This is a genomic window from Paenibacillus radicis (ex Xue et al. 2023) (assembly GCF_024722015.1).
In the GTDB taxonomy this organism is placed as follows: Bacteria; Bacillota; Bacilli; order Paenibacillales; family NBRC-103111; genus Paenibacillus_S.
On record NZ_JANQBD010000026.1, the window covers coordinates 1 to 115,343 of the forward strand.

Below are 115,343 nucleotides of genomic sequence, written 5' to 3' on the forward strand. Positions count from 1 at the left end.
TGTCTCGGATAACTACGGGTACTTATGGAAGTACTACAAGAGGGTACTCAACCTTATGAAGAAGTGGAGAAACAGAAGAAGCCAAAAGAAAGGTTTTACCGGAGAGAAGGTTGGAATGTTCCTCTTGCGTCATCCTTTACCATTGCCAAAAATTTATGTGAACCTGTTCGCCAGTCGACCTGTAACGATGAAATGAAGAGCCGTATGCGTTAATTGCGCACGTACGGATCTGTGAGGGGGAAGGGGCACAATCCGTGAGAAGGAAAGGCCCCGCCTACTCGACTATTTGGGGTGAATGGGAACACATTAAGCACAAACAGAGAGATAACGGAACGAGGTCTTCCGCTATCTCTCTGTTTGTTGTGCTGTTCATTCCATAGCGGAACAATTACTTCCACTAATGCTTGACTAATTCATTATGGGAAGAGCTAGAGGACGGCGCGGCTCCCGAGCGCGCGTTGTGGCGTTGCATGGTGGTCGGTCGAACCCCAATAGGCAGGATAGTTCTCTAATAGCTGTTTTTTATCAATATACGGTTTGCGGAGCATGTTAAAATTACCCTAAGATAAAATAAAAGAAGGTGTTTTTACAGTGGATCTGCTACAAATAGTCAAAGCAAACAAAGAAGAGAAAGAAGTACTCCATAATTTGATGCAATTTTATTTCTATGACTTTTCAGAATTTATGGATTCCGATGTTAAAGAAGATGGACTATATGGGAAATATCCTTATTTAGATGATTATTGGATGGATGAAAACAGATTCCCTTATTTGCTTAAACTGGAGGGGAAGAATGTAGGTTTTGTATTGGTTAGATACATTGAATCGGAAGATAAAGAGCCTTATTTTTCAATAGCCGAGTTTTTTATTATGAAGAAATATCGAAGATTGGGACTGGGTAAAAAAGCAGCTATACAAATGTTTGATACACATAAAGGACTGTGGGAAGTATTTCAAGTTGAGAAAAATGTGCCAGCACAAATATTTTGGACTCATGTAATTAATGAATATACATCAGGTAGATTCACGGATCGAATCGAACAAGGTGAAAGGAGACAGGAGTTTTCCACAAGAAGCCCATATAGTTAAATTTCAGATGTATAAAACTATCAAAATTTGAAAATAATAGTTTAATAGAATTGGTAGAGAGGGGGAGTAGAGGGAATGATGAAGCATTCAGCACATTATAATCGATTTTATTTTTTAATGTACGTGAAGACGGGTGACACTAAACATTTAATGCAATTAAGGAAGAGAGGCTAAGGGAAGAAGCCGCCGTAAATTTACCTGCAGTTGTGTTTCCACGACAGCTGACCATCGGATCTATGCTCCCTATATGGCTGATTTTAGCATAGATTTGAAACCTGTAATGAGTCCAATCGTATGTATATAAAGTGCGTACACAAAAATGAATAATTTCGTTTTCCTGGAGGAGCCTGTCACCAAGGCCTTGCTATGTCTATAGCAGGTCGTGGTAGAGAGGCTCTTTTTGTATTTTTTTTCCTGCAATTATGCATAATAACTTTATTAAAAAGGAGTGGAAACATGCTTATTTTCCAACTTGCCGTGATTTTGCTGGCATCTAAAATTGCCGGAGATATTAGTGTGAGATTAGGGCAGCCGTCTGTACTGGGCAAGCTGCTCATTGGGATTATTCTCGGACCAGCGGTATTAGGTATCGTTACAAGTACAGAAGTACTCAGTGAAATAAGCCAGATCGGGGTTATTTTACTGATGTTCATTGCAGGCTTGGAGACAGATACGGAAGAGTTTAAACGTACGGGAAAGGCATCGGCCTATGTAGGCGTGGCTGGAATCATTGTTCCTTTTTCATTAGGTTATTTGGCTGGTATTACTATAGGGCTTCCTCAGATTGAATCCGTATTTCTAGGGCTGCTGTTATCTGCCACAAGTGTCAGCATTTCCGTTCAAGCGCTTAAAGAAATGGGCAAGCTGAAGTCGAGAGAAGGGACGACTATTCTAGGTGCAGCAGTGATAGATGATATATTGGTCATTATTGTATTGGCTTTTGTCATGAGTTTTGCAGGCGGAGATGTTAATTTAGGAGTTATAGTTTTGAAAAAGATTGCTTTCTTTGCGGTTGCCATACTCCTTGCCTGGAAGGTAGTCCCGTGGGTTTTGAACAAATTTGCTCCACTAAGGGTTACTGAAGCTGTGATTTCAGCAGGGCTGATCATTTGTTTCCTATATGCTTATTTAGCTGAGTATGCTGGTGTTGCTGCTATAATTGGAGCTTACATCGCTGGAGTAGCCATTAGTTTAACCAAGTATAAACATGAAGTATTCGAGAAAGTGGAAACCATAAGCTATTCTATTTTTGTTCCGGTGTTTTTTACATCCATAGGGGTCACTGCCGAGTTTACTGGGCTCCTGCAAAATATCGGACTCATTGCGGGATTAAGCGTTTTGGCTATTCTAACTAAACTTATCGGCTCGGCGATAGGGGCCAAATTAGCGGGCTTTCAATGGAGCAATTCATTAGCGATTGGAGCAGCGATGGTGTCTCGAGGAGAGGTAGCATTAATTATTGCGGCTATGGGGCTTGAGTCCAATTTGTTAAATAAAGATATGTTTGCAGTCATTATTGTCGTCGTATTAATAACAACGATTGTGACTCCTCCTATGATGAAATTGTTTTTCAGTAAGACGGGGGAGAAGCTCAAGGTTTAATTAAGATTGTGCTCATTGGCTGCAGCCATAGGAACAAAGCCCAAGTAATAATAAAATAAAATCGCTTATTTGGCTAGTGATGGGGTGACTCCCATTACAAACCAAATGAGCGATTTTTTGTGCTTCAGACCTATTTATTAATTCAGGCTGCTGCCTTCCGGCGGGAGCGGGATAGTCCTAGGGAAGCGGCGACTGTTCCTGCGGCGATAGTGACTCCCGCAGCTCCGATCCAGCTGATGGACGACAGTGAAGCTTGCTCCACGATGACACCCCCGATTCCAGCCCCGGCAGCCATTGCAAGCTGCAGAACGGAGCTGTTAAGGCTAAGCATAATGCCGGTAGCTTCCGGAGCAAGAGATATTAAATTATATTGCTGCGTAGGACCCGATGACCAGGCTGAGAAAGCCCATAACATGAGCAGCGGGAAGACGATAATAGAGGATGGGGCAGCTAGCGATAGCAGAATAAGCGCCACTGCGTGAAGCAGCATCCCGCCGATCAGCGTGCGGGGAACGCCCCATTTGTCCGTACTATAGCCTCCGAACTTGGACCCAATCAAGCTGGCGATACCGAATGCGAATAATCCTGCGCTTATTTCCTTTTCACCCATCCCCTTAACACTAAGAAGAAACGGAGAAATGTACGTGTAGGCGATAGAATAGCCTGCAATCCAGAAGAATGTGATTGACAAGGCAATGGCGATTCGGGGCTCCTTCAGCAAAGCCAGCTGTTCACGGAAAGGTACGGATTTTTCACCATCCGATTGCGGAATCGTGAAGTAAATAGCCAGCATCGCGAAAAGTCCTAGTACGCCGATTCCTCCGAAGATTGTCTTCCAATCATAAGCGGAGGCGACAACCCTACCGAGAGGTACGCCTACAATCAGGGCGGTACTGAAGCCCATTACAAGTGTCGCGATGGCGCTCCCTTGCTTATCGGGCGGAGCCATCTTGGAAGCTACCGTTAATGCTGTAACTACGAATACCCCGGTGCTGAGAGCCAAGACGATGCGTGACCCAATAAGAAATTCAAATCCTGGCAAAGCTACGGCGATCCCATTGCCGATTACGAAAATACCGAGCGAATAAAGAAGCAGCTTTCTTCGCTCCAGACGAGCTGTAACGGCCATAAGGAAAGGGGTGCCGAATGCGTAAGCAAGTGAGAAAACGGTTATGAGTTGACCCGCAGCTGATACAGAAACACCGATGTCGGCAGCCACCTTATCTAAAATGCCTGCTATAATAAACTCTGATGTTCCGACTAGAAAACTGACGATGGCCAGCATATAAATTTTCCACGTGTATGACATAAATATTATTCCTCTCTTCCACTCCATTATATTTATATTTCTAAAAATATAGAAATATTAACGAAAAAAAATTACGATTCCAGCAAATAAGGTGCGTACTTTTTCGCCATCTCACGGTTCACACTGTAGTAGATATAGGTTCCGTCCTTACGGAGATCGAGCAGGCCGCAATCTGTCAATTGCTTCAGGTGATGAGACAGCGTTGAACCAGCAACGGATTCGAGCTTACCCATGATTGCGGAGCAGCACAGATTTCTTTCCTCAGTAAGCAAGAGTGCGATTTTAAGCCGCGTTGGTTCCCCAAGTGCTTTATATACTTTGACGGCTTGCCGTACTTCTGTGTTATCTTCAATCATCATAACTTCTCACCCTGACCTGTGACGTTATTTCTATATTTATAGAAATTTAAAATAACACATCATCCCACAAAAGTAAAGAGTAAGATTTCAAAAAACGATCCCAAGCCAGGAATTGAATAATTTGATATAATGAATTTTATTATTACCATGATGCTTTGGTTCCCTGAAGCGTCTTGAGTTGTCTTGGATGAGGTGGCTAATGAAAGCTTATTTAGAATTACTTAAGGATATTTTGGATCAAGGTGTGAAGAAAGAAGATCGTACCGGAACGGGCACAATATCCGTATTTGGCAGGCAGTTTCGGATGGATCTTTCCAAGGGATTTCCTTTATTAACAACGAAAAAGCTGCATGTTCGTTCTATTTTTCATGAGCTGCTATGGTTTTTGAGCGGTGATACGAATATTCGCTATCTTCAGGAAAATAAAGTTACAATCTGGGATGAATGGGCCGATGAATCAGGCAATTTGGGCCCAGTATATGGTTCGCAATGGCGTACTTGGCCGGCTCCGGACGGAAGACAGATCGATCAGATCAGCCAGGTGATTGAGCAAATTAAGCGTAATCCGGATTCACGCCGTCATCTTGTGGTCGCGTGGAATCCCGCTGAAGTGGACAATATGGCTTTGCCCCCGTGCCACTATGCGTTTCAATTTTACGTTGCTGATGGCAAGCTGTCTTGCTTGTTCAATATGCGCTCCGTGGATACGTTTCTAGGGCTGCCCTTTAATCTGGCGAGCTATGCGCTGCTGACTCATATGATGGCGCAGCAGTGCGACCTGGATGCAGGTGACCTGATCTGGACCGGCGGCGACGTTCATTTGTATACGAATCATTTGGAGCAAGCTAAGCTGCAGCTGACTCGTGAACCGTATGAGCTGCCTAAGCTGATCATTACTCGAAAGCCGGATTCGATATTCGACTACAAATTCGAGGATTTCGTGATTGAAGGATATCAAAGCCATGCCAGCATTAAAGCGCCGATATCGGTGTAGCTGGGGAGAGTAGCGGAAAAGGGGGGGCTGGTGCATGATCATTTCAATGATTTATGCCATGGACGAGCAGGGCGGAATTGGCATCGATAATAAGATTCCTTGGCGTTTACCGGAGGACATGGCTTTCTTCAGAAGAACGACCACAGGTCATACCGTGCTGATGGGGCGTAAAACGTTCGAGTCGGTAGGGAGTAAGCCACTTCCAAAGCGGCGCAATGTTATTTTAACGCGTGATACCAGCTTTACTGCTGAGGGCTGCGAGGTTGTTCACACAGTTGAAGCGGCACTTGAGCTGATCGGAAGCGGCGATGCTGAAGAAGAGCTGTTCGTAATCGGCGGAGCTGAGGTGTATAACTTGTTCATGCCGCACGCAGACAGGCTGTATATTACGGAAATTAACCACCAATTTCAGGCCGATGCGTTTATGCCGGGAATTGATAAGTCGCAGTGGAAGGCAGCTTCTAGAGTGAAGGGCGTCAAGGATGAGAAGAATCCTTACGATTACGAATTTGTTACGTATGAGAGAATACGTTAATTTAGTAAATGGAGGAATGAAATTGCTTCATTCGGCGCATCTTAATGGTTGAAAAACCCGAGAGGAAGTGTCCGAATGACCAATGTAAATCATCATCAAGTGCCTTTGCAGCACATCATTGATGATGCGGAGAAAGCCATACAGGTCGCCGAAGATGCCGAAATGGCGGTTCGTCACGCTCAGCTGGAGTCGAATCCGGAGAAGCTTGCGAGCTCAATTCAGAAGCTGGAGACAGCACAGCGAGCCGTACAGCAAGCGCAAAGCGAATTGAATTCGCATCTTAACGACTCCAATCGTCAGGAGCTGCTTCAGGTACAGGAGCAGTTGACTCAAGCGAGTCAGTCCATGGATATTGTCAGCGGCAACACCCATCAGCCGAAGCAGATTCGTTAGGCTGATAGATACTGTGCAATAGCGCATAATTGTGTTATTACATTGCAGCAGCTGCTCGATTGACTCTTAGCTTGACATGGATAGCTGCGCTATTTTTCAAATAACCTGAACTGCCATTTTGCTGGCAGCTTCGGGTTATTTTTATTTTTTTGGTTTTGTGAGGACATAAGCTGTTCTTGATTACGTCGCTGAACTAACCCAAGCAGCTGCATGTGCTTCTTTTTCAATTATTTTATATTTTACTGTTTGGGAGCAGCAGAAACGATGCCTTTTTCATTTGATGCAAGCTCCACATTATCATAAAGCAAATATCCATTAACCGCTCTCCGTTTTAATGTCCTTCCGCTATTGATTCATAATTTTGACTCAAAATAATCCCATTGGCTGATACCATTTAAATTCAACACGTTGCTACGTTATCCTGCCCGTGACACGGCTACCGATCGATGTCGGCCGTTCATAGCTCTTTTTTCGTCTAATAATTTTTCTACAACATACAAATCAGCATTCATGCCTTCAGATATTCCAGCTGATAATACGACATAGCGAACTATTCTACTATTTCAGTAGATTCTGGCACAACGTCTCTTGAACATGCTCTATTTCATAATCACATATCAAAGTTAAATCTAAAGGAATACCATGATTTTTGTCGAATTAAAGTGGAACTATGATGACAAAAAGAAAAGCAATCTTTATTACTGGATCATTCTTTATCGCCTTATTTCTAATTCGTATCATCTGGGCTACTTTTCAAGCGCCGCCAGATCATCCTCTTGCCGTTCGTGGCGATTTGGATTTGATCGGTTTCGACTTCGCCAATGATCGTACAGTTGCATTAGACGGTGATTGGGAGTTTTATCCTGGCAAGTTTGTAATGCAAAGTGAGTCAAACACAATCTCATCAGATGGGGGGAGAGCATTCATTCATGTTCCAGGAGATTGGAGATCGGCTTTATCGGTTAACAACTCGCCGTATGGCTATGGCTCCTATCGCTTGCGCATCAAAGTCAACCCGGATAATGAGTTAACCTATGGCATCCGTGTCTCAAGCGTACGTACTTCGTCCGAACTGTACGTGAACGGCCTTCTACTGGCGAAGGCTGGGCATCCGGCAGAGACCAAGCAGGAGTATTCTGCACAAAGCATACCCTACACTGCTACTTTCAAAGCCAATACCGGAGAAATCGATGTTGTCGTTCAAGTTGCGAATTATGACAATAGTAAACTAGGCGGTGTGGTCGGCTCGTTTAAGTTTGGCAGTGAGCATGCGGTGCATAATGAAACATGGTTTTCCATCAATATGCAGATCATTGTGTGTGTCGTTCTCATGATCCATGCCTTGTATGCACTTATTCTTTACGTGATCGGAACCAGGCATAAAGTAATGTTCTCCTTCTTTATGCTCGTTGTTTGCACTGTTCTCATGACGATGCTTGACGATGATAAACTGTTGCTTGTATGGCTGCCGACCATCAGTTACGAGTGGTCCACTAAATTGATTTTGCTGTCTTTTATTGGAGTTGGCGCATTTCTGTTACAGCTTGCAAAGGGTCTCTTACCGGAACATGTGGAGAACAGAGTGTTCCGCTGGTTCCTCTTGTTCTGTGTAATTGCGGCAATATCGGTTGTGCTATTGCCGGCTAGAGATGCACTAAGTGTATTGGCTGTATATTACACCATAGATTTATTCGCCTGTTTGTTTGTTCTCACGCTCTCGTTTCGTACGACTATAAAGAGCGATAAGGACGCTATATATTTGGTGCTTGGTCTAGTCAGCGTCATGTCTAATGTAATTGGAGGTTACCTTAAGGGTCTACTGGGTGCAGGCTATTACCCGATCGACCTAATAATCGCGTTCCTCGCTTTTGCAACGTTCTGGTTCAAACGCTATTTCCGCATTTCCACTCAGACGGCAAAGCTCGTACAGAAGCTGCAAGAAACAGACAAGAAAAAAGACGATTTTTTAAACAACACATCTCATGAATTACGGAATCCACTGCACGGCATGCTTAACATCGCCCAAATCGTTTTGGATACCGGAATTAACGATCAGGACGTCAAAAGCAGAGAAAACATGAAGCTTCTTATCACAGTAGGCAAGCGAATGTCGTACATGCTCAACGATCTGCTTGACATGACGCGGCTTCAGGAGAATGGCTTACGATTACAGACGGGGAGTATCCGAGTTCAAGGAGTCGTATCTGGTGTAACCGATATGCTTCGTTTCATGACGGAGGGCAAGCCAATTCGCATCGTCAACGACATCCCGGCCAACTTCCCCAATGTCATTGCAGATGAAAACCGTCTTACACAAATTGTATTCAATCTGATTCACAACGCGGTGAAATATACAAATCAAGGACAAATCGTAATAAAGGCCGAGATCAAGGATGATAAGGCGAGCATTGTCGTCGCCGATACCGGCATCGGAATGGACCAAGAGACACAACAAAGGATATTTGCACCTTACGAACAAGGAGACTCCAGCATTACGGCGATTGGAGGCGGAATCGGGCTCGGGTTAAGCATATGCAAGCAATTGGTGGAACTGCACGGAGGCACGTTGGAGGTCCACTCCATTCCAGGGCAAGGTTCGGTATTTAGCTTTACCTTGCGGCTATCCGATCCCAACATCCCACAAAACGAGATGGAATTCATCACCTCGCTATCGGCCGATACAGAAATAGCGGTTTCCGTTTCCTCCGTATCTCATGGTGTCATTTCTCAACCGAAATCGGATGCCGGTTCGGATCGGCCAAACATTCTGGTCATAGATGATGATGTTGTCAATTTAAATATATTGAGCAACCTCCTTGTTTTGGAAAATTATAATGTCGTAACGGCTGTAAGTGGTCGTGATGCACTTGCCATTCTTGATACGAGGGAATGGGATTTGATCGTCACCGATATCATGATGCCGCACATGTCTGGATACGAATTGTCCCGTATCATTCGAGAGCGCTTCTCGATTTCGGAGCTGCCCATTCTGCACCTGACTGCTCGTAGTCGACAGGAAGATATAGACGCCGGATTCCGGTCAGGCGCGAACGATTATGTGACGAAACCGGTAGATGCGATGGAATTAAAGTCCCGGGTACGGGCATTGACTGTATTAAAGCAATCGGTACGTGAAAAGCTGCGCATGGAAGCGGCATGGCTTCAGGCACAAATTCAACCCCATTTTCTGCACAATACCCTTAATTCAATAGCCGCGCTTAGCGAAATCGATAACGAGAAAATGAGTGCGCTGCTTGTAGCATTCGGCCATTACTTGCGGGCAAGCTTCGATTTTCGGAATTTGGAGCGACTTGTTCCGCTTGAACATGAACTTGGTCTTGTTCGCTCATATCTGTATATCGAAAAGGAACGTTTTGAGGACAGATTACGCATTCGATGGGAGGTGGACGCAAAGTTTCGTTTTCAAGTCCCTCCGCTCTCCGTCCAGCCTCTTGTCGAAAACGCAATACGTCATGGCATATTAAGTCTAGATGAAGGCGGGGAAATTCATATTCGGATTACCGAGAACGAAAATGAGGCGGAAATTTCGGTCGCTGATAACGGAGTGGGGATGGATGAGGAAACGGTAAAGAGTGTACTCGAAAGACGCATGGGAGAGAGGACAGGAGTGGGCTTGTTCAATACGGATCGGAGATTAAAGCAACTATACGGCAAAGGTTTGCAAATCCGGAGTGTTCCAAATCAAGGTACTATCGTCAGCTTTGTAGTTTCAAAAAATGAGAGGGGAGCTTAAATTATTATAATTAACGCAAAGTTACCTTCTTTATCCATTATAGACTGAACGGCGCTGATACCAAGATTCAATTTAACTGGCCGACAAACTGCTGTCGGTCGGATAGACGCCGTTTCAGTGTTACTTTCGATCATCGTTTAGCGGAAACGGAAGCTCTCCGTTCGTTCACTAAAGTATAATGTTGCCTCCCATTCGTCCGTATACGATTCCAGTTCAATCGTCAGAAGCTTCTCCCAATCTTCATTTTGGGGTAAATTCTCGATCCGGATTTTCAATTTATCGCTCAGTTCCTCAACTAATGTGTCGGAATAATCGCCACTCGACAAATTCACCGGAATCCATCGGTTGCCTATTAAAATACGAAGAAACATGATCTTCCCCCCTTTTTTTTACCGTGAACGGAGCGCTGTTACCTGACGAAGCGGAGCTGCTTGCTTCTGATCTGTCGGGAGGCTGTTCGTATACAAGGTATCGTCGCTCAACGTTTGGTTCCAATTTTCCAGGTGATAATCGTAAAGGGGTATTTTGACATCGGATACAAAGGCACTGCGGTAATACATTATTTGTATTCTTACGGGTCCGACCGTTTTCAAATAAGTGAATAATGAGATTCGATAACATTATAAACAATCTGTCTAACCAATTGCTAACCACATCAGATTAATACTTCCCAAAAAATCAGCTCTCATGGAGGAACTGCCGTTTAGAGGGGACACGATTTCTCCATCGTGCGTACCATTCCATTACTGCAGGACTAGGATCGACCCCAGCTTCCTGCTCCAATATTCGAATCATGAATTGATACTGCTTATCGACAGAATCTGTGTCATTCAGTGAAGCATATATATTCATAAGCGCGAGATAACTATCTTCATTCAGAGGATCTCGCTCTTGTATTTGATGGTAAACTCTAAGTGCCTCTATATTCATGTCATGAGAAGAATAAAATTGCCCCAAATGCTGGGCATGTTGCAACCATAGTGCCTTGAGTCTTTGGCGTTCTCTCTCTGCCCACACATAATTATCCTCTTCGTAAAAATTTCCACGATACATATCGAGCAGTCGCTGATGTTCTGTGACATGTTCGATTGAAACAGGGTTTAATTGGCGAAACCCTTGCTCCCATTCTTCAGCATCGATTCGCAGTTCTTTCGACTCAAGGATATACCCATACTGTGAATATCGGATCGAGATATAACCATCTCCAAATGTGTTTTTCCATGTGCTGCGAATTCGATTAATACTTGTTTGCAGGTTGGCTAGCCCCTTGGGATCATCCAGTTCCGGCCAGAGTAACTCCAGCAAAGTATTCTTATTAATTACTTTCCCCCGATGAAATAGCAAGTAGGCAAACAGCTCTTTCGCTTTCGTCGACCTCCACTTCAGGAATTCCAATTCTCCGTCCGTCTTCCGGATCTGCATGGCTCCTAAGCAATGATATAATAAACCTTTTTCATTTGGAGACTTCATAATCGAAATACGTTCCCGTAAACGTTCTATTGTTTGGCCCAATCGTTCCCGTCTTAACGGCTTCACTAAGTAATCAGTTGCCCCTAGTTCGAATGCCTCAACCGCGTGTTCGTCATAGGCTGTCACATAAACGATCTTCGTGTTTGGAGAGGTCGTGTGTATTCGCTCTGTCGCCCTCAAGCCATTCAATCCAGGCATGTGAATATCCAAAAAGACGGCATCAGGCTGGAACTCACCGATATGATTGAGCGCTAACTCAGCCCTTGAGAATGAACCGATCACTTTGCAATCCCGATACTCCCCAAGCATGTTTTCTAATCTGACTAACGCCAGCCGCTCGTCGTCTACCAGCATGACTTTCATTCGATTGCAGCCTCCATTCATATTGTATCTTTATTTCATTTCTATATCGGCAAGACAGCTTTCTTATTATATAGGAAAAATTGTTGTAAATAACAAATTGATGCAGATTAGGTGACGGTGTACTTCAGTCCAACTATATTAATTTTGGTTAGAGTTTGGTTAGAAGGCTTGTCTATAATGTAGTTCAGAGAAAACCTCTTTACGGTCTCTTCACTATTGTTGTCTTGTTGCATTCACAGATATAAGGGCATTGCTCTAATGACAAGGATAGCGATAGAAATATACACATGGTGGGAGAGGTGATGCAACTGAAAAAATTGCAGCTAACAATAAACAAAAGGATACAGTGTAAAACAGAAAGAAGTCCGCAAATATGTAATTTTCTATATGCTTTCGATGGGAGGAATTAACAAAAGATGAAATTAGAAAATCAAAGAATGTTATCTTTACTAATGGCAATCGTTATGGTGTTGACGATGATCCCCTTTCATCCGTTAGAAGTAAGAGCAGCGACAACACCAACACTTAATCTTGGTAATCCAGTTAGGGTAACCGGAGCAACCTATCAGCTTCCCAATGCTGCATTTGGAAGCACAGGCGCCGTTCATGCAGCAGGCGGATACTTTACTGTGGCTGTAAATAGTGGCACAACTGCGGTTGGAACTCATTCAAGCGGAATTACCGAGTTGACTTATGGCATAACCATTAGTGGCATTACTACTGATAAATCTACACCTACAAATAGAGTGTTCAATTTTTCAAGTGGTACCACTTATGAAGAAATTCAAGCTGCTATTCGCAATATGACACTTACACAAGTTTCAGGGCAAACCCAAAATGTCACAATAAATGTAACGCCAGGGGCACCATTGTCCAATGGAAAGACCTCTGTGCGTACCTACAAGGGACGCCATTTTGTATATGTGGCAAGACAGAGTAGCATGACTTTTAAAGATGCTGTGACTACTGCAACAAACATTAATGGACATCTTGTAGAGCCAGCAGCAAATAATCCTGGAGAAATGCTTGCGGTTGCCAGTATGTTTAAAGAATTTAAAAGTCCCTTTGCAAGAGAACCAGGCTGGAACTTTATAAGCTTTATTGGCGCTACTAAAACTTATTCACCTAATTGGGACACTTCTGTTGGTAGCTTCACAAGGTATGTATCAACGGGTTACCAAACAGGTCTTGAGCAGACTAGTAATTATATGGATAATGGAGCCTACGACCATCTTACACTCCTGCTAGACGATAATAATACTGGAGTGAAATACTTAGGTGTAAATAATACGCACGGTGGTAGCAGCGCATATAAAGACCCAGGAGTTATTGTCGAATATGATTCCGGTATCATTAGTAACATCATCACTGCCACACAAGATATCGCACTTCCAGTGATGGGAGGCAGCGTAACCATCAATGGAGTTGCCAAGGTGGGTCAGGCGTTGACTGCGAACGTAACGGGAGTCACGTATACGCCGAACACGACAGGCAATGTGCCTACTTATCAGTGGTACAGAAACGGAGTCCCCATCACGAATGCGACGGGTTCAAGCTACGCATTAACCGTAGACGACATGGGCGCGGCCATGACCGTGAAGGTTACCGCAGACGGCGTACACGCGACAGGCAGCGTAACGAGCGTAGCGACGGCACCGGTTACGGCCGGAGAGCCGGCTGTAGATAAAACACAGCTGCAAGCAACGGTCGATAAGATCAATCGAGAGAACTTGCAGACAACCGACTATACTCCGGCAAGCTGGCAGGCACTGCAGGATGCGCTAAAGCAGGCCCAAAAGGTACTAAGCGATCCTAACGCTACGCAAGCAGTGGTTGATACGGCGTTAGCGGCTCTGAACGATGCACGCGATCGTCTGGTTTCGACGAATGTCGGACTCGTCTCGCTCAGTGTGGGCGATGAGAACGGGAGTCCGATCGCGTTGACTCCGTCATTCGACGGCCGGCAGTTGAATTACAAGGCGGTCGTATCGAACGAAGTGTCTACGGTCGGTATCGACCCGCAAGCTCTCCAGCCGGGCAGCAAGGTCTCCGTTACCTTGAATGGCAACACGGTCAGCGCCTCGGATTGGAAGAACCTGCCGCTCAGGGAAGGCCTGAATACGATTCAGGTGGAAGTGACCGGACAGGACGGCAAACGGGCGACCTATACGCTGGAAATCGTTCGGACTACGAATAAGCTGGTATCGCTCACTCCTTCCATCGGCAGCTTGAGCCCTGCCTTCGATTCGAACACGGGAGCTTATACGATGGCCGTATCCAACAGCGTATATCAGCTGCAATGGACGCCTGTAGCGCTCGATCCAGGCGCGAAGATCGAGATTAGCGTCAATGGAGGAGCTTACAGCGAAGTGGTCAGCGGTGCAACAAGCGCGGCGCTTCCGCTCAATATCGGTGTTAACACCGTAACGGTGAAGGTGACGGACCGGGACGGCCATATCAAGGAATATACGATCACCGTAATCAGAGTATCCTCCGGAAGCAGTCGTCAACCGGGCAGTGGCGGTGGAGGCGGTAGTGCTTCCAATTCCGGCGATATCATCACAACGGTGAACGATAACAAGTCCTCCTTTGCGACACAAACGACGGAACAATCCGGAGATCGGACGGTCACGACCGTAAAGATCGATGGTGACAAGCTCACCGACACCTTGTCTCAAGGGGGAGCACAAAATCTGGCGATTCGCGTTCCGGGCGATGGAGATGTTCAGGTACAAGGCTTGACGGCAGCGATGGTCAAGCAGCTGAAGGATACCGGCTCGAGCCTGGAAATCGGGAACCTGCTGGCGATCTATCCGGTGCCTAGCAGCCAACTGGACCTCGGTGCGATCACGAAGCAGTTTAGCGATACAGCGCTTGGCGATATTAGCATGAATATCCGCATTCAGCGTTCGGAACAAGCATTAATCGACAATGCGCGCACCCGTGCAACGGCTAATGGCTATGAGCTGCTGGTGAATCCGGTCGATCTGGATGTAACCTTCTCCCATGCAGGACAGACCGTCCGTGCGGAGCAATTGAACGGGTATGCGGCAAGATACATTGCGCTTCCCGAAGGCATCGACCCGAACCGGATTACGACCGGGGTGATTGTGAACCCGGACGGAACCGTGCACCATGTACCGACCGTCGTTACGAAAATCAGCGACCGGTATTTTGCGAAGATTCAAGATTTGCGCAGCCATGGCAGCTACTCCGTCATTTGGAATCCGCAGGACTTCAATGATGCTAAGAGTCACTGGGCGCATAAGACGGTCAACAATGTTGCCGCCAGACTCATTCTTGCTGGAACCGGGAACAACGTATTCTCGCCGGATCGTAATATCACCCGTTCGGAATTTGCGATTATGTCCGCAATGGGCATGGGGTTAATGGGTCAGGAAGCCGCGCAGAACGCATTCCATGACGTTGCTTCCACCGCTTGGTATCGCACTGGCGTCTCCGTAGCCAGCGAATTCGGTATTGTGGAGGGCTATGAGGACGGCACGTTCCGCGGAGAACGGCAGATTACCCGGGAGCAGGGGATCGCGATGGTCGCCCGGGCTTACAACCTGATTCAGCCGCAAAGTGCGGCGATGAGCCAGACCGAGATCGCAGCGACGCTTTTGGTGTATGGCGATGCGGCGGATCTTTCTGAATGGGCGCGCGAGATAGTTGCCCGGATGATTCGCGCCGGCATCGTAGAAGGAAGCGCCGGCCAATTGCTGAAGCCGCAAGATAACATAACGCGGGCAGAAGCAGCAGCGCTGATCGAAAGAATGCTCAAAACGACCGGTTTGATCGATAAGTAAAAGTTATCTGAACAACCATTGCCGACTTTCATGTCGTCGATGGTTGTTTTTTTAGAACCGTTAAGCTGAGCCGTAACCATAAAATTATGGCTAATTGATCGAGCAACAAGGGCATAAAGGTGTATCTGTCTGCGGCAGCAGCACAGTACTGGGTAGGTCAACCATTTTGGGAACGTTAGATTTTAGTTTACCTAGTTAAAGTTGGATGGTAAGCTAATATCGATTTGATGTAGGGGCGGTGGGAACATGAGCAATAAGACTTCATTATTTGAAATTTTAAAAGTATCCTTTCAATTGGGTTTGACCTCCTTCGGGGGACCGGTTGCCCATCTGGGCTATTTTCATGAGGAATATGTAAAGCGGCGGAAATGGATGGACGAACGAAGCTATGCTGATCTGGTAGCATTATGCCAGTTTCTGCCCGGTCCAGCCAGCAGTCAAGTAGGAATGGGAATAGGCTACATGCGCGGAGGTGTGCTTGGAGCTATTCTGGCGTGGTTAGGGTTTACTCTGCCTTCGGCATTGGGCTTGACTTTATTCGCTTATTTATGCCAAGGCTTGGACGTAGGCGGCATGGGATGGATTCACGGGCTCAAGCTGGCCGCAGTAGCTATCGTTGCCCAAGCGGTATGGGGGATGGGGAAGAACCTGATACCTGATCGGAGCCGGGCAACGATAGCGATTTTGACCTGTATAACGATGCTGCTATTCAACTCGGCGCTCATTCAAGTTGCCCTTATTGTGGCAGCTGGCTTGCTAGGCTCATGGTTATATAAAAATGCTGCTTCTGTAACCATTAGCAATGCGCAGATTGAACCAGCGGCTACTTCTTCCAATCACAAAAAGCTGGCCATCTGCTGTTTAATCGCATTTTTTGGCTTGTTGGTATTGCTGCCGCTGCTTCGTTCTGTTTATCCATCACAGTGGCTTGCTATCATCGACAGCTTCTACCGGTCCGGCTCCCTGGTGTTTGGCGGCGGGCATGTGATGCTGCCGTTGCTTGAGAAGGAAGTCGTACCATCCGGTTGGATGGGACAAGAGCAATTCCTTGCAGGCTATGGAGCGACCCAAGCGATTCCGGGTCCATTATCGACGTTTGCATCCTATTTGGGCTTTGTTATTCATGGTTGGGGAGGCGCTGCTGTAGCTACAATTGTGATATTCCTCCCTGCTTTCCTGCTTGTGATGGGTGCACTTCCGTTCTGGGAAATGCTTCGGAAGCAGCCGAAGGTCAGAGGGGCCTTATTAGCAATTAATGCTTCGGTAGTCGGCATTTTGCTGGCAGCCTTGTATGATCCGGTATGGGTGAGCGCGGTAAAGACGCCTGGCGATTTTGGCTTGGCGCTGGCGCTGTTCGGTGCGCTTATATACTGGAAGCTGGCACCGTGGATTGTGGTCATCGCTGCTGCGGGCGGAGGCATGCTGCTTACTTTCATTTAAAAACAGTGTAGCAGGAAACAGCTTTTCACCGCTATTGTCGATATTTTACATTATTTCCCGAGAAATATTAGGGCTGCTTTTTCCAATTTTCCTCAGCATTTTGCAGCATCCAGTATGTCGTCGAATTATGCTCAGACGTTATTTAGCTGCATTAAATTCCATTTATGCACAGTTCTATGCCACGAAACCGACAAAAATTGTCGAAAGAGGTAAAAATGTAAACAAACTGTAACCTTTAAGACAAATAAACCGTTTATAATCGTAACCATCGATTTAGAAAGAAGCGAGGGAATACGATGAAAAAAATGATTTTAAAAATAGCGTTAGCCAGTGCTGTTGCCATTGCTGCAACCGTTGGCATTTATGTTTATTCCATATATGAAACAACTACTGTCGCAATAGAAAAGATCGGAACGCCGGAGGTAGTGCCTGTGGAGCAGTCGGCCAAAGTGAAGCCGCTTACTCTGTTGTTGATGGGCATTGATTATAGACCGGAATCCGGCAGCTTGAACTCCGATGTCATTATGGTGGTCACATTGAACCCTGAGCAGCACTCGGCTACCCTTGTTTCACTGCCGCGCGACCTGCAAATGGCCCCCAAAGGACTGCCGTCACGAAAAGCCAACTATTATTATCCCTATTTCAATAACATTGAGAAAAACAGTGCCTTTATGGAGACAAAAAAGGTTTTTAGCGACTTCATGGGCGTACCTGTCGATTATATGGTAACGGTCGATTTCGACGGTTTTCGTCAGATTGTTGATCTGATGGGTGGATTGACGATCCAGGTGGATATGGATATGCGCTATGTAGACGATGAAGACGGGACCGATATTAATCTGAAAAAAGGGCTGGCTAAGCTGAACGGCAAGCAGACGCTGGATTTTGTACGCTACCGCAAATCTAACAGGAATACGGAGGAATCGAGCGACTTGGCTCGGAACCAAAGGCAGCAGCAGGTGCTGGATCAGCTAATGAATTCATTGAAAAGCACGGGCGGAGTAACCAAGCTAGGACAAATCATTGAAACTGTGGGAAGCCATATGAAGACGGATGTGCCAGCTTCGCAAATTAGGGATTTGATGACAACTTATTTTGATATTTCCCCATCGAACGTAAAGTATGTGCATTTGGACGGAGAATGGGAGAGCCCTTATATTATTGTCAAGGATGAGGACTTGGAGGAGGCACGGGCTGCCTTAATACAACAGCTCGGAGGAAAAGGAACGGCTATAGCCGGTATTGGTTTGAGTACTGGTAGTGGGGTTGGGAAAGAATCGACTTCTGGTACTAGCAGCAGTAAAGGAAGTAATGGGGGCTCAAGCGGCTCAACTAGCTCAGGCGGGAGCACAGGAGAGAAAAGCAATTCAAGTACAGGCACGGGAAATGGAAGTGCTGCAGGAACAAAATCCGGCGCGGGAGCGGGCAAGCAGAAAGAGCAGGAGGGTGGCACGAATAAAGAGACGAATGGTACAGCGGAATCGGGTAGCAGCACTGTAGGGGAAGCGACGTATGGGGTTAAAAGTGAAAATGGCAGCATGCCACCGAAATCACCCGCGATCCTGCCGCCCAATGCAGGGTCAAGTTCAGAATGAAAATACATACATTTAAATAATAATAAAGGGGTTGTATAGCAATGACCCGAAGAATTGGATGCTATCATGCTCATTATTCGAATATTGAATATATCCAGCAGGCATTGGAATGCTACGATGTGGAGTTGAGCCATTTTGTGGATCCAGGATTAGACAGATTGAAGGGGGATGCCGATTTTTCGGCTGAGCGAGGACAGCGTAAAATCGCTGATATGCTAGGCTGGATAGCGTCCTGTCATGTGGATGCGATCCTGGTTACATGCACCTATTTTACAGCTAACTTGACAGAGGAGCTGGAGCAGGCGCTACCAGTGCCTGTCATCAAAATCGATGACCCAATGCTTGCTCTGATTTGTGCCAATGATGAACCACAGCTGCTCGTGTTTACCAATCCCGCAACTGTGAATGGGACTATGAACCGAATGCACCAGTATGCGCGAAGTGCCGGGAGATCGCCACAGCTTCAAGCCCATTTGCTGGAGAATACTTTCGAATTGATTATGCAAGGAAAGAAACAGGCATATATCGAGATGGTTAAGACCGGACTCGAAAGATTGTCCGCCCAGTATCCGGATCAACAATTATGGGCTGTCCAATTGTCTATGGTACCGGCGGCTGTGATTGCTTCTTCAGCTTCGAGAGATAGCAAGAAGATCGGCAACCCGTTGAAGGCGCTTGTTGAGGAGCTTGTGAGTAGACTGGAGTTGAAGCGCATAGTTTTGTAGAAAGGCGTGGTCTCGACGATAGCTCTTAGCTGAAGCTCGCCGTTTTATTTTTATTTTTACGCACAATCCGTACGATTACGAAGATCGCTAGTAAAACAATTGGTAGCCACATCCATTTTAAACCTTGAGTGTGAATCAGACGACCTACTTCATCTACATAATCGCCGAAGAAGCGGCCAACTGTGAAAAAGATCACTGTCCAGACAAAGCCTGTCGAATAGGAAAGGAGTGCATAACGCCGGAATGTCATCTTGTTAAGACCAACGACATAAGGAACAACATGTCTAACTACCGGAAGAAAATAGCTGATTACTAAGGCAAAGCTTCCATACTTCTCTATAAGCTTCTCCGATGCTGTCAAATACTTCTCCATCTTCTTCTTTCGTTTCAGCCTCTCAATTACCGGTTTACCAATAAATCTACCCAGCACATAACCGAGGCTTAGCCCGGAGATAACTCCCAAATAAGTCACGATAAAGGCAGGAATAATTTGCAATATCCCGTTTGCGGTTACCGCTCCTCCGGTCATCACAATAACTTCATCGGGTATCGGCATACCAACAATGCCAAGCCATAAGGCGAAAAACAATGCCGCGTAACCATACTGCCCAATCATAGACAGCAGCATATCGTAATTCATTCTATTCCAGCTCCTTCTTACGGCAAACGTACACAAATGCAGGCGGCAGATTAAGTGGGACCACTTTAATTTGCTCTATATGAAAATAGTGCTTCAATAGCTGTTTCATTTGTAAAGAATATTGAAAAGCAACAAAGAGTCCACCCGGTTTAAGGGATGCTGCAATTTCATCCATCAGCTTTATCCGCAGCTCCTCAGGGAAGTTGAAAAAAGGAAGTCCGCTAATAATAGCGTCCAACTGTCCGATTCCTTCCACACCAAGAGCGCCTTGGATATCGGTGGCATCAGGATGGCAGCCGTATTGAGGATATTGCAAAGCTAGCTGCTTTCTCAGCACAGGCTCTTTTTCAAATAATAAAATCCGGGTCTGTCCCTTTGAAGCCAGTTTAATTTGCTTGGTTACAGCGCCCGTGCCCGAACCGAGCTCTGCAACAGATTGTACAAGGTCCCAAGGGATGCTTCTAGTTAAAGCTTGTGCCAAATATTTGGAGCTGGGAGTAATACTGCCCACTTCTTTAGGTGAGTGTAAAAATTTATTAAGAAACAGGAATTTCTCCTGAACTAATGCGCTTAGGTGCACGATCAATATAATTCTCCTCCTCATATGGAATTCACTAGAAACATCATACTTATTTTGGCATATGAGGTTCAACTGTCTGTGGTCCTGATTTCAACTGGACCTAAGGCTAGGATACTGGTATGAGGAAATAAAAAAACACGGTATATACCGTGTTAGTATGGCGGACGCCCTTAGGCAATCCGATTCTTTATTAGTTCATAGTCTGAAGCACCTGATAAGTTACTACAAGAACGAAAGTTATCAAAGTGGCGCCTGTTACATAAGAAAATCGTTTGCATGAGAATGTCATGGCGGTTCTCTCCTTTTAATGAGTGAAAGTATAGCGCAAGGCTGAACAATCAATAAGCGCCTTATACGCAATATGTATATTCTATAATAGCATATCATTTGCTAGTGTTAAACTTTTGTGAAGCTAGCCCATTTTCTTCAGCTCATCCAACGGGTAAAAGGTGCCGCGCCAATAAATACCGCCCTGTCGAACCGTCAACCAGACAGAACGGATGATGATATAGCATAGCAGACAGACCGTGAGCGGCAGTACTATGACTTCTTTGCCATTATGCCCAATTAAATAACGGATGAGACGCAGATATAAAACAAGCAGGATTAGGATAGCTCCGGTATACAGCCACAAAGGCCACCCATCCAATAGGAAGATAGCGAGAAATGGAAAAAAGAACATCAGGAGCTGTCCCAATACGCCTAGTAAAGCTAGACTGATACGGTAATGGAAACCGGAAAATAAGTTTTTCTCTAATCCTCGAACAGCCTCACCCAAGGAAGAATACCATTCAACCGCGATATGCTCTCTGCCTGATGCAAGTCTTTGACGTAGCCCTGCTTGCTTGACACGGATTCCAAGCTGCAGATCATCATCAGGGCGTAAGGCGAACGCTTTGTGAGTCCCAATGCGCTCATAAGCCGTCCGGGTCATCATGTTAAAAGCGCCTATGCCCATGCCATGTTTATGCTGGCTGTCGATATTGGCGCGCCAAGGTCTTATATACAGGCTGAAGGTGAAGAAGAAGTACTGCACGAATGCCCGCAGCCAGAAGCTGCGCACAATCATATCAGGAGCCAGAGTCAGATGATCGACATTATTTTCTTTCATATAGTGGACTGCGTCAGCGATAGCAGCGGGTTGAAACAGCACATCCGCATCCGTGAATAAAACATATTGTCCACGTGCTTGCTGATACCCTTGATATAGAGCATGATTTTTACCTATCCAGCCTGCGGGGAGCGAAGTAACATGAATGATCCGCAGCGGAACAGGAATGCTCTGTCTGCCTTCCGACCATTTACGCAGCTCTTCCAGCTTGCGACCGGTATCGTCTTGAGAACGGTCGTTAACGGCAATGATCTCCAGACGGGGATAAGTTTGATTCAGCAGATGTTTAACCGTCTCTGAGATGGATGCTTCCTCTTCCTTAGCGGCAATTATGACGGAAACAAGGGGGAGCTCATGGCCAGCTTTTGCTTGACGCTGCTGCCTTGCTTTGTTAATAAGAACAACATTCGAGGCCAGGGCTTTATCATCCTCCTGGTCTTCTTTGTTATGAGGCAAATGCAGCATAAGCTCACGAGCCCGGTAAGTATCCCAGAGCATATATAACCAATAGGATATGGTGAAGATGGCCAGCAGCTTGAGTACTAGCATAGGTGTACCCTCCCGGATGTGCTTTTTTGGCATTATATCATGGGCTGAGACAGGACGACAAATCCACCTGAGGCTGTGTTACAATAAGTAAGTTAAGCGTTTGTTCTTGAATACAAAGTTACTGGTTTTATATTTTGCTTAAGCACAATTATGATAAACGCTTACGTCCTTGTGGACGGTTAGCTGTTTGTTTTTGGATAAATACTTACAGTCCGGCACCAGGTTGGAGGAAGGAAAGCGGGGAGTGTAGCGGGTGATGAATAAGGACGGAGCTAGAGATAAGAGCGGGGCAGGAGAAGGAAGTTCGGTGTTTCGCAAAAGAATCAAGGGAGTCGAGCTGGCTGATTTTTTGCAGACGATAAGGCAGCAGGGTACGGAATTGGATGATTTGCTATTTCTGTGCGTGGGAACAGACCGATCGACAGGAGATTCATTAGGGCCGCTTGTTGGTATGATGCTAGAGGATGCAGGTTATCCGCATGTAATTGGGACACTGCAGCATCCGCTGGATGCTGGCAACATTAAAGACCGATTGAGCGAGCTGCCTCAGGGCAAGCATGTCATTGCTATTGATGCGTGTCTGGGACAACCGGCTTCTTTAGCGAGCTACCAGGTTTCTAATCAGCCGCTGGAACCGGGAAAATCACTCGGCAAGCAGCTGCCAGCGATAGGTGACTATACAATTGCAGCTATTGTGAATGTTGACGGGGGCAATAAGTATTCAATTTTGCAAAGCACCCCCTTGTACCGCGTTTATCTGATGGCGGGAGAAATCGTTGAAGCGATAAAGAAAGTATTTCCTGTTCGATGAAGCTTGTACAATCTAAGTTACTATTGAATATCCCTTATTGAACACGAGGTGAACAGTGTCCAATTTGCCGCGGCTGTTCTCTCAGACACTGCCTTTCTTAGGCGGTGTTTTTTTGTTGGGCAGTTTGTGATGAATTTATTTGGATGATTCAAATAATATCGATTGTTTATTTTCGATATATCGATTAATATTAATCGTAATAAAACTAAAGGAGACTTCAATATGTCGCTGCACGGCAATCATAGGCACAAACGAGGAGACAGAGTAGGACGAATTCAATTAGCTATTCTTCAGCTTCTTCGCATTGAGCAGATGCATGGGTATCAAATAATTAAGCAACTGGGAGAGAAAGCAGAGGGATTATATAGCCCTAGTGCAGGAACCGTGTACCCGGCCCTTCAAGAATTACATGATAAAGGGCTTATTGATATTGATGAGCAAAAAGATAAAAAGGTTTATTTTCTTAATGAAAATGGAAAAAAGCATGTTCAGGATATGGGGCTGGAGTCTAATGAATTCTGGACTGAGTGGCGTCGCCGTCTAGCCTGGAAGCAATCGGAGCAATTTAAAATGCTGAGAGAAGAGCTGGATAAGTGGGAACAAGAGCTTCATGCTGCTAAGAAACAGCTGGTTAGAAATCCGGCTCGCACAGAAGAGCTGCTTGCCATTCTTGCTGAAGCTCGCAAACAAGTATCCCTTTGGACACAACCCAAGGATACAAGAGAATAAGTTTAGACAGAACCCTTACTTGAGGAGATGAAGAGTCGATGAGAGATGGAGACGGGAGCGGACGCTGGGACGGAGGAAGTAAACAAGCGCTGCAAAGCCGGGGGAAAGCAAGCTTGAAGGAGGTGTCGATCCGTCGGATATACAGTTTGTTTCGAGGATACCTGTGGCAATTAACGGCCATTATTGTGCTTGCGCTGGCTGCAGCGCTGATTGGCTTGATTCCTCCGCTTGTGATGAAAGAAATTATAGATATAGCCATTCCCAAGGGAGATAAAAGGCTGCTGACTTTAATGATCGGGCTGCTGGTGGTTCTTCCGCTGCTAAGCGGATTACTTGGAGTATGGCAGAACCACCAGAATACGAAGGTCGGCCAAGGTGTTATGCGGGATTTGCGGCGGACACTATTCGCTAATCTCCAGCGGCAGTCGATGAGCTTCTTCACCGATGCGAAATCGGGGGAAATCATCCAGCGTTTGACGGGCGATGTGCAAGCTGTACAGAACGTGGTTACTACCGTTGTAGTATCGGCCGTAACTCAAGGCGTCATCGTCATTACAACGGTAGTCATTTTGTTCGTGCTGGACTGGCGATTAGCGATATTGTCGACAATCATTCTGCCATTATTTATTTTGCCCGTCCGCAAAGTATCTCAGATACGCAAGCGGCTGCGTGGGGAAACTCAACGTGTGCGCGGCGATATGTCTGCGCAGCTGGGAGAAATTTTTGGCGTATCCGGCGCGCTTTTGACCCGGATTTTTCAGCAGGAGTCGAAGCAGGAGAAGGATTTTGACGTTCTGAACCAAAAGGTGATGGATTTGGAGCTCCGCCTCAATTTAGTCGGACGCTGGTTCGGCATGGTGCTCGGCATATTGGGTCCTCTGGGTACAGCATTGATTTACTGGTATGGAGGCTGGAACGTGGTAGAAGGGACTATGACAATTGGCGCCATTGTTGCCTTTACCGCTTATTTGGGCCGACTGTATGGTCCAGTCGGCACGCTGTTGAATCTGCAGGTCGAGGTGGCGACAGCGCTAGGTGTGTTCCAGCGTATCTTCGAATATGAAGATATGGAGCCGGAAGTGGCGAATAGGCCAGGAGCACAGAAGCTACCTCCGGCGCGGGGGAAAGTCACGTTCCAACACGTATCTTACGCCTACAATAAGGAGAAAAATGCGCTGCATGATATTTCCTTTACGGCGCTGCCGGGTGAAGTCGTGGCGATTGTCGGCCCTAGCGGTGCAGGCAAATCAACTTTAATCGGCATGCTGGCTCGCTTGTACGATCCGACCGAAGGAGCTGTCACTGTCGACGGTCAGGACATCAAGGAAGTGACTTTGTCATCGCTGCGTGATCAGATCGCATTCGTGACACAGGAATCGTTCCTATTCCACGCTTCCGTGCGTGACAACCTGCGGTTCGCGCGGCTGGACGCGACCGATGAAGAGATTGAGTCGGCCTGTCGCCAGGCCTACATCCATGAAGCCATCGCTGCCATGCCGGAAGGCTACGGGACGATGGTCGGCGAACGCGGCCATCGTCTCTCCGGCGGGGAGCGGCAGCGGCTCGCCATTGCGCGGGCGATTCTGAAGAATCCGCGCATTCTGGTGCTGGACGAGGCGACCTCGCACCTCGACTCCGAGTCGGAGTCGCATGTGCAAGCGGCGCTCGATGAATTGATGCGTGGGCGGACGACGCTCGTCATCGCCCACCGGTTGTCCACGATCCTGACAGCGGACAGGATCATTGTACTTGAGGCCGGACGCGTGGCGGAGTCCGGCCGGCATGCCGAGCTGCTGCAGCACGATGGGCTGTATGCGCGGCTGTATCGAACGCAGTTCGAAAAAGTTATGGCATGAGCAGCCCCAATAGGCTTTGGTTTCATGCCGCAGACGTTAACCTTTTCTAGTATCCCGTGATATTCGGAGAACCGGTAATTTGCCTAACGGCTATCGTCGCAGATAGAACAATTAGAAAAGCCTCCGACCAATTAAGCAGTCGGAGGCTTCTTTATGTCTTTCAAACATTTTTTAAAATTATGAATAGCTATTCATCGATCAGTCGAGAGTCGAGCTGCACTCATCAAGCAACAAGCTTTAACCCGACTGCAGAACCGAGCACTAATGTAATACATAGTATTCTCGTCAAATTTTTGGGCTCGCCATAGAAGATCATTCCCAGGATAGCTCCGCCTGATGCGCCAATTCCTGTCCAAACTGCGTAGGAAATACCCATAGGCAAAGTTTTCATGGCGATGGAAAGAAATAAAAAGCTGGCTCCAAACCCGGTCAGGAGCAGCAGCATGTTTTTCCAATTACGATCCTTGTATAATCTATGCATCATAACGACACCAACCATTTCACATACACCTGCTATAATGAGAGAGATCCAGCTCATTTGGCTTCAGCTCCCTTGACTTCAGACGTATCCTTCGTAACGAGCTTAAGCCCGATAACCCCGATTAGAAGAGCAATAATAAGCAGCAGCTTGGTGATTTTGAATGGTTCCCCAAATAGCAGCATCTCAGACAGAACGGTTCCTGCTGTTCCCAATCCAACGAAAATGGCGTAAACCGTTCCAACAGGCAATTCTTCGCCTGCTTTTATCATCAAATAAAAGCTAATACTAATAGCAACGACTGTCCCGCACCATTCCCATAAATTATCCGCATGCTTCAAACCAATTACCCATAGCACCTCGAAACATGCAGCTATAAACACTTGAATCCACTGTTTATTCATGATGAACACTTCCTTTCAAACCTAACATTGAACCAGATTTTATTTAGCAATAATGCCTTGCCAGTATAATCGCCATACGCTCTGCATGCGCTGCTCAAAATCACTGCGATTGTAGTAAAATTGCTGGATAAAGGCGCCGTCAACCAAGCAATAGAAAGAGGCGAGCAAATCCTCGACCTGCTCTCGGCGAAGTATACCTTCTTCCATTCCGTTCAAAAAGATACTCTTTACCACTGCTGACAAAGCTTCCTCGGATTCAGCAAAACGGGAACGCAGTGCTTCCTGTAATGAAGTGGGAGGGAAGAGCATAGCTCTCTTGAGAAAGGTAACATTCTCCTCGCTTAGCCAGTATGTCCGGCAGACATCGTGGACGATGGTATAAAGCTTATCATGAACGTTCATTGCAGCAATGGACTGCTCCATCCCTTTAATTTTACCAAGCTGCTCCTCTATGACACTATCAAATACTGCCAGAAACAGGTCTTCCTTGCTTGAAAAATGTGCATACAAGGATGGGGTCTTGATACCGACTTCATTGGCAATTCCCGATAGTGGGGTTGCATCGTAGCCGTTGTGAGCGAACAAGCGCAGCGCGGCTGCTTTTATTTTAATGGCTGTCATTGAAGCCACACCTTTCAAAGGAGAGGTCGTCCTCTCTATCATCTAACTAACGTTAATTAGGTAAGCTCATTGTACTTTATCTCGTATGCCTTTGCAATTCTTTTTTATTCCACGGGTTAATGTTGTGTACATTTGGTCATCCTATAATGATTGGATTAATGCGCCATTATTCCGTATGATGTCGAGATTCGAGATGCCAGAGCGATAAGTCGAGCCACACCTATGGGCCGTGCTTAGTTATTATGCTCGCGATCTCAGTTTGTACCCTTTGAAGCTCCAAGCGGATGTATCATCCAATCCATAGAATGCTGCCGCGCTGGTGGCGGTACCATGAAATCACGCAGAGCTGAATATAACGATGTGCAAAATTTTATATCGCGATTCACATTAATATCGAGAGCGTGACACTGAATGCTGCTGTTTAATTATTTATTACTTGAGTCTCCACATTGCGAAATTAGCGGGGATTTATTGAAATACATTCACCTATACCCCAGGTTTTAATTAAAAGGAAATTCTCCCGTAAATATTTGGTTATTTCCGCATAAGTAGGGGTTAACTGGAAATAGTCATGTTAAATCGGTCATTTTGTAAGGATTAGGCCGGATTCTATAGAATTAACGGGATGGTTTCCAGCTATGTGGTTGAGAAGCGAGTAAAGGAGTAAATTTAGCATGAGCTTTTCCCTTTATTTAAATAAAAGAGTATCATTCCAACTCAATGAACCCTATATCGATAAAATGATGGAAGAATTCGCAGCAAGCTTAGCGAAATTGAAGAAATAGTGTAACGTGATAAATTGAAAAAAAGCAGGCTGTCCTTCCATTTTGGAGGACAGCCTGCTTTTTTCGTGGTTAAGGGCTCACGGGATCTGGAAGCGCTGGTGGAAATAAATTATTGCGCTACATCCGTGACGGTGACCTTGTACTCGTAAAGCTGAGAAGGGGGCTTTCTTACTTCCTCAAGGCCAGTATAAGTACCAGTGATGGTGGCCGGTCCTGTCTTGAACTTGAATTTGCCGCTTAACGTAATGTAGCCGTTGCTGAGCTGAGCAATAGCTTTATTGTCCTCGACAGAGGTTATTGTTACTTGGAAGCGGACCTTCTCGTTTTTATGATTCGTTAGCTCAGTGAGTGGAATATCAATGAAGTCCACATTAGTTTTGGCGAATACATACTTGTTGTCGCGGTATTCGTAATAAGCTTTGCGTCCTGCCCCATCACCCGCAGGATTATCGAATACGATTGTTCCAGAGCGGTCGATATCCATTTTATCAGCCTCGATATCCAGAATCTTACGCAATTGCGTTGCCTTTACCTCGTACGCGATGTAGCGTGTTTTCCGGTTTTTCGAAGCCGCTTCGATAAGTAGAGAAGGTGTATCCGGTTTGCCGTCTCCAAGCTGCTCGGACCATTGAACCGATTTTATCGTAAGCCCTTTATCAAGCTCAGCTTGAGCGGTTTCGATTTTTTGATCCGTCAGCAAGCGTGCCATCACTATAGCTTTGTTATCTAATAAGCCTGCGGCAAGCAGCTTGGCGCCTCCTGCTGCTTTGGCGCTGACCACATTGGTGAACTTGGCTTCATTGCCGACGGTTTTGCGCAGCAGCTGAAGCGGATCGGATTCGAGCCAGAGCTGCTCGGCGTTGCTAACCTCTTTTTGCGTATCCTGATATTTATCCAATACGTTGTACAAGGCAATAGCGTCGGTGAATTTGCGGGAAGCCATGAGCTGCTCGGCGCGGTCGAACTGCTTGCGTATGTTGGTTTGAACATACGCAGTTACCTTGGATGAAGAGCCGCCCAGCTCTTTATAGGCTTGATAAGCCCGTGCCTTGCTGATGAAGCCGGGCAAGTCGTTTTTGGTGAGCAGCTTCGCAAGCTCGTTTTGTGCATAAGCTTCCAGCTTGGGCAGCAGCCAAGCTGCTTCGATGCCATTAGAATCATAAAACTTGCGGATTCGCACCCCATCCTTCAGAACCTCTTCATAAGTCTTATTTTTGAAGAGGGTATCTAATCGGGCTTGATCATATCGTTCAAGCAGCTTGTTTAGCTGCTGTTTTTTGGTTTTCTCATCCGTGAAAAAGGCAGCTGGCAGCTGCTGAAGATAGATAATTGCGTTATCGCTGTCGAACGTCTTCTTGCTTATATCAGCTTCCAAGCTTTGGATGAGCTTCTGCTTGCTGCCGGTGAATATCTCCGTGAACCGTTCGTCTATCTTGTTGGCAGCGGCCATATCAGCAAAGCGCTTTTTGGCAGCCTCATTCTGTGCAGCCATTTCTGCTGCTTTCGTCTGGAAAGACTCGTAGCTCTTAAGCAGCAGGTTAATGTCATTGGCCTCATTAGCTGCCGCCAAGTCCCCTTCCAAAGCTCCAAAGTAGCGCTTCAGATCGGTTACAGGTCTTAGTGCAGCGAGGGCCTCGGCTGTCTCGCTATCCTTATATTTAATGCTATTAATGTTCTGGGCTCTTGTGTAGGTTTCTTCCGCTTCAAGGTCGTTGCCCGCTGCCTGCAGCGCGGCAGCTTCAGCGTACAGCTTGGTTTTCATCCAGCTGTTATATCCCTTGTAGGCGGCTAAGCACAGCATAAAGGCAAGCAGCATAGCTGCTGCATTGCGGCTTCGTATCGAGTGCTTGTACATGGAAGCAGACATTTCAAGCCTCCTTTCTTAATAAAACTCAGAATGCATAATTTTCAGGGAAGCTGTACCATTCTGATATTGCGAGAGAAGCTGCTATCGCTTAACCTTATAATATTCCTTGAAGCTCCGGGTCTGCTTCATATTTCAATTTCACCGTTTCCTTCACCTTCGGGTATAGCACGGGAAAGGAATCTGGACGGTCCGCGACCAAGCGACATAGCCTGATCAACCTCTCTCGCGGCAGCTCATCTACAAAATCGGCAATCATTTGCTCATATTGAATGACATATGCATTTACACGCAGCGCTGCGGTCACCACCTGACCGATTACAGCCCGGCCACTCGCTAATGCCTCGATTTCCTCTCGGTGTTTGAAGGTATAGTCGATAACATTACGCTTAACCAGCTCCGGGCTCACCTTACTCACTTCAAATAAATAGCGGATAAAATCCGGATCAAATGCATCAGGGACGAGCGTGCTTAACTCAAGGTCCATGTCCTTACGTAGTACAAAATGATTCAAGCACATAAGCTTTAGAACCTTCACCTGATTGCCGCTGATTAAATAGCCGATTTCCCTTAGCTTCTCGTAGGCGAGCTTGAAATCATCTGACTTCAAATCCTTTGCGGCGTCTTCGGTGTCGCGAAGCAAGCCTTCGCGTATGGCGATATTTTCGTGCTGCAGCAGGTTTTGTATAGTCTGCGTCTCCAAGTAGGGAGCATACGGCCTGCGGATCAGGAAGTAGGCGACTATAAGCGCAGCGCCTGCAAGCAGCGAGATGGCCATCTCCATAAAGCTGCGGGCAAAAACACAAGCAGCAAGGCTTACCGTGCTGACAATCAATACGTCCCTTTGCTTATTGCGTTGCAGGATGGATCGGGTCACTGACTGAAGATCAAGAAATTTGCCTTCTGCACCACACTGCAAACAATGCTCTTCCCACAGGGTGGAATAATTGCCGCAACTTTTACACTGTTTCAAACGTTGAAAGATGTGGCTGGTTGGTCGACTTTTACGAAAGTGGGCTGCAATCTTATTTGCCAGAGTGCTCACCGCCGTTCAACCGGTTTTGCAGATCGGTATCAATGCTTTCAAGGGAGACCGCGCTCCGTCTGATTTTATTAAATTGAACCCAGCGGTTCAGGATATAAATAGCGGCTAAAGCCAGCAGGCAATAAGTCAGCATTTCAATCCTCCTATTAGATGCATTAAGAACCGTGTTATGAAACTATTAAATCATGATAAGAATATCATAAGAGCGGGAGCAGTGGAATTTTACGTGTTAAAAGATTAATATGAGAAGTAGAAAGAATTCTATTTTACAACCACATTTACCAAATACCTACAAAACCAGACCACCGGTTCGACAATCCGGTTATCGATGAATTCGGAGGATTAACCCGTGAAAACAAATAAAATGATAATAACCCTCGCCGCAGCTGTACTTAGTCTGCTTATCAGCCTGCCGTTCAGCGCATTTGCCGCCCCTGCTGCCGGTGATACCAAAATTGATGCTGTGCTTTCTGTAGATGTCAGCAGCTCGATGAACGAAAGCGATGTTAACAAAGTAAGCTACGAAGCGATGAAAATGTTTATCGACATGGCTTCGGTACAAGGAGATAAAGTAGGTGTGGTCGCTTATACCGATCAGATTTTGCGGGAAAAGGCGCTGCTCAAAATCAATAGTGCACAGGATAAGCAGAATCTCAAATCATTTATAGACCAATTGACGAGAGGACCCTATACAGATGTTGCAGTGGGGGTCAACGAAGCTGTAAAAATATTGGAATCCGGCGGGGGAGAGGCAGGCCATGTGCCGCTTATTGTCCTTCTGACGGATGGCAACAATTCGTTAAACACCGGCAAGACTCAGGAACAGTCCGATCAGATGCTCAATCAGGCTGTGAAAAAGGCGAAGGAAAAGAACATCCCCATTTACACGATCGGCTTGAACGCGGATGGAAAGTTGAACAAGGATGCGCTTGAGCGGATCTCGAACGAGACGGGGGGCAAGCTGTTTATTACAAGCACAGCGGACAATTTGCCGAAAATCTTGAGTGAGATTTATGCGAGCCATTTGAAGCTGAAGGTTGTGCCTTTAACTGGGTTTACCGCGAATGGCGATTTCCAGGACGTGACGGTGAATATCCCGAATGCGAGTGTACTGGAGGCTAATATTTCGATTATGTCCTCCAAACCGGTAGAAGTAAAGCTGGTCAATCCGGCTGGCCAGGAGCAGACGATTCCGTCTGATAAAATTGTATTTTCGTCCTCCTCTGCCTATACGTTAATTAAGCTTTTGAGTCCAGCGCAAGGGGATTGGAAGCTTAGAATTAAAGGTGTTCCGAAAGAAAAAATCGATATTAATTTAATTTATAACTACGATGTGCAGGTGTCGATGGAACTTTCATCGTCTATATCATATAAGCCCGGGGATGCTGTGCCGGTTAAAGCCTATCTTCAAGCCAACGGGCAGAAGGCAACAGATGCCAGTTTATATAAAAATGCGAAGGCAACGCTGCTTGTAACCGATCTCGATACGAAGAAAACTTCAGAAGTTCCGCTCACCACGGCAGCACAGGGCTTTGAAGGTACAATGAAGGTGGCTGAAGCGCATGACTATGAAGTGAAAGTAAAGGTGGAGGATGCGAATTTCGTGCGCGAATCGCAGCCGGCATCCATTTCAGCGAAAAAGGCAGGAGCAGCGCCTGCGCCGACTGCTCCAAGCACCACACCAGCCGAAGGGAGCAGCGCTACACTGATCACTCCGATTGCATGGATCGGTGGGGCATTGCTGCTGTTGATTGCGGCAGCATTATTCGCACTATCCATGTGGAAAAAGGCCAATAAAGGCTTTTTCGGGCAAATGGTTGTGGAAGTGAAGGACGAGGACACAGGGGATCGGACGAGCCCGCAATACCGGAAGCTGAACGCATTCAAGGGTAAGGTTGATTTGCATCAATTGCTGCAGCTGGCGCCTGAGTTTGCTGAGACGAAGCAGATTATTTTTAAGCCCGGCCCCGGAGATACAATCGTTCTGTACAATCAATCCAGCTGCATCATTGAAAAAGGCGGCCGTGTGTTTGATGCCGTGCAGGGCAAGGAGCTTAAGAATAACGACCGAATCAAAATTTCGCTTCAAAACGTAAATAAATCCGTAACTGTAGAATATTTGAAATAATTTGAATGCAGGAGGCAACCTTATGAAAGCAGTTGTAAGAGAGCATATTCAACAGCTGGACGTGTCTTTGGGCGGTGGCATCATTAGTGATAAGATTCGCGTGGATACGATCGACAACCCGATGCTCGTCATTGGTCTTGGCGGTACGGGAATTGATGCGCTTCTACGCCTTAAATATCAGATTAACCGCAGATTTAAGCTACCTGAGGATCCCTTTACGAAGAAAAAGAAAGAGAAGCCGAATAATGTCGAGTTTCTCGCTTTGGAAACCAATGAGCATGACCGCAATAAGAAATACAAAGGGATCGGTCTTGATCCGTTGACTGAATTCGTGCTGCTGTCTAATGCCGAGATCGGCAGTGTGCTGCAGAACCGCAGTATTTTGGAGCCGTATATTAGGGAGTGGCTGTCTCCTGAGTTGACGATTACGGACGGGATTAATGGAGCTTCAGGTGTACGGCAGGCAGGCCGCTTGCTGTTATTCACGAAGATCGTGCAGGTTGTGCAGACGATAGAACGGAAGATCAAGTCATTGTCTGTCGGAACGAACAAGAAGCTGATGGTGTTCCTGCTTACGGGTCTGTCCGGTGGAACTGGAAGCGGCTGTTTCCTCGATATTTCGTATATCGTCAGAGGCATTATCGAGCGCGATTATGGCTCTGCCGGCGTAGATAAGGTGAATGTGCTCGGCTATCTTTTTACTCCGGATGTGAATCTGGCTAATAAGAGCTTGACCGAGCATTCACGCGAATATATCCGTAAGAACGGCTATGCTGCTATGAAGGAATTGGATTACTGGATGAACGTGGATGAGCGGAATGAGCGGTTTAAGCAGCAATATGCCAATATTTTGAATGTGAACTCGCCTATGCCGCCGTTTAATCTGGCCCATCTCATTTCGGCTACGAACTTGGAAGGCAAGCTGCTTGAAAATGCATACGATTATTGCATGAACGTGACGGCCGAAAATATTACGAACTTCATGGCAAGCGAGGACAAGCAGTCCGGCGAGGAATTTGCCATTCATGACTATATAAGCAACATTCGTACGAACATTAACCAAATGCCCAAAACCTATGCGGCCAATTACCAATACAACATCCTGGGTGCGTCCTCTGCCGTGCTGCCGATTGAAGAAATGACGACTTATTTGGCTTTCAAGGTGTTCAAGCGGATGGAGAAAATGTTCGATGCTGGCCCGTCCCAAGAGGATGTGGAGAAGCTGGCGCATAAGCTGGGCATCGACCCTGACTCTGTGCATCGTGAATTTGGCAAACGGGTTCCCGAGCCGATTCCCGGCTACCAGAACAGCGAGCGAATGAGCTACAGCAATGTGATTAAACAGCAGGTGGTTAACATTGATACCGAGTTGGAGCAAAGCTTCCTGTCGCGAGCGCGCGAGGAATACATTAAAAGCCGGAGGCAGCTTCCAGGGCAGCTGAAAGAAGGCTTCACCGAGCAGATTACCAAAATGTTCCGCAATCCTGAACAGGGGCCGTTCTATGTTTCTCGTATTATTTTGCAGGATAAAGGCTTTTGTCTTCTTAAGCTGATTTCTTCTTATATTGAGGCTTTAAAAGAAAGCATCTACCGCATTCCGCGGGATATTGAGTCTGCAGAAGAGCAATCATTGCAAAAAATGACCGAGGCTCGCAGCGCCTTTATCTCCAAGGATAAGAAAAAGGATGCCTTCATAGAGGCCAAAATTCAGGAATTTCTGCTGCATGCCGACCGTGAGCGAATGGAGCAGATGGTTGAGTTTTATGAGGATTTATATACTTTGATCAATGATGAGAATTCGCGCATTTATCAGGTATTTTCGGAGCTGCTAAGCGAGCTTAATAAAATATTCGAGAAGAACGGCCGAATTCTGGCCAACGGTGCAGAGGAAGTAGATCATAAAGGCAACCGTACCTATTATTGGAACGTTGTAAGTGTTCCGGACATTGCCAAATTAGTTGGAGATGTAACCAACGAGAAAAATGTGAATGATCTGATCCGGGATTTCACGAATGAAATGCTCATCAAATCGAACCAATGGATTAAAGAGCAGGAAGTGGACGTTATCAGCTCGATCTCCGAGTTTTTGACCGATCATTTTGGCGATTTAATTACGAAGTCGATGGAAGAATATTTGGTTATTAAATATGGTCATGAGGATTCAATCGAAAAGCTGGTAGAGTCCAAAATATCGGGACGTCTGTATGAGGAAGCCAAGCCGGTCTTCCATCTGAGCAACAGCTCGGGTAATTTTAACTTCCCTTCGTGGGGGTTTGTATCCGTACCTGTAAAGGCACCGAACATTTTTAAAGGTATACGTAATTTCCAGGATAATGCGATTGCTAATTCACGGTTTACAATTAAGGAAAGTGAAGTCAAAAACCGTATTTTCTGGCTGAACACGCAGAACGGCATTCCGCTGTTCCTGTACACGCCGATGAAGGTATATGAAGAAAGCTATGAAAGAACGATTCTTGAGCCCGAAGGCATTGGCCGCCATCTGGTCCAAACAGATAAGGTGAACTGGACGTATTTGCCGTCTCCAATTCCAGAGAAATCCTGGGGAGACACTTACGAGAACAATCGGGTCAAAAAATATAATGCCGAGGTGCGTTTCTCCTTCGAGAGGGCACTCGCGCTTCGTGTTATTCGTGAAAAAGGTGAGGATAGCGGTACGATCAACCGTTACGAATGCTTATTTACGAAGCCATTCGATCTGAATCGCTGGCTGGAAGCTTACTCTCTTCAGCTATCGGCTTCGAAGCCTAATCTCGGTGAGCTACAGCGCTGTGTCGGCGACTTAAAGCGTTATATGGCTGAAGGGCTGGAAGCTGAGAGCCGCAAGGATATTTTTGGCAGTGTAAATTTGGATATGGCTAAGGAAAATTTGATCCGCTCGCCAGAGCTGTTGAGGCTGGTCAAAGAGGAACTCCGCAAATACGATCGGATCGCCGATAAGATAGCTGAGCTTGAGAAGCTGCTTAATGCCTATAAGGACGAAGAGAAGCTGATTGCAAACTTTATCGAAGCCATGTATACCGGGGTTATTACGAAGAAAGGTGCGCTTTACGTGTACGACCATGATGCTGAAGAAGATCCGTGGGAGCCTTTCATCAACCTGATGCAAGTTAACAAATTTGTGGAGTACGAGATTTATACCAAGCTCCGCGGCTTGGATGAGAAGCGCCAGAGCATCCTGCAGCGCAAAGCTGCGAAACGCAGCCAGCAGTTGACTGCGTCAGAGGATATCGGCAGCTTGGTCTCCTTGCTGCGTGACATGGCGGGATCTTATCAAGAGTCGAAAACGGCACTCGACTATGACCGCGCCGAGCTTGCGGATGGTGAAGAAATGTACCAATTCTACAAGCAAATCTCCACCAAAGTCAGCGATATGGTTAGAAGCCTGAAATAAATGTTTTACCCTACGGTCTGCTGCTGTTAGTTGTATGATTAATTTGTAGGTCTACAGTGGTTATTGAATTGGATAGTACTTATGAGTGCTATCCCTTAGACTCAGGGAGTGAAGCGTTTTGGATCGCTTATGGTTACTATCCCTTAGACTCAGGGTGAGAATTGTTTTGGGATTGCTTACGGTTACTATCCGTTAGGCTCAGGGAGTGATGTGTTTTGGGCTTGCTTATGGGTATTATCCCTTAGACTCAGGACGTAAAGTGTTTGGGATCGCTTATGGACACTATCCCTTAGACTCAGGGAGTAAAGTGTTTGGGATCGCTTATGGACACTATCCCTTAGACTCAGGGAGTGAAGTGTTTTGGATCGCTTATGAACACTATCCCTTAGACTCAGTTGAATAAGCACCATATGTGCCATTTTCCTTTGGTCACTCATTAGGAGCGGTGAAGTTAAGCGTGTCCCACAGGGACGGTAGCGCTGAAAGCACAATAGATACAAGGCAGCACAAACAAAGCTCCCCCACCAAGTCTTTAGAGGGTGTCCAGAGGGCAGAGCCCTTGGGGCCCTCCCTGTAGGGAGGGTTTGGGAGGGTAAAAACATGGTTAAGCGTGTCCCACAGGGACGGTAGCGCTGAAAGCACAATAGATACAAAGCAGCTCAAACAGAGCTCTCCCACCAAGCTCTTCGAGGGTGTCCAGAGGGCAGAGCCCTTGGAGCCCTCCCTGGAGGGAGGGTTTGGGAGGGTAAAGACAAGGTAAAGCGTGTCCCGCAGGGACGGTAGCGCTGAAAGCACAATAGATACAAGACAGCTCAAACAGAGCTCCCCCACCTAGCCCTTCGAGGGTGTCCAGAGGGCAGAGCCCTTGGGGCCCTCCCTATAGGGAGGGTTTGGGAGGGTAAATAGCACAATAGATACAAGACGGCTCAAACAAAGCTCCCCCACCAAGCTCTTCGAGGGTGTCCAGAGGGCAGAGCCCTTGGGGCCCTCCCTATAGGGAGGGTTTGGGAGGGTAAATAGAACAATAGATACAATACAGCTCAAACAGAGCTCCCCCACCAAGCTCTACGAGGGTGTCCAGAGGGCGGAGCCCTTGGAGCCCTCCCTATAGGGAGGGTTTGGGAGGGTAAAAGCTTGAGCAATTGAGTGACAAAATGTGTTTGAGAATTCGAATGTAAAAAAGCCCTTGAGGGCAGGGGTGTAATTAAGAAAGGCAGGGAAAAAGGATGAATATTAAAGGGGAATTGGATTCCTTTTCCAAACGATATGCCATGCAGATTGACAGCATGGGCAGTGATGGGGATGAGATGCGCAGCATCAATCATCCTGTCGTTTTTGTGTTTCTTGGTGATCACTCAGCTGATGCTCTGGAGGCTGTGCATAGCTTAAACAGGACAAAGTGGAATAATTCTGCGGGCGTGGTTTATCTTCAGCTTGGAACCAAGCAGACTGCGCCACTTGATAACGTATATGGCTGGAGCTTGCCCGCATCTGCGGAAAGCAAGCAAACCTTGCGCCCATCGATCCGGGAGCAATTTTATGCGGATGAAGCGAAGCGGCTGGAGCTGAATGTGACATTACGGCGAATGAACAGTCGTATAGCCGAATTCGGGCGGATGTACACGCATCTGCAGCGCTTGAATATTGCGATTGTCACACGGCTCGACGATCCCTTTAATGTGCTGCTGCCAGAAATAGCTGTGCTGATGGAGACGATCTTCGGAGAGCAATTCCGCTCCGTTGTATTGGATTTGTACGGTTTATTGGAGGAGAAGGCGGTAGGGGATGCTTTCGCTTTTCAATCCTCACTAGGCGTCAGCTTTCTTCGTGAACTGGATATGTACCAAGGTAGAGATTACACATTTGAGGGGATGCTGCAGTTGACCGGAGAGGGTGTATCACTTCCTGCCGCGCACTCCCCATCGCCATTATTTGATATGGTTTACTTGTTAAGCGACAAGGATGAACGCGGCATTTTTGCCGAGAATGGGATGCAGGGCAATTACGAAGCCATCTGCAATCTTAATCTGCTCAAAAACCGCAAATCGAACAACGAGCTCGATCCGCAGCACGCAGTATACAATAACCAGCATTTTAAGCAGAATGCCACTCCTTCTGACGGCGATGGCCGCAGCTATGCATCGGCAGGCTTTTCTAAAATTACAAGACCCAGTCAGCCGGTTGCTTTGACCGTGCTTTATCATGTTTACCACCGCCTCATAGAGCGGATGCAGGAGAACGCGAGAATGGATCGCGGAAGCATTCAGGAAATGTTAGAGCTGGAGCTTCATTACTGGGATCGTGACATTCTGTCACTGCTACCTGATCCACAGAAGGCTGTGGAAGGGATGTTCAGTCTTTTACATAGTAAAATTTCATACGCTGAATTAATGACATTAACCTTGCGTCAAGCCGAGTCTGCTTTATATGGGGGTAATGCGCAGACCTTTTTTGAAACGAATGTAGTTCGAGGATTGGAAAGAGGTTTTGTGGAGAGCAACTTTGCCGGACGGTTGAAAATGCGACTGGAAAGCAAGGTCATCCGAAATTCGCTTTACGGATATTACAGCGCCTCCTTATGGACCTCATATGAAGAAAGCGGCAGTCTGATCAATGGAATTCGCGAGAAAGCGAAGGAAACGGCCAAGCTGCTGGAGCAAGGCAGAGCTGAGCTGGATCAAGTGTATGCGGAGCGTGTAGAGCAGCAGTCTTTTGCGAAAATGTCATTATGGGACCGATTCACGAACAAAGCCTCGGTCAAAGGCATGACACGCCCTTTTCTGGAGCTTGTGTATGGGATGAAGGTCGAGCTGCTGCTGCTGGAAATGAAGCTGCGGCTTCTGAATGCCTATCTTCAGGAGCTGGAGGAGCTGCATGACAGGGCTCAGCCATTCGTGGAGCGGTTCCGCCAATTGGAAAAAACTTTGCACGAAGCAAGCCGGGGCAGTATTTCGGTGACCAGCGATTACTTAGGCCGTAATATTAATGAATATTATGGTCACGCGGTGCAGGAAATTTTGACAGAGCTGGAGGGCCGCCGTGATGTACAGTTTTATTTTGACGAACGGCAGATGGGGAACCTTTCGCTGATGCTTGCAGAAGGGGAAGAGCATGTGCTTCAGCGGTTGATGGAGATGACTCGCAAGGAAGTGTTCAATCATCCCCTGTTTAACCAAACGTTCGAGGATGAGCTGTTGGAGCGCGCAAATGTGACGGCCGGCTATGAGAATCGCGAGGTCCTTTCGAAGGAGGATCTGTTCCGTGATTTGTACAGTACCTTGGAGAATGAAGCTGCAATCCGGGCTGATGTATATAACTCTACGCATAAGCACCGCTATGTTGAAAAATATTTCTTTGGCGATTTTGACAGTGAATTTATTCGTTATGCATTCGCAGTCGATCAGGGCAGCAGGACTTACAAGCTTGGCTGTGTACAGGAAATGAAGCGAAGCGGGATTGAGAAGCTGAATGTAATGGGCGGCTTCCGGATCGAGGATCTGATGTATTACCGGAACGGCAAACGATATTATGATACGTATGTTCAGAATGGCTACAACTTTCACAGCATGGATATATAGCAAAAGGTAATAAAGGAAGATAGAGAGACGCTTGAAAAAAAGGGGGCATGGCCGGTGAAACAGCGCAAATGGAATGGACTGCTAACCGTATGGAGCGTTATTGGCGGATTTATTGGCTTTATTATAGGAGAAATCATGCTGGCTGAATGGGAAGGCACGATGCATGAAACGCTGCTGATGGGTTTATACTTCGGCCAATTTGCTCTTGTTGTAGGTCTATGCTGCTTGTTGGCTGAAGTCATCTCACCTCAGCTGAATGGGAGAAGCTGGAGGCTGCGCTATGCTCGCGATGGTTGGAAGCTTCTTGTTCCAGCTACGCTTCTGCTGCTGTTCGCCGCGGGAGTGTTGTTCCAATTTATTTATGGACTTCAGCTGGGCAATCGGGATAAGCCTCAGGATTATGTGCTGCTCATCGATATGTCGGAGAGTATGAAAACTACGGATCCCGAGAAGCAGAGCATTCAAGCCGCTCAAGCTTTGATCCGCAAATTGGATGACCGCAAACGGGTCGCGATTTACACATTTAATGAGCAGCCCAGTCAGATATATCCGTTGACGCAGCTGAAGGATGCAGGGACACGGGAGCAAATTGCCGCTAAGCTGAATACAATTGGAGCGCCTGTGGGACGCACTGATATAGGTAGGGCATTAACTGAGGCTATGGAGCATATGGAGAAGGAGCGTGTTCCTAACCGCAGAGCCGCTGTAATTCTCATTTCCGATGGTTTTAGCGAGGTGGATAAAGCGAAGGTACTGACTCCTTACCGACTGCAGCAGACGCAGGTTCATACAATCGGAATCGATTCAACGGAGAAGGAGGGCATTCAGCTTTTACAAAGCATTGCAGTCGAAACAGGAGGCACGTTCCATGATGTGAAGCGGGTCGAGGGGATTACGGGTGCTTTTGACCAAATATACCAAAATGGAAAGCGTTGGCACTTAATGAACGAGCGAGTGGACACGGCAGCGTCCAATGAATATCGCGGTCTGCTGCGTGTTGCGCTGATTCTGCTTATCGGTGCAATGCTCGGGCTATCGCTTGGTGTCGTCTTCGACAACCGCTATTTAGCCAAAAGCTTCGCCATCGGTGGAGCAGTGGCGGGCCTCATCGCCGGTATCCTGCTTGAAACCGGGCTGCAGGGCTCAGAGGCGCCATTCCTAGTACGCGGCTTTGCCGACATGGTGCTGGCGTTCGTGCTATCGCTCTCGACACTGCTCGTCGCAGTGGGCGATCCGAACGCGGGATCAGGAGCTGGATTACGCCGCGGTGGTGGCGGTACGCGGCGCGGCCAGCTGGAGCAAGGAGAGAGCCGGGGAAGAAGCAAGGATGGCTTGCCGGTTCGCAAACAGTTTCGATGAGTAAGGAAACGGAGGTGAATGTTCTTGCAATGGGAGGAGCTCGAGGAGCCATATCGGATAAAGCAAACGGCCTGCTACATCCAGAACGGTGAATGCACCGTGACCTGGGCATGGCCGAGAGGTGTGGAATCCGTATACGTATACAGCTTTCCTGATGGAGCAGAGCAGCCGCCGGACTTGCTGGAGCCTAAGCAGCTGAAGCTATTTACCCGGGAGGAATACAAAGCAAGGTCAGGCTACCGGGAGCGCATTGAATATTTGGGTGTACAAGGCTATCGCATATTCCCATGTCTTATGCAAGCTGGCAAGCTGAGGCCCCTCAAGCAAGCGGATGCTCAAAATTATGCACGCGTGAGCGGTGGGAAGGCGAAGATTCGCTACAATATCAAATACAGCCATTCTTGGTTCAGCAAATATAAAACGGTGCGAATTCAGCTTTTTTGCGAGATTTCTGTGTCCAAAGAAGCGCTTTGCTACGTCAAGAAGGAAGGCTCGCCGCCTGCAAATAAGGAGGATGGGATTGCCTACCCATTTATGAGTGACTTTCCTTCGGGCCGTCATATACTGCCGGAAGTGGAAGTGGGCAAAAATGACTATATTCGGCTGTTTTTTACAGACGGAAAGGCCTTCGGAGAGCTTTATGATTTAATACCTGAATAGTTTTGCAGACGTAAAACTCGAGCTGTTGCTTACCATGGATAAACATTGTGCCGTCCTTGGGGAAGAGAGCGTTTGTCGTGATTGAGCGAAGCAAAGTAAGTGTTGCCAGAGCAAAAGGAGGGATAAGCATGTTGGATTTTCTCAAGAAGATGTTTGATAAGAAGCCGCCTGTAAAGGAAAGACCTCCCTATTACAGCATTGTGTGCCCATACTGCTTCAGCAAATTCGAGCCGGATGATGTGGTATTCAGGGCTAGTCACGTCAAGGATAACGATGATGATTTCATGCTGCAGGAGGACCGTAAGCTAAGCGATTGGCGGCGAAAGTTTAACCTGTCGCAAGTGGATATGGAAGCGGTCATCGATCCGCATACCATACCTGATGAGAACAAGAAGTACATGCAAAATGTGCTCGTGGCCGTCACGGACCTGTATGGGGAAACGACGAATAGGAGGCTTTGCCCTAACTGCCATAACGAGTTGCCGATTTCGTCAGGCAAGGTGCCCAGCAATATCATCTCTATTGTCGGAGCCTCACAGGTGGGTAAATCCGTCTATATGACTTCGCTTATCCATACTCTGCAGAATACGACAGCTTCCAATTTCAACGCAGCCTGCATGCCGCTTAGCGCTGAAATTAGCAGGAAGTTCAGGCAAAATTACCACGAGCCGATTTTTGAGAGAGGCAGTATGCTGCAGTCAACGAATCCGAATGAGCAGCAGGAGCCGTTTATTTTTCAATTTGTGTTTAAGGATGAACGGGAGGCTCCCTTGACGCTGGTTTTCTTCGATGTTGCAGGTGAAGGTATGGTAGAACGGGAATATTTGGACATTTATGCATCGCATATTAAAAATTCGTCAGGCATTCTATTTCTGGTCGATCCCCTTCAAATCCGCAGTATCCGCGATAAGGCCCGCATTCAAATTGGGGAGGAAGAGGGAGAGTTCGCTAATCGCTATGACGAGCCTCGCGAGGTTGTAATCAGTTTGTTCGAAAACTTCATTGCCCATCAGCAGAATAGTAAAACAGACATTCCAACCGCGATTGTGCTGACCAAAAGCGATATGCTGAAGTATTTAATGGAAGAGGATAGCGAATATATACGTCCTAACAGTAATGTGTTCCGCAATGTGGTGCATAAGGGATTTTTGAATCATACAGAATTCGAGAACATCAATGGGGAAATAGGTCGTTTTATCGAGAAGGTAGACAGGCCGTTCAAGGACGCGATTGATGTTTATTTCAAAAATACGGCGTTTTTCGCTGTTTCTGCGCTGGGCGCGAACCCGGTCAACAAGCAAATTGAGGGTGTTATTAACCCGATTCGGGTCGATGAGCCGTTCATTTGGCTGCTGTACCAGCTTGATTATGTTGCTAGGAGAGATGCGACGTGATAGAGCAAAGGAAACCCATCCAGCAGCAATATTTCACACGTGACCGGGAGGGTATTTTCCGTACTAGCGAAGGTTTCGATACCGTTGCCAAATCGGAAGGCTTGGACAATACTTTTATAAAAAACACACTGCATCCTTATTGCGTTTACAAGGCTCCCAAGGAGCTGTTGGGACGAGCGGAGGAAGATAGCTCCCTCTATCCTGAGTCTATGGTTGTGTTCCATGCTGAGAACGGCGATATGGTGATCGGCCGCAGTGTCTATATAGGCACTGATTTCACAGGGCAGCGCAGCGCCTCGTTCACGCATCAGTTTATTGTGCCTAATGAGCGCAAGGACGAATTTCTTCGTGATCCTCAGCGTCTGTTCCGGATTCGCAGCTTCGAAAGCTCCTATGATATCCGTAATGGCAAGTCACTGCCGGAGCTGGACGGTATCAGCTACGGGACCGCACCCGTGGAAGCAGTGGAGCAAGAGCGGCTATTGACGAAGCTGGGCATCGATCAAACAAGATTTCAGCAGCTGATTTATGCCGTAATGTCATCAGTTACAAGCAAGAAGAAGGTGTATATCGCACTTGATGAGGATATTACAGAGACGGCGGAATCAGCCAAAAAGCTGTTGGAAATTGTCTACCGCTGCCTTCCGTACGCCATCCGGAGCCAGCTCGGCTTCATGACCTTCAACAGCGAGCCGGAAGGGAAGCAGCATCTTCATGTGATTTTTGTGGAAAAAGGAAGCATTAGACTGCCCGACCGTAACATGGAGAAGGAATACATATTTGATTTTCCAAGCAAACGTTTTGTAAATACGGACCTTCCGGGACAAGAGCACTCGTACCTTTCTTTTATTTGGAACAAGCGGAATGATTCGGAACAGTTGGAGCAGCTGTTTGGATTTTGCGAGGAATCGCTGCAGGGGCTGGATAAAGCTGCTGCTCTTAATGTGCAGACCTATGTTCAGCTTCAAGCCTTATACGAAGTCGAGCAGGGCAATGAGGTGCTCTATGAGGCCAACCGAGCGGAAATAATGCAGAGCATTGTAACTTACGTGAACGCAGATACGGTCCGGCAAAAGCGCCGATTGAACGAGCTGTTTATCCGCCTGTTAGGAAAGGAAGCAAGGGATAGCGACAGTCTGCCGACGGCTGATTATATCAAATATTTGCTGCACTATTACGGGTTTGCCGATGAGGGAGTCAAGACTCTGCTGGCACGCTGCTTCGTTATCTTCATCAGCCGGGTAGCTAAAAAGACGGAGGACGGCATCGAGAACGCAGCCCCGATTTTCGACCAGCTGCTAGGAAAGTCGTCCATGTTCGATTTGGTCATGAAGGAGCTGTATAATCAGCAGTCGGGGACGGCTGAAAGCTACATCGCATACCGAATGGGCAAGGCGGGCACAGTCAAAGCGCTGCTGGAGGAAATCCGGTTCTGGATACAGCAGAGCGAGAGTATGGTTCAGCAGCGTTTTTTTGCCAATGAAGTGCTGAAAAAGGTGAAGCGTCTGCTGCAAACCGACAGCCTGCGCAAGCGGATTGAAGCTGCGAGCAGCTTGTACCGCTATTTCGAGGAGCTGCCTGAGCGGCAAGAGAAGCGTCAATACGAAGATTTCTGCGGCCAGCTGAAGCTGGAAATCAAGCTGCTGTTGCTTGATGGACTGAAGATAACCGATCTGGAGTATGAAGATATGATGCAGCTCAGCTTCATGCTGGAGTTAGTCGATCAGGAGCTGAACAGCCATTTGGACAAAAGCCAAAAGCTGAACCTGCAGCTGCTTGCTACCATCTATAGGGTTCTGAAGGTGAATGAAAAGGAAGATTCCGAGCTCAGGAAGGCATTCGACTTTTTTGGGCCTCTGGACTTGGAAAGAGTGCAGCAATCACTGAAAAAGCTGTTAGGCATGCGCATTGCATCCGAGCATTTCAGTAAAATTGTTTATGCATTTTACCAGCCTGGTTCAGGTAACGGCTCCGGTTATGTGGCGGAGTTCGATTATTACGGTTTGCTCCAATATATCGCAGAGGCAACCAGGGGCACGGAAACGATCTATGATTTTCTCGTGTGGTCTGCCAATGATCAGCGGTTTCTAAACATGAAGCAGGAGATCGATGCTAATTACAAGGCGGCAGTAAGTAAATTCTTCGATATGAATGCTCCCAGAGCTTTCCGTGATAAGGAGATTCGATTGAAGCTGCTTGCAACCTCCAACGAGTCATTTGTTGCTTTATATAAAGCTATCAAGCTTCGGCAGGCCGGTAAGCTGATTCGTTTTGTTGTTAAAAATAGACGAAGGCTGACTCGGCTTGGGTTAATTATTTTGCCGCTCATTATACTTATCATTATTTTCCGCAATCCAATAGGAATAGGGCTGGCCGCAATAGGTCCGGCACCAGCTATCCTAATCGATGAGATTCCTGCGATTTCCAAAGAAGCTGTAATTACGGTAACGGTGAGTGCAAAGGGTGAAGATCCCACTGTGTCATTATATGTAAATGGGCAGTTAGCAGGGAACGGAAAAGTTACCAAAACCTTGGACCTGCTTGACGGGGACAATACGTTCGAATTCAAGGCGGTGAACCGCGGCGGCAAAGCATCTGAGGTTGTGAAGAAAAAGGTTTCCTTCAGCTCACCGACTCCGATTGTAACTGTGGAGGCCTTGCCTGAGACTACACGAAACAATAGCATTACGGTTAAGATAACAGCTCTCGACAGAAACGATCCTAGCCCGACTTTATATATTAACGGACAAGCTGTCGGACAAAGCAGTGCGAGTAAAGCAGTCAGCCTTACGCCGGGGGAAAACTTGATAGAAATCAAAGCCGGCAACAAGCAGGGTAAAATGAGCGAGCCGATTGTGAAAAAAATCAAAATGGAGCCTGCTCCAGCTCGCTGACAATCAAAATATAGCAAATTAAGAGCCGGTGATCCTATCTAACTAGGAAAACGGGCTCTTTAATTTAAATATTGGATTTTTAATAGGCCACTTTTGCAAGAAAGCTATCATTATCCGAGGCGGCTGCCCAAATATACAGGATTTTAACAAAACGGGTTCATACATTTAACAATTGGTTTATATAATGAATATTACATTCTTTATATCAGACTGAAGGGGTGGAACGATGAACCTAGTTACTCACAACAATTATAAGAATCAGGATGGACACATATATTGCTGTCTCCGCAATAAAGTCGTAGAGCTTAATAAACAACAGGAGGAGCAATTTTGCCGAGGCTGTAAAATGTTCGGCGGCATGATAGCGGGCGGACAGGGAGTGGCCTGTGTATGGGAGGATTTGCGGAATGTGAACCAGCCTCATGTTGTATATGATCCCATCCACGAGTTTAATAAAAATCAAAAACGCTACATTACGTCAGATTTTTTAATCACGTTATCCGCGGCAAGCTTGGGTTAAAGGAATCGACTCATGATGGGCAATCGGGCCGGTGCGTGCCAAACCAACGCCGGCTCTTTTAGGCGATCCTTTTGAGCTGGTGTGCGTCCAAGAACAGATCGATACCTATGATAATAATGTATTGAACCGTCGTCGTTATTTCCTCATAATCACAATCCTTCCTCTATCATTTTCCTCATTTTTCGATTGTTAAGCTGTCAGAATGGGGCGTGTTATCGCCCAGCATTGGAGCTCGCCCCTCGGTTACTTTACCAACCACTATATTGATAGTCTTTTTCTTCGATGGGAACCGTGTATAATTACATGTAAGTTATTAACTTTGTTCCTTTATATTATTTTTTGAGGAGTCATTTAAACATGCCTGATGAAAAAGATCCCTTCGATAGAAGCTTTGACAGTTTGGAGGCGCTGGCTGATACCATTAGTGATGTGCTGCAATGCCCTATAACCATCGAAGATTCCAATCACCGTCTAATCGCCTATAGCTCCCATGACCCACATACCGATCAGGTGCGAGTTGCAACGATTATAGGACGTCGTGTTCCCGAGAAAGTGATTAGCACTTTATGGAGAGATGGCGTTATTCAAAAAATAATGGAGAGTGACGAGCCGGTTCGTGTTTCCCCTATAAATGATATTGGACTTGGACATCGTCTTGCTGTAGCGATTCGGAAAAATAACGATATTCTCGGGTACATATGGCTATTGGAAGAACAAAAACAGCTTGACGACAATGCCATACAACAGGTGAAAAAAGCCGCCCTCGCCGCAAAAACGAAGCTGCTGCAGCTTCAATTGAAAAAACGAAAAGAAGAGATGGGTTACCAGGACTTTTTCTGGCAGCTCTTAACCGGACATTTGCATTCAGACATAGTGATCAAGGAAAAGGCGGACAAGCTAGGTATGAATCTTCCTTCATCCTTTCATATCATCGTCTTGCAATTCGAACCTGAAATCACTGAGAGCATGCAGCAGCAGATCGAATACATCCTAACAACAACGCAGCGATTGCGGATTGTATGTCATACGATTGATCATAATCAGTTAATCCTGCTTTCCACAACGCCCGTGAAGCGGTTAAAGAATGAAGATTATTCCGTCGCTTTACAGCATATCATTGAGCAAATGAGACAACGCTTCGGTTTTTCTCCAGTTTATGGAGGTATCGGATCTTTATATGAGAATTACGCTATGGTAGAAAGAAGCTATCAGGAAGCGCTAGCGGTACTCCAAATCAAACGGTGCTTTCCGGAAGAAACCCGTAATATCCATTATTATCCTGACATGGGCTACTATCGTTTTTTACAGAAGATTTTGGACGAGGCTCGCATCAATCCTATTGAGAATCAATGTCTCAAAAAACTGAAGCAATATGACAGCGAACATAACAGCGAGCTGCTGCATACTTTGGAGGTTTATTTGTCCCATGACAGCAATATGAAGGCTGTATCGGAGATTCTTCATATCCATGCTAATACATTAAGCTACCGCTTAAAACGAATTTCCGAAATTGGCGGCATCGATTTAAATAGTATGGATCAGAAGGTGACCGTCTATTTGGATTTAAAAACCGAGAAGCTTAGGAGCATGTAGCGGTTTTGTGAAATTACACAAACAACTGGATTTTTTTTCTTGTATCCAGACAAAGAATAAATATCTATTCGCCCTTATACTTGGCGTAGAGTCCCAACGACAAGGAGCGATTGCCCATGATAATCGGAGTGCCAAAAGAAATAAAAAACAATGAAAACCGTGTTGCCATAACCCCTGCAGCTGTTGCTGCCTTTGTAAAAGCAGGTCATAATGTCTTCATCGAAAGCAATGCCGGAATGGGCAGCGGTTTTACGAATGCGGATTACATGGCAGCAGGAGCCGTTATCCTGGAGCAAGCAGCTGAGGTTTGGTCCGCCGCGGAGATGGTGATGAAAGTAAAGGAGCCTTTAGCCTCCGAATATGCTTTTTTCCGGCAGGGTCTAATCTTGTTTACTTATTTGCATTTGGCGGCAGAACCGGAATTGGCTAAGGCACTAATGGAAAACTGCGTAACAGCGATAGCCTACGAAACGGTAGAAGTTAACCGTACCTTGCCGCTGTTGACACCAATGAGCGAGGTCGCCGGACGTATGTCTGCACAAATCGGTGCTCAATTTCTGGAGAAATCCCACGGAGGCAGAGGAATCCTGCTGGGAGGAGTGCCGGGAGTGAAGCGCGGTAAAGTAACGATTGTAGGTGGAGGAGTTGTTGGAACGAATGCAGCTAAGATTGCTTTGGGGCTTGGTGCCGAGGTTACTGTAATTGACTTGAGTGCGGAGCGTCTTCGTTTATTGGATGATATGTTCAATGCGCAAATCAATACGCTAGTATCTAATTCATTTAATATTGCCGAAGCGGTCGCTGAAGCTGACCTGGTGATCGGAGCCGTACTAATTCCAGGTGCCAAAGCTCCAAAGCTGGTGACCAAGGAGATGATAAAAGCGATGCAGCCAGGTGCTGTTGTAGTTGATGTCGCTATTGATCAAGGTGGCATTATCGAAACGGTGGATCGTATTACGACCCATGACAGCCCTACATACGAAAAATACGGCGTTGTTCATTATGCTGTTGCGAATATGCCTGGAGCGGTTCCAAGAACGTCAACCTTCGCCTTAACGAATGCTACCGTTCCTTATGCTTTGCAAATCGCCAATAAAGGCGTAAAGCAAGCGGTTACGGACAATAAATCGCTATATCTCGGGGTTAATGTTGCTGGCGGTTCTATTACTTACGAAGCCGTGGCAAGAGATCTTGGCTATGCTCATGTTCCAGTTGAACTTGCATGGGAGAAAGAATTTTCGAGGTCTTAATCCAAATGCAAACAATAAGCTATCGAGATACGTGGGTGGAAATTTCTTTGGACGCCATTATACATAATGCGAAAACTTTCAAATCGAGCCTCCACGAAAAATGCCGCTTCATGGCCGTCGTCAAAGCGGACGGCTACGGACACGGTGCTGTTGAAGTGGCAATTGCAGCGATCAGTGCCGGAGCTGATTATTTGGGAGTCGCTTTTTTGGACGAGGCGCTGCAGCTGCGAAATGCGGGAATCGACGAACCCATCCTCATTCTCGGTTATACCCCTCCGCATTCCGTGGAGACTGCAATCAAGCACGACATTACAATGACCGTCTTTTCCGCTGATGTATTAGAGGAAGTCATAGTATGCAGCGAACGGCTCCAGCACTACGCCCGCATTCATTTGAAGATTGATACAGGCATGTCTCGTGTGGGCGTATCTACGATAGAAGAAGCATTTATGCTAGCTTCTAAGATAGTTTCCTCGCGTTTTGTCAGCTTGGAGGGGATGTTTACTCATTTCGCCGATGCCGATAATGAAGACCAAACTTATACGCGGCAGCAGTTCCAGCTGTTTAACTATTTTATCGATGAATTAGAGAAAAGGCATATTTACATTCCGATTAAACACTGCTGTAATAGTGCAGCCGCTATGAAGACGCCAGAGATGCACCTGAATATGGTGCGAATCGGAATTAGCTTGTATGGCTTGCTGCCCTCCGAGCAGCTACGGAGCGACAGATATCCAATCCTTCAAGCTATGGGCTTTAAAACTAAAATATCAGCGTTAAAAACAGTACCCGCCAATCGTCCTGTCAGCTACGGCTGTACATTTAAGGCGAATAAGGACAGCAGGATTGCCACCATTCCTGTTGGTTATGCGGACGGGCTCTCACGACTACTTTCCAACAAGGGTTATGTTCTTGTGCACGGGCAGAGGGTGCCGATCATCGGTAGAATATGCATGGATCAAACGATGATCGACGTGACTTCGGTTTCTCATGTCCTGGTTGGCGATGAAGTTACATTATTCGGCTGGTCTGAAGAGAGCTTGCTTCCGGTAGATGAAATTGCGGATTGTATGAATACGATCAACTATGAGGTTGTTTGTTCGATAGGCAAAAGAGTTCCACGCGTTTATGTACGTAACGGGCAAATCGTAAAGGCTCATAAGCCTTATTGCAGCAGATCCCACAGCTGTTTACCGATCAGGATTGTGGTCACGGTCACAAATAAAGGCTTAATGTAACGCGATCCGTGCCGGATAGCGAATTTGGAGCCGACAAATGCGCCAGCGATCATAGCGATCCCCATAGGCAGTCCATAGCCGATATGGACCGATTTGAGCAGTAAAAACGAGCATAAGCTGGCCAGGTTGCTGGCTAAATTAAGCACCTTGGCATTGGCGGAAGCACCGACAAAGTCGAAGCCGAGCAGCAGGAACATAAACAGTAGAAACGAGCCTGTTCCCGGGCCAAAAAAGCCGTCATAAAATCCAATAATAAAGGCTAAGGCTGCTACAGCCACCTTGAGATTAATGGTCATAGTACGAGGAGCGGCGTCTTTTCCCCAGTTCTTTTTTATTAATGTATAAACCAGCATTAACACAAGCATAATGACGACCAAAGGCTTCAAAAAGTCCGAAGGCAGCAAATGCACCGTGTAGGCTCCGAGAACAGCGCCTATGAAGGATAGCGGAAATAATGCGAGCACCAGCTTTCCATTCATCTTGCCTGATGTGAAGAAGGACAAGCTGCTTGTTATCGTTGAAAAGGTGCTGCCTAATTTGTTGGTTCCGAGAACCAAGGCGGGAGGCATTCCCGTCATCATAAGGGCGGGGACGGAAATTAAGCCTCCTCCACCGACGACAGAATCAATAAAAGCGGCTATAAATCCGGCTGCGAGTAAAAATAAAAGCATATCCATTGAAGGCAGTTCCATGATGTTTCTCCTTTTGGCTGTTATAAAGAGGGTCGGTAAGAATCAAATTTAGTATATAGAATGAGCAACATTTCTACAATACTTTTTCTAGGAGTCTATCCGACGTTTTGATCTTCGTGAATATATGTTCATTTGGTTATGGAGGGATAAGGGAATGGTACGGAAAGTTTACGGCCGCCTTTGAAATGAAGTTGTTACCGCAAGGTAAATTAAAGACAACTTAAATTTCAAGAGCGGTGGAGTACCATCCCTTTTCCGCAATAACCACAATAGTGAATAAATATTCACGGATTTGTTTTCGTCGGACAGACTCCTAGGTGACAGGGACGGTTGATGCTGCCGAATTACAAGAGTCATAGAGTTGAATAGTAAAGCGATCTGCTGACTATTGTTCATTATGCATTCCATCCTTTCAAGAGAAGTGATAGAATGGAAAGGATTACATTTATGCTGGGAGAGGTGTGTGTACTATGATTCGCAAGCTGGAGCATATTGGAGTAAAGGTTAAGGATATGGATGCTTCCGTTCGTTTCTATACGGAGGTTCTGGGTATGAAGCTGAGAAAACGCGCAAAGCTGCAGGATGGCGTCGAGCTGGGCTTCCTGTCTTTTCCAGATTCCGACAACATTGAGATTGAGCTGATTGGCCGTGGTCATGACGGGTTGCCTAACGATTCTATCGTGCATCATATTGCATTCACAGTAACGGATATCCAAGCTGAGATAGATCGTTTGAAGGGCTTTGGCGTAGAGCTTATGGACGAAACGCCTCGTACTATCCTGGACGGGGATCAGATCGCGTTCTTTTTCGGACCGGACGGTGAACGTTTAGAGTTTTTCCAACCAGCGGGCCAATAATTGAAAATGATTCAAGTAACAGAGAATCTCCAGAACCACAGTATAACTAGTGGAGAAAGGGGATTCTTTTTTTCAAAACAGCTATATGTACTCTTGTCTATATTCGATAGATATGGGGGGACAGTTATTATGGGGCATACGGCAGTAATTGCCGGCGCGACGGGGCTGATAGGCGGAGAATTAGTCCGCGGCCTTCTGGAAGATCCCTTCTTTGATCAAGTCATTGCTCTGGTTAGAAAAGAGACAGGCTTGGCTCATGAGAAATTGATTCAAGTTGTCACAGACTATGAAGCACTCGAAGACGCCGTTGAGCAGTATTTGTCTGACGCTTATGTGTTTTGCTGCTTGGGTACAACGATTAAAAAGGCTGGCTCCAAGGAGCAGTTTCGTAAGGTTGATTATGAATATCCGATGCTGCTGGGAAGGCTGGCGCTTCGATATGGAGCTGCCGAGTATCTCATCGTTACGTCAATGGGGGCTAATGCGGGATCCGCTTTTTTTTACAATCAGGTAAAAGGCGAGGTTGAAGAGGGCTTGAGCAAATTGCAATTGCCATCGCTGCAAATTTTTCGTCCTTCGCTGCTGCTGGGAGACAGGCAAGAAGTTCGTTTGGGGGAGCGGTTTGGAACTGCTGTTTCAAGGGTAGTTACTCCTATAATGATTGGCGCTTTACGCAAATATAGACCGATTCAGGCCCAGATCGTAGCCAAAGCAATGCTGCAATCATCGAAAAAAAGTAACAAAGGAACCTGGATTTATGAGTCCGATCAGATAGAAGAGCTTATAAAGTAAGCAAGTGAAACTCTCGGGAGGTAATAAAATGGCTAGAAAAATAGTGTCCGTACAAACATTCAGCGCGGCTCATGAAGAACAAATCCGTAGTATTGCACCGGAATGGGAGTTTATTAATGGAAAAGAAAGCGAGCAATGGTTAGCCCATTTGGCAGATGCTGAAGTATTGATCGGTTGGAGCAGCGCTGTTGTCCAGCATTGCTTGCAGCCGGGAACTCGACTTCGCTGGGCACAGAATTGGGGTGCGGGCGTCGATAGAATACCGCTTGATTCATTGGCCGAATTCGGTGTAATGCTGACTAATGCCAGTGGAGTTCACCCGAATCCTATATCTGAGACGGTATTGGGCATGATGCTTGCTTTAACGCGAAACATTCACCTGGCTATTGGCAATCAGCTTCAGAAAAAATGGACTTCGCTAGGTGAGCTTGGAGAAATGCATGGAAAAACAGTCGGCATTATCGGTGTGGGAGCTATCGGTACAGAGGTTGCCAAGCTTTGCAAAGCATTTGGCATGAAGGTGCTGGGGGTAAAAAGGTCGTTGTCCGAATCTGAATATGTGGATCGGATGGTTACGATGGACAGGCTCGATGAAGTGCTGCGCGAGAGCGACTACGTGGTGGTGACACTTCCGCTCACCAAAGATACCCGGCATGCCATTGGCAGCAGCCAGTTCGAGCTGATGAAGCAGACCGCCTTCTACATCAATATTGGCAGAGGAGGTACGACGGATGAGCAAGCATTGGTCGAAGCCCTTCGCAATGGTGAAATTGCCGGTGCAGGCTTGGATGTGTTCGAAGTGGAGCCGCTTCCGGAATACAGTCCTCTGTGGGAAATGAGCAACGTCATCCTGACTCCTCATAACTCCGGCTCGACTGTTTACTATAATGAGAGAGCTATGGACATCTTTTTGCAAAATTTACGCGACTATGTTGAAGGCAAAGAGCCTCAGTTGAATCGGGTGGACTTAAGTAATCAATATTAAGCATTACGTATAAACCGTATAAGTCGTATAAGCCGGCAGGGTAAACATAAATGTCTTCTCTTAATAAGGGAGACATTTATGTTTACCCTTGTTTGCGTTTAAAGCCATTGTGGTATCATCTTAAAATGTTTGTATATAATTGCCTAATTCCCTGCACTACAATAAAAACAAGTAAAATCATTTGTATATAGGGGGAGGAGCAGGATGATCATTTTAAACAAAAGCTATTTGGCTGCCATGACGGCTGTTATTCTGAGTGTCGCGGTCGCAGGCTGTTCAGGAACAAATGGTGGTAAAGAGGGGAATGCCTTAACCACATCTAAAGCAACCAACGGTAAATATGATCCGCCAATTACCATTACGACAGCGCGTGTGCTTGACCCGAATGTAAAATTTAAGCCTGGCGAAACGATTGAGGACAATGTACATAGCCGATGGATGTCCGACAAAATGGGAATTAATATGAAGCACACGTTTGTCGTGAACAACGAAAAGGATTTTAATACAAAGCTCCGCCTGCTGCTTGCCGGCAGCGAACCACTGCCGGATGTATTTCAAGTATCGGACCCTACTCTAATCAGCGAGTTAATTCAGTCGGGTAAGGTAATGGCTCTGGATGACGCGATTGCCAAGTTTGCCCCACAGAACATTAAGGACTTATATCAGAAATATCCAGACGGTTTCAATATGTTTATAAACAACGGTAAAACCTACGGCATACCGATGTATGAAAGCTTGACGGGAGGAACCATTCTATGGGTCCGGCAGGATTGGTTGAAGAAACTGAATCTCCCTGATCCCAAAACAATCGATGATATGGATAAAGTGCTCGAAGCCTTCACTAACCAGGATCCGGATGGTAACAATAAGAAGGATACATTCGGATTGGCTCTATCGATGCTGGACCGGGTTAATGGAACAAGGGCGACAGCGGATTGGGTGTTTGGGGCTTACGGCAATTACATGCCGTTTCAATGGAGTAAGGATAAGGATGGGAATCTAGTGTACGGGTCTATTCAGCCGTCAATTAAGGAAGCGCTTTCAAAACTTCGTGATTGGATGTCCAAAGGTTATATTGATCCCGAGGCAGGTATTAAGGATAAGAACAAAGCAACGGAAAGCTTTGTTAACGGTTCTGCAGGCTTGGTAGCCGGTGAATATCATATGTATCCGGTACCGTTGCTGGACACCGTTAAAAACAACGCAAAGGCGGAATTTAAACCGCTCTACCTTCCGGCTGGACCAACCGGAAATATTGGTAGAGTTGAGACGCCGATGGTTAAGAGAGGCATTCTCTTCAGCAAAGATTTTCAGCATGTAGATGCCTGGTTCGCCTATTACAAGAAACTATTCGAATACCAGTTCTTCGTTAAGGATTCCGAGTTTTATTTAGGCAACCACGAGGGGTATGACTATGTAATGAAGGACGGCAAGCCGGTTTACCAGCAGTTCGAGCAAGCCGGAATTCCCAAAGAGCAGTGGCCGCTGCCTGATGGGAAGACGCCGATTGAAGCCAAGGCCTATGCTTCCCTCATTGGTGGAACGAATTTGAACAGACCGTACTCCTACGATGAAGGAATTTTAAAATTTGCCAATGACCCTAAAGCGGTGCCTGCTAATCCAATCGAGGACAGCATTAAGGATAGAGTGCCTGTTCACCAGTTGGCCGGCAAGATCCGAATTGAACAGAATAAATATGATTTGCCCAATGAGTTCAAAGGCTCGCCAACTAAGACGATGAGGACGAAGCTGGAGCTACTTGAGAAAATGGAGAAGGAAACCTTCAACCAAATTATTTATGGAAAGCTCCCGGTCGATGCCTTCGACAAATATGTTGCCGACTGGAAGGCTAGCGGCGGAGATGAGATAACGAAGGAAGTCAATGAATGGTATAAATCGTTAAAGAAATAAGATGAATCTAATAGCAAGCATAAGTAGGTGAGCCTGCAAACTATTTCGGCCGCAGCAGGCTCGCCTCTTTTGCTTAAGGAAAGGTGCTGAAAATCATGAGTGAACTGATCCGACCAATCACCGGTTCCGAGTCTGCCGCTGCGGCTAAGAAACGATCCAAATTTATGTCATACATGAGGCAAACCTGGAGCTTTCATTTGCTTCTGCTGCCTGCCCTGATCATCGTCATTATATACCAATACGTCCCGATGCTAGGCATTGTTATAGCTTTTAAAGAATACAAACCTTGGCTTGGCATCATGAACTCGGAGTGGGTCGGGCTGGACCATTTCAAATATTTGTTTACGTACCCTGACAGTGTTCAGGTCATCATCAATACAATTATTATTTCTTCCTTAAAAATCAGTACGAATATTGTAATTCCATTCATTTTTGCCCTGCTGCTTAACGAGGTGCGAAAAACTTATATAAAACGCTGCATTCAAACACTGGTGTACTTGCCTCATTTCTTATCATGGGTTATTCTCGGAGGCATCTTAATTGATTTGTTGTCGGTAAAAACAGGCATAATTAATCGCTTTATCGAACTGCTCGGGTTTCCGCCGGTGTTCTTTCTGGGGGATGGCGATTGGTTCAGGGTTACGGTTATTGTCAGTGATGTGTGGAAAGATTTCGGGTTCTCAGCCATTGTGTATCTTGCAGCCTTAGCCGGTATTAATCCTGCCCTTTATGAGGCTGCGGAAGTCGATGGGGCCAACCGCTGGGAGCAAACGATGTATATTACGATACCCTCCGTCCTGCCTATTGTTGCTGTAGTGACGACGCTTGCACTTGGGAAAATATTGGATGGAGGCTTTGACCAAATTTTTAACCTGTATAACCCGCTGGTTTACAACAAGGGTGACATTATCGATACATTCGTTTACAGGGTTGGTCTTGTCGGGGGGCAGTTCAGCTTTGCTTCAGCTGTCGGCTTATTCAAATCATTGATCGGATTTATACTTGTTGTTGTTTCGTACAGACTAGCCTATAAATTTGCGAATTATCGAATATTCTAAAAGCGGGTGAGCAGCCATGTATAAGTCATTACCTTATAAAATATTTTCATACTGTAACCATGCTTTATTGACTGTATTGGCGATCTTGTGCATTTTACCCCTGATTCATGTATTTGCCATTTCTTTAAGCTCGAGTGCCGCAGCGACTGGAAATATCGTCACCTTTTGGCCAGTGCAATTTACGTTTGAGGCCTATGCGGAGACATTGGGCAACAGCAACTTCCTGCATTCATTGTATATCGGGATTAAACGTGTTGTATTAGGCACCTTCATCTCCATGCTGCTTGTTGTTTTGGCGGCTTATCCGCTCTCCAAGGAGGAGACGAAATTTCAGGGGCGCACTGTCTACGCTTGGCTGTTCGTGTTTACGATGCTGTTTCATGCAGGACTTATTCCCACCTATCTGGTTGTAAAAGGAACGGGGCTGATGAACACGATCTGGGCGCTCGTTCTGCCTGGGGCGGTAAGCGTGTGGAACCTGATTCTGATGCTCAACTTCTTTCGCACGATTCCGAAGGAGCTGGAAGAAGCTGCTCTAATGGATGGAGCCAGCCACCTCCGAATTTTGTTCACGATTTATTTGCCTATATCTATGCCTTCCGTGGCGACACTATCCTTATTTGCTATGGTGACCCATTGGAACGCCTGGTTTGACGGAATGATTTACCTATCCAACGCGAAGGACTATCCGATATCGACCTTTTTGAGATCAATCATTGTATCGGAAAATTTCTCAGTGTTAGGTCTTACTGAAGATGAGATCAAAAATATTTCGCCGCGTACGGTCAAGGCATCTCAGGTGTTTATTGGTGCATTGCCGATCCTGCTTGTATATCCCTTTTTGCAAAGATACTTTGTGAAGGGCGTTATTGTCGGCTCCGTTAAGGAATAGATTTTACTCAAAGCAGGGGTAAGTCATTTATTTATCCCAGAAATGGTTGTGTTCCCAAGGTGCCTATGTACAATAACAGTAAAGAGTATTTTACAGGGAACAGGTGACGGGATGCCTAGGATCATGCTAAAAAACATCAGTATTTTCAGCAAAATTATGATCATTATAGGATTAATGCTAATTCCACTGCTGCTGATGTTCGCTTATTCCAACCAAGTGAGCATGAATGTGGTCAAGTCTGAGATTGAGAAGTCTAACGTGAACCGTCTTTCTTTTTTTCTGAATCAAATGGATACGAATGCTGAACAGCTCTCCAAAGTTGCTTTTACACTGGGAAGAGAGCCGGAGGCTATCAAATTTCAGTCGATTCATATGTCGTATGACCTGTTCGATACCATCCAAATCAGGCAAACCTTAATGGAAAAAATCAATTTGCAAAGCGCATCCTACAGCTGGACGAATAAATTATCAATGTATTCACCGAACTTAAAGCAACTGGTTTCTACAAATCCATCCGAGAACTATGATCTGGACTATTTCAAGAGCCATATGTCCTCGGATTGGACCTACCGACCGATCATGCGGGACAATGGCAAGCAAAACTACTTTTACCGGTATTCTACTGAGCCTTCGCTCTTATTCAGCGACCTGAGTAATGTTAATTTGATTATCGAGGTAGCTTTTGCAGCACATAATATCGAACGGATGCTCGATCAGTTTAAAGAGGGGAGTATTGGAGACCCATTTTTTTATAATGACAACTACGACCCCATTATGAACGCTACGGCCAATCAGGAAATTATTCAGGAGCTCGTAGGCTTGCTTAAACACGAAAAGCTGCTTCCTTCGGGCAGTCAGGTCATCGAAGTCAAAGGAATTAAATATATGCTTAACTATGCCAAATCGAATTCGCTGGACTGGTATTTAGTAGATGTGGTTCCGCTTCAGAATGTACTGGCGCCCATCACGACCAGCCGGAATCTATTTTATACAACAATCTCCATGCTGCTGCTGACCAGTATCTTAAGTTCTTATCTTTTGTTCAAAAATGTACAGGTTCCGATCACCCGGTTAATTGCAAGTGTAAACCATTTGAAACGGGGCAATTTCTCCACGAGATTGACGTATCAAGCAAACAGAGAGTTCACCATTTTGTTCAATCATTTTAATAATATGGCTGAGCAGATTCAGGATTTGGTAGAAAAGGTGCTGCGTGAAAAGATAAGGGTAAGAGACGCTAATTTAAAGCAGCTGCAATCCCAAATCAATCCCCACTTTTTATACAACTGTCTGGCCTTTATTCAAAGTATGGCACAGCTCGAAAACAAGCAGGCTATTATTGCTATGACCCGACACCTAAGCAAATATTACCGGTATACGACCCGGATAGAGCATCAGGAGATTTCGCTTGCAAGTGAATTGGAGTTAATAACCAATTATTTGGAAATTCAAAAGCTGCAAACCCGCAGGCTGGAATACTGCATTGATGTGCCTGAGACGATGAAAGGAAGCCTGATCCCGAGACTGCTTGTCCAACCTATAGTGGAAAATGCTATCATACACGGTATTGAGTGCAAAGCCGGTATAGGGACGATCATGATTACAGGCTGTGAGACGGAATCCATCAGCACTCTGACCATAGAAGACAGCGGAATAGGGACGAGTCTGGATGAGATAGCGAAGTTTAACGAGAAGTTCAGCATAGATAGGGGCGAGGAGATTGGGCACGGGATGTGGAATGTTCATCAACGGCTGCGGCATCAGTTTGGCGGCCGATCGGGTGTACTGGTTTCCGAGTCCGTGCTGGGAGGCTGGAAGGTTACTCTGACCATGGAAAAAGTTAGCGTCTCTGCTTAACATCTTCTTTACATAGTTCTCAGAGGAGGGGCTGTGCATGCTGCAGTTGCTGATAGTAGATGATCATCCGGATCAGGTTGAAAGTATGGCTCAAACGATTCCTTGGTGTAATTACGGTATTGAAGCGGTCTACAAGGCTTATTCCGCGCATGAAGCGCTCGATTACATCAAATCCCGTGCAATCGATATTATGATTACCGATATCCGGATGCCTGAGATGAATGGATTGGAGCTGATCCGATCTGTTCGTGCTATTTCCGAGAAAATAAAATGCGTGCTTATGTCCGGCTTCAGTGACTTTGAATATGCGAAGCAGGCGATTCAATATAAAACCGCAGGTTATTTAATGAAGCCTGTTGATACCCAAGAATTAACGACGCTTATCGAACAAATTCATGTGGAGTTTCAAAACGAGTGGAATGTTAATGAGGTGGTTCAGAATGCACTGTACACCTTGCGTGAAAACATTCCTTTTCTGCGTGCTCAGTTATTAATGGATTTATTGCAAGGAAGACAACTCTCGCATTCCGCCTTAGGCAAAAAGATGAAAGCGCTGAATCTTTCATTTGCAGCAGAGGATGAGGTGTGCATGATGGTAATCCGGTTGGATGGGGATTCTGCCGCTAACGATGAAGAGAATGTCTCGCTGCTGGAATATGCGGTGACGAATATGGCGGAGGAGGTATTCGGGGAGGCTTTCACTCTGTGGCATTGCAAAGATGCTGATGGTCAGTTGGTGTTTCTGGTAAGAGCCAATAAACCGTGGGAGCAGCAGCCGCACCAGGAGCCTACGAGGGAAGCTTATCTCAAACAAATGGAATTGTATGCAGAGGAATTGCAAAAGAAAACCAGGGTTTATTTGAAGCGTAAAGTGTCCGTGCTCCTCATGAACCAATGGATGCGTTTGTCAGGACCGATTGCTTCTATGTATCAAGCTGCTGCTGCTGGAGTACGCAAGCATCTGGGCGGCGACAAGCAATTTGTGGCCGTTGTGTCTGGTGACATGGAGATAGTACAAGTAGGTGCTCTTCAAACCTTGTATGAGCCGCCGCTGCTGCTGCATTTGCTGGAAACAGGACGCTGGGAGCTGGCGAGTGACCGGCTGGAGCTGATTTTCGCGGAGCTGGCTGTTAAATGGAGGGAATCACCGGAGTATTTAAGCGAAGCCTTTTTCTTCATCGCTGGAGCCTTTATGCGCATCTCTCATAAAAACGGCAGGCCGCTGCAGAATCTAATTGGTGACTACGGAATGAAATTGCAGCAGAATCGTCCGTTCTCCTCGCTTAACCAGCTTCGCGATTGGGTAGTTCATGTGTTTGAGCTGCTCAAGGGCGAGCATCAGAAGGAATCGCTTGAATCCAAGATGACTGTGGTCGAACGTATTCAAGCTTATATTGGGCAGCACATGGACGGGGATGCCTCATTGCAGGCCATAGCTGACCATGTCGGTCTCCATCCAGCCTATATATCCAAAGTGTACAAGGTTGAAACCGGCTGCTGCATCAGTGATTATGTGATGAAGATCAAGATGGATAAGGCGGTTGAGCTGTTAAGAAACAAGAATGAGAAGGTTTACAATATTGCAAGCCAATTGGGGTATCAAACTCCCCATTATTTTATTAAGGTGTTCAAGAAATATTATGGGATGACACCCCAGGAATTTAAGCTGAAGCAGTAAGGGAATGAAACTTTAAGAGACCAAGCAAAGTGGTATGACCTTAAAACATTTGTATATTTATCCGCTTGGATTCCTTTTAAACTGAATATATGTAAACGATTTCGTTTGAAAATTGGAGGAGGACACCCGTATGAAATTAGTATCCACTTATCCGTTTGACCAAAAACAGCTTGCCGAAATGGACAGCAAAGGAATTACCGTGAAGCTTTTTAAAGGAGAGCAGGATCTCATACAGTCTGATGAATATACAGATGCCGATATCATTATCGCCAATCACCGCACGCTGCAGCAAGATTTTCTGGAAAAATGCGAGAAAGTTAAGTGGGTTCAGGTGGCTCATATCGGAATCGAGCGGCTGCCTATGGATTATTTGAAGGAAAGAGGAGTAACGGTGATTAATGCGCGCGGTTCTCTGGGACTGCCGATTGCGGAAGATATATTATGCAAAATGCTCATGCTTTCACGTAAAAGCGTCAGGGTCGTAAAAAATCAATTCGATCATATATGGGGAAATACCGGTGGGGGTTTTATTAATCTATATGGTAAAACGGCAGGTATTATAGGTGCGGGGGATGTAGGCACAGAGACGGCGATTCGTGCCAGAGCATTCGGTATGAAAGTTATCGGCATCAATACAACCGGAAATGAGCTGCCCGAATTTGATGCTATGTATAAGCCTGAGCAGCTAAATGAGGTCATAGCCCAGAGCGATTATATTATTTTGACGCTTCCGCTAACCGATCAATCGGTCAATTTGCTCGGCGAAGAGCAGTTCAAGCTGATGAAGCCGACCGCTTTTATTATCAATATTTCCCGTGGAGCTTTAATTAATGAAGAAATTTTGCTGGATTATTTGCAAAACAAGAAAATTGCCGGAGCCGGCTTGGACGTATTTGTGGAGGAATTTAAGCTCGGTAAGCTGCCTGCCGAAAGCCCGTTCTGGGAGCTGGACAATGTCCTCATTACTCCTCATTGCGCAGGAGGCGGAGATCAGTTCCATCAACGGTTCTCAGCAGGCTTCATGCATAACCTGGATTTATTCTTACAAGGTAAAGCCGATGAAATGATTAACGTACGACAATTCGGCAAAGGGTATTGAGGAGGCGTTTCCCATGGCATGGTGGAGCAGAAACAATCTGCGCTTGATCCAAAATAACCTTCGCGAAACAGACTCGAATCTTGATGTGGATAGACTGATCGGAGAGCTCCAGGAGCTCTCCGCCAACGTACTGATGATGAATGCCGGAGGAATTGTTGCCTTCTACCCGACCAAGCTTGAATATCATTACCGTGCGGCGGGCCAGCAGAAAGACATGTTGAAGGAAGCCATCGAGAAGGCGCATGCGGCCGGAATGAGGTTCATTGCCCGATTTGACTTCAGCAAAGCTCATGAGAGTATTTTTGCCAAGCGGCCCGAGTGGTTTTACCGCACGAAGGAGGGCAAGGAGGTTAATTATCACGGCATTGTCCATACGTGCATCAATGGCTACTACCAGCGTGAGTACTCGCTGCAGCTGATCGACGAGGTCATCTCCAATTATGCGGTGGACGGCATCTTCTTTAATATGTTCGGCTACCAGACCCGCGATTACAGCGGTCATCATTACGGTATTTGCTTTTGTGACAGCTGCAAGGACCGGTTCCGGGAATGGTCGGGAGGCTTGGAGCTGCCGCAAAGCGAGAGCTTAAACGATCCGGTGTATCGCCAATATAAGGCGTTCCAGGATGCGACGACGAAGGAGATGCTGGATCGAATCCATGACTTCGTGAAGAGCAGGTCTACGGATATTGCGATCTCCACGTACAACGAGCACAAGGTGGATATTGTCCGTAAAGAATCGAACACGGACCCGGTTCGTCCGCATCCGGTGTGGCTGTATTCAGCCTCCGAAAATGTGAAATCGCTGGAAGATTCATGGGACGATAAGCTGATCAGCAACTGCTGCATCAATGCGATTGACTTGATTCACCGGTTTACCGCCGTGTCCAAGCATGAGATGAATATCCGCCTGAAGGAAAGCCTGGCGAGCGGCTCAGGATTGGACTTCTGCATTATCGGCGTGTTCGAGGATTACCCGGACCGTGAGAATTTGCCGACGGTAGCGGATATATTCAAGTATCACAAGGAGCATGAGGCATACTATGGAAGCTTCCAGAGTGCAGCTGATGTGGCATTGATCAAGCCTGGGGGACCGGCTCCGGCGAATATGAAGGAGTACCAGGGCTTGTTCAAGATGCTCAAGGAACGGCATATCTTGTTCGATGTTATTCACGAGAACAATCTGCTGAACAAGAAGCAGGACTTGAGCCGGTATCAGGCGGTGCTCATTCCGGACATTCCCGAGCTGGGAGCAAGCGAGCTGGAAGTGCTGGAGGAGCTGTACCGCGAAGGCGTACAGCTGATCGGCACGGGCCGCTCCTTCACCACAGGCGCAGCAAATGAAGCATTCCTACAGCGCATATTCGATGTGCGGCCGGTCAGCCTGCAGGTGTACGAGCGGGAAGCGGCATATTTGCAGACAGCGGATAAAGCGCTGTTCAAGAGCTTCCCGGAGCGGGACTGGATGTTTCTGAAGGGCCCCTTCCGCGAGCTGGAATTCGGCCCGCAGGCTCAGAAGCAGCTGCCGTTTGTCGCGCCGTCAACGTTTGGTCCGCCGGAACGCGCCTCCGGGCACCGTATTTCTGAGGACTGCTTCGGCGCGTCGATCCGCGAGGATGGCTCCTGCCGAGCCATCTATGTACCATGGCAGCCAGGTGAGTTGTATTATCGGTACGGCTATGCCGACCATAAGCATATCGCGCTGGATTTGCTGGACTACGCCGTAGACGGAAAGTATAAGCTGACGACGAACGCTCCGCAAAATGTGGAGGTGTTCTTCAACAAGCTGGATGAGCAAACGTATATTCTGCACCTGCTGAACCTGTCGGGATTTAACGGAGTCACTTATTTTGAGCCGATACCGGTGTATGATTTGGAAGTTACCCTTCATGGTATCGGGGAATGTAGACAGGTGAACAGCTTGGTAGAACCGACTGCGGCAGCATATTCGATGGTTGGCAGCGATGTGACCCTGCGATGCCGTGAGCTGAAGGATTTTGCGGCTATCGTTATACAGGTATAGATCTGGAAATGGAGGGTATGAAGCGATGAAAATCAATTTAGACGGAATAGACACATTGCTGCAAATAGACAAGTCCCAGCTGCTTGAGGCAACCACGAATTATCCTAAGTGGATCTTGGAGGGGTATGAACAGGCGAAAGCGTTCGAAGTTATGCCACTGGATAGAAAAGTGGATGAAATTGTTATATGCAGTGTTGGAGGCGGTCCAGTAGCCAGCCTGCTCCAATTGAAATCGATGCTGTCCGACGAGATCAAGGCTCCGATCATACTCTCTCAAGCTTATACAATGCCTGCTTATGTGGATGCGGATTCGCTTATTTTTATCGTTAATTATTCGGGAGGCTCCGAGGAGGTAGTAAGCGCGTACCGTCATGCTATCGACACAGGCGCAACGATTGTTGTTCTGACCGTCGGCGGAAAGGCCAAGGAGCTTGCCGAGCAGCATGGGCATTTACTGTTCCAGCTTCCAGCGGGAAGGGTCCCGCGCATCATCTCTACGAGCCATGTTCTGATCCCTATGCTCGTCATTCTCCATCGTATGGGACTCATTGCCGACCAGGAGCCAGCCATTATGGAAACGGTGGAGCTGCTTGAGCAATTGTCTGGACAATACGCACCTGCTGAGCCGATAAGCAGGAACGAGGCCAAGCAAATCGCGGTGGAAATGGACGGTCTGATTCCCGTTATTTACGGAACACTGCCGTTTACCGATTCCATTGCTGTACGATTTAAGAACCAGTTGGCAGAGAACAGTAAAGTTATGGCTTTTAGCAATGCGATGTCTGGACTTCACCATGATGAGGCGAACGGCTGGGATGCAGATAGCGCTATGCTGAGACAATTTCATTTTACTTTGATTAAGGATCTTGAGGATGCTGAGCCGATGACAAGAAGACTGTCGGCAACACGTGATGTACTTGAGACAAGAGCCGGAGCTGTGCGTGAAATTTCTTCCGTTGGGAGCAGCAGACTGGCTCGAATGTGCTCCTTGGTATATCTCATCGATCATGCTGCTCTTTATGCCGCCCTGATCCGAGGTGTGAACCCGACTCAAGGTGAGGCACTAAATGAGTTTAGAAAAAGATTCAACGGCTAAGCCCGGAATACTACATTCATCCCTCCAAACGCACAAACGTAAATTGTACACCAAGGACGCCGCAAGGCGTTCTTCTTGGTTTGTATGATATAATCAATAACTGGGATATTGGGGACGTTGATCAAATTGCATTCTTGCTATGTAAGAGATCTGGATAGCAGTTGGAGTATGAAACGAGCGGTAACGCCCTATAACCTGCTGATGATTATTTCCAATGGTTCCTTGACTTATTGGGTAGATGGCGAGGATCTATCTCTGCAAGCGGGAGACGTCTTATTCATTCCGGCAGGGTCTGTACGCGGCGGTACTTCGAACGAACAGCACCAAAGGTATGCGACCCATTTCAGCAGCCTTGGCGATGAAGAGCTGCTTCCGCTTCTGGCTAGTAAGCAGCCTTGCAAGCTGAAGCTGCAAAATATAGCTTACTTTAAGCAAAGGTTTTCCTTGCTCAATCATCATTGGCTAACAAAGGGACCCTACTCGTCTGTCATTTGCTGTGGCATTTTATTGGAGATGCTTGGGATTGTCAATCATGAGCTAGATCATCAGAACATCTCTACCAAAAAAGTAAAGCTGGTGGAGGATCTGAAGGCATATATTCACAGCCACTATAAAAGCCTGTTAAAACTACAGGAGCTTGCCGATTATACTGGAAGGTCGCCTAATTATATTTCCTATGTGTTTAAGGAAGCAACCGGCTTTACTCCGATAGAGTATCTTCATAACGTTAGAATATCTATAGCCAAGGATCTTATGCTTTCCAAGCTCATTCCCATTCGGGAAATTGCAGACCAAACAGGTTTTAGCGATCAGGCCTATTTCAACAGAGTCTTTAAAAAAGTAACCGGCTATTCTCCTACCTACTTTGTTAATAAAACAACAGAAAAAACGGTGTGGTCGGAGTAGTGGCAGCTGAAACGTACAGGTCTTGCGTAAGTTTTTATTTAAAAGCGTAGAATCGTGCAAAAATATAAATTCTGTCGATGGATATTTCAAGGGAAAAGCACTACCATAAAGAGAAGAGCAAGAACCGTCAGGTCGTAAGCGCAGGCTGCGCCCATGTATTCTTAATGGCTAAAGGAAGTGACTCCCATGCAAATAAACATGTTGAATGACGGCAGAAGAGGTGTTGTTTTCTGGAAAAATCTAGGGCTCGTTCTCTTGATAACCTGCCTTCCTATGGTTTTTATAGGTGTAATTTTATACTATGTAGGGACTGAGCGAATTGGGGCTGAAGTCGATAGAGCTCATCAAGTGCAGCTTAAGCAATCGATCCAGCAAATGGATGAATATTTATCCAGCCTGGAGAAATTCGCAGTAAGGATTGCGTTTGATCCGACGTTTGACGAGTCCTTGAACCGCATGGATTTTACCGATGAATTCCAAAAAACAAAGGATTTAATGAAATCGCTTACTTTATTATCGGAGTCAAACTCCCTTGTTCAAAGCGTTGGTTTATTTTTACGTGATGGGGATAAGATCGTTGGGGATGAATCCGGCATTCGTCCTATTCAGACGGAGGAGGACCGCAGGCTGTTCCGATCCTTACTGGATAAGGAGCAACTGATTTATTGGGACTATTCGTTAAAACAGATCCATAGACCGGGATCATCATACAAAACGGTCGTCATCAGGCTCCCCGGGGGGCAGATGCATAATTCCTTCGGCGCCTTTCTGATTTATTTGAATCAAGACAAATTGGATGGAATGGTTCAAAAATTATCCTCGGAGCATGCCGTTTCCTTTTTAATTAATGATCAGGGCGAATATTTGACATCACTTCACAGCGATGATTCGAATCCAAGGGAGGAGCTGCTTGAAGAAGCACTTCGAAGCCGTATTATGCAGGAGCAGCTGGGAGAAAATTCATTCAAATTTATGTGGGATGAGGAGATCTACTTCGTATCCTACGGTAAAATCTCAAAGCTTGGCGGTAAATGGACGGTTATTTCAGCGACTCCTTTATCCCAAATCATCGCTCCGGTTTCTTCGATGTCCAGAATGATTATTAGTATAAGCAGTCTTGGTTTGCTAATAGGACTTATGCTGTCATGGTTTGCTTCCAATAAACTATATGCACCCATTCAACGATTAAAAAGTATGCTGGAAATAGGGAAGCATAACAAGCCCGAAGAAAAAAATGAAATTATTTATATTGAGAACGAATGGAAACGCCGCCTGCAGGAGCAGCAGGCTTTGTCTGCACAGATCAATCAGTCGATACCAGCGCTCAGAGAAAGCTTTTTACTGCAATTTTTACAGGGCAATCTATACACCCATACACAATCGGAAATCTTAGGGAAAATGAAGCAGTTAGAATGGGAAGCGGAGCATAAAAAATTTGCTTTTCTAGTGGCAAATCTGCATGGCTTCGCTGAATTGGGCAGCAAATATTCCGAGCGGGATGTTCAACTTATTACGTTCGCCGCCTCTAATATTATGCTGGAGCTCAGCTTGGAGAGAATACCTATGGCTCATGTTATGAACTTTCAGGACTTGTCTGTAGGGGTGTTCCTTGTATTGAACAACCACAAATCACATGATGAGATCAAACAGGAGCTCAGCAAGCTCGCGCAAGATTTCATAACGGCTCTGAACAATGTGCTGCGGATGAAGGCGACCCTTGTAATTAGTAAAATAACCGAGTCAGTAATGGAAGCACCGGATGTGTTGGAGCAGACCCGAAAAGCGCTGCACTTTAGAGATCTTAAGACGTCGAACCAAATGCTCGATATGAGCCATTTCATATTGGAGCATTCAGGCCGTACGAGGTATCCGTTCGAGCTGGAACGGGAAATTGTAACCGCTATAGGAATGGGACTTGAAGATGAAGCAGTCCGTCTCATTAGAGCGTTTATGCTTGCTTTGCAAAGCAACGACAGCACGGAGTGGATGGTTCATCAAGGGATGATGAAGCTGCTGGGAGCCATCCATGATACGATCATCAGGTATGATGTGGATTTGTACACGTTATATGACGGCATGCATGTGTATGAACAGCTTGTAAAGATTTATGAGCCTGATGAGATGGTCCACTGGTTCCAATACAAGCTTATCCAACCTTTTATTAAAACATTGTCTATGGCTTATGACGCTGATTTGCGAGGAACCATAGAGGAGCTGCTCAAGCGAATCCAAAATGAATTTTTGTCCGATGTTTCCCTGGAACTGTATGCCGAACAGCTGCAAATGAGCTCATCGAAGCTCAGCAAAGCATTCAAGCAAATAACAGGCATCAACTTTATTGATTATATCGTTCAGCTGCGGATTGAAAAGTGCAAGGAGCTGCTGTTCAAAACCGATATGAAGATCAACGATATTGCAGGCATACTCAGCTACCAGCCTTCTTATCTGATCCGTATTTTTAAAAAGAGCGAAGGAATGACACCCGGACAATATCGTGAGAAACATGCGCAGGGACTATGCTGAAAACTATAGCCGTTTCTAATTCTTTAATGGGATTAGAGCGGTTTTTTTGGCATGTCAAAAAAGTGTTATCGCCGGAAACCTGCGTCCAGCCTGAGGAAAAATGTTGTCATTGCCTGAAATGAGCTGACTGCGTACAGTTAGGGCATCGCTGAACAAGAGGAGCTTAAGGGGAGGAGCAAGACGCTGAGGGCATTACGAATTTGATGAATTTGATAAGGATAAGGAGGTAGCGATTCATGTTAACGCAGTCGGACTTGAAATTAAACAGCGGTAGTAAAGCGAAGAAGAGCCGAATGGATACCGTATGGAAAGGCTTGGCAAGGGATAAAGTGTTGTATCTCCTTATGCTGCCCGGACTGTTATTTTTTCTTATTTTCAAATACGTTCCCATGTGGGGTGTCATTATTTCTTTTCAGGATTATTCTCCGTATTTGGGGATGTTAGGGAGCCCTTGGGTCGGTTTTGATCATTTCACACGTTTTTTTGCCAATCCTGATTTTTGGCTGCTGTTCCGCAATACGATGATGATCAGCTTGCTGAGTCTGGTGTTCTTCTTCCCTGTGCCTATTGTCATGTCACTGCTGCTGAGCGAAGTGAAGCATAGGGTATTCAAAAGAGTGGTGCAATCGATTGTGTACTTGCCTCATTTTCTTTCCTGGGTGGTGGTAGTGGGCATTACATTCCTGTTATTCTCACAATCCTCAGGAATTGTGAATTTGGTGCTGGAATTTATAGGGTTCTCCCGAGTCGACTTCCTGTCTAATCCCAATTGGTTCTGGGGTATGCTGACCGCGCAAAATATTTGGAAGGAAACGGGCTGGGGCACCATTATATTCCTTGCGGCGATTGCAGGCGTTGATCCTCAATTGTATGAAGCTGCTAAGATTGACGGGGCCAACCGTCTAAGGCAGACCTGGCATATTACACTTCCTGCTATTCGAAGCGTCATTATTATATTGTTAATTTTACGGATCGGGCAAATTATGGATGTCGGGTTCGAGCAAGTGTTTCTGATGATGAACGGGGCGGTATCCGAGGTGTCGGATGTTTTTGAAACCTATGTATATCGAGTCGGTATACAGGGTGGTCAGCTAAGCTACAGCACTGCCGTAGGCCTGTTTAAATCATTTATTGGTCTGGTGCTGGTCATTGGGGCCAATCGGTTGGCTAAGCGGTTCGGAGAAGAAGGAGTCTATTAGTCGCTGGCAATTTGTTGAAAAGGAGACCGGATTGTATGAAAGAAAGCAAGGGAGACCGTTTATTTAATGGGTTCAATATTTCAATCCTGATTCTGGTATGTATCGTCACGGTGTTTCCGCTGTATTATGTGTTTGCCGTTTCATTTACAAGCCCGTCGGAATATTTGCAGAAGCAAGGGTTCGTGCTTTTTCCCGAGCACTGGACCATGAAATCCTATCAATACCTGCTGTCTACCTCGGCCTTTAAGGATGCCTCATTGGTCAGTATATTTCTAGCTACAGTAGGCACGTTTCTGAGCTTAATGGTAACCTCGGCGATTTCTTACGGATTATCTAGAAAGCGGTTGCAGGGGCGAAGGCTGTTCCAATTGCTCATTCTGATTACGATTTTATTTAGCCCCGGCATTATTCCGCCTTATTTATTAGTGAGAGATTTAGGCTTGATCAATAGTATCTGGTCATTGATTTTACCGGTGCTTACAAGCGGCTGGTATGTCATCTTGATGAAAAGCTTCTTTGACAGCATCCCTGTCGAGCTGGAGGAAGCGGGAATGATTGACGGCTGTAATGATGCCGGTATTTTCTTCCGTATCATTCTTCCGTTATCTTTACCGGCGTTGGCGGCTTTCGGGCTTTTCTATGCTGTGTCTTATTGGAATACATTTTTCAACGCGATTCTCTATATCAATGACAATACCAAATGGCCTCTACAGCTGGTGCTTCGCAATATGCTGATCGAATCCTCTACATCTATGGGTGGCTCGGCAGCTATGGAGATGAGGTCGGAAGAACAGATTCCGGGACAAACGTTGAAAATGGCAGCTGTCGTAATTGCGACCTTGCCAATAATCGTTGTGTATCCGTTTCTGCAAAAGCATTTTGACAAGGGGGTGATGCTGGGATCGGTAAAAGGGTAAGCGGTGTAGGCTGGAACACGGAAGTATAGCAAAGGTTTTCATTATTAAAGGGAGGTTTTCGAATTGAAAGCTAAATCAAAAGTACTTCGTATTGGAACTTATGCTGCTATATCAGGAATGATGGTGTCCATGCTGGCTGCATGCTCAGGCGGCGCTCAACAAGCAGCGCCGGGAGCTGCAGGCAAAGATGCTCCAGCCTCAAGCGGGGACGCCGCTAAACAGGGTCCTCCTACCGAAATCAGCATCATTACCGAATTTCATACAACAGAGCCTCCAGGTGCCAATAATCCAGTTACGAAGGAGTTCGAGAAACGGACGAATACGAAGCTGAATATTATTTGGGTATCGCCAAACAACTGGACAGAGAAGCAGAATGTGGTACTGGCCTCAGGTGATATACCCGATCTGATGAAAGTGTCCGACATTCGCAACCCGTTGATGCAGCAGATGGTTAGACAGGGCGCATTCTGGGATTTGACGCCTTTTCTAAAGGATTATCCGAATTTGATGGAATATCCGAAAAACGTCATGGACAGCACAAAAATAAACGGCAAAAATTATTTGCTGCCATCTGTTCGTCCGCTTGAGGGCAGTACGGTTATGGGCGTGCGCAAGGACTGGCTGGATAAGCTCGGGCTCAAGGTTCCTACCACGACGGATGAAATGTATGAGGTTATGAAAGCCTTCGTCAACAATGACCCTGATGGCAACGGCAAGAAGGATACGTATGGCTATAATATGCGGGATACCGGTTTGTTCTTTGAGAACGTATTTAATAAAGCAAACGGCAAGTGGAAGCTTGTTGATAACAAGCTGGTGGATACGGTGCTGGAGCCGGGGACACGGGAAATGCTCGTCTGGCTGAATAAAGTATACAAGGAAGGACTCATTCCTCAGGATTATATGGTTATGAAAACAACCCAGACCGAGGAGTTGGCAACCTCTAACCGTTCAGGCTTTACAACAGATGGGATGCCGGGCTTGTGGCGGCAGATCGAAAATCCGATGAAGATCGATCCGAAGGCTGATTACCTGGCACTTGTTGCATTGAATGGGGTAACGACACAATCAACTGGCTTTAACGGTGCCTACCTGATACCGAAGAAGGTACCGGAAGCCAAGGTGAAGAAAATTCTCGCATTGATGGACTATGGTGCTACAGAAGAAGGCTTCTATCTGGGCATTTACGGAATTAAAGGTGTGCACTATAACGAAGTGGACGGCTTTAAGGTTAGCACGAAGCAGGCTGATACGGACAGTGTATCCATAAGCTCCTTCGGTAAAATTTTCGAACGTAATGAGAAGTATTTATTTGCTACTGCAACCGGCATGACGAAGGAAGTATTCGAGCGCAACAAAAAAATTCTGGATGAGAAATCCAAAATCAGCATCCCCGATCCATCCATTGGATTGATCTCGGAGACGGAAACAAGAGTAGGTACGGAATATAAAAAGAAAATAGATGATCTGAAGGTTAAAGTCATCATGGGCAAAGAACCGATTGAAGCTTGGGATACGTTTGTTAGCGGGCTGAAGAAGGATGCAGACTACCAGAAGATTATTGCTGAGATGAACAAGGCTTTTCAAGAAAGAGGCAAGTAACTTTTTGAACTACCTTTATTAAGGGAAGGTTGTGCTGGCATGAAAGAATATGGCTATAAAGTATTAATCAATGGGCAATTATCGACTAACAAATACCGTTATCCGAATGAGAAGCGCGAGGTTATTTGTTCAACAACATTAATACAGGGTCACGGTATGAATATTATCGTCGACCCCGGCTGGCGCGATGAACCGCTGCTGGACAAAATGCGAGAAGAGCAAATTTCTCCTGAGTCTATCGACCTCATTTATGTGACGCATATGCATGCCGACCATATCCGGTCCATCCGGTTGTTTCCGAACGCCAAATGGCTCGGCTATGGAAAGGAGATCGACAATTGGCGGGATAAAATTTCCGATGCGGACCGTGATATATTGGAGCAGCTTCAACCGGTAGCCGGTGAAATTTACGAGGATATCACAATCATAGAAACTCCAGGGCATACGTTGGAGCATACCTCAGTGTTGTTTCATAGTGGGGGAAAACGTATTTTGGTGGCGGCCGATGCCGTATTGGTCAAAGAATATTACGAGCATCGGGAGGTTCACGTTATTTCCGAGGACAAGGAGCTGGCTAAGCAGTCCATAGATCTGGCCAAGCAAATTGCGGATATTATAATACCGGGACATGATGAGCCGTTCGAAGCATTCTGAGAGATAATCTGCTCGCATTAAAATGAAAAGGAGCTCTTACATGACTTGGTGGAAAAAGAATAATCTGCGCTTGATCCAAAATAACCTTCGCGAAACAGATGCGAATCTTGATGTGGATAGACTGATCGGAGAGCTCCAGGAGCTCTCCGCCAACGTACTGATGATGAATGCCGGAGGAATTGTTGCCTTCTATCCGACCAAGCTTGAGTATCATTACCGTGCGGCGGGCCAGCAGAAAGACATGCTGAAGGAAGCCATCGAGAAGGCGCATGCGGCCGGAATGAGGTTTATTGCCCGATTTGACTTCAGCAAAGCTCATGAGAGTATTTTCGCCAAGCGGCCCGAGTGGTTTTACCGCACGAAGGAGGGCAAGGAGGTTAATTATCACGGCATTGTCCATACGTGCATCAATGGCTACTACCAGCGTGAGTACTCGCTGCAGCTGATCGACGAAGTCATCTCCAATTATGCGGTGGACGGCATTTTCTTTAATATGTTTGGCTACCAGACCCGCGATTACAGCGGTCATCATTACGGTATTTGTTTTTGTGACAGCTGCAAAGACCGGTTTCGAGAATGGTCGGGAGGCTTGGAGCTGCCGCAAAGCGAGAGCCTAAGCGATCCGGTGTACCGCCAATATAAGGCGTTCCAGGATGCGACGACGAAGGAGATGCTGGATCGAATCCATGACTTCGTGAAGAGCAGATCTACAGATATTGCGATCTCCACATACAACGAGCACAAGGTGGATATTGTCCGTAAAGAATCGAACACAGACCCGGTTCGTCCGCATCCGGTGTGGCTGTATTCAGCCTCCGAAAATGTGAAATCGCTGGAAGATTCATGGGACGATAAGCTGATCAGCAACTGCTGCATCAATGCGATTGACCTGATTCACCGGTTTACCGCCGTGTCCAAGCATGAGATGAATATCCGCCTGAAGGAAAGCCTGGCGAGCGGCTCAGGACTGGACTTCTGCATTATCGGCGTGTTCGAGGATTACCCGGACCGTGAGAATTTGCCGACGGTAGCGGATATATTTAAGTATCACAAGGAGCATGAGGCGTACTATGGAAGCTTCCAGAGTGCAGCTGACGTGGCATTGATCAAACCGGGGGGACCGGCTCCGGCGAATATGAAGGAGTATCAGGGCTTGTTCAAGATGCTCAAGGAACGGCATATCTTGTTCGATGTCATTCACGAGAACAATCTGCTGAACAAGAAGCAGGACTTGAGCCGGTATCAGGCGGTGCTCATTCCAGACATTCCCGAGCTGGGAGCAAGCGAGCTGGAAGTGCTGGAGGAGCTGTACCGCGAAGGCGTACAGCTGATCGGCACGGGCCGCTCCTTCACCACAGGCGCAGCAAATGAAGCATTCCTGCAGCGCATATTCGATGTGCGGCCGGGCAGCCTGCAGGTGTACGAGCGGGAAGCAGCTTATTTGCAGACAGCGGATAAAGCGCTGTTCAAGAGCTTCTCGGAGCGGGACTGGATGTTTCTGAAGGGCCCCTTTCGCGAGTTGGAATTCGGCCCGCAGGCTCGAAAGCAGCTGCCGTTTGTCGTGCCGTCAACGTTTGGTCCGCCGGAACGCGCCTCCGGGCACCGCATTTCCGAGGACTGCTTCGGCGCGGTGATTCGCGAGGATGGCTCCTGCAGAGCCATCTATGTCCCGTGGCAACCGGGCGAGCTGTACTATCGGTACGGCTATGCCGACCATAAGCATATCGCGCTGGATTTGCTGGACTACGCCGTAGACGGAAAGTATAAGCTGACGACGAACGCTCCGCAAAATGTGGAGGTGTTCTTCAACAAGCTGGATGAGCAAACGTATATTCTGCACCTGCTGAACCTGTCGGGATTTAACGGAGTCACTTATTTTGAGCCGGTACCGGTGTATGACCTGGAAGTTACCCTTCATGGTATCGGGGAATGCAGACAGGTGAACAGCTTGGTTGACTCCGATAAGGTGTCCTATTCAACAGCACGTAATGACGTTACAGTCGTTTGCAGCGAGTTAAAGGACTTTGCAGCTTTTGTAATTCAAGTAGAAGGGGCATTGGGTTAACAGCCCAAGAAGGAGGCTCGGCATGAAAGTAGGATTTATCGGGCTTGGCATTATGGGCAAGCCGATGGCCAAGCATATCATTAAAGCGGGTTACAGCCTGAATGTGTATAACCGAAGCCAAGCCTCTATAGAGGAACTGGCTTCGTTGGGAGCCCATTCGCTGCTGAGTCCCAAAGAGGTCGCGGAGCAGTCCGATGTGGTGATAACCATGCTTCCTGATTCACCTCAAGTGCAGGAGGTAATAACAGGTTTTAATGGTGTTGCGGATGGAATCAGCGCAGGGAAAATCGTTGTAGATATGAGCTCAATCGATCCCGGCACAGCGAGGTCCACAGCCGAGGTCATCGCCAGAAAAGGCGGTTCCATGCTGGATGCTCCGGTGAGCGGAGGGGAGATTGGAGCCATTGAGGGCAAGCTGTCGATTATGGTAGGCGGTGATGCTGCGGTGTTTCAACAAGCGCTTCCGCTTTTGCAAACTATGGGCAAGTCGGTCACTTTGGTTGGGGAGATCGGAGCGGGCAATACGGTCAAGCTCATGAATCAGATGATTGTGGCCGTAAACCTGGCTGCTGTTTCCGAGGCGTTTGCTTTCGGGAGAAAGGCCGGGGTTGACCTGGAAACAGCGTATCAGGCCATAAAAGGGGGCTTGGCAGGCAGCAGAGTTATGGATACGAAGAAAGATAACATGATTAGTGAATCATTTCAGCCTGGCTTTCGTATCGATTTGCACCGCAAGGATTTGAACAATGCCCTCCGTATGGGGTATGATACGGGAGCGTCACTCCAGCTTACAGAGCTTATGGCGGAGCAATTAAATGCTCTAAGCAGGGAGGGCTATGGCTCTGAGGATCACAGCGCTTTATATAGATGGTATGCGCGACTCGGCATTGAGACCGTGGCCGATTGACAAGCAGAGCTATGCATTAAACGTTTATCATGTGCAATCGTAACAGGCGGAATAGATTCGAATAGATTATCGAATTGACTATAACGAAGAGGGACTGTCCCAAGGTAGCTTGTGCTGCCGGAGAGACGGTCCCTATTTATAATGAAACGAAATTGTATAAAGGCTAGCTAGCTTAGTAACGATCCATAATCAACTGGGTTTTTAACGAATCCTGGGCTAGAAACCAGCCATTGTTTTGCAGATAAGTGATAAGCTCGTCATGCTTTTGCGAAGCGGTTGTGCTGCTTGTCGTTTTGAACGAAATTTCTACTATGTATTCGGTACCGGTACCTGCTGCATTGTTAATGGGCCAAATCTCAATGTAGGTTTTAATGCCGCTCCATGTTCCGATATATCGCTTAGCCAAAATAGGGCCGAATTTGCGCGAATCATCAAGCATGTCTGTGCCCCAGTTGTTGTATAACCAATCGTCCATCTTGCCGGGAACGTTATCCTTCAGCAGTTTGCGGGAATCACTGGCGGACGGAAGATCCATACCGCTGTAACCGGATTTGCTGGCGGTTTTCGTAGTGGAGATGCTCAAAGCTTTGTTCTGATATCCCCATTCCACTTGGGCTTCATAGTTGGTGTCAGTGGAATCAAATCCTTCCAAATTAGCCAGAGTAAGAGCTGCGTCGATATTTCCGTTGGAGATCGGGTACCGCTTCTTGTACGTAAGCTCGAACTTGCTCTCTCCCTCGGTTTTACGGATACGCGGAATCCAGCCGTTGCTGTAGATGTCCTGATTGTCGGTATCCATGAATTGGATATTCATCTTGGTCACTGTTTCCGGCATTCCGAAAGCGCTGCGAACCGTGCTGGTCAGCTTATTATCGGAACCAAGCACAGCGCTCGGCTGCATAAGCAGCTTGACCTCGTAATCGGGTACCATGTTGCTGGCTGCCTTCACCGGTGCAGGCGTGCTGAGGGATACTGCGAGCAAAGCTGTGCATACCGTGGCGGCCAATGCCCCAATCCATTTAGTTCTTTTCACCATCCATCTCATCTCCCTAAAAAAGTTGATTGGCTTACAAGTTAGACTATAAATAGCGATTGTAAGAGGAATGTCAACACGGTTTGTTCTTATTGTAAATGATTTTTCCACAAAAAGGGAATCAGACTTCGTTAAATGGGAATTGATTTTTGCAAATGCTCGACAAAGCTGTCCATTAAAGCAGAAGGGCTGCGGTCCAGATTATAAGTGGAATAAACATATCTTTTATGCACATTTTGCGGGATTGGACGGCATTCCAGCTCTCCCCGCGCAACCTCCTTGTTCACAGCTAAACGTGAGACGAAAGAAATTCCTTCCCCCAGCATGACCACTTGTTTGATTGCCTCCAAGGAATCCATCTCCAGTTGGCCGTTCAGCTCGATGCGGTTACTTTGCTCCCATTTCATTGTCATTTGCCGAGTGCTCGATTCAGGGCTATGCAGGATAAACGGAATATTCAACAGCTGTTCAGGAGCAAGCTGCGCACAGCTTGCCAATTTGTGCAGAGGAGAGAAGACTAGCACCATTTCATCTTCACAAAAAGTTTCCGCTGATAAGGGCGGCAGCTCGAATGGCTCACAGGATACGACACCCAGATCGATGTCGTGGTTTAACAGCAGGTCTTTAATAACCGGTGCAGTCTTGACGACCAAGGTCAGGTTAATTCTTGGATACAGCTTGGTAAAGCTGCTTATAATCCGTGGCAGGATATAGGTTCCGGGTACATAGCTTGCCCCGATCTTTAGCGTCCCTCTGCCAAGCTGGTCGAATTCTTTAACAACCCGCTGGGCTTCATGCGCAAGTGAATTGATTTTGATGGAGTAGTGGTACAGAGCCCGCCCGGCTTCGGTTAAATATATTTTGCCTGACCGGGTTTCGAACAGCTTAACGCCAAGCTCCTGCTCCAGACTTTTCATATGGAAGGTGACTGTAGGCTGCTTTAAGCCCAGGGCATCGGCTACGGCTGTAATCTTCTTATGCTGCTCCAGCAATTCGACAATGCGCAGCTTCATCAGGTTCATTCTGCACTTCCTTTACCAGGTTTGTATGCCACTAGTATAGAGAAAATCTATGCGATTGAATAGATAGCATTGATTTATTTAACAAAACCTTTACGTGAAGATAATACTTCTCTGCATTTCAGCTAGTAAACTAAAGTTAGTTACACAGATGGGAAGGTAATAGCATGGATGTTGTGATTCGAGGCGTACAAAAAACGTTTGATAAGCTGCAAGCATTGCAGCCGACCGATTTGCGGATTAAGCAAGGACAGTTCACCACACTTTTGGGTCCATCGGGCTGTGGTAAGACCACATTGCTGCGGATGATTGCCGGACTGGAAACACCGGACAGCGGTGAGATGTTCATTGGTGAAGAATGTATTTTTTCCAGTGCAAGAAGGATTGACAAGCCGGCCAGCCGCAGAAATTTTGGAATGGTGTTTCAGGATTTCGCACTTTGGCCCCACATGACGGTTTTTGAGAATATCGCCTTTGGTTTACGCGCTTCCGGGCGAACGAAACAGCTTAAAGAACAAGTACAGGAGGCTGTTAGGACGGTACGCCTGCAAGGGCTGGAGGAGCGGTATCCTCATCAATTATCGGGTGGGCAGCAGCAGCGTGTCGCATTTGCCCGAGCCGTAATTACGAGGCCGCAGCTTGTGCTGTTCGATGAACCGCTCAGTGCACTTGATGCAATGCTGCGGGATGAGATGAGGCTGGAGCTGATCAATCTGGTAAGGGAAATAGGGCTGACTGCGCTGTATGTCACACATGATCAGATTGAAGCGATGTCTATGTCGGATGAAATTGTTGTTATGCAAAGCGGTAAAATTCTGCAAAGCGGCAAGCCGGAGCATATTTACAATAAACCGGAGCATCCTTTTGTAGCGAAATTTATCGGTAAATCCAATTGGCTGGAGAAGGACAAGCGGATGCTGCGTCCGGAGCATATTCACTGGCATACAGATGGGCTAAAGGAAGCTTACAGTGGGACCATTCACAGCGTCAGCTATCTGGGTGACCGCTATGAAATGCAGCTCGATATGGGCGATATGGGAATGTGGACAGCTTACCATCAGATTCGAATGACGGTAGGGGAGCAAATAAAGGTCTATATATCCCAGGAACACATACATCAGATTCAATAAAAATGAGGAGGATTTTTCACATGAAAATGAGCAAGGGGTTCAAAAACGGAGCATTACTGATGTTAACGGCAATGGTAGGGTTCGGAGTCGCAGGCTGCGGTACAACAGAAAAGCCGGCCAATACGAATGCATCGGCGCCTAAAGCCGAACAACCCGTACAGCCTGCAAAAGAAACGAAGGTTGAGGAGAAGAAAGAAGAGAAGAAGCTTAGCGGCAAGCTGGTCGTATACAGTGCAGGACCTAAAGAGCTTGCAGAGGCTATTCAAAAAGGGTATGAAACAAAAACCGGTGTGAAGATTGAAATGTTCCAGGGAACAACTGGGAAAATTCTGTCACGTATGGAAGCTGAGAAAGCGAATCCGGCTGTAGACGTAGTCGTACTTGCTTCGTTGCCATCTACCCAGGGCCTGAAGAAAAGCGGAATGACATTAGAATACAAAGATGCGAAGAACGCGGATAAATTGATTCCGGAATGGTCCGACAAGGAAGGCCATTTCTATGGTTACAGCGCTTCTGCATTAGGAATTGGCTATAACACCAAGCTGGTTAAAACCCCTCCTAAGGAATGGGATGATCTGACCAAAGAGGAGTGGAAGGGCAAGGTTAATATTCCCGACCCTGCATTGTCCGGATCTGCTCTTGATTTTGTTACCGGCTATTTGAGCATGAAGGGTGATTCCGGCTGGCAGTTGCTGGAGCAGTACAAGAAGAACGGCGTTGCGATGGCAGGAGCCAATCAAGAAGCTCTTGATCCCGTTATTACCGGCTCCAAAAGCATTATAGCAGCAGGTGTCGATTATTTGACCTATCAGGCAAAAGCTAAGGGTGAGCCGGTTGATATGCTGTATCCTGCGAGCGGAACTGTAATTAGCCCGCGTCCTGCAGCTATTATCAAGACAAGCAAAAACGTGGATAATGCCAAAGCTTATATCGATTATCTGCTATCGGACGAAGCGCAAAAGCTGGTAGCCGAAACTTACCTGCTGCCAGGCCGCAAAGACGTGAAAGCCAAAGATCGTCCAGGTGTGGATCAAATTCCTCAAATGAAGATCGATTGGACTTGGATGGATACGAACGGCGATGCAGTAACCAAAAAATTTACGCAGCTCTTTAAGTAGTGGCTTCCATGCACAATATAAACAGGATTTCTTATCAAAAACTCGGGATAGCCCTTGCCTTGTTGATTCTGGCAATGCTGGTGGTCGTCCCTCTTTTTTTCATCTTTATGACCAGCGTTTACTCGGGGGAGCAGCTAGATCTGCTTGCTCCGCTCCGGGTTATTATGGAAAATGAGCTGAGTCAGGTGTTCTGGAATTCGATCTGGCTCGGTATTTGCGTTGTGCTGGGGACGACCCTTCTGGCATTGCCTTTGGCATGGATTTTCTCCAGAACGAACTGGGCAAGGCATACATGGCTGGATGTCGTGTTCATGATCCCTTTTATGACGCCGCCCTACATTGGGTCGATGGGTTGGATTTTGTTTATGCAAAAGAATGGGTATATAGAGCAGCTAATCCCTTCCTCAAGTATTGTGACGCCGATGTTTTTCAGTATGTTCGGTATGGTTGCTATTATGAGTCTTCATTTGTTTCCTTTTCTATATTTGATATTACGCAATGCTCTGGTTCAAATTGCAGGCAGCAAAGAGGAAGCGGCCAGCGTGCATGGGGGAGGCTTTCTGTACAGCTTCCGCCGGGTTGTTATGCCGCTTCTTCTGTCCAGCTATGCGATGGGAGCGCTGCTTGTCTTCGTCAAAACGATTGCCGAGTTCGGTACGCCGGCGACCTTTGGCCGCAAAATCGGTTATTATGTGCTGACCTCGGAGATTCATAAATACATCTCAAGCTGGCCGATAGATTTCGGTAAAGCGACTTCGATGGCCTCCATTTTATTAACGGCCTGTCTGATGATTTGGTATGTGCAAACATTGGTTAGCCAACGCTACACCTATTCGCTGATCAGTGGCAAGGGCTCGCGAGGGAAGCTGTATCGGTTGCAAGTATGGCAGCTAGTGCTTGTATGGATATATGTGGCTGGTTTGCTGCTGTTTTCCGTCGGGGTTCCCTATTTCTCTATTATTGCGGCATCTTTATTGAAGCTTCGCGGTGTAGGGCTTGCATGGAATAACTTGACTCTGCAGTACTATGTGGATTTATTAACCTGGGGCTCCAAGAGCATGCAGGCGCTAATGAACAGCTTGAGTCTTTCCCTGGTGGCGGCAACGATTTCGGTTCTGTTAGGAACCTATTTTGCCTTGATGATCAGTCGTTCGAAGACTTGGCCTCAGCGTATAACCGATTTATTCAGCTTGCTGCCGAATACGGTTCCGGGAATTGTTATCGTGGTAGGGTTAATTCTTTTATGGAATTCGCCGTGGATGCCTATTCCACTTTACAATACTTACGGTATGGTTGTTTTGACTTATGTTGTATTTTTCTTGCCCTACACGGTACAGTATGTGAAATCGAATTTTGCTCAGCTGGACGAGTCGCTGTTTCAGGCAGGCAGAGTATTCGGAGGCAGTGCGACCTACATTTTCCGCAAAATTTTACTGCCGCTGATCATCCCGGGAATGCTGGCCGGTTGGATGATGACTTTTACTATATCGGTACGAGAGCTGGTTGCTTCCTTGATGATTTTACCTCCTTCGATGGAGACATCGGCAACGTATATCTTCTCTCAATTTGAACAGGGCAAAGTTTCGCTTGGTATGGCAATGGCGGTTATATCGGTTGGCTTGACGACGCTGATGCTGCTCGGGATCAATAAGCTGAGCGCGAAGAGCAAGCTGTAGCATGGACAACAGGAATAAAGGTGGAGTGTGATAATGCAGGCAACTGTATGGGGCGGAGCTGGAGAGCATGGCCGCTCCTGCTATTTGATTGAACATCAGGGAACCCGCGTATTATTGGATTGCGGAGTAAAGAAAGAAGGGGAGGGGGAATATCCTTTAATCGATCCGCTGCTTATTAGCAAGCTTGATGCGGTATTTCTCTCTCATGCGCATGAAGATCATTCGATGGCGATCCCCATGCTGTACCAAATGGGTTATCAAGGGAAGGTATGGACGACGCGAGCAACCTCGCGGCAGCTTCCTGCGTATTTTACCGCGTGGAAGCAGTATGTCGCTTCACAGCAGGCGAAGCTGCCCTATGAGGATGAGCATATAGAAGCGATAGATTATGCTTATATCGATGAAGCTGCATCAGCCTGCGAATGGCTGGTGATTACTCCCGCGCTCCGTGTCTGCTGGGGGAGAAGCGGGCATTTGGCCGGATCGATTTGGCTGCTGCTGGATATCGAGGGCAGCGTTGTTTTCTTCTCCGGCGATTTTACGACGGAGTCGAGCCTTCTGGCGGTTGATTGGCCGGAGCTGCCTCCGTTGCATCAGGGCTTGCCGGACGGCGCTGATCGTGATCGCCAGTCGGATACTGATGTACAGGGTGGAATTCAACTGTCCATCATTGATGCAGCTTATGGTACGGACGCGGAAGCGCAGGCAGAGAAGCTGGATAAGCTCCAGCTTCTCATACAGGCCGCTCTCGCGGAAGGGGGAATGGTGCTGCTGCCTGTGCCCGTTTATGGGAGGGGACAGGAGCTGCTGTTATGGGCTAGCGTTGCATTCCCGGACACTCGGCTTATAGTGGAAAAGGAAATTGCGCAAGCTTTCGAACAGCTGCTGCAGGAGCCAGACTGGCTTCAAGAGGAGGCGGTCGGGCGCATTGCGCAATTCTTGAAGGATCCGAAGGTTGTGGTCGTGGAAACCAAAGAGCAGAGGGAACAAGCTGCCGCAACTACTTCAAGCTCTCTGGTGTTCACAAATGACGGCATGATGCAATCGGCGAAAAGCCAATGGTATTACGAGCATCTTAGTCAGCAGGGAAGGGGCAGTGTCATTCTGACCGGCCACTTGGCTAAGGGCAGCTTCGCAAAGCAGCTTTTGCAAGCAGCGCAGTCCAAGATGCAGGAGACGGATGCCGGCTTATGCGAAGGCAAGCGCGCCGTTGTACCTGTTCATTTTCTCCGCTTTAAGGTGCATCAGGGCGTAGCTGACGTAAGGGCGATGCTGGACGCTATTAACAGCGAACAAACCTTACTGGTTCATGCAAACAAACAGATCACCGATGCCGTATGTGTTCAGCTTGAGATGAACGGGTATAGAAATATTTATTCGTTGACTGCTGGAGATACCTTAAGTTGAAGTCAGGTGGGGCTGTCCAATAGTTGTTTTGGGGCAGCCGTTCCGCCACTTTATCCAGAACGCTCCTTCAGCACTTAATACTGAATGCTCCTTCACCACTTTATCCTGAATATAGGGTTGTAAAAGATCCCTCAATTCCAATTTGGGTTTGAAGGATCTTTTCCACATTTATGGGATTCACTCACTAGGGTTCACCCTTTGGAGACAACCCTTTCTTACATATATAGACTTTATATGTTCTGGGGCTCCCCGCAAAGTATCTGAATCAACTTCGAAGCAAGACCCCACTTTGTGGGGATATTTTAGGTATTCTCAGCGATGCAGAGATGAGGTAGTTTCCAAAGCGTGCTAAGCGCGGCGCGGGTTCCGGGTGGATTACGGCTTTGCATGGCAGGCTGGCGAACTTCACCACAATTATCAGGAAAATGTCATGTTAATTTCTCCAAAAATAGCGTTCCAAGCCCTATAGCTGGAATTTCTCATGCTAATTCTACGTAATTTGGCTGATATCATCCCTATCACCTCTATTAGCAGGAGTTTTTCCAGTTAGATTGATTTCAAACGATATCCAGGCTAGATTAGCGGGAGGATTTCCATCTATTGCCCTTCTTTCATATGGCAGCCGCCCAAAAATCCTAGTCTCTTCTGGATGAAAGCAGCCTTGCCTCGTAGCCTGCTTCTGCAAGGGAGGACCGGAATAAGTGAAAGTATCCTCGAACTGTTCAATAAGCGTTGTACCACTGACCAGACCAAACGAATATTGCAGTTTACCAGTGTTTCGTTTCTCTGGCAATTGCATTTCCGAATTGACTTAATTGACTTAAAGCAATTAACTGTTGGACATCTGTTCTCGCAGGTAGAGAAAACAATGCCTTTTATAAAGTTCTCTTTTGCAGAGTAAAGCGGTTGCCCCTAGTAGCTGAAGCTATTTTTGGAGCCAACCCTTTGTTATCCCCCGAATGAATCACGGAATGCTTTGGCGAGCAGCAGCGGGTCTACAGACCACAATTCTGCGATCTCGGGGCACACGTTCTCATCCCACCAGTCTGCTAGCAGCTTGCGGTTGCTGCCATTTTCCACAATCCAGAGCAAATTAAGCGCAACCTTCTTGAAATAAAGCTCATCGGCTTTCTCGACTAACTCCGGGGAGATCCATTTATTGATTTTTTTGCGAGCTCGGTACAGCTCACGACTGCAGGAACGCCTGATTTTGCGTGCGGTAGGTAATTCCTGCTTATGCTTCATACTATTGCCCGTAGGATTCATGGTATAGTTCGACTCCTTCCATACCTTTATGGTATGCGGGAGAGGCGCCCGATGAAACTGTCTTCGCCTGCAAAAGAATAACCCCGGGCGCAGTTGATAGCGACGGGGTTTAATGGATTTTGGAAGCAAGCAGGGAGCTTATGACTTGACTTTAAACATGGCTCGTATGTATTAAGCATCTACAACAATATAGCCTACCATGGGACCGTTATGTGCAATATCCGGGTGGGTCAGACAAATGATGCGATACGTGCCTGGCTTGTCAGCTTTGAAGGAAACTACAGTTTCTTTCCCTTTCTTTACCTCGCCTTTAATGCTCAGACCATCGATGATAAAAGGGTGGTTCGTACCGTTCACACCAAAGATACTGAGGTTGATAAGCTCGCCTTGCTTGACGTGAATGGTGCCGGGATCCCAGCGATAAGCTTCAATAGGTTTACCGTCTGCTCCTGTTGTTTTGAATTCACCTGTAACAATATTTATGGTCCGGCCTTGTCCACTTTCATTTACGGATAAACCAGCTTGCTTGACAGTCCCGTTCATATTGCCGCTCACCGCTTTAGTTGTCTCATTCACTTTTGCCTCATTCACTTTGCTGGTAGGCTTGGAAGTTTCACTGTAGTTGCTTCCTCCTCCGCTGTGACCCCAATACCATGCGGCCCCAATCGCGCCCACTGCCATGAATGTAATAATAGCCCAGTTGCGAATTTGCTTTTTGCTGATTATCACTACCTTGGTCACCCGCCATCCCCACCTTTACCTGTTTGTACTAATGTATGCTCCGGCTTGTCTCTTAATGCTTGTACGCTGGTTGGAATGAATGAATATATGATAGAATAAGATTGGTTAAAGAGCAGGGTCTTTGTCCCCGAAAAGAGAGGAAGATAGTAGCTAAATATGTTACATGATTTGGTTCGCAGCGCACTTTTATTTATTGAGGGCTTAGGTGTTTGGGGGATTCTACTTGGTCTCATGCTGGAAGTAATTCCAAGTGAGCTGGTGCTGTCCTACGGTGGTTATCTGGTTTCACAAGGCAATATTACTTTTATTGGAGCGATTATTTTCGGAACTGTTGGTTGTATCCTGCAGCAAATTATTTTGTACTGGATCGGTAGGTATGGCGGAAGACCTTTCGTGGAAAAATACGGGAAATATTTGGGAGTGAAAAAGAAGTTCCTGGATATAGCCGAAGGCTGGTTTAACAAATACGGACCTATCATGGTGTTCGCGGCGAGATTCGTTCCTGTAGTGAGACAAGCTATCTCCATTCCTGCAGGTATGGCCAAAATGCCTATGCTTCAATTCCTTTTCTACACTACGCTCGGAACGATTCCTTGGGCCATTTTATTTGTGTATATGGGGGAAAAGCTTGGTTCGAACTGGGAGCAAATCGATGAAGTGGCAGCTCCTCTAATGAAGTACTTTGTCATTGGAGCTATAGTTATCATTGTACTTTATGTAGTGATCAAGCTGCTTCAGCGTAATAAACGCAAAGCGTAAGTAATGTGGGGGCAGGGAGCACACAAATGAAGCGAATCTTGAACCCTTATAATGACCTATATATGCGGAGGGTGCTGGAGTCTGCTTATCAAGGAGACAGGAAGGCCAAGAAACTGCTGAATACTTTGAATGAACCGTTTGCGGTTGCTCCTGATTACTCTGCCTTGATTGTTGTGGTTGAGGATCGTCCTGTTCTATACCCGGATGGAAAAAGCCAACCTGATGAGGAGAGTAGCAGAGACAAGCAAAGAGCGGAGATATATGAGTGCAGAGAGGGCTACCCGGGTAGTGAAAGCTGTGTATCTTCTTGGACCTACATTCCTATTCCAATCCGTTTCACTGTGCGGGAAGTCAAGTATGAGGCTGGGACTTTTTGTTTTGTTTCCGTAGATGGCAATACTGTGGCAGGCACACTGGAACAAATTCGCAGAACGATGAAGCAGGTAGTGTCTTACTCCAGCACGGCGACTGAAGAGGAGATAGAGATTAGCTTCAAGTCCATCCATTCCACTGGTGTATAAGGTGAAACCAAAGCTGAACCGGTTCCCGCACAGGATACACTGATGCAACAGGATACTGATGCAGCTTAAGTTTACATCTAATACCAATTTTAGGAAATAATCGTCGCTCTGGGGGAGGAACGTTTCCGTTATGCGGGGCAGTTCGGTAGCGAGTGGATGAACTGGAATTTCTCAGACTTTCTAAACAGTCTAAGGTTTTCCCGCTAAACAAGTAAAAGTCCAAGGCTGTTGGCTTTCGGGCAAATAATCCCACAATAAACACAGGAATTAGAGTGGGGTTCGACCGACCACCACGCAACGCCACAACGCACGCTCGGGACCCGCGCGCGTTGGAAATAAATTTTCACGGGCTTGCTTTCGTCGGACAGACTCCTTGCATTGCCTAGAGTCTGTTTTTTCTATACAATACAAGATATACCCAATTATAAGGAGGCCATTATTCAATGAGTACAAACTTGTCCGCTAAGCTTCGCACTGGCTTAAAGCCGCAGCAGTTTATTGACGGTATGACCAAGAACCAGGAGAAATTCGTGGAATGGTATGACGCTTTTGCATGGGAAAACGAGGATGACAAGGAATTTTTTGATTCTTTGAACAACCGTGATGATTTGCGCTGCTTGATTCTGATGGCCGACTGGTGCGGAGATGTAGTACGCAATGTGCCTGCAGTATTTCGTGCGCTTGAGAATTCCGGCATCCCGGTTGAAGTTTTGATTAAGGAAGAGCATCCGGACGTTATGGCTCAATTCCTGACGGGTGGCGGAGAAGCAATTCCAATTGTTATTTTTACTGATTTCAGCGGTCATGTTCTGGGACATTGGGGACCTCGTCCAGCGAATGTTCAGGCGGTAATGAATCAGTTCAAGAAGGAAAACCCGGACCGTCAGGCTCCGGACTATAATGAGAAGATTCAGGTGGCGCGCCAGGAGATGGGACGCCAATACGGAGAAGGTACTGGCTACCAAACCGTCATCGTGAAAGAGCTTCGCGACCTGTTGTCCTCTTTCTAAAAGGCGGATGAAGCATGAGCTTGGAAGGAATTAAGATAGAATCATTCTCATTAGGACCCTTGCAGACCAATGCCTATTTGCTGTCGAGACCCGATGAGAACAAAGGAATCATCATTGATCCGGGTATGAACCCGAAACCGCTGCTGAAGCGAATTGACGGCATGGAGATTGAGGCGATTCTGCTGACACATGCTCACTTCGACCACATCGGAGGCGTTGGTGAAATCCGTAAGCTGAAGAGCTGTCCGGTTTATCTGCATGACGCGGAAGCGGATTGGCTGACCAACCCCAATCGCAACGGCTCAACGAAGTGGCCGGAGCTTGGTGGCCCTATCGTTACTGATCCGGCGGAGTATGCTTTGGATCAGGGACAGGTGCTCAAGCTGCTGGGTCTTGAGATCAAGGTGTTCCATACGCCGGGCCACTCTCCTGGCAGCGTCAGCTTCCTGGTCGGCCCGCATCTGTTCGGTGGCGACGTGCTGTTCCGGCTCTCCGTCGGACGTACGGATCTGCCGGGAGGCAGAAATGAGGAGCTGATGGACTCGATTCACGGCACGTTGTTCAAGCTGCCGGATGAGACCATTGTTTACCCCGGTCACGGGGGAAAGACGACCATTGGCTACGAACGTGAGAATAACCCGTACGTATAGAGGTAAATGCCAAAGACTCCTATGCTATTGCCATCCGGCAGTAACGTAGGAGTCTTTGTATTTTACATAGTGAGGCCGGCGAGCATGGGTAAGGCAGAGCGGGCACTTATTTCTTGATGCAATAAAGCCGGCTCGATGCCTCCCAAATTTCTCCTGATTCGAGACCGATTAAGCCGATCTCCCCTGCAGGGAGCGGCACGCTTGGTGCATTAACGAGATTGACCTGCGGCTCCGGGCAAAAGAATCCTTCCGATGCATTGTTGTTCCAAATCATCCACTGCTTGTAAGCAGTACCAGCGTCATACACCAGTGTTATTTGGTTGCGGGTGTCGGTCAATTCCATACGGTTGCGTCCGTTTTGCGGCACTGCTGTATAATGATTGTCCATCGGCTCGAAAAACGGCGAAAGGCCGCCTGCTTTCATTTTCTCCTCGTTTGCTGTGAGAGGCTGAAATTTGCCTGTCGGCAGCATTCTATCGTTAAGCTCCCAGCGCTGTCCTGTCGTTAATTTAAATTCATAATCAGACGCGATGCTGTTAGGAGCAAAAGGTGCGTTAATGGCCGTGTGAAAAGCTAACAGGCAAGGCATTGTATCCACTCCGTCGTTTTGCACAATGACATGCTGCAGCAGTCCCGATGCGCTTAAAGTATACTTAAGCTTAATGGTGAAGGAATGGGGGATATAGGTGTAGACGGAATGGCCCTCGCGAACCTTTAATGACAAGGTTACGCGGCTTTCTGTTTCATCTGCTCCATAATGCTCAACCTCCCAAGGGATATTATGTACGAATCCATGGAGATGGTTGCCGGTAGCCGCTTCATTTACAGGGAATTGGTAGGACTTGCCGTCCCACGGGAACTTACCATCCTCATAACGGTTGGGTGGGAATAATACGGGAATTCCATGTGCATAAGGTCTTTTCTTGAAGTCTTCCATTTCTTCTGCAGAAGGCTCATGTAAAAATCGATACTCGTTCAATGTATCGCGAAATGCAATGAGATTAGCGCCGACGGCAGGCAGAACAGCTGCCTCGTAGGGGCCAGCTTTAAGCCAAATCGCTTGCTCCTCATGATATAACCCTTCATAGCTTTTGTTAGTAGTAACCATGATTCCTCCTTAATGATAGCGGAAAGATAGAGTTTAACTGTAATTAGAATACCACAAGAAGAACGGATATAGGGGCCGGATTTATTTGTAATTCACCAATATATCAATCGGATAACGTCCAGCGTTACGGCCGTACAGACATAGCCCTCCCGATTCCTCAGGCAATCCTGCCGGCACCTCCAGCTTTAATCGGAAGGAGCCTTTCTCTATGATGCCAGGCATCATCTTGCTGGGGATGCGGATGCGCTGCAGATAGCCGTAGGATCCGGCTTCATCCAGCTTGCGGTCATCCTGCTGATAGTGCCAGGATAGCACTCCGCGGCTGTCCGCAGGATCATCCGGCAGCTGTAGCAGCTCCACGGGTTGGCCGTCAATGTACACTTGCACGGTGCTGAAGTGCTTCTTGGCATCGGTCATGTAATAGGAGTTCAAGTTCATGCCTGGATCGGCCTTTCTCCCATGCATATACGAGATATCGACGGTTGGATCGTCGATCAGCTGCTGGTCTTTGGCTAGCAGCACCTTGGCCGCGGCTTCCAAATAAATATCAATATCACCAAAGCTAATGCTATTGAAGCGTGTTAAAGATGAAATATCGATATCGTATTCGAAAAATCCCCCGTTATGATTGTCGTTCCTATTGCTGCCATTCACCTTATGGTCATTCAAAGCCTGCCATGTGTAATCCCACTGTTTGTTTAGCGAGTCAGTCGGCGCGATCTGAAGCCACTGGCCCTCCAGGGCGTATAACCCGGCAGCAGCATCGCTTCGCACATCGAAGGTGATGAAGTTGCGAGCGACAGCTGAACGGACAGCTGGATCCGCGGGGTCCTTCAATTCGATTGCCAGTATGGCTATTGCATCCGTCCGCGGCATTTGCACTTGCAGCTGCGGCAGCTGGGTTACTCCGTAAGTATTCCAGCTTATGTCTTCAAGACCGTGATCGGCAATGGTTCTGCAACCCAAGCTGTCATACCACAGCTCCCATGACAGCTGCATAGGTTTTCCGTGATGGGTATCGGCAAAGCTGGAAACCGCAAGCGATACGCTGACCATTTGGCCACTGTTAACCGTAGTGCAGGGAGGAGCATCTATGACTACAAAATCGGGCCGATGCAAATCGTACAAGCTCATACCCTCTATAAAACCCTCGTAGCCGAAGTCTTTATCTGAATCGTCAATCCGGTAATAGCCGTTGAACTCATTGGTTACATCCTTGAATTCGGTGAATACGAAGCCGCAAATTTTATCATGGCGCCGGAATTCGTTCAACATATACTTGTACTGCCACGCTAGATCACTGTCTCCCGCACTGCCTTCAATACCCCATACGGCCCCACATTCGCTGTTCATCAGCGGCGCATCGGATTGCTGATGCCCATCTATATAGTTCCAATTGGAGCCGGGACGGGTGCTTTGAACTGCGTCTTCAATATGGTCCCGGACAAGCTGGTAGCCATTCAGGTAAAAATGCCATGTATTCAAGTCGCTCTCCACATGGTCGTAGCGGCATGGGGAATTATCCTCAACGAGACGGGTAGCGTCTATTGATTTAGCCCATTCATATATTTCTTTAACCCACTGCTGGGTTTCTGGCATATAGGTTTTCACGGTCCCGGATTCGTCTTCCGATTCATGCAGCAGACCCCAGGTTTCGTTAAACATAACCCATGAATAAATGGAGGGATGATTCCAATCGCGGTAAATCGTTTCCAATGCTTCCGGTTCATAAGCGGATTTAGCTTGGTCATCAGGCGTCCCCCAGAAGCAGGGCATATCCTCCATAACGAGCATCCCTAATTTATCTGCCCAGTACAGCTTGCGAGGTTCTTCCGGTTTGATGTGAATGCGTACCATATTTAATCCGATTCGCTTCAGACGATATATTTCATCCCGCATTTCCTCATCCGTCGGGTAGGTGAAGAAGCCGGTTGGATGGAAGGACTGGTCCAAAGTGCCGTTCAGGAAAATAGGCTTATCGTTCAACGTAATCCAACGTGATTCCATACCTTCATGCTTAACCGTCCCGATCGTACGGATTCCGAAATAGGTAGCGATGCTGTCGATACGGACCTTGCTGTTCTTTGTGGGGTTATTATCGCCAGGGTCTTCGCTGCTGCCGCTCTCCAGTGTAATCATCCCTTCATACAAATGAGGTGTCTCAGGGCTCCATAGGCGAGGTTTGGTCACTTGGAATGAGCTGTGAAAATGCTGGACTCCTGGCTCTAAGCTGAGCTCAAGAGAATGATTAATCTGTCCCTCATCAAAAGAAAACGACAGTACGGCATCTCCTCCCGCGGAGGCATGAATAATACCTTGCACTTCAATAGTTCCGTCAAGCTGGGTAGTGAACTGTACCCGCTGTACATAATTGTCGGGACGAGCCTCCAGCCATACGGTTTGCCATATGCCTCTTATCTCTCCGTAGCCTTGTTTACCACGTGCTTGGTAAGGCTCGTCATTATCTTCCACGCGAATAACGAGGGAATTATCCCCGTTGCACTTCCATGCTTCCGTCACATCAAATTCAAATGTACCATAGCCGCCGCTATGCCTTCCGACATGAATTTGATTGACCCATACATCGCAATGGTAATCTACAGCACCGAAGCGGAGAAAAATACGGTCTCTTTGTTGGGCTGGAGCCCATTTTATGGTTCGGCTGTACCAGCCGATGCCAAGGACATTCTCTCCAATACCCGATAGTGGGGAAACCCATGAGAACGGTACCATAATTTGTTGCGGTAATTCGTGAGCCGATCCGTTAAACCAATGTTCAGCAACACCTCTATTGTCGGGATCAAACCCAAATGACCAGCTTCCATTTAGGTTCAACCAATCTGTTCGCTGCCAATCAGGTCTAGGGAATTCAGGACGCGGAATAGATGTTTGAGTATGTATCATAATTGCACAACCTCTCCTTGCTTATTTAATATATAAATAATACAATCTATATTATATTAATGCAATAACAATATTTAATTTATATGATTTATATTGTGATATTGCAATATTGATTGAAGGGAGCGGGCAATATTTATGGCGGAACCGACTGATACAATGAGGCGAATTCCCGCGCATCAAATTCAAGAGGTAGCGAAAGCGCTGGCGGGAGATTTGCGCTTACGTATTTTGGAAGCGTTAGGGGAAAGGCCTAAAAGCATTACCCAACTGGTCGAGGAGCTGGGTGTCGCCCAGCCAACGGTCTCGATCAATGTGCAGGCTTTGGAGCAGGCAGGGCTGTTAACCTCCTCACAAGGGAGCGGCCGTGAGAAAATTTGTGCGCGCACATTGGATAAGCTGCTATTTGAGCTGCCGATGCGACCGGGAGAAGGATTACATGAGGTAGAAGAGTTATCCATGCCGGTAGGACTTTATACCGATTGCGAGATCGGCCCGCCTTGCGGATTGTATGGCTTGGAAGGGAAGATCGGCTGCCCGGATGATCCGCGGGCGTTTTATATGCCGGAACGGGTACAGGCTAATATGCTGTGGTTTAGTGAGGCGGGTTATGTCGAGTATTCGTTTGCCAACCCCCTGCCCAAAGGAATTCCTCTGCAACAGCTGATGCTAAGCGCAGAGCTTTGCTCGGAAGCGGAAGGCTATAATCAGGAGTGGCCATCTGATATCTCCCTCAGCATCAACGGTAAATCGATAGGGACATGGACATGCCAAGGTGATTTTGGCGACAGAAAAGGGAAGCTGTCCTCCAATATTCCATTGGGGAGCTCACAGTACGGGCTGCTGACAGAGTGGAGCATCAGTGATGAAGGAAGCTGCATTAATGGGGAAAAATCGGCGGAAACCGTACTAAGTGACTTGAATTTGCATTACAACCGTCCGATTAAGGTTAGGTTGGAGGTGCATAAAGCTGCGAAGAACTGCAGGGGATTGAACCTGTTCGGATCCGGCTATGGCGATCACCCTCAGGATATCAAGCTTCGTTTTGTGCGTAAAGCAGATTAAGCAGTTATAAGGAGAGACAGGCGGCTAGTCCGGTTCTGTCTTTTTTTGCATAGGGGTGGAGGAGCTATAGCCTCCGTGCAGGTCGTGACCTCCGCTCTGGTCGTGATCTCCGCTATGGTCATCACCGCCAGTGATTGCTCGGGGATGAAACCTGTCTCTGATGTTCGTGTTCCTACCGCTGCAAGCCGGTTATTCGAAGGCTTACGCCTTTCAAAAGCGGTCGGAACCCCCTACCGAATTCCCCTCCCGCCATACACCTGGATGCTCCGCCAAAGACGCCGCATGGCGCTTTTCTTAGTTGAAAGTATAAGTTTTTATAGATGGGCTTGCTCAATCTTGAAAAACAGAGATAGTTTTATTTAACTTAAACGAATGTTGAACTTTCTGCTCGTAAGATAAGTGCTGCTACAGCACGAATACATCTTCGATGGGCGGTACCGAATGGTTAACTGGAATTTCTGGCGCTAATTCTTCCTATCACATGCTTGGTGGGGAACTTAACTGGAAAAACTCCCTCTAATATAGATGATTTTAGGAAAAATACTTCAAAACATGGAATTTACATGGAGGTTTTCCAGTTATTTGCGAGAAAATCTCTCATTTACCGGAATTAACGGGATGATTTACCGCTAATTATGGGGAGTTGCTCCCGATTACGGTTTTGGCGTTGCATGAGAGTCTAGTTGTTTATTTTCGCTAAGTTTTGATTTTGAAGTAAGAAGTGTTCTCATCGTGATAAGCATGATTATCAAAGAAACACGAAATCTACCCCTGCCGAAGTTCCACACCCTAGTTTCTCTCCATGCACCAGCGTCTGGTTCGCATCTAAAGGAGCATCAAGATTTTGCTGAAGGTTTTTCTTACGAGATAAGTAAGTATAAGTTTGAACCGGAGGTTCATCTTCTTATCTCGCAAGAAATCCTACAAGTGAAACGCGGCCGCTCATCTTTGAAAGGTCTCGTAAGCGGAGCTGAACAAGTCTGTTATTACAAGAAAAGCTACAGCTTAGTAACGAATATATCTTCATCGAGAGGGCTTCGAATAGAAGCTTTTCCTATTGCCCGTATAAGGTCTGGGTAAGAGTCTATTTTTTCCGCTATGGGTGAATACCGTGTTCCCCATGGGTGATTCACCATAGACTGTTGATGTGTTCATCAGGAACATATGCCTTACTATTATACGGAGGTGTCCAACATAATGGAGAAATACAAACCGATGCAAATGCCTATGCACCATGTACCAATGCCTGGCCCTAACATGCCTGCCCCTAACATGCCAGCACCCAACATGCAAATGCCTGTAATGCAGATGCCAGCCCCGGCACCGATGCCAGTCCATCACTACAGCGCACCCATCAATCTTCACGCCAGCTATGAGGAAATCAATATTTACGAGCCGAAAAAGCAGCACCATCATGGTCATTGCCATAAGCCGGCAGTAGGATGGACAACAACGGGAACAATTCTTGTACTTTACATTCTCCTTGTTATCATTCTTCGCGGCACATGCAAATAACCGTCCAGTAGACACAATGCTGTATTAGAGCAAGTCTGCTGCCATGATGGGAAGGCTCCTTACTTTTATTCGGGTGGGGGTAGGGAGCCTTTCGCGGGTGGCTTACATAGGCAAGAATGAGTTTACAAACGGATGGCTGTTTCGACTTCTACCGCGGCGCGTGAATCCCAGGGAGTTGCGGCATTTCCTGGCAGTCGATCGAACCCCACGTGGAACTGAATTGGTTTATAGAGAGGCTTGATTAACAATATTACTTCTTGATTAGTCATTTTATTGATCCGGAGGTCATAAGTTACCGCATAGGCTGTATAGCTGATTGCGGTTTTTTTAAATTGAAAAAGTTATAATTGACAGCACATTGTATTAACGTTAATATATGTTTATAAGGTTTGTGTTAACGTTAATACTGGGATGAAGTTGAAGTGAATGATTTGGCCCTCTAGACCAGCCAGCCAGTGAAGATGACATCGCAAAGAAATGGGGCTTATCAAATTCATAATACAGTCTCATTGAGCCTTACAGGATAGTGATCGAATTAAACTAGGCGCTTGTATAAAGGTTCAAAAGGTGGCAAAGGGTTTTAACTTCATATCGATTTCATAGCTCGTTTGCTTGATTCAGAATGAATTAAATGTAATCGGTTGCATTTCTTCTGAAAATTACGAACAAACTATTTTCACAAAGGCTGTAGCATGATGCCTGATGATGACGAATAATGATGCGCAATATAAAGCGTTTGCCATGGATAATATATGGGCTCATTAAGAGGATGGATTTTTTCCAAAAAAATTGTTGCAGGAACAACAGCTAAAGATTAGCTAAGCCGAACGCTCATCATTGGATTGTAAGCGCTGTTATACAAACAGAGAAGATACAATAAAACGGGGTTTATTATTAGAATGCCCCGAAACTAGGAGTGGATAAAATGAAAAAAATCATCGTAGGCATAATAGGCAGCGGATTTTCCGCTTCACTGCATGCAGAGGCTTTTCAAAAGGTGTATGGAGTTGAGGTCATTCTCAAAGCGGTTGCCGGGAACAGTATGGAGAAAGCGGAAGCTTTTGCCCATAAGCATCACATCCCGATTGTTTATTCGACCTATCGCGAGCTGTTGGAGGACAAAGAAATTGATGTTGTGGACTTGTGCGTTCCCAATGTGATGCATGCTCAAATAGCTATTGAAGCGGCGCAGGCGGGGAAGCATATCATTTGTGAAAAACCGATTACCGGATTTTTCGGTTCTCGTGAAGGTACGGACGATCAGAAGAACCAATATTCAAGAGTTGCTTTAGAAGAGGCATTGGCATCAACGGATGCTATTCTTGAGGCGGTCAAACAAAATAAAGTCAAATTCATGTACGCGGAGAATTGGATTTATGCTCCATCGGTAATAAAAGCTAAGCGGCTGCTGGAAGCCGGAAGCGGGACTATCCTTGACATTCGTGCAGAGGAAAGCCATAGCGGCTCCCATGCCAAAGCTTCGAAAAGGCTGGAAACCGCTGGAGGCGGCTCGCTGCTCATTTTGGGCTCCCATCCGATAGCTGCTGCGATCCATCTTAAGAACTTTGAAGGAAGGATCAAAGGAGGGAAGCCGATCAGGGTTCAGTCAGTTGTGGCAGACACCTCCTCCATTACTGAAACCCCCTCGTTCCAGGCGGAAGACAAACATTGGGTAGTTACGGATTGGGTCAATGTTGAAACCTGGGCAAGTATTATTATGACTTTTACGGATGGAACGAAGGCGGTTATTTTTGCTTCCTTTGCAGTGTTGGGCGGAATCAGGAATGTGCTGGATATTTACACCTCCAATTCCGTTATCAAATGCAATATGACGCCTAACGACGGTTGTATGATATATGCTCCTCATCCCGATATTTTCGAACAGGAATATATAGCCGAGAAGCTTGAAACGAAAGCGGGGTGGAATTACACGACACCGGATGAGGATTGGATCAGGGGGTATCCGCAGGAAATGCAGGATTTCATGGAATCTATCGCAGAGGATAGAGAGCCTGTCTCAGATGGACAGCTCGCGAGGGATGTCATCGAGGTTATTTATTCGGCTTATGTATCTGCACAAACAGGTACAAGGGTGGAGCTTGCTGCACAGTAGACAAGAGAGGCTATCTTGAAAAGAGGGGGGTTTTCCGGTGATAACAAGCCGACCATTAAAATCGAATGCGACAGCCGCCAATAGGGTGAAGAAGAGCTATATAGTATCGAATTTTAAGAAATATCATATGCTGTACCTCATGTCCATACCCGGGATGCTGTACTTCATTGTTCTCAAGTATGTGCCCCTTATAGGTTCAATCATAGCGTTTAAGCAATACAACATTTTCAAAGGGATATTCGGCAGTCCATGGGTCGGACTCAAGCATTTTCAAGATATGTTCAGCAATCAGGACGCTTTCAAAATTATTGCTAACACCTTCATCATCAGCATGTACGATCTGCTTATTGCCTTTCCGGCGCCGTTAATTGTGGCCTTATTGCTGAATGAGCTGCGGCTGGTCATTTATAAGCGCATCCTGCAAACCGTCATTTATATGCCTCACTTTTTATCATGGGTAATCATCAGCGGTATTTTCATCGGTATTTTATCGCCGACCACGGGAATAGTGAACGCTTTTATCAAATGGCTGGGTTATGAACCGATTTATTTCATGGGACTGGAATCCTTTATTCGACCGATTCTTATATCAACCGGTTTGTGGCAGGGGGTCGGCTGGGGAACGATTATTTATTTGGCAGTGCTGGCCGGGATTAACCCCGAGCTGTACGAAGCGGCCAAGGTGGATGGCGCCAATCGTTGGCAGCAGACGCTTTCCATTACATTGCCGAGCTTGCTTCCGACGTTTACTATCTTGTTCCTGCTTCATATCGGGCATTTCCTGGATTTCGGCTTTGAAAGGGTTTATGTGTTTTTGAATCCTCTCAATCACGTGCCTGGAGATATTATTGATACTTACATTTATGAAGTCGGTTTGCAAAAATCGCAGTACAGCTTCACTACAGCTATAGGACTTTTCAAATCGATTGTAGGGCTTGTTCTGTTGTTAATAGCTAATCTGCTCAGCAAAAAGGCTACGGGAAATAGCCTATATTAAGGTGGTGTGCATATGGAAATCCGAAACAGCTTCAGCAGGAATGTTTTTAATGTTTGCAATGTGACCTTATTGACCGTTTTATCGCTCAGCATGCTGCTTCCCTTTTTACATGTAATAGCCAAATCCTTCAGCAGCTCCAACGCCATTATAAAAGGGGATGTCATCTTCTGGCCTGTAGATATTACCTTCAATAACTATCAATATGTTTTCAGTGATGTATCCATATGGAAGGCCTTCGGAGTATCGGTTTTTATTACTACGGTAGGAACGCTTATCAACCTGATTGCCACGGCGACCTTCGCGTATCCGTTGTCCAGACCTGAATATATGGGACGTAAATATATGCTGATGATGGTGCTGTTCACGATGATTTTTTCCGCACCGTTGATTCCTACTTACCTGGTTATTAAGTCGCTGCATTTGGTCGATACGATCTGGGTTATGATTATTCCAGGTTTGATCAGTGCCTTCAATTTCTTCGTCATGAGGTCGTTTTTCGCTGACATTCCTGGTGCCTTGATCGATTCCGCCAGAATCGACGGCTGCTCTGAAGGCGGCATACTCGTGAAGATCGTGCTTCCCTTATCCAAACCGGCGATTGCGACTATGGCGATATTTTACGGGGTAAGCCATTGGAACAGCTATCAAACCGCCTTGTATTATTTGAACGATCGTACCCTTTATCCGCTTCAGCTCAAGCTTCGACAAATGATCGTCAATCAGGAGTTGTCCAATGCTGCGAATTCGTCCTTTTCCGATATGATCGTCCAGTCACCGGAAGGCATACAGATGGCAACCGTCATCGTGGCTACTGTGCCGATTTTACTTATCTACCCCTTGCTGCAGCGTCATTTTACAAAGGGCATGATGATCGGTTCGTTAAAGGAATAGGATTCTAATAAAAAAAAGGTGGGAACGAAATGAGAGTTCAATTGGTGAAAAAAGGATTGCCTATCACGCTGAGTACGATGCTGGCCTTTACAGTAGTTGCAGGTTGCAGTGATAATGCTGCTCCGCCAGGAAAAGCGCCTGCTCAAGGAACGACCGCCCCCAAAGCTTCGAATGAAGTAGTGCCTATTTCGATGGCTTTGCGTGTGTATGCGACGTATGTCGAGAAGATTCCGAGCCTTAAGGACGACCCTTATTTCAAGAAATTAGAAGAGCTGACGCATACCAAGCTGGATATCAAATATTTGGCGAAAGAAACAGGAGCATATGGCACAAAGCTGGATTTGATGTTCGCTTCCGGGGATATACCTGACGTCGTGCAAACCTCGGGCGGAGGCTATACGAACGAAAACGGACAGACGCTTGTACAAGCTATTGAGGCAGGCACGTTTTTACCTTTGAATGATCTGATCGATAAATATGGACCTAATCTCAAAAAGAAAATTCCGGAAGCAGCATGGGAAGAACAGAAATTCAGCGATGGCAAAGTGTATTCTCTGCCCGAGTTTCTCTCTAATCCGAGCAGAAAGGCTGCGATCATCCGTAAGGATTTGTTGGATAAAGCGAAGCTGCCTGTCCCTAAAACAGTCGAGGAATACTTAAACGTCCTAAGGGAATTTAAGAAAATGGGGTTATCGCAGCCTTTTGTGGGAAGGGAGAAATTTAATTTTTCCGATATGTTCCTCGGAGCCTACGATGTCATGCCGACTCAATGGACTTTAGGTCCAAACGGCGAGCCTGTTCCAAAATTTTTCAATGTTGCTAACATGGAAAAGGCGATTAACACCTACAAAACGATGTACGATGAAGGCTTGATGACCAAGGATTTCGCTACCCAGCAGTTTGCCGATTACAAAAGGGCGATCATTACAGGTCAAGGCGGTTTATTTACGGCAAATGCAGCGGATATTTTGAGCTATGATGTGCAGCTAAAACAAAATGTGCCTGACGGCAAGCTGGAAATTGTCCCTTCACCTACAGGCACCGACGGCAAGGGCGGAAGTACGCTAAGCGGCACGGTCATTCGGGGTTATATGATCAATAAAAAGGCGAAAAACCCTGAGCGTATTATTCAATTCTTTGATTGGATGCTGTCGGACGAAGCCGATAACTTCTTCTCCTACGGAATTGAAGGAACCGATTACACCAAGGATAACGGAAAAATAAACTACAAGCTGCCTGTTACCACAGATGAAGCCGGCAGAGAAGATTGGCGTAAAAATGACTTCTGGCTGCTCCATGATGCCACTTACAATAAAAAGCTGCTTGAGCTGACTCCGGATGGTCAAGCGGTATTGGGTAAATTCGATAGCGTAATGTCCAAGGAAGGCCGTGACGGTATACGCTGGAAGGAAGAACCAAAAGCTCTGTCTACGACTCCTGACCTGCAAATGAGCTCTATTCCTAAGCTGCTCAACGAACACATGGCTAAAATGATCATCGGTCAAGAGCCGCTAGGCTGGCAGAAGGTTGTAGACGAATGGAAGAGCAAGGGCGGCGATAAAGCGCTGAAGGAAGTTGCCGAGACTTATAAACGCGGTGAATTTTTAAAACCAAGACGGTAGTACATAACATTCATATAAATCATAACGAATACTAGGAGGCAGAGAAAATGATTACTGAATTGAACCATGTTGGCATTGTAGCTGGAGATGCCGAAGAAAATATTAAATTTTATGTGGATATTCTAGGCGGGAAGATTGTTAACGAGAGCTATATTCCAGGCAATAACACCAAATGTATATATGTACAGCTAGGCAGCGGTATGATTGAGCTCTTATGCCGGCAAAATGAAGCGGACCGTGTTAATCTGGGGCTGAATCACGTTTGCTTCCTTACGGACGATTTGGATAGCGATTACGAAAAGCTGCTTGCAGACGGCTTTGCATTTCAATTCGCACCAAAGGTAGCCGGATCAGGAGACGGCAGGCTGACCTTCTTAACGGATTCCATCGGGACTCGCGTTGAGCTTATTCAAAGAGATAATACGTATCGCGCTGCTGATGTTGGGGGCCGGGTGCTAGGATTTGACCATATTTCCTTATCGGCTCATGATCTTGAGGCAGCAGAGCAATTTTACTCCGAGAAAATGGGCATGAAAGAGCTAATCCGTATGAAGGTGGATGCCACTGACTTAACGATGGTGTACCTGAACCATGGCTACGATGTAATTGAATTGCTAAATCGTCCTAATCAACAGCCGGTATCTCCCCCGATTGGACATATCGCTTTGAGAGTGGATAATGTTGACGAGCTGAGTGAATATTTCGTTTCTCAGGGATTGGAAATACTTCCGGGTTTCCCGAAAACAGCGGGTACAGGGATTGGCAGAATTACAATGGTTAAAGACCCGAATGGTGCAAAAATTGAGTTCGTAGACCGTAAGGATCTGAGAGAACTATAAGTTGAGTTCCAAGAGACAGTTTTGCAGCATGGAGAAGGTTGCAAGAAATTGTGTGAGGTCATAAACGATAAGTTACTGTAAAAATATACACAGTCGTGCAGCTATAACCATAAGGTTATAGCTGCATTTCAACATAAGGGGAGGGAGCCCAATACGTTATGGCTAAATATAGAGTGGTTATTACGGATTACGAATATAAAAGTCTTCAAATCGAGCAAGATGTGCTGGCGCAGCTGGATGTTGAGTTTGTTACATCAGCACAGTGCCGGACGGAAGAAGAGGTTATTGAGCTCGCAAGGGATGCAGACGCGATCCTGAATCAATATGCGCCTATTAGTGCAAGGGTCATTCAAAATTTGAACAATTGCAAGGTGATCTCCCGCTACGGCGTAGGTGTAAATACGATCGATCTGGATGCGGCTACTCATAAAGGGATCGTTGTTGCCAACTGCACGGACTATTGTATCGATGAGGTAGCGGATCATGCTCTTGCGCTGCTCTTGGCATCCGCTCGCAAGGTTTCTTTGCTTGACGCCTACGTTAAGCAGGGTGTGTGGGAATACAAAAAGGCGATTCCGATTTACCGTTTGAGAGAAAAAGTATTAGGTCTGGTGGGCTTCGGCAAAATTCCACAAAATTTATGTCTTAAAGCGAAGGCGCTCGGCTTACGAGTCCAAGCCTATGACCCGTTCATTACAAGTGAGATTGCTTCCCAATACGAGGTTGAATTAGTTGATTTGGATACTTTATGTCAATCATCGGATTTTATCTCTGTTCACGTCCCGCTAAACCCACGAACTCAAGGGCTTATAAGTACGAAACAATTCAGCCTGATGAAGCGGGAGGCCATAATCATTAATACGTCCAGAGGGCCTTTGATCGATGAGCAAGCAATGATCACAGCGCTTCAAAACTCTCATATTGCGGGTGCTGCTCTGGATGTGCTTGAGTATGAACCGATTAGACCGGATAATCCGCTTTTACAAATGGAACAGGTAATACTGAATCCTCACGTTGCCTGGTATTCTGAAGAATCGGAACAGGAATTGAAAGGCAAAGTAGCTCAAAATATTGTGGATGTCCTTTCTGGTTTTTATCCACAGTATTTGGCTAATTCCCAAGTCAAAAATAGCGCAGCCCTGAAAGAGCGGAGCGCCAGATTATAATTCAAAAGGTAAAAGAGGGGCATCTACAAACAGAATGTTAGGTGATTATCTATGAACAGACGAGTGAGGCAGCAAGATATAGCAAGGAAATTAGGCGTGTCTATTAACACGGTTTCCTTAGCCTTAAAGGACAGTGGCCGCATTAATGAAGATACTAAATTAAAGGTTCAAGAAGTCGCCAAGGCGCTCAACTATATTCCTAATTCAATCGCCCGTTCCCTTGTACAAAAAAGAACCTTTGTCATTGGATTTATATTGCCTAGCATTACGAACCCTATTCAAATCGAAACAGCCCAGAATATTGAAAGAAAGCTGTTAGCTAACGGCTATAACATGATGCTGATGACCAGTGATTACGATAAAAATTACGAAACCAAAGCGCTGGATATTTTGCTGTCGCGCCAAGTTGATGGAATTTTCATGTTTCCAACCGATATACAGAACCAGAAGAAAAGTCAGGAAAAAATTAAGGCTATAAGAGATGCGAATTACCCTATTATCCTGTTATCCGGTGGGAACTTTAATCTGCCGAGCGATTCCGTGTATATGAACCAATATCTTGGCGCTTATAAGGCAACCAGGCATTTGACAAGCATGGGCCATAAAGAAATAGCGATTATATATGGAGGGGCAAGAAATACGGAAAAACACCAGGGCTATATCGCTGCTCTGAAGGATAGCGGGCTTGAATACAACCCGAATCAGGTGGCTACAGTAGGAAATTCCAGCTATGAACAGGGCTATCGTGCCGCATCCAAAATTTTGAGAAACGGGTCAGTCACGGCAATTCTTGCATCCGGCGATTATTTAGCACTCGGTGCACTCCGCTGGTGTCGGGAGCAAGGTTTAAGGGTCCCTGAGGACGTAGCCATAATAGGCTTTGATGATTTGGAAGCTTCCCGATTTGCAGAAATTCCGCTAACTACGATAACTTATAAAGTTGAAGAATTAACTACCCGGGCTACAGAGCTTCTATTCTCGTTAATATCAGATCAGGAAACATCCACATGGCTAAAGCCAAGAAAAGTTGAAATCGAGCCCACCTTAGTAGTCAGACAATCATGCGGATTTAAAAAAAGGAGCGGAGAACTTTTATGAAAATAGCAGCACAGCTTTATACCGTACGTGATTATTTGAAAACACCTGAGGCTATGGCTGAAACACTGCGCAAAATAAAGGCAATTGGCTATAACGCCATTCAGGTGTCTGGAATTGGACCTATAGGGGATAAGCAGTTTAAGGAAATGGCTGACCGTGAAGGATTAACCATCTGTGCGACCCATATTCCATACGCCGACTTAACGAATAATTTGGATGCAGTCATAGAGAGGCATTTAATTTGGGAATGCAAATATGTTGGCTTGGGCGGCATGCCCAATGAGTATCGAACCAGCAGAGAAGGATATGTGAAATTCGCGAATGAAGCATCCGAGATTGGCCGAAAGCTGAAGCAGGCGGGGCTGCAATTTATTTATCATAATCATAATTTTGAATTCGCCAAGTTTGATGGCAAAACGGGTATGGACATTCTTCTTGAGGAGTCCGATGCGGATGCCTTCGGCTTTGAAATTGATCTCTATTGGGTTCAGGCTGGTGGGGCAGATCCAATTGAGTGGATACATAAGGTAAAAGGCAGAATGAAGGTCGTGCACCTTAAGGATATGGCCGTAACGGTAGAGCGTGAGCAGCGGTTTGCTGAAATTGGAGAAGGCAATATGAACTTCTCACGTATTTTGAAGGCTTGTGAAGAAACAGGCGTAGAGTGGGGACCTGTTGAGCAAGATCGGTGCTATGATCTTAATCCCTTTGAATGCTTGGAAGTAAGCTTTAATAACTTGAAAAAGCTTTCTGCGGAAAGTTAGATTCATCGGGGTCAGAGAAAGAAGCCGGCTCTCAAGAGGAGCCGGCTTCAAATGTATAAAATAGTTAGTCCATGTGAAAGAAAGTATGCTCCATTTAATTATAAAAAGCGGGTATTGTGAAATATAATCAGTACCCGACTCCTCCCAAGCTTGATAAATTAATCAGTAGAAATACAACAATAATAAGGGAGGTTTTCAATTGAACAAGAAAATGAAAGCGATTGCCAAAGTTGCGGGTTTATCGGTGGTAGCCTCAACCTTCATCCTGGCAGGTTGCAGCGGGGGAAGTAAGCCGGCGGCGACAGCAGATCCGACAAAGCCGGAAAAGCTTACCAATCTAGTTGTATGGGCAAGAATGGTTCCTCAAGCTGCTCTGAGCATTAAAAGCTACAATGAAAATGAAGTTTATAAAGAAATGGAAAAAGCCACAGGGGTTAAAGTAGATTTTCAGCATCCCCCACAAGGGCAGGAAAAAGAGCAATTTAATCTCATGATGACTTCCGGCAAGCTGCCCGATGTAATTGAGTATGCTTGGAGTACATTCCCGGGCGGACCTGAAAAGGCAATTAAAGACAACAAAATCATTAAGCTCAATGACTTAGTCGATAAGTACGCCCCCAACTTTAAGAAGCTTCTGGACAGCCATCCGGATTGGAAGAAGCAGGCTTTAACAGATGAAGGATCACTCTTCTCCTTTCCGTTCATCCGGGGAGAAAAAGGCTTGCAGGTTTACCAGGGAATTACGGTACGTAAGGATTGGCTTGATAAGCTTGGGCTGCAAATGCCTACAACTATCGACGAGTGGTACACCGTATTAAAAGCATTCAAAGAAAAGGATCCGAACGGCAATGGCAAAGCTGACGAAGTGCCATTGCTGGTTACTTTGAATGATTTTAACAAGACACATGTTTTTGTTGGGGCTTGGGGGTTAACCAATTCATTTTACAAAGATGGCGGTAAGGTGAAGTTTGGTCCTATTGAGCCCAATTATAAGGAGTTTCTTACTACCATGAACAAATGGTACAAGGAAGGCCTGATTGATAAAGATTTTGCGGCTACCGACGGCAAGGTGACTGATGCTAAAGTAACAGGAAACCAGCTGGGTACTGCAATCATGGCTACTGGCGGCGGTATAGGCAAATATATGGGTTTGATGGCCAGCAAAAACAAGGATTTCAAGCTGGGTGCGGCACCTTACCCGACTCTTGTTAAAGGTCAAAAGCCCGAGCTCGGCCATTCCGATTATGCGGTTACAGCTCAAGGCTCGGCCATTTCTATCAATAACAAAAATCCGATTGAAACTGTGAAATGGTTGGATTATGGATATGGAGAAGTAGGGCATATGCTCTTTAACTTTGGTAAAGAGGACGTCAGCTACAAGATGGAGAAGGGTTACCCTAAATTCACGGACTTAATTACGAAAAATCCCGAAGGCATGCCGATGCAGCAGGCAATGGTTAAATACAATCGTGCCGGATACGGTGAAGGTCCCTTCGTACAAGACATACGTTACATGGATCAATATGCAAGCTCTCCAGAGCAGCAGGAATCTTTAAAGATTTGGACGCAGCCCTCCAATGAAAAAATGATGCCGTTAGTGACGCCAACCAAAGAGGAAAGCAGTAAATTTGCTTCTACCATGACGGATATTAACACCTACAAGGATGAAATGATCATTAAATTCATCATGGGTGCAGAGCCGCTCAGCAGCTTTGACGCCTATGTGAAAACAATTAAAGGCATGGGTATTGATGATGCGATTAAAGTACAACAAGCAGCCTTGGAGCGCTACAATAACCGTAAATAAAGGAAGTGGTATCCATGTCCTCAGCACATAAGGAATTAGCAGCCATTTCCCGAGCACCCCGTAAGAGCTTAACGTTGGCAATAGTCGTAAAGGATGTAACGCGAAATAAGTATATTTATTTAATGGCGCTTCCTGTACTGATTTATTATGTCGTATTTCATTACGGCCCGATGTACGGTCTGCAAATAGCTTTTAAGGATTTCAGTCCTTCCGTTGGTATTTGGGATAGTCCCTGGATAGGTTTTAATCATTTTACAGACTTCTTTTCCAGTCATTATTTTGGAAGACTTCTTCGGAATACACTATTAATCAACATTTATGAGCTATTGTTTGCTTTTCCGGCATCAATCGTCCTGGCGCTGCTCCTGAACGAAATTCGCAGCAGTATATTTAAGCGGGCAGTTCAGTCTATTTCTTATTTGCCTCACTTTATATCTATCGTTGTGGTGGTAGGGATGATGGTGGACTTTCTGGCAAGGGACGGCTTGGTCAATCAAATCATCGAATTGCTTGGCATGGAATCCATCGCTTTTTTGCGACAGCCGGAATGGTTCCGTACCTTGTTTGTTTCATCGGGAATTTGGCAGGGGATTGGCTGGGGATCGATCATTTATTTGGCGGCTATTGCCAATATTGATCCTACTTTATACGAGGCAGCCAAAATGGATGGCGCGAATCGATTCAAGCAAGTGCTGCATATTACGATACCGGGCATTATGCCAACCATTGTAATTTTACTCATTTTACATATGGGCTCCATGTTAAGCGTTGGGAGCGAGAAAGTGCTGTTGATGTATAATCCGCTTACGTACGACACCGCAGATGTTATATCCACCTATGTGTACCGAAAAGGGGTACTGGAGGCAGATTTCGGTTATACCGCAGCTGTAGGATTGTTTAATTCGGTAATCAGCTTTATTCTCATCGTCTTGGCTAATACGGTAAGCAAGAGGGTAAGCGAGAACAAACTTTGGTAAAGGAGGAACAGCTATATGCCCAATCATACGACAGCCGGTGAAAAGACCTTTAATTTTGTGAATACGATTTTTATGCTGGCGCTCTGTTTTTTGACACTCTATCCATTTTTGTATGTGCTGTTCTCATCCTTTAGCGATCCGGGTTTGCTCTCGGCGCATCGCGGACTGCTCTATTCTCCTTTAAGCTTTAGCACGGAGGCTTACACAGCTGTGTTTAAGAATCCGATGATTGCAACTGGATATCAAAATACACTGTATTACGTAGTAGTAGGTACGATGCTCAATTTGTTTATGACTTGTTTGGGTGCCTACGTGCTTTCACGAAAAAATGTACTCTTCAATAATTTCATCATGTTCATGATTGTCATTACAATGGTGTTTCACGGGGGACTCATTCCGTCGTACCTGCTTGTCTCCAATTTAGGCATGTTGAACACAGCTTGGGCGCTTATTATTCCGGGAGCGATCAATACCTTCAATATGATCATTATGCGGACAGCGTTCCAGGCGGTTCCGGTAAGCTTAGAGGAATCGGCCAGAATCGATGGAGCCAATGACTTCACCATTCTCTTCAAGGTGGTGATTCCATTATCGATGCCGGTAATTGCCGTTATGATTCTGTGGTATACGGTAGGCCATTGGAATTCCTACTTCAGCGCGCTGATTTATTTAAGAGACCGGGAGCTGTATCCTCTGCAGCTTGTTCTCCGCGAAATATTAATTACCAACAGTACCTCCAGCATGATGACGGATGTAGCGGTAGGGGATAAAATCGCTATTGGTGAGACAATCAAGCATGCGACCATCATCGTTTCGACATTACCTATTCTGCTGTTATATCCGTTTTTGCAAAAATATTTTGTTAAAGGTGTTATGATCGGGGCCATTAAGGAATAAAAGCGGATTGTACGTACTTCCATGAATTCCACGAATATAACAAAAAAATAGCAGACGTGGGTGCTTCGAATGAACTTATGGCTAGCACTAAAAAAACTTACGCAGAAAGGCTTGAATCGTATACGCTTGCTCCGGATGAGCTTGTTCAACCGGAGAAGTGTTTTTATAAAGCTGCTTACCTCCTATATCTTGATTCTTTTGCTGCCCTTAATTGGAGGGTACATCCTGTATTCCAAGGTCGAATCAATAACTACGGAGAATGCTTCACACTATAACCTGGCTATGCTGGAGCAGTTCAAACAATCGACGGATGCCAGGTTGAAAGAAGTCGATCAATTAGCTCAAGAGTTGATGCTGAATCCAAAGCTGAATCTATTGTTGAATGATAGCTCGGAGCAGCCGGCGGATACCTATAAATATATTGAGTTTATAAGAAATTTTTTGGAACGCCACAAAACGAAGACCAGCGATTTTATATATGATTATTATTTGTATTTTTCCGGTTCGGATACTGTTTTGAAGTGGGGTTTAAAAACGGATTCCCGTACGTTCTACAATGATTATTACAGATACAAGCATATGAGCTACGAGGAGTGGAAGAGTAAAGTATTGCGTGCCTTTCATAATATGGAATATATGCCTTCAGAGGTTCTTATTCAAAATATGGGAAGTATGCCCGAAACACGCGACAATAAGCCTGCCAATGTTATTACTTACATACAGTCTCTTCCGATTCAAGATTCAATGAATATCTCTGGGGCGTTGGTTATTCTAATTGAGGAGGCCAAAATCAAGGAGATGATTCGACAGATCGAAGCAGTCAATGAGAGCGCGGTTTATATAGTGAATGATAAGGATCAGGTCGTGATGGCCACATCGCAGCAGTTTGATGTCAACCCTGCCTTCTTAAAAAAATTGAAGGGTGAGTCCGGATTGAAGGATGAAGATTTCAATGGCAAGGACGTTATTGTATCCTACACATCATCCGATCGTACGGACTGGAAGTATATATCGATTATGCCCAAGGAGATTTTTTTGCAGCCGGTGTACGTCCTTAAATCGAAGGCTATAGGCTTGTTCATCTTATGCCTGATCCTGGGAGCTGTGGCCGCTTATTTAATGGCTTACCGAAATTATGTGCCGCTGCGGCATATTGTAAATGCAGTTCTTCAAGGGAGATCGCCGGTCCTACGCTCCAAGGGAAATGAATATGAATTTTTGCAAAACACCATTGAGGAATCTTTTATGAAGGAGCAGCATTTGCAGGGGATTATTTCGCAGCAGGTTCCTGTTATTCGTGCCAATTTCCTGTCTCGGCTGTTAAGGGGTCATGTGGACTTTCGCACGGAACCGGTGGAGACGATGAATTTTCTTGGCATTCAGTTTATATCTGATCAGTTTACCGTTATTTTGATTGACGTGGATGATGCTTCCGGCTTTGCTGAAGAGCTCTCAGAGCGGCAGTGGGCATCCATTCGATTTATTATGTCCAACGTCAGTCTGGAGATAGCGGGAGAACACCATCAGGCATATTTCGTAGATTTAGATCGTAACCGGATGGCGCTGCTGCTCAATGTAGGGAACGAACGACCAGAGGCTGCTGAGGATATTTCACAAATAGCTGAACAGATAAAGCATATTATTGAAACACGGTTCAAAATGGTTTTGACCTTGGCCGTCAGCAATATTCATCAAGGAATTAACAGGATTGGACAATGTCATTCCGAAGCATTAGCTGCATTGGATTATAAAATGGTAAAAGGGTTAAGCGTGATCATCCATTATTACGAGCTTACTCCTGCAGAATCCCAATATGTCTATCCGATTGAGACGGAAATTCAGCTGATGAATTATGTGAAAAGCGGTGATTTTGATAAGGCGGAGTTCCTTATAGATCATATTTATGAAACCAACTTCCGCTCTAATCCCATAACTCCGGAAATCAGCAAATGCTTATTTCTTGATATGGCCAGCACGCTGCTTAAAATATTGAATAGGCTTCGAATAAGCGAGAGAGAGGATTTGGCCGAATTCATCAACCCGATCAAGAGAATCGAGGCTTGCTCAACGGCTGAAGAAATGTACAGCTGCATCAAAAGCATGTATCAAAAGGTAGCTGAGGTGCTGAGAAAAGAGAGAACAGATCATCACCAGCAGATGATGGAATCGATCGCCGGGATTATAATGCAAAATTTAACGAATCCCAATTTAGGACTTGCATGGATAGCTGATAGCATGAATATGTCGCAGCAGTATATGTCTACCTTTTTCAAAAAGATGTACGGGGAGAATATGACTAATTTTATTGCTAAGAAACGAATGGAGCATGCAAAAAGGCTGATGGAGGACAAATCTCTGACCATTGCCCAAATTGCCCAAACGATTGGCTACAATAATGATATCGTGTTTAGCCGGGCGTTTAAAAAAAGTGAAGGCATCCCGCCAGGTAAATACCGGGAAACCCAATTAAGGAAGCTGGAAGAGCTATGATAAATTCAAAATCATTGGATTTTTTTCCCTAAGGTGCTATCAGTTGAGATATAATGAGAATGATGAATGCATTTCTATCCATACCAGCGGATGAGCGCGAAGTAGCCGCCGCATATTCCAAAAATATTGCATAGAGGAGATAAAAAAAATGAAGTTATCGTTTACTACGTTAGGTTGTCCCGGTTGGTCGCTTGATCAGATTGTAAGGAATGCTGTGGAGTACGGCTTTGACGCTATCGATTTCCGTGGCTTGCAAGGTGAAATGAATGTATGGAAGCTTCCGGAGCTATCGACGAATGTGAAAGAGTCACTGGCTCTCATTAAGGACGCTGGGTTGAAGGTATCCTGTTTCTCCAGTTCCGTGCAAGCGGTGTCAGCAGAAAAATTCGAGCAAAATCTCGAAGAAGTCAAGGAATATACACGGCTATGCGAAGCTTTCGGGACTCCATACATACGGGTTTTCGGCGGTAAAATAGGGGATCTCGACCGAACGGAAGCTACGCGTTTAATCGTGAAGCATCTGAAGGAAATGGCCCAAATCGCTGCTGCTTCCGGAGCCAAAGTATTGGTGGAAACGCATGATGATTGGACCGATTGCCGTTATATGCAGCCGGTGATGGAGCAGGTGAATCATGAAGGCGCCGGCGTCCTCTGGGATTTGCATCATCCGTACCGCACAATCGGCGAGAAACCAGAAGATACATGGAATGCTTTGGGCCAGTGGATTGAATATACCCATGTCAAGGATTCGGTCAAGGTGGATGGAACAGGCCGCAGACACCCTCATAAATACGTACTTACCGGCCAAGGTGATATTCCTTTGAAGGGTATGTTTCAGCTGCTTAAGGACAAGGGTTATGAAGGTTATTATGTGTATGAATGGGAAAAGGCTTGGTATCTTGAGGAATTGGAAGAACCGGAAGTGGCTTTCCCTCAATATGCGCAGTATATGAGGAGTGCATCGGAGGAGTTGCGATGAGTAGAATAAGAGTAGCTATTATCGGCCAAGGCCGCAGTGGATTAAACATTCATACGAACTCGTTAAGCGGTATGAAAGAGCAATATGAAATTGTGGCTATAGCTGATGCGGTACCGGAAAGATTGGAAAGAGCTAAGCGGGATTATGGATGCGATGTCGTAGCGGATTACAACGATTTGCTTGGTCGGACTGACATAGACTTAATCGTCAATGCGGCTCCCAGTCAGCTGCATGTTCCGGTTACCCGCTTATTTCTTGAAAATGGGTTCAATGTAGTCTGCGAGAAGCCTGTTGCCCGAACCGTTGCCGAGCTGGATATGCTGGAAGAAGCAGCCAAGAGGTCAGGCAAGCTGCTGGTTGCCTTTCATCAAAAACGATACACTCCCGGATTTGTGAAAGTGAAGGAACTTATAGATTCGGGAATAATCGGCAGGGTGGTACATGTCAGCATTGTGGATAGCAATTTCTCCCGCAGGTGGGATTGGCAGACGCTTCAGGCGAACAACGGCGGCAATCTGCTGAACAACGGTCCACATTCAGTTGATCAGGCTTTGCAAATTTTCGGTACGGACTTGATGCCCAATGTCACCTGTTTTATGGATAGAGCCAATACTTCAGGTGATGCGGAAGATTATGTGAAGGTAATTTTGCATGGCAAAGGCCGGCCTGTTATTGATATAGAGGTTTCCTCCTGCAACAGCTATCCAAACTGCACGTACCACATTCAAGGAACCAATGGCGGGATTAAAGGGACAACGACCCATTTGGATTGGAAATATTTCAAGCCGGAGGAAGCGCAAGAGCATGAGCTGGATACGAAGCCTATTGCCAATGAGCAAGGCGAGCCTGCATACTGCCGGGAGCAGCTGAAGTGGTATGAAGAGAGCTGGGATTACGAGGGAGACCCGAGCAACAAAAAATTGATGAACACTATGACGGAAACCTTTTATAACATGCTATATCAAACCATAATTCATAAGGCTCCTTTGGAAGTTACCCTCGATCAAGTCCGCCAGCGTGTCGCGGTTATTGAGGAATGTCATCGGCAAAATCAAATCGACTAACATCCGTATTAACGATAACATTTGCGAATGCCAACATTTTAGATGAGGTGCAAACATATGATCGGGCTTAGCTGCCATTCAAGAAACTATGGGCCAGGAACCCAGGATGAAACCTTTTCGTTTATTAAAAAATTAGGCTTTGAATACATCGATGTAGATGGCGTTGAGACTATAAAGCAAGCGGATGTTCTGGAGAACCCGGATAAACAAGCCCAAATTGCGAAAGAGCTCTCCCAAAAATATAACATTAAATTGGCTGAATATTTTATGGGCAATATGCAGCTGAATGGACAAAGCTATAGCCCTAGTGAGCTTGAAGTTCATCAAAGAGATTCCTTGTATGGGAATTTTGATAAAATCTGCAGGTTTGCCAGCCAGTCCGGTTTTTCAAGTATTGTTGGATCAGCAGGCTTGCTTAGAAAAGATATGGGCTATGAGCGTTCTTTTGAATACGCGGCAGAGGTTCTAAGAAAAATGGTTAGCATTGCCGCCGATCATGGCGTTCAGTTCCATGTGGAACCCAGCATGCATTCGCTGTTGAAGCTCCCGGCTAAAGCGCTGGAAATGGCACAGCAAGTACAAGGCTTGAAGTTTACATTAGACTTCTTGCATTTTCAAGCAAAGGGAATCGATCAGGAAGAGTCTATGCAGCTTCTTGAATATATGGGTCACATGCATGCCCGGCAGTCTGCGGTTGGTTGGGCGAAATGTCCTTATGAGTTCGGGGAGATTGATTATGACCGGATTATGAAAAGACTGCGCGGGCTCAAATGGAAAGGGATTATAGCCATGGAATTTTCTAATGGTCCTGCTGAAGAGGCTGCCGGCATGAGTCCTGTCGAACAGACAATTTTGATGAGATATGAATTGAAGCGCCTTATTAAAAAATATTTCTAAGGAGGGCGTTATTACCAATCCTGAAACAAAGCAGGAGTTAGTACTAAATGAGCTTGATCAGGCTAGTTCTTAATGCTTTCAATAATGGGAGGAAGTATATCATGATCGTAGGATTAGGGGAATGGGGCTTACAGTATCGTTCGATAGAAGACCATTGCAGGATTGCAAGAAATTTCGATCTTCGTTATTTGGAGCTTGGAATAGGGGGTGATTTTCCCGGACGGATTCAAAGGGATATCGGCCAACAGGGTATAGACGATCTTTTAACTTGTATGAAGGATTACGGTATCAAAGCTCCGTTCGTGGCATTGGACAACGATTTTACAATAGGAGGACAGGAGCAATTAAGCAAGATGAAGGAGCGGGTAGCTCATGACATACGGCTTGCTTCCCGCCTGAATGCTACCCATGTTCGATTGTTCACAGGATTCGAGCTTGCTGCTGAGATGACGGAGGAACGCTGGGCATGGATGCTGCAGGCGTTTGTCGAGATGAATGATCTTTGCTCGGAATTTGGCATGGTGATCTCTATTGAGACACATGGGCGCAATACTCCAGTAAACAATGGATTCATCCATGAACATACGACATCCACGGAGTGGAACTCTTTGCAGCGGCTGCTTAAAGAATTGCCGTCCACTGTCGGCTTCAACTTCGATCCCGGTAATCTAAAAGCCGTTGATTCATCGAGGCCATTGGCGGATTACGCTAAACTGCTGGGAGGAAGGATCAATTACTGTCACTTGAAGGATTGGAAACAGACTGATAATTATTGGGTAGCATGCGCGCCTGGTGACGATGATCTGAATTATGATGAGCTGCTGAAGGATGTGTCCTTTCAAGGTGTCTATCTGATCGAATATGAACAGGTGGACGATGTGGTAGAAGGAATAGGCAGAAGCCTGAATTATTTACGTTCTATTCGTCCCGATCTTAGAATAGAATGATAATATAATTTAGTTGACAATATATGGGTTAACAGGTATGATGTGATCAAGTTAATAATTGTGACGGAGATTAAGAGATTCACATAGATTGCATGTTAAATAAGACATGTTAATTTATGTGTTTTTTTATTCTCTTATTATTCACTTGGTTCTCTGAAAGGGGCGAAACAGGAAAAATGATGGATTAACCCAAAGACAAAGAGAAAGCGCTTTACCTTCAATAAGAA

The 115,343-nt window shown here is 46.3% G+C and carries 90 protein-coding genes and 1 pseudogene; 70 read left to right on the forward strand and 21 right to left on the reverse strand.

The annotated features are described in order from the left end of the window. The 3 genes and pseudogenes from NV381_RS28950 to NV381_RS28960 all read left to right on the forward strand — a co-directional run. Positions 1 to 196: pseudogene (locus NV381_RS28950) on the forward strand (group II intron reverse transcriptase/maturase); the annotation flags it as partial. 395 nt (positions 197 to 591) lie between these two features. Beyond that, positions 592 to 1,089, forward strand: a complete 498-nt coding sequence (locus NV381_RS28955; protein ID WP_258216788.1) for a GNAT family N-acetyltransferase — start codon at positions 592 to 594, stop codon at positions 1,087 to 1,089. Between the two features lie 456 nt (positions 1,090 to 1,545). Next, positions 1,546 to 2,691, forward strand: a complete 1,146-nt coding sequence (locus tag NV381_RS28960) for a cation:proton antiporter (protein WP_258216789.1) — start codon at positions 1,546 to 1,548, stop codon at positions 2,689 to 2,691. Positions 2,692 to 2,833: 142 nt separating this feature from the next. Here the strand turns inward: NV381_RS28960 and NV381_RS28965 are convergent, their stop codons facing one another. Next, a complete protein-coding gene (locus NV381_RS28965) occupies positions 2,834 to 4,000 on the reverse strand; it encodes an MFS transporter (protein ID WP_258216790.1) in 1,167 nt (388 codons plus the stop codon). A gap of 71 nt (positions 4,001 to 4,071) precedes the next feature. Beyond that, on the reverse strand, positions 4,072 to 4,356 hold the full coding sequence (locus NV381_RS28970) for an ArsR/SmtB family transcription factor (RefSeq protein ID WP_258216872.1): 285 nt from the start codon (positions 4,354 to 4,356) through the stop codon (positions 4,072 to 4,074). Positions 4,357 to 4,558: 202 nt separating this feature from the next. Here NV381_RS28970 and thyA point away from each other — a divergent pair, with 202 nt between their 5' ends. The 4 genes from thyA (at position 4,559) to NV381_RS28990 (ending at position 10,035) form a co-directional block, all read left to right on the forward strand. Continuing rightward, positions 4,559 to 5,353, forward strand: a complete 795-nt coding sequence (gene thyA / locus NV381_RS28975; protein WP_258216791.1) for a thymidylate synthase — start codon at positions 4,559 to 4,561, stop codon at positions 5,351 to 5,353. 34 nt (positions 5,354 to 5,387) lie between these two features. Continuing rightward, a complete protein-coding gene (locus NV381_RS28980) occupies positions 5,388 to 5,888 on the forward strand; it encodes a dihydrofolate reductase (protein WP_308862357.1) in 501 nt (166 codons plus the stop codon). A gap of 75 nt (positions 5,889 to 5,963) precedes the next feature. Next, entirely contained in the window at positions 5,964 to 6,281 is a 318-nt protein-coding gene (locus NV381_RS28985) for a hypothetical protein (RefSeq protein WP_258216792.1), read from the forward strand. A gap of 673 nt (positions 6,282 to 6,954) precedes the next feature. Next, a complete protein-coding gene (locus NV381_RS28990; RefSeq protein WP_258216793.1) occupies positions 6,955 to 10,035 on the forward strand; it encodes an ATP-binding protein in 3,081 nt (1,026 codons plus the stop codon). A 137-nt stretch (positions 10,036 to 10,172) separates the two neighbouring features. On the opposite strand, the gene NV381_RS28995 is transcribed toward NV381_RS28990, so the two are convergent. The 3 genes from NV381_RS28995 to NV381_RS29005 form a co-directional block, all read right to left on the reverse strand. Continuing rightward, positions 10,173 to 10,406: a hypothetical protein gene (locus tag NV381_RS28995; RefSeq protein WP_258216794.1), complete on the reverse strand. Its 234-nt coding sequence runs from the start codon at positions 10,404 to 10,406 to the stop codon at positions 10,173 to 10,175. Between the two features lie 18 nt (positions 10,407 to 10,424). Beyond that, positions 10,425 to 10,595, reverse strand: a complete 171-nt coding sequence (locus tag NV381_RS29000; protein ID WP_258216795.1) for a hypothetical protein — start codon at positions 10,593 to 10,595, stop codon at positions 10,425 to 10,427. A gap of 118 nt (positions 10,596 to 10,713) precedes the next feature. Then, entirely contained in the window at positions 10,714 to 11,868 is a 1,155-nt protein-coding gene (locus tag NV381_RS29005; protein ID WP_258216796.1) for a response regulator, read from the reverse strand. A 416-nt stretch (positions 11,869 to 12,284) separates the two neighbouring features. Between NV381_RS29005 and NV381_RS29010 the strand changes: the two genes are divergently transcribed. The 4 genes from NV381_RS29010 (at position 12,285) to NV381_RS29025 (ending at position 19,437) form a co-directional block, all read left to right on the forward strand. Beyond that, positions 12,285 to 15,677 (forward strand): S-layer homology domain-containing protein, encoded by a 3,393-nt coding sequence (locus NV381_RS29010; protein WP_258216797.1) that lies wholly within the window; start codon positions 12,285 to 12,287, stop codon positions 15,675 to 15,677. A 246-nt stretch (positions 15,678 to 15,923) separates the two neighbouring features. Then, entirely contained in the window at positions 15,924 to 17,117 is a 1,194-nt protein-coding gene (locus NV381_RS29015) for a chromate transporter (RefSeq protein WP_258216798.1), read from the forward strand. A 296-nt stretch (positions 17,118 to 17,413) separates the two neighbouring features. Beyond that, positions 17,414 to 18,712 carry an LCP family protein gene (locus NV381_RS29020; RefSeq protein ID WP_258216799.1) on the forward strand — a complete coding sequence of 433 codons (1,299 nt, stop codon included), beginning with the start codon at positions 17,414 to 17,416 and terminating at the stop codon, positions 18,710 to 18,712. A gap of 41 nt (positions 18,713 to 18,753) precedes the next feature. Further along, entirely contained in the window at positions 18,754 to 19,437 is a 684-nt protein-coding gene (locus NV381_RS29025; RefSeq protein ID WP_258216800.1) for a hypothetical protein, read from the forward strand. A gap of 25 nt (positions 19,438 to 19,462) precedes the next feature. On the opposite strand, the gene NV381_RS29030 is transcribed toward NV381_RS29025, so the two are convergent. The 3 genes from NV381_RS29030 to NV381_RS29040 form a co-directional block, all read right to left on the reverse strand. Further along, positions 19,463 to 20,077, reverse strand: coding sequence for a DedA family protein (locus NV381_RS29030; RefSeq protein ID WP_258216801.1), 615 nt, complete (start codon positions 20,075 to 20,077; stop codon positions 19,463 to 19,465). 1 nt (position 20,078) lies between these two features. Then, positions 20,079 to 20,660 carry a class I SAM-dependent methyltransferase gene (locus NV381_RS29035; RefSeq protein WP_258216874.1) on the reverse strand — a complete coding sequence of 194 codons (582 nt, stop codon included), beginning with the start codon at positions 20,658 to 20,660 and terminating at the stop codon, positions 20,079 to 20,081. 409 nt (positions 20,661 to 21,069) lie between these two features. Next, complete coding sequence (locus tag NV381_RS29040) at positions 21,070 to 22,317, reverse strand: glycosyltransferase (RefSeq protein ID WP_258216802.1); 1,248 nt, start codon at positions 22,315 to 22,317, stop codon at positions 21,070 to 21,072. Between the two features lie 256 nt (positions 22,318 to 22,573). On the opposite strand from NV381_RS29040, the gene yyaC reads away from it, so the two are divergent. From yyaC to NV381_RS29055, 3 genes are all read left to right on the forward strand, one after another. Next, positions 22,574 to 23,128, forward strand: coding sequence for a spore protease YyaC (yyaC, locus tag NV381_RS29045; RefSeq protein ID WP_258216803.1), 555 nt, complete (start codon positions 22,574 to 22,576; stop codon positions 23,126 to 23,128). Between the two features lie 222 nt (positions 23,129 to 23,350). Then, positions 23,351 to 23,857 carry a PadR family transcriptional regulator gene (locus NV381_RS29050; RefSeq protein WP_258216804.1) on the forward strand — a complete coding sequence of 169 codons (507 nt, stop codon included), beginning with the start codon at positions 23,351 to 23,353 and terminating at the stop codon, positions 23,855 to 23,857. A 38-nt stretch (positions 23,858 to 23,895) separates the two neighbouring features. Continuing rightward, positions 23,896 to 25,713, forward strand: coding sequence for an ABC transporter ATP-binding protein (locus tag NV381_RS29055; protein WP_258216805.1), 1,818 nt, complete (start codon positions 23,896 to 23,898; stop codon positions 25,711 to 25,713). Between the two features lie 223 nt (positions 25,714 to 25,936). On the opposite strand, the gene NV381_RS29060 is transcribed toward NV381_RS29055, so the two are convergent. The 6 genes from NV381_RS29060 to NV381_RS29085 form a co-directional block, all read right to left on the reverse strand. Continuing rightward, complete coding sequence (locus NV381_RS29060) at positions 25,937 to 26,251, reverse strand: DMT family transporter (RefSeq protein ID WP_258216806.1); 315 nt, start codon at positions 26,249 to 26,251, stop codon at positions 25,937 to 25,939. Then, the gene (locus NV381_RS29065) at positions 26,248 to 26,595 is read right to left on the reverse strand and encodes a DMT family transporter (RefSeq protein ID WP_258216807.1); all 348 of its coding nucleotides are present in this window, start codon (positions 26,593 to 26,595) and stop codon (positions 26,248 to 26,250) included. Before NV381_RS29065 ends, NV381_RS29060 begins: the two co-directional genes overlap by 4 nt. Positions 26,596 to 26,634: 39 nt before the next feature. After that, positions 26,635 to 27,216: a TetR/AcrR family transcriptional regulator gene (locus NV381_RS29070; RefSeq protein WP_258216808.1), complete on the reverse strand. Its 582-nt coding sequence runs from the start codon at positions 27,214 to 27,216 to the stop codon at positions 26,635 to 26,637. Between the two features lie 894 nt (positions 27,217 to 28,110). Beyond that, positions 28,111 to 29,868, reverse strand: coding sequence for a hypothetical protein (locus tag NV381_RS29075; protein ID WP_258216809.1), 1,758 nt, complete (start codon positions 29,866 to 29,868; stop codon positions 28,111 to 28,113). 94 nt (positions 29,869 to 29,962) lie between these two features. Further along, entirely contained in the window at positions 29,963 to 30,784 is an 822-nt protein-coding gene (locus tag NV381_RS29080) for a hypothetical protein (protein WP_258216810.1), read from the reverse strand. A 106-nt stretch (positions 30,785 to 30,890) separates the two neighbouring features. Further along, positions 30,891 to 31,043: a hypothetical protein gene (locus NV381_RS29085; RefSeq protein ID WP_258216811.1), complete on the reverse strand. Its 153-nt coding sequence runs from the start codon at positions 31,041 to 31,043 to the stop codon at positions 30,891 to 30,893. 231 nt (positions 31,044 to 31,274) lie between these two features. Between NV381_RS29085 and NV381_RS29090 the strand changes: the two genes are divergently transcribed. The 11 genes from NV381_RS29090 to alr all read left to right on the forward strand — a co-directional run bounded on the left by NV381_RS29090 (position 31,275) and on the right by alr (position 50,936). After that, a complete protein-coding gene (locus NV381_RS29090) occupies positions 31,275 to 33,038 on the forward strand; it encodes a VWA domain-containing protein (RefSeq protein ID WP_258216875.1) in 1,764 nt (587 codons plus the stop codon). Positions 33,039 to 33,060: 22 nt separating this feature from the next. After that, positions 33,061 to 36,450 carry a tubulin-like doman-containing protein gene (locus tag NV381_RS29095; RefSeq protein WP_258216812.1) on the forward strand — a complete coding sequence of 1,130 codons (3,390 nt, stop codon included), beginning with the start codon at positions 33,061 to 33,063 and terminating at the stop codon, positions 36,448 to 36,450. A 1,226-nt stretch (positions 36,451 to 37,676) separates the two neighbouring features. Then, the gene (locus NV381_RS29100) at positions 37,677 to 40,028 is read left to right on the forward strand and encodes a hypothetical protein (RefSeq protein ID WP_258216813.1); all 2,352 of its coding nucleotides are present in this window, start codon (positions 37,677 to 37,679) and stop codon (positions 40,026 to 40,028) included. A gap of 54 nt (positions 40,029 to 40,082) precedes the next feature. Continuing rightward, positions 40,083 to 41,387, forward strand: coding sequence for a vWA domain-containing protein (locus tag NV381_RS29105; RefSeq protein WP_258216814.1), 1,305 nt, complete (start codon positions 40,083 to 40,085; stop codon positions 41,385 to 41,387). A gap of 18 nt (positions 41,388 to 41,405) precedes the next feature. Continuing rightward, positions 41,406 to 42,047: a hypothetical protein gene (locus NV381_RS29110; protein WP_308862358.1), complete on the forward strand. Its 642-nt coding sequence runs from the start codon at positions 41,406 to 41,408 to the stop codon at positions 42,045 to 42,047. 128 nt (positions 42,048 to 42,175) lie between these two features. Further along, positions 42,176 to 43,441, forward strand: coding sequence for a TRAFAC clade GTPase domain-containing protein (locus NV381_RS29115; RefSeq protein ID WP_258216815.1), 1,266 nt, complete (start codon positions 42,176 to 42,178; stop codon positions 43,439 to 43,441). After that, on the forward strand, positions 43,438 to 46,335 hold the full coding sequence (locus tag NV381_RS29120) for a cadherin-like beta sandwich domain-containing protein (protein ID WP_258216816.1): 2,898 nt from the start codon (positions 43,438 to 43,440) through the stop codon (positions 46,333 to 46,335). The genes NV381_RS29115 and NV381_RS29120 overlap by 4 nt, the downstream gene beginning before the upstream one ends. A 226-nt stretch (positions 46,336 to 46,561) precedes the next feature. Continuing rightward, on the forward strand, positions 46,562 to 46,855 hold the full coding sequence (locus NV381_RS29125; RefSeq protein WP_258216817.1) for a hypothetical protein: 294 nt from the start codon (positions 46,562 to 46,564) through the stop codon (positions 46,853 to 46,855). Between the two features lie 357 nt (positions 46,856 to 47,212). Continuing rightward, complete coding sequence (locus NV381_RS29130) at positions 47,213 to 48,448, forward strand: PucR family transcriptional regulator (protein WP_258216818.1); 1,236 nt, start codon at positions 47,213 to 47,215, stop codon at positions 48,446 to 48,448. Between the two features lie 116 nt (positions 48,449 to 48,564). Further along, a complete protein-coding gene (gene ald, locus NV381_RS29135; protein WP_258216819.1) occupies positions 48,565 to 49,698 on the forward strand; it encodes an alanine dehydrogenase in 1,134 nt (377 codons plus the stop codon). Positions 49,699 to 49,703: 5 nt separating this feature from the next. Further along, on the forward strand, positions 49,704 to 50,936 hold the full coding sequence (gene alr, locus NV381_RS29140; RefSeq protein WP_258216820.1) for an alanine racemase: 1,233 nt from the start codon (positions 49,704 to 49,706) through the stop codon (positions 50,934 to 50,936). On the opposite strand, the gene NV381_RS29145 is transcribed toward alr, so the two are convergent. Further along, a complete protein-coding gene (locus NV381_RS29145; RefSeq protein ID WP_258216821.1) occupies positions 50,864 to 51,628 on the reverse strand; it encodes a sulfite exporter TauE/SafE family protein in 765 nt (254 codons plus the stop codon). The genes alr and NV381_RS29145 overlap by 73 nt on opposite strands. 470 nt (positions 51,629 to 52,098) lie before the next feature. Here NV381_RS29145 and NV381_RS29150 point away from each other — a divergent pair, with 470 nt between their 5' ends. The 19 genes from NV381_RS29150 (at position 52,099) to NV381_RS29240 (ending at position 76,649) form a co-directional block, all read left to right on the forward strand. Further along, entirely contained in the window at positions 52,099 to 52,485 is a 387-nt protein-coding gene (locus tag NV381_RS29150; RefSeq protein WP_258216822.1) for a VOC family protein, read from the forward strand. Positions 52,486 to 52,614: 129 nt separating this feature from the next. Continuing rightward, the gene (locus NV381_RS29155) at positions 52,615 to 53,277 is read left to right on the forward strand and encodes an oxidoreductase (RefSeq protein ID WP_258216823.1); all 663 of its coding nucleotides are present in this window, start codon (positions 52,615 to 52,617) and stop codon (positions 53,275 to 53,277) included. A gap of 28 nt (positions 53,278 to 53,305) precedes the next feature. After that, positions 53,306 to 54,262 (forward strand): D-2-hydroxyacid dehydrogenase, encoded by a 957-nt coding sequence (locus NV381_RS29160; protein WP_258216824.1) that lies wholly within the window; start codon positions 53,306 to 53,308, stop codon positions 54,260 to 54,262. Positions 54,263 to 54,466: 204 nt separating this feature from the next. Then, positions 54,467 to 56,173, forward strand: a complete 1,707-nt coding sequence (locus NV381_RS29165; RefSeq protein WP_258216825.1) for an extracellular solute-binding protein — start codon at positions 54,467 to 54,469, stop codon at positions 56,171 to 56,173. Between the two features lie 164 nt (positions 56,174 to 56,337). After that, complete coding sequence (locus NV381_RS29170; RefSeq protein WP_258216877.1) at positions 56,338 to 57,231, forward strand: ABC transporter permease; 894 nt, start codon at positions 56,338 to 56,340, stop codon at positions 57,229 to 57,231. A gap of 16 nt (positions 57,232 to 57,247) precedes the next feature. Next, on the forward strand, positions 57,248 to 58,123 hold the full coding sequence (locus NV381_RS29175; RefSeq protein ID WP_258216826.1) for a carbohydrate ABC transporter permease: 876 nt from the start codon (positions 57,248 to 57,250) through the stop codon (positions 58,121 to 58,123). Positions 58,124 to 58,246: 123 nt separating this feature from the next. Continuing rightward, positions 58,247 to 59,980 carry a sensor histidine kinase gene (locus NV381_RS29180; protein WP_258216827.1) on the forward strand — a complete coding sequence of 578 codons (1,734 nt, stop codon included), beginning with the start codon at positions 58,247 to 58,249 and terminating at the stop codon, positions 59,978 to 59,980. Between the two features lie 37 nt (positions 59,981 to 60,017). Further along, a complete protein-coding gene (locus NV381_RS29185) occupies positions 60,018 to 61,658 on the forward strand; it encodes a response regulator transcription factor (RefSeq protein WP_258216828.1) in 1,641 nt (546 codons plus the stop codon). A gap of 130 nt (positions 61,659 to 61,788) precedes the next feature. Beyond that, positions 61,789 to 62,757, forward strand: a complete 969-nt coding sequence (locus NV381_RS29190) for a D-2-hydroxyacid dehydrogenase (RefSeq protein ID WP_258216829.1) — start codon at positions 61,789 to 61,791, stop codon at positions 62,755 to 62,757. Positions 62,758 to 62,770: 13 nt separating this feature from the next. Then, positions 62,771 to 64,780: an alpha-amylase family protein gene (locus tag NV381_RS29195; RefSeq protein WP_258216830.1), complete on the forward strand. Its 2,010-nt coding sequence runs from the start codon at positions 62,771 to 62,773 to the stop codon at positions 64,778 to 64,780. Positions 64,781 to 64,805: 25 nt separating this feature from the next. After that, on the forward strand, positions 64,806 to 65,876 hold the full coding sequence (locus NV381_RS29200) for a bifunctional phosphoglucose/phosphomannose isomerase (protein WP_258216831.1): 1,071 nt from the start codon (positions 64,806 to 64,808) through the stop codon (positions 65,874 to 65,876). Positions 65,877 to 66,002: 126 nt separating this feature from the next. Next, entirely contained in the window at positions 66,003 to 66,782 is a 780-nt protein-coding gene (locus NV381_RS29205; protein ID WP_258216878.1) for an AraC family transcriptional regulator, read from the forward strand. A gap of 186 nt (positions 66,783 to 66,968) precedes the next feature. Continuing rightward, on the forward strand, positions 66,969 to 69,305 hold the full coding sequence (locus tag NV381_RS29210) for an AraC family transcriptional regulator (RefSeq protein WP_258216832.1): 2,337 nt from the start codon (positions 66,969 to 66,971) through the stop codon (positions 69,303 to 69,305). Between the two features lie 293 nt (positions 69,306 to 69,598). Next, complete coding sequence (locus NV381_RS29215) at positions 69,599 to 70,504, forward strand: ABC transporter permease (RefSeq protein WP_419182313.1); 906 nt, start codon at positions 69,599 to 69,601, stop codon at positions 70,502 to 70,504. 35 nt (positions 70,505 to 70,539) lie between these two features. Then, positions 70,540 to 71,421: a carbohydrate ABC transporter permease gene (locus tag NV381_RS29220; protein WP_258216834.1), complete on the forward strand. Its 882-nt coding sequence runs from the start codon at positions 70,540 to 70,542 to the stop codon at positions 71,419 to 71,421. 63 nt (positions 71,422 to 71,484) lie between these two features. Continuing rightward, positions 71,485 to 73,023 (forward strand): extracellular solute-binding protein, encoded by a 1,539-nt coding sequence (locus NV381_RS29225; protein ID WP_258216835.1) that lies wholly within the window; start codon positions 71,485 to 71,487, stop codon positions 73,021 to 73,023. A 39-nt stretch (positions 73,024 to 73,062) separates the two neighbouring features. Continuing rightward, positions 73,063 to 73,677 (forward strand): MBL fold metallo-hydrolase, encoded by a 615-nt coding sequence (locus NV381_RS29230; protein WP_258216836.1) that lies wholly within the window; start codon positions 73,063 to 73,065, stop codon positions 73,675 to 73,677. Between the two features lie 40 nt (positions 73,678 to 73,717). Continuing rightward, positions 73,718 to 75,742: an alpha-amylase family protein gene (locus tag NV381_RS29235; protein ID WP_258216837.1), complete on the forward strand. Its 2,025-nt coding sequence runs from the start codon at positions 73,718 to 73,720 to the stop codon at positions 75,740 to 75,742. Positions 75,743 to 75,764: 22 nt separating this feature from the next. Beyond that, positions 75,765 to 76,649, forward strand: coding sequence for a 2-hydroxy-3-oxopropionate reductase (locus tag NV381_RS29240; RefSeq protein WP_258216838.1), 885 nt, complete (start codon positions 75,765 to 75,767; stop codon positions 76,647 to 76,649). A 172-nt stretch (positions 76,650 to 76,821) separates the two neighbouring features. Here NV381_RS29240 and NV381_RS29245 read toward each other — a convergent pair whose 3' ends face one another. Both NV381_RS29245 and NV381_RS29250 read right to left on the reverse strand, forming a co-directional pair. Continuing rightward, positions 76,822 to 77,685 (reverse strand): hypothetical protein, encoded by an 864-nt coding sequence (locus NV381_RS29245; protein WP_258216839.1) that lies wholly within the window; start codon positions 77,683 to 77,685, stop codon positions 76,822 to 76,824. Between the two features lie 128 nt (positions 77,686 to 77,813). After that, a complete protein-coding gene (locus tag NV381_RS29250; protein WP_258216840.1) occupies positions 77,814 to 78,704 on the reverse strand; it encodes a LysR family transcriptional regulator in 891 nt (296 codons plus the stop codon). A 164-nt stretch (positions 78,705 to 78,868) separates the two neighbouring features. On the opposite strand from NV381_RS29250, the gene NV381_RS29255 reads away from it, so the two are divergent. Genes NV381_RS29255 through NV381_RS29270 form a run of 4 tightly spaced genes read left to right on the forward strand, consistent with a single transcriptional unit; the run spans position 78,869 to position 84,032 of the window. After that, positions 78,869 to 79,831 carry an ABC transporter ATP-binding protein gene (locus tag NV381_RS29255; protein WP_258216841.1) on the forward strand — a complete coding sequence of 321 codons (963 nt, stop codon included), beginning with the start codon at positions 78,869 to 78,871 and terminating at the stop codon, positions 79,829 to 79,831. A gap of 20 nt (positions 79,832 to 79,851) precedes the next feature. Further along, complete coding sequence (locus NV381_RS29260; RefSeq protein WP_258216842.1) at positions 79,852 to 80,949, forward strand: ABC transporter substrate-binding protein; 1,098 nt, start codon at positions 79,852 to 79,854, stop codon at positions 80,947 to 80,949. A gap of 8 nt (positions 80,950 to 80,957) precedes the next feature. After that, positions 80,958 to 82,625, forward strand: a complete 1,668-nt coding sequence (locus NV381_RS29265; protein ID WP_258216843.1) for an ABC transporter permease — start codon at positions 80,958 to 80,960, stop codon at positions 82,623 to 82,625. A 33-nt stretch (positions 82,626 to 82,658) separates the two neighbouring features. Continuing rightward, positions 82,659 to 84,032 (forward strand): MBL fold metallo-hydrolase, encoded by a 1,374-nt coding sequence (locus NV381_RS29270; protein ID WP_258216844.1) that lies wholly within the window; start codon positions 82,659 to 82,661, stop codon positions 84,030 to 84,032. A 948-nt stretch (positions 84,033 to 84,980) separates the two neighbouring features. On the opposite strand, the gene NV381_RS29275 is transcribed toward NV381_RS29270, so the two are convergent. Further along, the gene (locus tag NV381_RS29275; protein WP_258216845.1) at positions 84,981 to 85,298 is read right to left on the reverse strand and encodes a dehydrogenase; all 318 of its coding nucleotides are present in this window, start codon (positions 85,296 to 85,298) and stop codon (positions 84,981 to 84,983) included. Between the two features lie 171 nt (positions 85,299 to 85,469). Further along, on the reverse strand, positions 85,470 to 86,039 hold the full coding sequence (locus NV381_RS29280) for a cupredoxin domain-containing protein (protein WP_308862361.1): 570 nt from the start codon (positions 86,037 to 86,039) through the stop codon (positions 85,470 to 85,472). 156 nt (positions 86,040 to 86,195) lie between these two features. Here NV381_RS29280 and NV381_RS29285 point away from each other — a divergent pair, with 156 nt between their 5' ends. The 4 genes from NV381_RS29285 to NV381_RS29300 all read left to right on the forward strand — a co-directional run bounded on the left by NV381_RS29285 (position 86,196) and on the right by NV381_RS29300 (position 88,979). After that, complete coding sequence (locus NV381_RS29285; protein WP_258216846.1) at positions 86,196 to 86,798, forward strand: DedA family protein; 603 nt, start codon at positions 86,196 to 86,198, stop codon at positions 86,796 to 86,798. A gap of 26 nt (positions 86,799 to 86,824) precedes the next feature. Next, positions 86,825 to 87,319 (forward strand): hypothetical protein, encoded by a 495-nt coding sequence (locus NV381_RS29290; protein WP_258216847.1) that lies wholly within the window; start codon positions 86,825 to 86,827, stop codon positions 87,317 to 87,319. Positions 87,320 to 87,762: 443 nt separating this feature from the next. Further along, positions 87,763 to 88,329 carry a thioredoxin family protein gene (locus NV381_RS29295; protein ID WP_258216848.1) on the forward strand — a complete coding sequence of 189 codons (567 nt, stop codon included), beginning with the start codon at positions 87,763 to 87,765 and terminating at the stop codon, positions 88,327 to 88,329. A 14-nt stretch (positions 88,330 to 88,343) separates the two neighbouring features. Next, positions 88,344 to 88,979 (forward strand): MBL fold metallo-hydrolase, encoded by a 636-nt coding sequence (locus tag NV381_RS29300; protein ID WP_258216849.1) that lies wholly within the window; start codon positions 88,344 to 88,346, stop codon positions 88,977 to 88,979. Between the two features lie 106 nt (positions 88,980 to 89,085). Here the strand turns inward: NV381_RS29300 and NV381_RS29305 are convergent, their stop codons facing one another. Together NV381_RS29305 and NV381_RS29310 are read right to left on the reverse strand one after the other, a co-directional pair. Further along, positions 89,086 to 90,087, reverse strand: coding sequence for an aldose 1-epimerase (locus NV381_RS29305; protein WP_258216850.1), 1,002 nt, complete (start codon positions 90,085 to 90,087; stop codon positions 89,086 to 89,088). 81 nt (positions 90,088 to 90,168) lie between these two features. After that, the gene (locus NV381_RS29310; RefSeq protein ID WP_258216851.1) at positions 90,169 to 92,991 is read right to left on the reverse strand and encodes a glycoside hydrolase family 2 protein; all 2,823 of its coding nucleotides are present in this window, start codon (positions 92,989 to 92,991) and stop codon (positions 90,169 to 90,171) included. Between the two features lie 135 nt (positions 92,992 to 93,126). Between NV381_RS29310 and NV381_RS29315 the strand changes: the two genes are divergently transcribed. From NV381_RS29315 to NV381_RS29400, 18 genes are all read left to right on the forward strand, one after another. After that, a complete protein-coding gene (locus NV381_RS29315; RefSeq protein ID WP_258216852.1) occupies positions 93,127 to 94,053 on the forward strand; it encodes an ArsR/SmtB family transcription factor in 927 nt (308 codons plus the stop codon). Positions 94,054 to 95,250: 1,197 nt separating this feature from the next. Beyond that, entirely contained in the window at positions 95,251 to 95,568 is a 318-nt protein-coding gene (locus tag NV381_RS29320; RefSeq protein ID WP_258216853.1) for a hypothetical protein, read from the forward strand. Positions 95,569 to 96,493: 925 nt separating this feature from the next. After that, a complete protein-coding gene (locus NV381_RS29325; protein ID WP_258216854.1) occupies positions 96,494 to 97,681 on the forward strand; it encodes a Gfo/Idh/MocA family protein in 1,188 nt (395 codons plus the stop codon). 85 nt (positions 97,682 to 97,766) lie between these two features. Then, a complete protein-coding gene (locus tag NV381_RS29330; protein ID WP_258216880.1) occupies positions 97,767 to 98,678 on the forward strand; it encodes an ABC transporter permease in 912 nt (303 codons plus the stop codon). Positions 98,679 to 98,690: 12 nt separating this feature from the next. Continuing rightward, entirely contained in the window at positions 98,691 to 99,569 is an 879-nt protein-coding gene (locus NV381_RS29335) for a carbohydrate ABC transporter permease (RefSeq protein WP_258216855.1), read from the forward strand. 29 nt (positions 99,570 to 99,598) lie between these two features. Further along, positions 99,599 to 101,191 (forward strand): extracellular solute-binding protein, encoded by a 1,593-nt coding sequence (locus NV381_RS29340; RefSeq protein WP_258216856.1) that lies wholly within the window; start codon positions 99,599 to 99,601, stop codon positions 101,189 to 101,191. Positions 101,192 to 101,238: 47 nt separating this feature from the next. Then, the gene (locus tag NV381_RS29345; protein WP_258216857.1) at positions 101,239 to 102,030 is read left to right on the forward strand and encodes a VOC family protein; all 792 of its coding nucleotides are present in this window, start codon (positions 101,239 to 101,241) and stop codon (positions 102,028 to 102,030) included. 158 nt (positions 102,031 to 102,188) lie between these two features. Next, entirely contained in the window at positions 102,189 to 103,196 is a 1,008-nt protein-coding gene (locus NV381_RS29350) for a C-terminal binding protein (protein ID WP_258216858.1), read from the forward strand. 51 nt (positions 103,197 to 103,247) lie between these two features. Next, positions 103,248 to 104,294, forward strand: coding sequence for a LacI family DNA-binding transcriptional regulator (locus tag NV381_RS29355; RefSeq protein ID WP_258216859.1), 1,047 nt, complete (start codon positions 103,248 to 103,250; stop codon positions 104,292 to 104,294). Beyond that, positions 104,291 to 105,058: a sugar phosphate isomerase/epimerase family protein gene (locus tag NV381_RS29360; protein ID WP_258216860.1), complete on the forward strand. Its 768-nt coding sequence runs from the start codon at positions 104,291 to 104,293 to the stop codon at positions 105,056 to 105,058. Before NV381_RS29355 ends, NV381_RS29360 begins: the two co-directional genes overlap by 4 nt. Before the next feature lie 211 nt (positions 105,059 to 105,269). Next, a complete protein-coding gene (locus tag NV381_RS29365) occupies positions 105,270 to 106,865 on the forward strand; it encodes an ABC transporter substrate-binding protein (RefSeq protein WP_419182314.1) in 1,596 nt (531 codons plus the stop codon). A gap of 14 nt (positions 106,866 to 106,879) precedes the next feature. Beyond that, positions 106,880 to 107,842: an ABC transporter permease gene (locus NV381_RS29370; RefSeq protein WP_258216862.1), complete on the forward strand. Its 963-nt coding sequence runs from the start codon at positions 106,880 to 106,882 to the stop codon at positions 107,840 to 107,842. Between the two features lie 15 nt (positions 107,843 to 107,857). Continuing rightward, positions 107,858 to 108,739, forward strand: a complete 882-nt coding sequence (locus NV381_RS29375) for a carbohydrate ABC transporter permease (protein ID WP_258216863.1) — start codon at positions 107,858 to 107,860, stop codon at positions 108,737 to 108,739. Positions 108,740 to 108,808: 69 nt separating this feature from the next. Continuing rightward, positions 108,809 to 111,229: a helix-turn-helix domain-containing protein gene (locus NV381_RS29380; protein WP_258216864.1), complete on the forward strand. Its 2,421-nt coding sequence runs from the start codon at positions 108,809 to 108,811 to the stop codon at positions 111,227 to 111,229. Between the two features lie 148 nt (positions 111,230 to 111,377). Beyond that, positions 111,378 to 112,208 (forward strand): sugar phosphate isomerase/epimerase family protein, encoded by an 831-nt coding sequence (locus NV381_RS29385; RefSeq protein WP_258216865.1) that lies wholly within the window; start codon positions 111,378 to 111,380, stop codon positions 112,206 to 112,208. Then, on the forward strand, positions 112,205 to 113,272 hold the full coding sequence (locus NV381_RS29390) for a Gfo/Idh/MocA family protein (protein ID WP_258216866.1): 1,068 nt from the start codon (positions 112,205 to 112,207) through the stop codon (positions 113,270 to 113,272). The genes NV381_RS29385 and NV381_RS29390 overlap by 4 nt, the downstream gene beginning before the upstream one ends. A 57-nt stretch (positions 113,273 to 113,329) precedes the next feature. After that, positions 113,330 to 114,169, forward strand: a complete 840-nt coding sequence (locus tag NV381_RS29395; RefSeq protein ID WP_258216867.1) for a sugar phosphate isomerase/epimerase family protein — start codon at positions 113,330 to 113,332, stop codon at positions 114,167 to 114,169. Positions 114,170 to 114,270: 101 nt separating this feature from the next. Continuing rightward, a complete protein-coding gene (locus NV381_RS29400) occupies positions 114,271 to 115,116 on the forward strand; it encodes a sugar phosphate isomerase/epimerase family protein (protein ID WP_258216868.1) in 846 nt (281 codons plus the stop codon). Positions 115,117 to 115,343 lie beyond the last annotated feature (227 nt).

Coding starts and splice junctions, on each gene's coding strand:
- NV381_RS28960 (WP_258216789.1), top strand. CDS start 1,546: ATGCTTATTTTCCAACTTGCCGTGATTTTGCTGGCATCTAAAATTGCC.
- NV381_RS28965 (WP_258216790.1), bottom strand. CDS start 4,000: ATGTCATACACGTGGAAAATTTATATGCTGGCCATCGTCAGTTTTCTA.
- NV381_RS28970 (WP_258216872.1), bottom strand. CDS start 4,356: ATGATTGAAGATAACACAGAAGTACGGCAAGCCGTCAAAGTATATAAA.
- thyA (WP_258216791.1), top strand. CDS start 4,559: ATGAAAGCTTATTTAGAATTACTTAAGGATATTTTGGATCAAGGTGTG.
- NV381_RS28980 (WP_308862357.1), top strand. CDS start 5,388: ATGATCATTTCAATGATTTATGCCATGGACGAGCAGGGCGGAATTGGC.
- NV381_RS28985 (WP_258216792.1), top strand. CDS start 5,964: ATGACCAATGTAAATCATCATCAAGTGCCTTTGCAGCACATCATTGAT.
- NV381_RS28990 (WP_258216793.1), top strand. CDS start 6,955: ATGACAAAAAGAAAAGCAATCTTTATTACTGGATCATTCTTTATCGCC.
- NV381_RS28995 (WP_258216794.1), bottom strand. CDS start 10,406: ATGTTTCTTCGTATTTTAATAGGCAACCGATGGATTCCGGTGAATTTG.
- NV381_RS29000 (WP_258216795.1), bottom strand. CDS start 10,595: ATGTATTACCGCAGTGCCTTTGTATCCGATGTCAAAATACCCCTTTAC.
- NV381_RS29005 (WP_258216796.1), bottom strand. CDS start 11,868: ATGAAAGTCATGCTGGTAGACGACGAGCGGCTGGCGTTAGTCAGATTA.
- NV381_RS29010 (WP_258216797.1), top strand. CDS start 12,285: ATGAAATTAGAAAATCAAAGAATGTTATCTTTACTAATGGCAATCGTT.
- NV381_RS29015 (WP_258216798.1), top strand. CDS start 15,924: ATGAGCAATAAGACTTCATTATTTGAAATTTTAAAAGTATCCTTTCAA.
- NV381_RS29020 (WP_258216799.1), top strand. CDS start 17,414: ATGAAAAAAATGATTTTAAAAATAGCGTTAGCCAGTGCTGTTGCCATT.
- NV381_RS29025 (WP_258216800.1), top strand. CDS start 18,754: ATGACCCGAAGAATTGGATGCTATCATGCTCATTATTCGAATATTGAA.
- NV381_RS29030 (WP_258216801.1), bottom strand. CDS start 20,077: ATGAATTACGATATGCTGCTGTCTATGATTGGGCAGTATGGTTACGCG.
- NV381_RS29040 (WP_258216802.1), bottom strand. CDS start 22,317: ATGCTAGTACTCAAGCTGCTGGCCATCTTCACCATATCCTATTGGTTA.
- yyaC (WP_258216803.1), top strand. CDS start 22,574: ATGAATAAGGACGGAGCTAGAGATAAGAGCGGGGCAGGAGAAGGAAGT.
- NV381_RS29050 (WP_258216804.1), top strand. CDS start 23,351: ATGTCGCTGCACGGCAATCATAGGCACAAACGAGGAGACAGAGTAGGA.
- NV381_RS29055 (WP_258216805.1), top strand. CDS start 23,896: ATGAGAGATGGAGACGGGAGCGGACGCTGGGACGGAGGAAGTAAACAA.
- NV381_RS29060 (WP_258216806.1), bottom strand. CDS start 26,251: ATGAGCTGGATCTCTCTCATTATAGCAGGTGTATGTGAAATGGTTGGT.
- NV381_RS29065 (WP_258216807.1), bottom strand. CDS start 26,595: ATGAATAAACAGTGGATTCAAGTGTTTATAGCTGCATGTTTCGAGGTG.
- NV381_RS29070 (WP_258216808.1), bottom strand. CDS start 27,216: ATGACAGCCATTAAAATAAAAGCAGCCGCGCTGCGCTTGTTCGCTCAC.
- NV381_RS29075 (WP_258216809.1), bottom strand. CDS start 29,868: ATGTCTGCTTCCATGTACAAGCACTCGATACGAAGCCGCAATGCAGCA.
- NV381_RS29085 (WP_258216811.1), bottom strand. CDS start 31,043: ATGCTGACTTATTGCCTGCTGGCTTTAGCCGCTATTTATATCCTGAAC.
- NV381_RS29090 (WP_258216875.1), top strand. CDS start 31,275: ATGATAATAACCCTCGCCGCAGCTGTACTTAGTCTGCTTATCAGCCTG.
- NV381_RS29095 (WP_258216812.1), top strand. CDS start 33,061: ATGAAAGCAGTTGTAAGAGAGCATATTCAACAGCTGGACGTGTCTTTG.
- NV381_RS29100 (WP_258216813.1), top strand. CDS start 37,677: ATGAATATTAAAGGGGAATTGGATTCCTTTTCCAAACGATATGCCATG.
- NV381_RS29110 (WP_308862358.1), top strand. CDS start 41,406: ATGTTCTTGCAATGGGAGGAGCTCGAGGAGCCATATCGGATAAAGCAA.
- NV381_RS29115 (WP_258216815.1), top strand. CDS start 42,176: ATGTTGGATTTTCTCAAGAAGATGTTTGATAAGAAGCCGCCTGTAAAG.
- NV381_RS29125 (WP_258216817.1), top strand. CDS start 46,562: ATGAACCTAGTTACTCACAACAATTATAAGAATCAGGATGGACACATA.
- NV381_RS29130 (WP_258216818.1), top strand. CDS start 47,213: ATGCCTGATGAAAAAGATCCCTTCGATAGAAGCTTTGACAGTTTGGAG.
- ald (WP_258216819.1), top strand. CDS start 48,565: ATGATAATCGGAGTGCCAAAAGAAATAAAAAACAATGAAAACCGTGTT.
- alr (WP_258216820.1), top strand. CDS start 49,704: ATGCAAACAATAAGCTATCGAGATACGTGGGTGGAAATTTCTTTGGAC.
- NV381_RS29145 (WP_258216821.1), bottom strand. CDS start 51,628: ATGGAACTGCCTTCAATGGATATGCTTTTATTTTTACTCGCAGCCGGA.
- NV381_RS29150 (WP_258216822.1), top strand. CDS start 52,099: ATGATTCGCAAGCTGGAGCATATTGGAGTAAAGGTTAAGGATATGGAT.
- NV381_RS29155 (WP_258216823.1), top strand. CDS start 52,615: ATGGGGCATACGGCAGTAATTGCCGGCGCGACGGGGCTGATAGGCGGA.
- NV381_RS29160 (WP_258216824.1), top strand. CDS start 53,306: ATGGCTAGAAAAATAGTGTCCGTACAAACATTCAGCGCGGCTCATGAA.
- NV381_RS29165 (WP_258216825.1), top strand. CDS start 54,467: ATGATCATTTTAAACAAAAGCTATTTGGCTGCCATGACGGCTGTTATT.
- NV381_RS29170 (WP_258216877.1), top strand. CDS start 56,338: ATGTCATACATGAGGCAAACCTGGAGCTTTCATTTGCTTCTGCTGCCT.
- NV381_RS29175 (WP_258216826.1), top strand. CDS start 57,248: ATGTATAAGTCATTACCTTATAAAATATTTTCATACTGTAACCATGCT.
- NV381_RS29180 (WP_258216827.1), top strand. CDS start 58,247: ATGCTAAAAAACATCAGTATTTTCAGCAAAATTATGATCATTATAGGA.
- NV381_RS29185 (WP_258216828.1), top strand. CDS start 60,018: ATGCTGCAGTTGCTGATAGTAGATGATCATCCGGATCAGGTTGAAAGT.
- NV381_RS29190 (WP_258216829.1), top strand. CDS start 61,789: ATGAAATTAGTATCCACTTATCCGTTTGACCAAAAACAGCTTGCCGAA.
- NV381_RS29195 (WP_258216830.1), top strand. CDS start 62,771: ATGGCATGGTGGAGCAGAAACAATCTGCGCTTGATCCAAAATAACCTT.
- NV381_RS29200 (WP_258216831.1), top strand. CDS start 64,806: ATGAAAATCAATTTAGACGGAATAGACACATTGCTGCAAATAGACAAG.
- NV381_RS29210 (WP_258216832.1), top strand. CDS start 66,969: ATGCAAATAAACATGTTGAATGACGGCAGAAGAGGTGTTGTTTTCTGG.
- NV381_RS29215 (WP_419182313.1), top strand. CDS start 69,599: ATGGATACCGTATGGAAAGGCTTGGCAAGGGATAAAGTGTTGTATCTC.
- NV381_RS29220 (WP_258216834.1), top strand. CDS start 70,540: ATGAAAGAAAGCAAGGGAGACCGTTTATTTAATGGGTTCAATATTTCA.
- NV381_RS29230 (WP_258216836.1), top strand. CDS start 73,063: ATGAAAGAATATGGCTATAAAGTATTAATCAATGGGCAATTATCGACT.
- NV381_RS29235 (WP_258216837.1), top strand. CDS start 73,718: ATGACTTGGTGGAAAAAGAATAATCTGCGCTTGATCCAAAATAACCTT.
- NV381_RS29240 (WP_258216838.1), top strand. CDS start 75,765: ATGAAAGTAGGATTTATCGGGCTTGGCATTATGGGCAAGCCGATGGCC.
- NV381_RS29245 (WP_258216839.1), bottom strand. CDS start 77,685: ATGGTGAAAAGAACTAAATGGATTGGGGCATTGGCCGCCACGGTATGC.
- NV381_RS29250 (WP_258216840.1), bottom strand. CDS start 78,704: ATGAACCTGATGAAGCTGCGCATTGTCGAATTGCTGGAGCAGCATAAG.
- NV381_RS29255 (WP_258216841.1), top strand. CDS start 78,869: ATGGATGTTGTGATTCGAGGCGTACAAAAAACGTTTGATAAGCTGCAA.
- NV381_RS29260 (WP_258216842.1), top strand. CDS start 79,852: ATGAAAATGAGCAAGGGGTTCAAAAACGGAGCATTACTGATGTTAACG.
- NV381_RS29265 (WP_258216843.1), top strand. CDS start 80,958: ATGCACAATATAAACAGGATTTCTTATCAAAAACTCGGGATAGCCCTT.
- NV381_RS29270 (WP_258216844.1), top strand. CDS start 82,659: ATGCAGGCAACTGTATGGGGCGGAGCTGGAGAGCATGGCCGCTCCTGC.
- NV381_RS29275 (WP_258216845.1), bottom strand. CDS start 85,298: ATGAATCCTACGGGCAATAGTATGAAGCATAAGCAGGAATTACCTACC.
- NV381_RS29285 (WP_258216846.1), top strand. CDS start 86,196: ATGTTACATGATTTGGTTCGCAGCGCACTTTTATTTATTGAGGGCTTA.
- NV381_RS29290 (WP_258216847.1), top strand. CDS start 86,825: ATGAAGCGAATCTTGAACCCTTATAATGACCTATATATGCGGAGGGTG.
- NV381_RS29295 (WP_258216848.1), top strand. CDS start 87,763: ATGAGTACAAACTTGTCCGCTAAGCTTCGCACTGGCTTAAAGCCGCAG.
- NV381_RS29300 (WP_258216849.1), top strand. CDS start 88,344: ATGAGCTTGGAAGGAATTAAGATAGAATCATTCTCATTAGGACCCTTG.
- NV381_RS29305 (WP_258216850.1), bottom strand. CDS start 90,087: ATGGTTACTACTAACAAAAGCTATGAAGGGTTATATCATGAGGAGCAA.
- NV381_RS29310 (WP_258216851.1), bottom strand. CDS start 92,991: ATGATACATACTCAAACATCTATTCCGCGTCCTGAATTCCCTAGACCT.
- NV381_RS29315 (WP_258216852.1), top strand. CDS start 93,127: ATGGCGGAACCGACTGATACAATGAGGCGAATTCCCGCGCATCAAATT.
- NV381_RS29320 (WP_258216853.1), top strand. CDS start 95,251: ATGGAGAAATACAAACCGATGCAAATGCCTATGCACCATGTACCAATG.
- NV381_RS29325 (WP_258216854.1), top strand. CDS start 96,494: ATGAAAAAAATCATCGTAGGCATAATAGGCAGCGGATTTTCCGCTTCA.
- NV381_RS29335 (WP_258216855.1), top strand. CDS start 98,691: ATGGAAATCCGAAACAGCTTCAGCAGGAATGTTTTTAATGTTTGCAAT.
- NV381_RS29340 (WP_258216856.1), top strand. CDS start 99,599: ATGAGAGTTCAATTGGTGAAAAAAGGATTGCCTATCACGCTGAGTACG.
- NV381_RS29345 (WP_258216857.1), top strand. CDS start 101,239: ATGATTACTGAATTGAACCATGTTGGCATTGTAGCTGGAGATGCCGAA.
- NV381_RS29350 (WP_258216858.1), top strand. CDS start 102,189: ATGGCTAAATATAGAGTGGTTATTACGGATTACGAATATAAAAGTCTT.
- NV381_RS29355 (WP_258216859.1), top strand. CDS start 103,248: ATGAACAGACGAGTGAGGCAGCAAGATATAGCAAGGAAATTAGGCGTG.
- NV381_RS29360 (WP_258216860.1), top strand. CDS start 104,291: ATGAAAATAGCAGCACAGCTTTATACCGTACGTGATTATTTGAAAACA.
- NV381_RS29365 (WP_419182314.1), top strand. CDS start 105,270: ATGAAAGCGATTGCCAAAGTTGCGGGTTTATCGGTGGTAGCCTCAACC.
- NV381_RS29370 (WP_258216862.1), top strand. CDS start 106,880: ATGTCCTCAGCACATAAGGAATTAGCAGCCATTTCCCGAGCACCCCGT.
- NV381_RS29375 (WP_258216863.1), top strand. CDS start 107,858: ATGCCCAATCATACGACAGCCGGTGAAAAGACCTTTAATTTTGTGAAT.
- NV381_RS29380 (WP_258216864.1), top strand. CDS start 108,809: ATGAACTTATGGCTAGCACTAAAAAAACTTACGCAGAAAGGCTTGAAT.
- NV381_RS29385 (WP_258216865.1), top strand. CDS start 111,378: ATGAAGTTATCGTTTACTACGTTAGGTTGTCCCGGTTGGTCGCTTGAT.
- NV381_RS29390 (WP_258216866.1), top strand. CDS start 112,205: ATGAGTAGAATAAGAGTAGCTATTATCGGCCAAGGCCGCAGTGGATTA.
- NV381_RS29395 (WP_258216867.1), top strand. CDS start 113,330: ATGATCGGGCTTAGCTGCCATTCAAGAAACTATGGGCCAGGAACCCAG.
- NV381_RS29400 (WP_258216868.1), top strand. CDS start 114,271: ATGATCGTAGGATTAGGGGAATGGGGCTTACAGTATCGTTCGATAGAA.